The sequence below is a fragment of the Janthinobacterium sp. SUN176 genome (genome assembly GCF_030587335.1).
Classification (GTDB): domain Bacteria; phylum Pseudomonadota; class Gammaproteobacteria; order Burkholderiales; family Burkholderiaceae_D; genus Janthinobacterium; species Janthinobacterium kumbetense.
Genome location: NZ_JAPWIA010000001.1, coordinates 3,417,649 through 3,531,966, shown reverse-complemented (window position 1 = coordinate 3,531,966; position 114,318 = coordinate 3,417,649). Strand labels below are relative to the sequence as shown.

General features: G+C 63.1%; 104 protein-coding genes and 1 tRNA gene (3 of these 105 running past the window's edge). 33 read left to right on the top strand and 72 right to left on the bottom strand.

Features of this window, described 5'->3' with window-relative positions; genetic code table 11:
• Position 1 carries a 1-nt sliver of a hypothetical protein gene (locus O3299_RS15950; RefSeq protein WP_305062691.1) on the top strand. 539 nt of this gene lie to the left of the window's left edge, so a 1-nt sliver of its 540-nt coding sequence is all that appears in the window; its start codon lies off the left edge, out of view; the stop codon is cut by the window's left edge — 1 of its three bases falls inside, at position 1.
• Here the strand turns inward: O3299_RS15950 and O3299_RS15945 are convergent.
• The 11 genes from O3299_RS15945 to O3299_RS15895 all read right to left on the bottom strand — a co-directional run.
• Positions 1–603: the 5' portion of a LysE family translocator gene (locus O3299_RS15945; RefSeq protein WP_305062690.1), read on the bottom strand. 24 nt of this gene lie to the left of the window's left edge; the window shows 603 of its 627 coding nt (coding positions 1–603); it begins with the start codon at positions 601–603; the stop codon falls past the left edge of the window. The two genes, O3299_RS15950 and O3299_RS15945, sit on opposite strands and share 25 nt — an antisense overlap.
• Positions 604–682: 79 nt before the next feature.
• Positions 683–1,471 (bottom strand): AraC family transcriptional regulator, encoded by a 789-nt coding sequence (locus O3299_RS15940; RefSeq protein WP_305062689.1) that lies wholly within the window; start codon positions 1,469–1,471, stop codon positions 683–685.
• 2 nt (positions 1,472–1,473) lie between these two features.
• Complete coding sequence (gene rng / locus O3299_RS15935) at positions 1,474–2,937, bottom strand: ribonuclease G (protein ID WP_099666686.1); 1,464 nt, start codon at positions 2,935–2,937, stop codon at positions 1,474–1,476.
• A 41-nt stretch (positions 2,938–2,978) separates the two neighbouring features.
• Positions 2,979–3,599: a nucleoside triphosphate pyrophosphatase gene (locus O3299_RS15930; RefSeq protein WP_305053048.1), complete on the bottom strand. Its 621-nt coding sequence runs from the start codon at positions 3,597–3,599 to the stop codon at positions 2,979–2,981.
• Between the two features lie 7 nt (positions 3,600–3,606).
• The gene (gene rlmH, locus O3299_RS15925) at positions 3,607–4,077 is read right to left on the bottom strand and encodes a 23S rRNA (pseudouridine(1915)-N(3))-methyltransferase RlmH (RefSeq protein WP_305053047.1); all 471 of its coding nucleotides are present in this window, start codon (positions 4,075–4,077) and stop codon (positions 3,607–3,609) included.
• A gap of 6 nt (positions 4,078–4,083) precedes the next feature.
• Complete coding sequence (gene rsfS, locus O3299_RS15920) at positions 4,084–4,773, bottom strand: ribosome silencing factor (RefSeq protein ID WP_289903725.1); 690 nt, start codon at positions 4,771–4,773, stop codon at positions 4,084–4,086.
• Complete coding sequence (gene nadD / locus O3299_RS15915) at positions 4,774–5,421, bottom strand: nicotinate (nicotinamide) nucleotide adenylyltransferase (RefSeq protein WP_257218867.1); 648 nt, start codon at positions 5,419–5,421, stop codon at positions 4,774–4,776.
• 20 nt (positions 5,422–5,441) lie between these two features.
• Positions 5,442–6,356, bottom strand: coding sequence for an oxygen-dependent coproporphyrinogen oxidase (hemF, locus tag O3299_RS15910; RefSeq protein WP_251350553.1), 915 nt, complete (start codon positions 6,354–6,356; stop codon positions 5,442–5,444).
• A 103-nt stretch (positions 6,357–6,459) separates the two neighbouring features.
• Positions 6,460–7,254 carry a hypothetical protein gene (locus O3299_RS15905; protein ID WP_305053045.1) on the bottom strand — a complete coding sequence of 265 codons (795 nt, stop codon included), beginning with the start codon at positions 7,252–7,254 and terminating at the stop codon, positions 6,460–6,462.
• A gap of 125 nt (positions 7,255–7,379) precedes the next feature.
• Complete coding sequence (purD, locus tag O3299_RS15900) at positions 7,380–8,648, bottom strand: phosphoribosylamine--glycine ligase (RefSeq protein ID WP_099666692.1); 1,269 nt, start codon at positions 8,646–8,648, stop codon at positions 7,380–7,382.
• 70 nt (positions 8,649–8,718) lie between these two features.
• On the bottom strand, positions 8,719–9,444 hold the full coding sequence (locus tag O3299_RS15895) for a YebC/PmpR family DNA-binding transcriptional regulator (RefSeq protein WP_077408206.1): 726 nt from the start codon (positions 9,442–9,444) through the stop codon (positions 8,719–8,721).
• 155 nt (positions 9,445–9,599) lie between these two features.
• On the opposite strand from O3299_RS15895, the gene O3299_RS15890 reads away from it, so the two are divergent.
• From O3299_RS15890 to O3299_RS15875, 4 genes are all read left to right on the top strand, one after another.
• The gene (locus O3299_RS15890) at positions 9,600–12,071 is read left to right on the top strand and encodes an alkaline phosphatase (protein ID WP_305062688.1); all 2,472 of its coding nucleotides are present in this window, start codon (positions 9,600–9,602) and stop codon (positions 12,069–12,071) included.
• Between the two features lie 83 nt (positions 12,072–12,154).
• On the top strand, positions 12,155–13,075 hold the full coding sequence (locus O3299_RS15885; protein ID WP_099666695.1) for a DMT family transporter: 921 nt from the start codon (positions 12,155–12,157) through the stop codon (positions 13,073–13,075).
• A 29-nt stretch (positions 13,076–13,104) separates the two neighbouring features.
• A complete protein-coding gene (locus tag O3299_RS15880) occupies positions 13,105–13,494 on the top strand; it encodes a methylglyoxal synthase (RefSeq protein ID WP_034786684.1) in 390 nt (129 codons plus the stop codon).
• 92 nt (positions 13,495–13,586) lie between these two features.
• Positions 13,587–14,516, top strand: coding sequence for a quinone oxidoreductase (locus tag O3299_RS15875; protein WP_251350740.1), 930 nt, complete (start codon positions 13,587–13,589; stop codon positions 14,514–14,516).
• A 169-nt stretch (positions 14,517–14,685) separates the two neighbouring features.
• Here the strand turns inward: O3299_RS15875 and O3299_RS15870 are convergent, their stop codons facing one another.
• Positions 14,686–15,315: a DUF4136 domain-containing protein gene (locus tag O3299_RS15870; RefSeq protein ID WP_099666698.1), complete on the bottom strand. Its 630-nt coding sequence runs from the start codon at positions 15,313–15,315 to the stop codon at positions 14,686–14,688.
• A 198-nt stretch (positions 15,316–15,513) separates the two neighbouring features.
• On the opposite strand from O3299_RS15870, the gene pepN reads away from it, so the two are divergent.
• The 4 genes from pepN to O3299_RS15850 all read left to right on the top strand — a co-directional run bounded on the left by pepN (position 15,514) and on the right by O3299_RS15850 (position 20,528).
• The gene (pepN, locus tag O3299_RS15865; RefSeq protein ID WP_305062687.1) at positions 15,514–18,168 is read left to right on the top strand and encodes an aminopeptidase N; all 2,655 of its coding nucleotides are present in this window, start codon (positions 15,514–15,516) and stop codon (positions 18,166–18,168) included.
• 44 nt (positions 18,169–18,212) lie between these two features.
• Positions 18,213–19,214: a class 1 fructose-bisphosphatase gene (locus O3299_RS15860; RefSeq protein ID WP_077408194.1), complete on the top strand. Its 1,002-nt coding sequence runs from the start codon at positions 18,213–18,215 to the stop codon at positions 19,212–19,214.
• 115 nt (positions 19,215–19,329) lie between these two features.
• Positions 19,330–19,405, top strand: a tRNA-Thr gene (locus O3299_RS15855).
• A 154-nt stretch (positions 19,406–19,559) separates the two neighbouring features.
• Complete coding sequence (locus tag O3299_RS15850; RefSeq protein WP_305062979.1) at positions 19,560–20,528, top strand: site-specific integrase; 969 nt, start codon at positions 19,560–19,562, stop codon at positions 20,526–20,528.
• 31 nt (positions 20,529–20,559) lie between these two features.
• On the opposite strand, the gene O3299_RS15845 is transcribed toward O3299_RS15850, so the two are convergent.
• From O3299_RS15845 to O3299_RS15805, 9 genes are all read right to left on the bottom strand, one after another.
• On the bottom strand, positions 20,560–20,817 hold the full coding sequence (locus O3299_RS15845; RefSeq protein WP_305062686.1) for a hypothetical protein: 258 nt from the start codon (positions 20,815–20,817) through the stop codon (positions 20,560–20,562).
• A gap of 115 nt (positions 20,818–20,932) precedes the next feature.
• On the bottom strand, positions 20,933–21,112 hold the full coding sequence (locus O3299_RS15840) for a hypothetical protein (RefSeq protein ID WP_305062685.1): 180 nt from the start codon (positions 21,110–21,112) through the stop codon (positions 20,933–20,935).
• Positions 21,113–21,162: 50 nt separating this feature from the next.
• Entirely contained in the window at positions 21,163–22,902 is a 1,740-nt protein-coding gene (locus tag O3299_RS15835; protein ID WP_305062684.1) for a replication endonuclease, read from the bottom strand.
• 38 nt (positions 22,903–22,940) lie between these two features.
• Positions 22,941–23,372 (bottom strand): hypothetical protein, encoded by a 432-nt coding sequence (locus O3299_RS15830; protein ID WP_305062683.1) that lies wholly within the window; start codon positions 23,370–23,372, stop codon positions 22,941–22,943.
• Positions 23,369–23,584 carry a hypothetical protein gene (locus O3299_RS15825; protein ID WP_305062682.1) on the bottom strand — a complete coding sequence of 72 codons (216 nt, stop codon included), beginning with the start codon at positions 23,582–23,584 and terminating at the stop codon, positions 23,369–23,371. The genes O3299_RS15830 and O3299_RS15825 overlap by 4 nt, the downstream gene beginning before the upstream one ends.
• Positions 23,585–23,685: 101 nt before the next feature.
• Complete coding sequence (locus O3299_RS15820) at positions 23,686–24,087, bottom strand: hypothetical protein (RefSeq protein ID WP_305062681.1); 402 nt, start codon at positions 24,085–24,087, stop codon at positions 23,686–23,688.
• A gap of 120 nt (positions 24,088–24,207) precedes the next feature.
• Complete coding sequence (locus tag O3299_RS15815) at positions 24,208–24,471, bottom strand: ogr/Delta-like zinc finger family protein (RefSeq protein WP_100429087.1); 264 nt, start codon at positions 24,469–24,471, stop codon at positions 24,208–24,210.
• On the bottom strand, positions 24,468–24,656 hold the full coding sequence (locus O3299_RS15810) for a hypothetical protein (protein WP_086138170.1): 189 nt from the start codon (positions 24,654–24,656) through the stop codon (positions 24,468–24,470). The genes O3299_RS15815 and O3299_RS15810 overlap by 4 nt, the downstream gene beginning before the upstream one ends.
• A gap of 48 nt (positions 24,657–24,704) precedes the next feature.
• The gene (locus O3299_RS15805; protein WP_289903214.1) at positions 24,705–24,902 is read right to left on the bottom strand and encodes a hypothetical protein; all 198 of its coding nucleotides are present in this window, start codon (positions 24,900–24,902) and stop codon (positions 24,705–24,707) included.
• 312 nt (positions 24,903–25,214) lie between these two features.
• On the opposite strand from O3299_RS15805, the gene O3299_RS15800 reads away from it, so the two are divergent.
• Both O3299_RS15800 and O3299_RS15795 read left to right on the top strand, forming a co-directional pair.
• A complete protein-coding gene (locus O3299_RS15800) occupies positions 25,215–25,640 on the top strand; it encodes a helix-turn-helix domain-containing protein (RefSeq protein WP_305062680.1) in 426 nt (141 codons plus the stop codon).
• A 101-nt stretch (positions 25,641–25,741) separates the two neighbouring features.
• Positions 25,742–26,428: a hypothetical protein gene (locus O3299_RS15795; RefSeq protein WP_305062679.1), complete on the top strand. Its 687-nt coding sequence runs from the start codon at positions 25,742–25,744 to the stop codon at positions 26,426–26,428.
• A gap of 64 nt (positions 26,429–26,492) precedes the next feature.
• Here O3299_RS15795 and O3299_RS15790 read toward each other — a convergent pair whose 3' ends face one another.
• The 24 genes from O3299_RS15790 to O3299_RS15675 all read right to left on the bottom strand — a co-directional run bounded on the left by O3299_RS15790 (position 26,493) and on the right by O3299_RS15675 (position 44,586).
• Positions 26,493–27,755, bottom strand: a complete 1,263-nt coding sequence (locus O3299_RS15790; protein ID WP_305062678.1) for a phage late control D family protein — start codon at positions 27,753–27,755, stop codon at positions 26,493–26,495.
• Positions 27,752–28,360, bottom strand: a complete 609-nt coding sequence (locus tag O3299_RS15785; protein ID WP_305062677.1) for a phage tail protein — start codon at positions 28,358–28,360, stop codon at positions 27,752–27,754. The genes O3299_RS15790 and O3299_RS15785 overlap by 4 nt, the downstream gene beginning before the upstream one ends.
• A gap of 15 nt (positions 28,361–28,375) precedes the next feature.
• Entirely contained in the window at positions 28,376–31,246 is a 2,871-nt protein-coding gene (locus O3299_RS15780) for a phage tail tape measure protein (RefSeq protein WP_305062676.1), read from the bottom strand.
• Entirely contained in the window at positions 31,247–31,360 is a 114-nt protein-coding gene (locus O3299_RS15775) for a GpE family phage tail protein (protein WP_071650284.1), read from the bottom strand.
• Positions 31,361–31,368: 8 nt separating this feature from the next.
• Entirely contained in the window at positions 31,369–31,677 is a 309-nt protein-coding gene (locus tag O3299_RS15770; RefSeq protein WP_305062675.1) for a phage tail assembly protein, read from the bottom strand.
• A 36-nt stretch (positions 31,678–31,713) separates the two neighbouring features.
• Positions 31,714–32,223: a phage major tail tube protein gene (locus tag O3299_RS15765; protein ID WP_278318237.1), complete on the bottom strand. Its 510-nt coding sequence runs from the start codon at positions 32,221–32,223 to the stop codon at positions 31,714–31,716.
• A gap of 57 nt (positions 32,224–32,280) precedes the next feature.
• Positions 32,281–33,456, bottom strand: a complete 1,176-nt coding sequence (locus tag O3299_RS15760) for a phage tail sheath protein (protein WP_305062674.1) — start codon at positions 33,454–33,456, stop codon at positions 32,281–32,283.
• 31 nt (positions 33,457–33,487) lie between these two features.
• A complete protein-coding gene (locus tag O3299_RS15755) occupies positions 33,488–33,997 on the bottom strand; it encodes a hypothetical protein (protein ID WP_305062673.1) in 510 nt (169 codons plus the stop codon).
• Positions 33,998–33,999: 2 nt separating this feature from the next.
• Positions 34,000–35,634: a phage tail protein gene (locus tag O3299_RS15750; RefSeq protein WP_305062672.1), complete on the bottom strand. Its 1,635-nt coding sequence runs from the start codon at positions 35,632–35,634 to the stop codon at positions 34,000–34,002.
• Positions 35,631–36,251: a phage tail protein I gene (locus O3299_RS15745; RefSeq protein WP_305062671.1), complete on the bottom strand. Its 621-nt coding sequence runs from the start codon at positions 36,249–36,251 to the stop codon at positions 35,631–35,633. The genes O3299_RS15750 and O3299_RS15745 overlap by 4 nt, the downstream gene beginning before the upstream one ends.
• Positions 36,244–37,155: a baseplate J/gp47 family protein gene (locus tag O3299_RS15740; RefSeq protein ID WP_305062670.1), complete on the bottom strand. Its 912-nt coding sequence runs from the start codon at positions 37,153–37,155 to the stop codon at positions 36,244–36,246. The genes O3299_RS15745 and O3299_RS15740 overlap by 8 nt, the downstream gene beginning before the upstream one ends.
• Positions 37,152–37,496: a GPW/gp25 family protein gene (locus O3299_RS15735; RefSeq protein WP_305062669.1), complete on the bottom strand. Its 345-nt coding sequence runs from the start codon at positions 37,494–37,496 to the stop codon at positions 37,152–37,154. Before O3299_RS15735 ends, O3299_RS15740 begins: the two co-directional genes overlap by 4 nt.
• Positions 37,493–38,155: a phage baseplate assembly protein V gene (locus O3299_RS15730; protein WP_305062668.1), complete on the bottom strand. Its 663-nt coding sequence runs from the start codon at positions 38,153–38,155 to the stop codon at positions 37,493–37,495. Before O3299_RS15730 ends, O3299_RS15735 begins: the two co-directional genes overlap by 4 nt.
• A 70-nt stretch (positions 38,156–38,225) precedes the next feature.
• On the bottom strand, positions 38,226–38,729 hold the full coding sequence (locus O3299_RS15725) for a hypothetical protein (RefSeq protein ID WP_305062667.1): 504 nt from the start codon (positions 38,727–38,729) through the stop codon (positions 38,226–38,228).
• Positions 38,730–38,761: 32 nt separating this feature from the next.
• On the bottom strand, positions 38,762–39,229 hold the full coding sequence (locus tag O3299_RS15720; RefSeq protein WP_305062666.1) for a phage virion morphogenesis protein: 468 nt from the start codon (positions 39,227–39,229) through the stop codon (positions 38,762–38,764).
• Positions 39,226–39,714 carry a phage tail protein gene (locus O3299_RS15715; RefSeq protein WP_305062665.1) on the bottom strand — a complete coding sequence of 163 codons (489 nt, stop codon included), beginning with the start codon at positions 39,712–39,714 and terminating at the stop codon, positions 39,226–39,228. The genes O3299_RS15720 and O3299_RS15715 overlap by 4 nt, the downstream gene beginning before the upstream one ends.
• Positions 39,698–40,210, bottom strand: a complete 513-nt coding sequence (locus tag O3299_RS15710; RefSeq protein ID WP_305062664.1) for a lysis system i-spanin subunit Rz — start codon at positions 40,208–40,210, stop codon at positions 39,698–39,700. The genes O3299_RS15715 and O3299_RS15710 overlap by 17 nt, the downstream gene beginning before the upstream one ends.
• Positions 40,207–40,767 carry a glycoside hydrolase family 108 protein gene (locus tag O3299_RS15705; protein WP_305062663.1) on the bottom strand — a complete coding sequence of 187 codons (561 nt, stop codon included), beginning with the start codon at positions 40,765–40,767 and terminating at the stop codon, positions 40,207–40,209. The genes O3299_RS15710 and O3299_RS15705 overlap by 4 nt, the downstream gene beginning before the upstream one ends.
• Entirely contained in the window at positions 40,767–41,138 is a 372-nt protein-coding gene (locus tag O3299_RS15700; protein ID WP_070224671.1) for a hypothetical protein, read from the bottom strand. The genes O3299_RS15705 and O3299_RS15700 overlap by 1 nt, the downstream gene beginning before the upstream one ends.
• Before the next feature lie 65 nt (positions 41,139–41,203).
• Positions 41,204–41,419, bottom strand: coding sequence for a tail protein X (locus O3299_RS15695; RefSeq protein WP_305062662.1), 216 nt, complete (start codon positions 41,417–41,419; stop codon positions 41,204–41,206).
• Positions 41,419–41,922: a head completion/stabilization protein gene (locus O3299_RS15690; protein ID WP_370385286.1), complete on the bottom strand. Its 504-nt coding sequence runs from the start codon at positions 41,920–41,922 to the stop codon at positions 41,419–41,421. Before O3299_RS15690 ends, O3299_RS15695 begins: the two co-directional genes overlap by 1 nt.
• A gap of 95 nt (positions 41,923–42,017) precedes the next feature.
• Positions 42,018–42,734, bottom strand: a complete 717-nt coding sequence (gene gpM, locus O3299_RS15685; RefSeq protein WP_305062661.1) for a phage terminase small subunit — start codon at positions 42,732–42,734, stop codon at positions 42,018–42,020.
• Positions 42,734–43,753 carry a phage major capsid protein, P2 family gene (locus tag O3299_RS15680; protein WP_305062660.1) on the bottom strand — a complete coding sequence of 340 codons (1,020 nt, stop codon included), beginning with the start codon at positions 43,751–43,753 and terminating at the stop codon, positions 42,734–42,736. Before O3299_RS15680 ends, gpM begins: the two co-directional genes overlap by 1 nt.
• 47 nt (positions 43,754–43,800) lie before the next feature.
• A complete protein-coding gene (locus tag O3299_RS15675; RefSeq protein ID WP_305062659.1) occupies positions 43,801–44,586 on the bottom strand; it encodes a GPO family capsid scaffolding protein in 786 nt (261 codons plus the stop codon).
• A 136-nt stretch (positions 44,587–44,722) separates the two neighbouring features.
• On the opposite strand from O3299_RS15675, the gene O3299_RS15670 reads away from it, so the two are divergent.
• From O3299_RS15670 to O3299_RS15660, 3 genes are read left to right on the top strand one after another with little or no spacing between them, the layout of a single operon-like run.
• Positions 44,723–46,534: a terminase ATPase subunit family protein gene (locus tag O3299_RS15670; protein ID WP_305062658.1), complete on the top strand. Its 1,812-nt coding sequence runs from the start codon at positions 44,723–44,725 to the stop codon at positions 46,532–46,534.
• Positions 46,531–47,586: a phage portal protein gene (locus O3299_RS15665; protein ID WP_305062657.1), complete on the top strand. Its 1,056-nt coding sequence runs from the start codon at positions 46,531–46,533 to the stop codon at positions 47,584–47,586. The genes O3299_RS15670 and O3299_RS15665 overlap by 4 nt, the downstream gene beginning before the upstream one ends.
• Positions 47,583–47,798, top strand: a complete 216-nt coding sequence (locus tag O3299_RS15660; RefSeq protein ID WP_305062656.1) for a hypothetical protein — start codon at positions 47,583–47,585, stop codon at positions 47,796–47,798. The genes O3299_RS15665 and O3299_RS15660 overlap by 4 nt, the downstream gene beginning before the upstream one ends.
• Before the next feature lie 516 nt (positions 47,799–48,314).
• On the opposite strand, the gene drt4 is transcribed toward O3299_RS15660, so the two are convergent.
• Entirely contained in the window at positions 48,315–49,988 is a 1,674-nt protein-coding gene (drt4, locus tag O3299_RS15655; RefSeq protein WP_305062655.1) for an antiviral reverse transcriptase Drt4, read from the bottom strand.
• A gap of 143 nt (positions 49,989–50,131) precedes the next feature.
• Here drt4 and O3299_RS15650 point away from each other — a divergent pair, with 143 nt between their 5' ends.
• From O3299_RS15650 to O3299_RS15640, 3 genes are all read left to right on the top strand, one after another.
• Positions 50,132–50,815 carry an SOS response-associated peptidase gene (locus O3299_RS15650; protein WP_305062654.1) on the top strand — a complete coding sequence of 228 codons (684 nt, stop codon included), beginning with the start codon at positions 50,132–50,134 and terminating at the stop codon, positions 50,813–50,815.
• A 71-nt stretch (positions 50,816–50,886) separates the two neighbouring features.
• Complete coding sequence (locus tag O3299_RS15645) at positions 50,887–51,360, top strand: LexA family transcriptional regulator (protein WP_305062653.1); 474 nt, start codon at positions 50,887–50,889, stop codon at positions 51,358–51,360.
• Position 51,361: 1 nt separating this feature from the next.
• A complete protein-coding gene (locus O3299_RS15640) occupies positions 51,362–52,663 on the top strand; it encodes a Y-family DNA polymerase (RefSeq protein WP_305062652.1) in 1,302 nt (433 codons plus the stop codon).
• 225 nt (positions 52,664–52,888) lie between these two features.
• Here O3299_RS15640 and O3299_RS15635 read toward each other — a convergent pair whose 3' ends face one another.
• From O3299_RS15635 to O3299_RS15625, 3 genes are all read right to left on the bottom strand, one after another.
• The gene (locus tag O3299_RS15635; protein ID WP_305062651.1) at positions 52,889–53,965 is read right to left on the bottom strand and encodes a hypothetical protein; all 1,077 of its coding nucleotides are present in this window, start codon (positions 53,963–53,965) and stop codon (positions 52,889–52,891) included.
• Positions 53,966–54,296: 331 nt separating this feature from the next.
• Positions 54,297–54,485, bottom strand: coding sequence for a hypothetical protein (locus O3299_RS15630; RefSeq protein WP_305062650.1), 189 nt, complete (start codon positions 54,483–54,485; stop codon positions 54,297–54,299).
• Positions 54,486–54,771: 286 nt separating this feature from the next.
• A complete protein-coding gene (locus tag O3299_RS15625) occupies positions 54,772–55,146 on the bottom strand; it encodes a hypothetical protein (protein WP_305062649.1) in 375 nt (124 codons plus the stop codon).
• Between the two features lie 436 nt (positions 55,147–55,582).
• On the opposite strand from O3299_RS15625, the gene O3299_RS15620 reads away from it, so the two are divergent.
• On the top strand, positions 55,583–56,023 hold the full coding sequence (locus tag O3299_RS15620) for a hypothetical protein (protein ID WP_305053040.1): 441 nt from the start codon (positions 55,583–55,585) through the stop codon (positions 56,021–56,023).
• 136 nt (positions 56,024–56,159) lie between these two features.
• Here O3299_RS15620 and O3299_RS15615 read toward each other — a convergent pair whose 3' ends face one another.
• Positions 56,160–58,034, bottom strand: coding sequence for an amidohydrolase (locus O3299_RS15615; protein ID WP_305062648.1), 1,875 nt, complete (start codon positions 58,032–58,034; stop codon positions 56,160–56,162).
• Positions 58,035–58,277: 243 nt separating this feature from the next.
• On the opposite strand from O3299_RS15615, the gene O3299_RS15610 reads away from it, so the two are divergent.
• Positions 58,278–58,976 carry a YoaK family protein gene (locus O3299_RS15610; RefSeq protein ID WP_251350565.1) on the top strand — a complete coding sequence of 233 codons (699 nt, stop codon included), beginning with the start codon at positions 58,278–58,280 and terminating at the stop codon, positions 58,974–58,976.
• 15 nt (positions 58,977–58,991) lie between these two features.
• Here O3299_RS15610 and O3299_RS15605 read toward each other — a convergent pair whose 3' ends face one another.
• The gene (locus tag O3299_RS15605) at positions 58,992–59,624 is read right to left on the bottom strand and encodes a response regulator transcription factor (protein WP_305062647.1); all 633 of its coding nucleotides are present in this window, start codon (positions 59,622–59,624) and stop codon (positions 58,992–58,994) included.
• Between the two features lie 209 nt (positions 59,625–59,833).
• Between O3299_RS15605 and O3299_RS15600 the strand changes: the two genes are divergently transcribed.
• Both O3299_RS15600 and O3299_RS15595 read left to right on the top strand, forming a co-directional pair.
• Positions 59,834–60,520, top strand: a complete 687-nt coding sequence (locus O3299_RS15600) for a hydrolase (protein WP_305053036.1) — start codon at positions 59,834–59,836, stop codon at positions 60,518–60,520.
• Positions 60,521–60,591: 71 nt separating this feature from the next.
• Positions 60,592–60,873 (top strand): XapX domain-containing protein, encoded by a 282-nt coding sequence (locus tag O3299_RS15595; protein WP_099666703.1) that lies wholly within the window; start codon positions 60,592–60,594, stop codon positions 60,871–60,873.
• 11 nt (positions 60,874–60,884) lie between these two features.
• On the opposite strand, the gene O3299_RS15590 is transcribed toward O3299_RS15595, so the two are convergent.
• The 3 genes from O3299_RS15590 to O3299_RS15580 all read right to left on the bottom strand — a co-directional run bounded on the left by O3299_RS15590 (position 60,885) and on the right by O3299_RS15580 (position 63,435).
• Positions 60,885–61,532: a response regulator transcription factor gene (locus tag O3299_RS15590; RefSeq protein ID WP_305062646.1), complete on the bottom strand. Its 648-nt coding sequence runs from the start codon at positions 61,530–61,532 to the stop codon at positions 60,885–60,887.
• An 8-nt stretch (positions 61,533–61,540) separates the two neighbouring features.
• A complete protein-coding gene (locus O3299_RS15585) occupies positions 61,541–62,284 on the bottom strand; it encodes a sensor histidine kinase (protein ID WP_305062645.1) in 744 nt (247 codons plus the stop codon).
• 176 nt (positions 62,285–62,460) lie between these two features.
• Positions 62,461–63,435 (bottom strand): alpha/beta fold hydrolase, encoded by a 975-nt coding sequence (locus O3299_RS15580; protein WP_305062644.1) that lies wholly within the window; start codon positions 63,433–63,435, stop codon positions 62,461–62,463.
• 185 nt (positions 63,436–63,620) lie between these two features.
• Here O3299_RS15580 and O3299_RS15575 point away from each other — a divergent pair, with 185 nt between their 5' ends.
• Positions 63,621–64,034 (top strand): DoxX family protein, encoded by a 414-nt coding sequence (locus tag O3299_RS15575; protein WP_099666707.1) that lies wholly within the window; start codon positions 63,621–63,623, stop codon positions 64,032–64,034.
• Here O3299_RS15575 and O3299_RS15570 read toward each other — a convergent pair.
• The gene (locus tag O3299_RS15570) at positions 64,031–65,431 is read right to left on the bottom strand and encodes a PLP-dependent aminotransferase family protein (protein WP_305062643.1); all 1,401 of its coding nucleotides are present in this window, start codon (positions 65,429–65,431) and stop codon (positions 64,031–64,033) included. The two genes, O3299_RS15575 and O3299_RS15570, sit on opposite strands and share 4 nt — an antisense overlap.
• Positions 65,432–65,807: 376 nt before the next feature.
• Between O3299_RS15570 and O3299_RS15565 the strand changes: the two genes are divergently transcribed.
• The 8 genes from O3299_RS15565 to O3299_RS15530 all read left to right on the top strand — a co-directional run bounded on the left by O3299_RS15565 (position 65,808) and on the right by O3299_RS15530 (position 88,163).
• Entirely contained in the window at positions 65,808–66,161 is a 354-nt protein-coding gene (locus O3299_RS15565; protein ID WP_251350576.1) for a YqjD family protein, read from the top strand.
• Between the two features lie 246 nt (positions 66,162–66,407).
• Entirely contained in the window at positions 66,408–68,819 is a 2,412-nt protein-coding gene (locus O3299_RS15560; RefSeq protein WP_305062642.1) for a catalase, read from the top strand.
• 197 nt (positions 68,820–69,016) lie between these two features.
• On the top strand, positions 69,017–70,711 hold the full coding sequence (locus tag O3299_RS15555; RefSeq protein WP_289903745.1) for an MFS transporter: 1,695 nt from the start codon (positions 69,017–69,019) through the stop codon (positions 70,709–70,711).
• Complete coding sequence (locus O3299_RS15550) at positions 70,698–71,882, top strand: HlyD family secretion protein (RefSeq protein ID WP_305062641.1); 1,185 nt, start codon at positions 70,698–70,700, stop codon at positions 71,880–71,882. The genes O3299_RS15555 and O3299_RS15550 overlap by 14 nt, the downstream gene beginning before the upstream one ends.
• A complete protein-coding gene (locus O3299_RS15545; RefSeq protein ID WP_305062640.1) occupies positions 71,879–73,288 on the top strand; it encodes an efflux transporter outer membrane subunit in 1,410 nt (469 codons plus the stop codon). The genes O3299_RS15550 and O3299_RS15545 overlap by 4 nt, the downstream gene beginning before the upstream one ends.
• Before the next feature lie 898 nt (positions 73,289–74,186).
• Entirely contained in the window at positions 74,187–82,796 is an 8,610-nt protein-coding gene (locus O3299_RS15540; RefSeq protein WP_305062639.1) for an SdrD B-like domain-containing protein, read from the top strand.
• A gap of 14 nt (positions 82,797–82,810) precedes the next feature.
• Positions 82,811–87,256: an OmpA family protein gene (locus tag O3299_RS15535; protein WP_305062637.1), complete on the top strand. Its 4,446-nt coding sequence runs from the start codon at positions 82,811–82,813 to the stop codon at positions 87,254–87,256.
• Positions 87,257–87,422: 166 nt separating this feature from the next.
• Positions 87,423–88,163: a tetratricopeptide repeat protein gene (locus tag O3299_RS15530; protein WP_251350585.1), complete on the top strand. Its 741-nt coding sequence runs from the start codon at positions 87,423–87,425 to the stop codon at positions 88,161–88,163.
• A gap of 19 nt (positions 88,164–88,182) precedes the next feature.
• Here the strand turns inward: O3299_RS15530 and O3299_RS15525 are convergent, their stop codons facing one another.
• The 13 genes from O3299_RS15525 to O3299_RS15465 all read right to left on the bottom strand — a co-directional run bounded on the left by O3299_RS15525 (position 88,183) and on the right by O3299_RS15465 (position 105,638).
• On the bottom strand, positions 88,183–89,148 hold the full coding sequence (locus tag O3299_RS15525) for a hypothetical protein (protein WP_305053025.1): 966 nt from the start codon (positions 89,146–89,148) through the stop codon (positions 88,183–88,185).
• Positions 89,149–89,279: 131 nt separating this feature from the next.
• Positions 89,280–92,396 carry an efflux RND transporter permease subunit gene (locus O3299_RS15520; RefSeq protein ID WP_305053024.1) on the bottom strand — a complete coding sequence of 1,039 codons (3,117 nt, stop codon included), beginning with the start codon at positions 92,394–92,396 and terminating at the stop codon, positions 89,280–89,282.
• Positions 92,397–92,405: 9 nt separating this feature from the next.
• The gene (locus O3299_RS15515) at positions 92,406–93,581 is read right to left on the bottom strand and encodes an efflux RND transporter periplasmic adaptor subunit (protein ID WP_305053023.1); all 1,176 of its coding nucleotides are present in this window, start codon (positions 93,579–93,581) and stop codon (positions 92,406–92,408) included.
• Between the two features lie 13 nt (positions 93,582–93,594).
• Positions 93,595–95,010: an efflux transporter outer membrane subunit gene (locus O3299_RS15510; protein WP_305053022.1), complete on the bottom strand. Its 1,416-nt coding sequence runs from the start codon at positions 95,008–95,010 to the stop codon at positions 93,595–93,597.
• Positions 95,007–95,735, bottom strand: a complete 729-nt coding sequence (locus O3299_RS15505; protein WP_305053021.1) for a CerR family C-terminal domain-containing protein — start codon at positions 95,733–95,735, stop codon at positions 95,007–95,009. The genes O3299_RS15510 and O3299_RS15505 overlap by 4 nt, the downstream gene beginning before the upstream one ends.
• Positions 95,736–95,999: 264 nt before the next feature.
• Complete coding sequence (locus O3299_RS15500; protein ID WP_099666722.1) at positions 96,000–97,361, bottom strand: hybrid sensor histidine kinase/response regulator; 1,362 nt, start codon at positions 97,359–97,361, stop codon at positions 96,000–96,002.
• Positions 97,362–97,503: 142 nt separating this feature from the next.
• Complete coding sequence (locus O3299_RS15495) at positions 97,504–98,238, bottom strand: 2OG-Fe dioxygenase family protein (RefSeq protein WP_099666723.1); 735 nt, start codon at positions 98,236–98,238, stop codon at positions 97,504–97,506.
• A gap of 105 nt (positions 98,239–98,343) precedes the next feature.
• Complete coding sequence (locus O3299_RS15490; protein WP_305053020.1) at positions 98,344–100,380, bottom strand: TonB-dependent receptor; 2,037 nt, start codon at positions 100,378–100,380, stop codon at positions 98,344–98,346.
• Positions 100,381–100,413: 33 nt separating this feature from the next.
• Entirely contained in the window at positions 100,414–100,902 is a 489-nt protein-coding gene (locus O3299_RS15485) for a DUF6702 family protein (RefSeq protein ID WP_289903766.1), read from the bottom strand.
• The gene (locus O3299_RS15480) at positions 100,899–103,274 is read right to left on the bottom strand and encodes a M1 family metallopeptidase (RefSeq protein ID WP_305053019.1); all 2,376 of its coding nucleotides are present in this window, start codon (positions 103,272–103,274) and stop codon (positions 100,899–100,901) included. The genes O3299_RS15485 and O3299_RS15480 overlap by 4 nt, the downstream gene beginning before the upstream one ends.
• Positions 103,275–103,439: 165 nt before the next feature.
• Entirely contained in the window at positions 103,440–103,901 is a 462-nt protein-coding gene (locus tag O3299_RS15475) for a MarR family winged helix-turn-helix transcriptional regulator (protein WP_099666727.1), read from the bottom strand.
• Positions 103,902–103,980: 79 nt separating this feature from the next.
• Positions 103,981–104,799: a sugar phosphate isomerase/epimerase gene (locus O3299_RS15470; RefSeq protein WP_305053018.1), complete on the bottom strand. Its 819-nt coding sequence runs from the start codon at positions 104,797–104,799 to the stop codon at positions 103,981–103,983.
• A complete protein-coding gene (locus O3299_RS15465; protein WP_305053017.1) occupies positions 104,799–105,638 on the bottom strand; it encodes a phytanoyl-CoA dioxygenase family protein in 840 nt (279 codons plus the stop codon). Before O3299_RS15465 ends, O3299_RS15470 begins: the two co-directional genes overlap by 1 nt.
• 109 nt (positions 105,639–105,747) lie before the next feature.
• Here O3299_RS15465 and O3299_RS15460 point away from each other — a divergent pair, with 109 nt between their 5' ends.
• Positions 105,748–106,707: a LysR family transcriptional regulator gene (locus tag O3299_RS15460; protein ID WP_305053016.1), complete on the top strand. Its 960-nt coding sequence runs from the start codon at positions 105,748–105,750 to the stop codon at positions 106,705–106,707.
• A 25-nt stretch (positions 106,708–106,732) separates the two neighbouring features.
• Here the strand turns inward: O3299_RS15460 and O3299_RS15455 are convergent, their stop codons facing one another.
• Positions 106,733–107,803 (bottom strand): hypothetical protein, encoded by a 1,071-nt coding sequence (locus O3299_RS15455; RefSeq protein ID WP_305062636.1) that lies wholly within the window; start codon positions 107,801–107,803, stop codon positions 106,733–106,735.
• A 305-nt stretch (positions 107,804–108,108) separates the two neighbouring features.
• Between O3299_RS15455 and O3299_RS15450 the strand changes: the two genes are divergently transcribed.
• The gene (locus O3299_RS15450; RefSeq protein WP_077408133.1) at positions 108,109–108,528 is read left to right on the top strand and encodes a hypothetical protein; all 420 of its coding nucleotides are present in this window, start codon (positions 108,109–108,111) and stop codon (positions 108,526–108,528) included.
• Between the two features lie 191 nt (positions 108,529–108,719).
• Here O3299_RS15450 and O3299_RS15445 read toward each other — a convergent pair whose 3' ends face one another.
• On the bottom strand, positions 108,720–110,234 hold the full coding sequence (locus O3299_RS15445) for a hypothetical protein (protein WP_305062635.1): 1,515 nt from the start codon (positions 110,232–110,234) through the stop codon (positions 108,720–108,722).
• A complete protein-coding gene (locus O3299_RS15440; protein ID WP_305062634.1) occupies positions 110,231–111,106 on the bottom strand; it encodes a hypothetical protein in 876 nt (291 codons plus the stop codon). The genes O3299_RS15445 and O3299_RS15440 overlap by 4 nt, the downstream gene beginning before the upstream one ends.
• Before the next feature lie 168 nt (positions 111,107–111,274).
• Here O3299_RS15440 and O3299_RS15435 point away from each other — a divergent pair, with 168 nt between their 5' ends.
• Entirely contained in the window at positions 111,275–112,192 is a 918-nt protein-coding gene (locus tag O3299_RS15435; protein WP_305062633.1) for a hypothetical protein, read from the top strand.
• 65 nt (positions 112,193–112,257) lie between these two features.
• Here the strand turns inward: O3299_RS15435 and acpA are convergent, their stop codons facing one another.
• Positions 112,258–114,318, bottom strand: partial view of an acid phosphatase gene (acpA, locus tag O3299_RS15430; RefSeq protein ID WP_305062632.1) — the 3' portion only. Its footprint extends 60 nt past the window's final position; only the last 2,061 of its 2,121 coding nucleotides appear in the window; its start codon lies off the right edge, out of view; the stop codon is at positions 112,258–112,260.

Below are 114,318 nucleotides of genomic sequence, written 5' to 3'. Positions count from 1 at the left end.
ATCCGCCAGCAGCACCAGCGCCAGCACGATCAGCACCACGCCCGACAGCCGTTCCAGCGACGGCAGCGCGCGCGCAAAGCGCTGCCGCAGGGCGGCGCTGCCGATGGCCAGCGCCACCGCCATATCCCACGCCAGCACGGCAAAGACCATCCACGCGCCATATGCGACCATCGCAGCGGGACTCGTCTGCCTGGCGGCAAGTACGGTGGCCAGGCTGACATAGAACAGCGCATTCTTCGGGTTCAGGATGGCGGAGACAAACCCCATCGCGACACCGCCGCGCCAGCGCGCTTTGCCGGTGGCGGGCTTTGCCTCCAGGCTGCTCTTGCCCGCATGGCGCAGGAATAGCCAGCCCAGGTACAGCAGATAGGCGCATCCCGCCAGCCGCACCAGCATGAATGCCGTGCTGCCCGCCCTCAGTACCGATAGTCCCGCAAACGCCGCTACGATAAACACCGCATTGGCCACGGTAATGCCCACGCACGTGCCGGCGGCGCCGCGCCAGCCGTGGGCCAGCGAGGTGCGCGCGATCAGGAAAAAATCGGGACCTGGCGACAACAGGGAAAGAAAGTGGGCGGCGGCGATGAAGAGAAAATCCTGCATGGAGTTTGGCTCCGGCAATGGCGATGCGCGAGTATGCCGGGGCTGGCGACAGCCTGTATTGAAGAAAATTGCAGGCGTTCTAGCTGCCCTGGCCGCGATAGCGCCCCGGCGTGATGCCCGCATGCGCCTTGAACACGCGCTGCAGGTGGCTCTGGTCGGCAAAACCCAGCTCATGCGCCAGTTGCGCCAACGCCGTCCCGCCCTGCAAGCGGCTGCGCGCGCGGTTGACGTGCATATTCAGCTGGTAGGCATGCGGCGTCAGGCCTGTGGCGGCGCGAAAGGCGCGGATCAATTGATACGGGCTCAGGCCTGCCGCCTCCGCCAGTTGCCGCAGGCTGGCCGAGGGCAGCGCCTGCAGCGTTGCGAGCACGGGCGCCAGCTGCTGCGGCAGCGGCTTGCGTTCCGACGGCAGCCGATCCGCACAGGCGCTGGTGCAGGTGACCAGAAACGCCAGCAGCGCCGCATTTTTCTCCGCCGCGCTGGCCCTTGAAAACAGCAGCGCATTCAGGGCGCAAAACTGCGCGTACAGCAGCGGGCAGTGCAACACCGCCGCCGTATCGCCATCGAGCGCCGGCGCGTGTGCTTGCAGCCATTGCGCATCGAGATGCAGCATCTGGTAGCTCCACAGGGTGTCAGGCAGGGGATTGCAGGCGTGTACGCAGCCGGCCGGCACCAGCACCAGGCTGCCATTGCCGAGTGCGACCTTGCCGTCTTTGCTGCCCGTAAAGATGCTGCCGCCAGAGTCGACGGCGCCGATGGAAAACGTGGGATGGCTGTGGGGCTTGTAGCAAGCCCGGCTGTGGCAGGCGCGCCGGCTCTCCACGTGAGGGAGAGACGGGTCGCGCCAGAAGGCGGTGGTACCGGGCATGACTACATCAAAATCACGTCGTACTGCTCCTGGTGGTAGGCATTCTCCACCTGCAGCGAAATCTTCTTGCCGATGAAATCGCCCAGCATGGCCAGGTGCTGTGATTCTTCTTCGAGGAATAAATCCACGACTTCCTGCGAGGCGAGGATGCGGAATTCGCGCGGGTTGAACTGCTTTGCTTCGCGCAGCAGTTCGCGCAGGATTTCATAGCAGATGGTGCGCGAGGTTTTCACTTGCCCCTTGCCGGCGCAGGCGGGGCATGGCTCGCACAGGATATGGGCCAGCGATTCGCGCGTGCGCTTGCGCGTCATTTCCACCAGGCCCAGCGGCGAGAAATTGCTCACCGAGACCTTGGTGCGGTCGCGCGACAGGGTGCGTTTCAGTTCGGCCAGCACGGCGTTGCGGTGCTCGGCGTTGTCCATGTCGATGAAGTCGAGGATGATGATGCCGCCCAGGTTGCGCAGGCGCAGCTGGCGCGCGATGGCGTGCGCCGCTTCCAGGTTGGTCTTGAAGATGGTATCGGCGAAATTGCGCCCGCCGACGAAGCCGCCCGTGTTGACGTCGATGGTGGTCATCGCTTCCGTCTGGTCGACGATCAGGTAGCCGCCCGATTTCAGGTCGACCCGGCGGCCCAGGGCGCGCAAGATCTCTTCTTCCACGCCGTACAGGTCGAACAATGGACGCTCACCCGTGTAGTGCTGCAGGCGCGTCAGTTCGCTGGGCGTGTAGATTTCCGCGAATTCGCGCAATTTCACGTAGTTTTCGCGTGAGTCGACCTGGATGGTGGCCGTTTCATCGCCGACGAAATCGCGCAGCACGCGTTGCGCCAGGCTCAAGTCCTGGTGCAGCAGGCTGGTGGCGGGGCGCGTGCGCGCACCGTGCGTGATCGTGCTCCAGGTTTTTCTCAGGTAGTCGACGTCCGCCTTCAAGTCCGCGTCGGACGCGTCTTCAGCCATGGTGCGCACGATGTAGCCGCCCTTTTCATCGGTGGGCAGCAGGCTTTGCAGGCGCACGCGCAGCTGCTCGCGCTCCGCTTCCTTCTCGATTTTCTGCGAAATGCCGATATGTTTATCCTGCGGCAGGTACACCAGCATGCGCCCGGCGATGGAAATCTGCGTCGACAGGCGCGCGCCCTTGGTGCCGATCGGGTCCTTGATCACCTGTACCGTCAGCACCTGGCCGTCAAACAGGATTTTTTCGATGGGCGCCGGCGTGGCGTTCTGGCCGTCGTGGCCACGCGCTTCCCAGATGTCGGCCACGTGCAGGAAGGCGGCCCGTTCCAGGCCGATGTCGATGAAGGCCGACTGCATGCCCGGCAATACGCGCACCACTTTGCCGGAATACACATTGCCGGCCAGGCCGCGCGTGAGCGTGCGCTCGATGTGCAATTCCTGCACGGCGCCCTGCAGGATGAGGGCGACGCGCGTTTCTTGCGGCGTGATATTGATCAGGATGTCTTCGTTCATGGAGGCGCGGGAGTGGAGGCAACGAATGACATCATACCCGATCAGGGCAGGGGCAAACCTGCCAGTCGCAGCAACTGTGCAGTTTCGTACAGGGGCAGGCCCATGATGCCGGAATGGCTGCCTTCGATGTGCTCGACGAACAGCGCGGCGCTGCCCTGGATGCCGTAGCCGCCGGCCTTGTCGTACGGTTCCGGCGTGGCGCAATACGCGGCGATCGAGGCGGGCGACAGCACGCCGAAGCGCACTTGCGAGATCTGTGTGTGCTGCTCGGCGAAATCCTTGTAGTGCACGGCGATCGAGGTGAGCACCTCGTGCGTGCGGCCCGACAGCTGCTGCAGCATGGCCACGGCCTCGGCCCGGTCGGTCGGCTTGCCGAGGATGACCCCATCGATGGTGACGGTGGTGTCGGCCGCCAGCACGGGGCGCGGGGTCAGGTGGCGGCGGCGCACCAGGTCCCAGGCGAAGGCGGCTTTTTCATTCGCCACGCGGGCCACATAGTCGAGCGCCGACTCGCCGGGGAGGACTTCCTCGGTGACGTCGGCGCCGCGCGGGCCGTCGCTGCGCAGCAGCAGCAATTCGAAATCGACGCCGATCTGGCGCAGCAATTCGCGCCGGCGCGGGCTTTTGGAGGCGAGATAGATCTTGTTATCGGCCGGTTTCATGGGAAATTCAGACGCGGTGGTAGGGGTGGTTTTGCGTGATCGACCAGGCGCGGTACAGCTGCTCGGCGAGGATCACGCGCACCATGCCGTGCGGCAGGGTCATGCTGGAAATGCGCAGCATGCCTTCGGCACGTGCCTTGAGTTGCGGATCGAGGCCGTCGGCGCCACCGATCAGGAAGGCCGTGTCGCGGCCATCCTGCTGCCACGCCATCAACTGCTGCGACAGGCCGACGCTGGTCAGGTCCTTGCCGCGTTCGTCGAGGGCGATGATGCGCACGCCCTTGGGCAGGACGGCTTCGATGCGTTCGCGTTCCAGCGCCATCGCCGTGGCGGCGGTCTTGCTGCCGGAACGCTCCACCGGCTTGATTTCTTTCAGCACGATGCGCAATTCCGGCGGCATGCGCTTCGCGTATTCCGCGAAGCCCGTCTCTATCCAGGCCGGCATTTTATGGCCGACCGCAGCGATGATGAGCTGCATCGAGGCTTACGCTTCGACTTTTTTGATACGCTTGATCACGGTTTTTGCCGGTGCAGCATCGGCTGCCGGCTTGGCCGCGCGTGGGGCGCGCACTTTTTTCTCCGGCAGCGCTTTCAGCGCTTTCACTGCGGCCGCTTCGGTCTTGGTTGGCGCGACTTTCACGGTCTTGCCGACGGCTTTGGAAGCAGTGGCTTTTTTCGCCGGGGCTTTCTTGGCGGCGGTGGTTGCCGCAGCTTTCTTGGCAGGCGCCTTTTTCTCGATCACGGGCGTCGCTTCCACATTGGCTTTGCTTGCTGCCAGGTGGCCGCTGACCTTTTTCGGTTCGTCGCCGGCCGCTTTTTTCGGCGCGCGCTTGGCGGCACCCAGCTTGACCGGGGTATCGCCCCAGATTTCTTCCAGGCGGTAGTAGGCGCGGATAGGCGCTTGCATGATGTGGACGATCATGTCGCCCAGATCGACCAGCACCCATTCACCGGTGTCCTCGCCTTCCATGCCGATGATGTCGCCGCCGGCGTCCTTGACCTTGTTGCGCACCGAGGCGGCCAGCGCCTTGGTTTGACGGTTCGAGGTGCCGGAAACGATCGCGATGCGGTCGAACAGGCTGGTCAGGTGACTCGTTTCGAAGACGGCGATGTCTTGGCCTTTGACGTCTTCAAGGGCGTCAACGACGAGGGTTTGCAGTTTTTTGATGTCCATTTAGCTTTTGTATAAATTATGTTGTTCAATATAGTCTAGCACTAGCGGGGAAACAAGCGGGTTTGCCCGATTCCCCCGTTGTAATGCCGCACGTATTTCGGTGGCGGAGATATCCACCGCGAAGTCCTGTGCCAGATAAGTCAGACCGTGCGGCGTGTTGCGGATGCTTTCCAGTGACCCCAGGCGGCGCGAAAATTCTTCGGCGACCACTTGTGGCACTGCGGTGTCATTCAGCGCGAAGCCGGGGCGGGCCGCGACGCAGATATGCGCGTATTCAAATAATTGCTGCCATTCGCGCCATGTCGCGAGCCGCTGCAGCTGGTCGGCGCCCATCAGGAAAACGATGGAAGCGCGCGGACCCAGCTCGGCGCGTACCTGGCGCAAGGTATCGATGGTGTAGCTGGCCTGGCCATGTTCGCTGCGCGCGATTTCCTGGCGGTCGATCACGACCGGCAGGGGCAGGCCGGCAAACGCCAGGCCGGCCATCTCGGCACGCTGCTGGCCGGTGGCGCCCAGCTTGCTTTTTTGCCAGGGCGCGCCTGCCGGAATCACGCGCAGTTCATCGGCGTGCAGCAGGCTGGAAAAATGCGTGCCCAGCGCGACATGCCCCATATGCACCGGATCGTAGCTGCCACCGAGCAGCGCCACGCATGCCCTGCTACCTGGGTTCACGCCTGCAGCCAGTCGCGATGCACGAGGAAGTCAGTATACAACGCCGCTTCGGGACTGCCCGCTTCCGGGTGCCAGTCGTAGCGCCACTTGACCACGGGCGGCATCGACATCAGGATCGCCTCGGTGCGCCCGCCCGACTGCAGGCCGAACAGGGTGCCGCGGTCGAACACCAGGTTGAACTCGACATAGCGTCCGCGCCGGTAGCACTGGAAGTCGCGTTCGCGTTCGCCGTAGGGCGTGTCCTTGCGGCGCGCCAGGATAGGCACATAGGCGTCGATGAAGGCGTCTCCGGCGCTGCGCATCATCGCAAAGCTGTCGTCAAAGCCCAGGGCATTGAAATCGTCGAAGAAAATACCACCCGCGCCGCGCGCTTCGCGCCGGTGCTTCAGGTAGAAATAATCGTCGCACCACTGCTTGAACTTCGGATGTAGTTCCTCGCCAAACGGCGCCAGCGCATCATGGCATACCTGGTGAAAGTGCTTCACGTCGCCCGCGTCGCCATAATACGGCGTCAGATCCATGCCGCCGCCGAACCACCATACGGGTTCGCCATCGGCATTCACGGTGGTGAAGAAACGCACATTCATGTGCACCGTGGGCGCATACGGATTACGTGGATGCAGCACCAGCGACACGCCCATCGCTTCCCACGCCTTGCCACCGAGTTCAGGGCGCGCGGCCGCTGCCGATGGCGGCAATGCGGCGCCGGTGACGTGCGAAAAATTCACGCCGCCACGCTCGAACACATTGCCTTCCTCGATCAGCCGCGAAATGCCGCCGCCGCCCTCGGGGCGCTGCCAGGCATCGGTCAGGAAGGGCTTGCCGTCCTGCGCTTCGAGCGCCTGCACGATACGGCTTTGCAAATCGAGCAAATAGGCCTTGACGGCCGAAGGAGAGGGAGTTGACGACATCGCGTGGGCCGACGAGGCCGAAATAAAAAAGTAAGGACGGATTGTACCCTGTTACGCGTTTTTGTGATAGGGCGGCGCTTGCGCTGTGCGTTTGTGTTGTGGATCAGCGTGCCGGTGGCGTGGCGTCGTCCTGCACCACCGTGATGGACAGGTCCGCGCCGGCGCCGGGCAGGCGCGCGCTTTCCACGGCGTGCGCGGCGCGCCGCTGCAAGTCGGGCCGCTCGACGCCCTGCCCGGCGACGGGGGCTGCGGCGGGGGAGGGTGCCTGCCCGGAGACGATGGCGCGGCCGGCAAAGGCCAGTACCAGCACCAGCAGCGCGGCCATCACCCACGTTTCCGGGCGCGCATAGGCGGGGCGTTCCCGGCGGGCCTGGCGCGCGGCGCCATCGACGATGATGCGGCCCAGCTCCGAGCCGTGCTGGCGCGTGCGCAATAGCTCGAATTGCTGCGCCGTCAAGGTGCCTTGCCGGAGCATTTCGCGCAGTGCGTCAATCGGCGAGGCGAGCAGGCGCTTCTCCGGCAAGCTGGCGTGGGCGGCATCGCGCTGCCACTGGTTGATCAGGTCTTCGTCGTACAGGGTGTCGATGGCTTGGCCGTTGACCAGCTTTAGCGCGTCGGCGGCCAGTTGCTGGCGCTCGAGCAGGGCTTCGCCGCCATGCCGGCGCGGCAGATCCTGTACGCGTCGCAGGAAGTCGTCCTGTGGCAGCAGGTCAGTGCGCAGCAGCCATGCCAGGGCCTCGGCGGGACCGGCGCCGGCGGCCAGTCGTGGCATGTCGACGTCGTCTTCCTCGTCCAGGGCGAGGATTTCCAGTTCGGCGATGGCGTCGTCGAATTCATTGTCCGTGATCAGGAGGAGTTGGCGTACCTGAGCGAGGGCGGGATGGACGTGGCTGGTCATGGGTTGCAACTTTGTCTGAAAGGCAAAATCTTAGCGCAAGGTCCGCTTTCCTGGCGCGCCAATCAAAACAGGGCCGGGGCGGATGCATTCCGCGCCGGCCCTGCCGTTTGCCGTCTGGGGCGGGCTTAGTGCTTCAGGCCGCGCCAACCGATGTCGCGGCGGTACTGCGCGCCGTCGAAATGGATTTTTTCCACGGTTTCATACGCCTGTTTCTGCGCCATCTTGATGCTGTCGCCCAGGCCCACCACGCACAGCACGCGGCCGCCGTTGGTCACCAGGCGCTCGCCCTCGATGCGGGTGCCGGCATGGAAGGTGACGGAATCATGCGTTTCGGCCGGGATGTCGCCGATGGAGGTACCCTTGACGGGATCGTCCGGATAGCCGGCGGCGGCCATCACGACGCCAACGGCCGTGCGGCGGTCCCATTCCAGTTCCACGGCGTCGAGCGTGCCGTTGACGGCGTGTTCCATGACGGTCACCAGGTCGGTCTTCAGGCGCGCCATGATGGGCTGCGTTTCCGGGTCGCCCATGCGGCAGTTGAATTCCAAGGTCTTTGGCGTGCCCTTGTCGTCGATCATCAGGCCCGCATACAGGAAGCCCGTGAACGTGATGCCGTCCTTGGCCATGCCCTGGATGGTTGGCACGATGATTTCGCGCATGACGCGCGCATGCATGGCCGGGGTGACGATAGGTGCCGGCGAATACGCGCCCATGCCGCCCGTGTTCGGGCCCTGGTCGTGGTCTTTCAGGCGTTTGTGGTCCTGGCTGGTGGCCAGCGGCAGGATGTTCTTGCCATCGCACATGACGATGAAGCTCGCTTCTTCGCCGGCGAGGAATTCCTCGATGACGATGCGTGCGCCGGCGTCGCCGAACTGGTTATCGGACAGCATCATGTCGACCGCCTGGTGCGCTTCTTCCAGGGTCATGGCAACGACGACGCCCTTGCCGGCGGCCAGGCCGTCGGCCTTGATGACGATCGGCGCGCCCATGGCGTCGACATAGGCGTGCGCGGGGGCGACGTCGGAGAAGGTCTGGTAAGCGGCCGTCGGGATGCCGTGGCGCTGCATGAAGGCCTTGGCGAAGTCCTTCGACGATTCCAGCTGCGCCGCTTCTTTCGTGGGGCCGAAGATTTTCAGGCCGCGCGAGCGGAACAGGTTGACGATACCGGCTGCCAGCGGCACTTCCGGACCGACGACCGTCAGGCCGATGTGTTCCTGTTGAACGAAATCGGCCAGCAATTGCGGGTCGCTGATGTCGAGATTGACCAAGCGCGCATCGCGCGCGGTGCCGCCGTTGCCCGGCGCGACATACACCATCTGTATGCGTTCGGACTGGGCCAGTTTCCAGGCCAGGGCGTGTTCGCGGCCGCCAGAGCCGACTACCAGAATTTTCATAGGAACCGTTCGTTCAGTGTGGGTTGCAGGGCGGTGCTGCCGCCCTTGAGGTGTATAGCTTATTTTTTGCTTAGTTTTCGATCAGGGCGTTCGTAAATACTTCCTGCACGTCGTCCAGCAGCTCCAGGGCATCGATCAGCTTTTGCATCTTGATGGCGTCGTCGCCCGTGTAGACGGTTTCCGTCGCCGGTTTCATGATGACTTCGGCCACTTCGGCCTTGAAGCCGGCCGCTTCCAGCGCTTCCTTGACGGCGGCGAAATCATGCACGGGAGTGACCACTTCGAAGCCGCCCTCTTCATCGGCGATGACGTCGTCGGCGCCTGCTTCCAGGGCCGCTTCCATCAGCTTGTCTTCATCGGTGCCCGGCGCGAACAGCAGCTGGCCGCAATGCTGGAACATGAAGGCGACGGAGCCTTCGTTGCCCATGTTGCCGCCGTTCTTGTTGAAGGCGTTGCGCACTTCAGCCACCGTGCGTACCTTGTTGTCGGTCATGCATTCGACGATGACGGCTGCGCCGCCCACGCCGTAGCCTTCGTAGCGCACTTCTTCGTAGTTGGCGCCATCGACGCCGCCGCTGCCGCGGTTGATCGCGCGCTGGACGTTGTCTTTTGGCATGTTCGCATCGGCCGCCTTGTCGACTGCCAGGCGCAGGCGCGGATTGGTGATGGCGTCGGCGCCGCCCATGCGGGCCGCGACCGTGATTTCCTTGATCAGGCGCGTCCAGATTTTGCCGCGCTTGGCATCGGTGGCAGCCTTTTTATGCTTGATATTGGCCCATTTGCTATGTCCTGCCATGTCGAATCTTCCTTAGACGGGTGTTCAATTGTGGCCGACATTTTAGCATATCGGCCCCCTGCGAAGCGGCGCGGCCCCGTCATCAGGATGACACAATCTGTTGCTAAAGTGACGCGCTTTCACCATATCGAGGGCGCGACATCATGGCAAGTCAAATGGACAGGCGGCAATTTCTGAAATTGGGCGGCTTTATTACCGTCTCCGTGGCCACTGTCGGCCTCGCCGCCTGCGGCAGCACCGATTACAGCGATCCTGGCGTGCCGCTGGCCTCGGGCAGCGACTGGAAATTCCCGCAAAGCGTGGCTTCGGGCGACCCGCGTGCCGACAGCGCCATGCTGTGGACGCGCGTCGTGCCCGCCAGTTTCGACGCCGTCGCGCCCGCCGTGGCCGGCAAGTCCGACGTCGCCGTGCGCCTGATCGTCAGCGCCAGCGACAATACGGCCGCCCTGGGCGGCAACACGGCCCTGGCCGGCACACCCATCGTCGATGCGAAATTGCCGCTGAAAGCCGATTTCGACAATACCCTGCGCCACAAGGTGACGGGCTTGCAGCCGGGCCAGGTGTATTTTTACCAATTCATCGCCGGCGACGTGCGCTCGAACGTGGGCCGCTTCAAGACGGCGCCCGCCGCGACCAGCGACGTTGCTCAGCTGCAATTCGCCTACCTGACATGCCAGGACTGGAGCATCAATCACTGGGGGGCGCTGTCGCACATCGCCGCCAACGAATCGCTCGATTTTATCGTCCACCTGGGCGATTACATCTATGAAACGGTGGGCGAAGCCTTCCAGAGCGGCGCAGTGGAAAGTCGCCACGACCAGTTGAAATTGCCCGACGGCACGTATAAAAGCGGCACGTCCGGCGCCAAATACGCGACCACCGTGGCCGATTACCGCTACCTGTACAAGAAATACCGCACCGATGCGCGCCTGCAAGCCGTGCACGAGCGTTTTGCCTTCATCGCCATCTGGGATGACCATGAATTCACGGACGACGCCTGGCAGGATGCGTCCACCTATGAAGGCATCGTGGCGGCCGACGGCAGCGATTTGCACCAGCCGGCCCGCCGCCGCAGCGCCAACCAGGCCTGGTTCGAATACATGCCGGCCGACGTCACGTTCGACGCCGCCGCGACGACGTTCCAGAATATCCAGATTTACCGCGATTTCCAGTTCGGTAAACTGATGCAGCTGGTGATGACGGACGAGCGTCTGTACCGCGCCGACCACGCGATCGCCGAGTCGACCACCAATCCCGCCACGGGCAAGCCGCTGGGCAGCATCGGCAGCCGCTACCTGGTGCCGCAAGCGCTGTTCGACAGCGTGGAAGGGCAGAAAATGGCGGCCGCCACCAAGGCCGGCGCCGATCCGCTGGCGGCAGTGGGCATGCTGGGCAGCACGCAGCGCGATTGGTGGAAGGGCAAGATGAAGGCGGCCACGTCGACCTGGAAGCTGTGGGGCAATGAAGTGTCGTTGCTGCGCATGGGCTTGAATGGCACGGATGCGATCGCCACCCTGCTGGCGCTGAGCGCCATGGCCAACGTGGGCAAAGCCATCGCCAGCACCCTGCCATTGGTGGGCGGCAGCGTGCCGCTGGCCTGCGCCATCGTGGCGGCCTCGACGGCGGGCGCATCGTCAAGCGTGGCGCAGGCCGCCGCCATGGCGATTGCCGGCGCCGCAGCCAATGCCGGCGCGCAGGGCGCCGCTGCCGTGGGCGCCGGTTTGAGCGCGGCTCAGGCCGGCATCACGGTGGCTGCCTACAACAGCGCTTCGCCGGCCGCCGCCGCGCAAGTGATCGCCTTCGGCTGGATCAAGCCCGACGTGCAGGCCAAGGGGGCCGCATCGAGCTTTGTCGCCGCTTCCGGCCAGCAAGCCGCGCTGGCGCCATTCTTCACGCGCTTCCTGCTCAATTGTGACCAGTGGGATGGCTACAACAGCGAGCGCAAGAACCTGATGGCGCACCTGAAAACCAATGCCATCGGCAACGTGGTGGCCATCACGGGCGATATCCACTCGTTTTTTGCGGGTACGGTCAGCGACGATTTCGACGCGGCCGGCGGCGGCACGCCCGTGATGGTGGACCTGGTGTCGGCCGGCGTCAGCTCCGATTCCTTCTTCAGCTACCTGAAGTCGGCCGCCGGCAGCATGGGCGATATCGGCACCCTCGTCAGCTATCCGCTGGCCATTCCCGTCACGGGCCTGGGCACGGTCAATCTCGACATCAACCTGCTCGACTACACCATGGGCAAGGCGGCGCCTACCGTCGACAGCCTGCTGGAACAGTTGCGCGTGCAGCTGCGCGGCGCCCTGGCTGCCAAGGGTGTGCCGGAAGCCCAGCTGGACGGCACGGTCGCCGCCGTGCAGGCTGGCTTGAAAGCAAGCACTGACTTCAGCGTGACCCTGCTGGGCCTGGCGCAGCAATTGTCCGGCCTGGGCAACAACCCGTGGATCAAGCATTTGAACACGGATGCGCAGGGCTACACGGTGGTCACTTTGACGCCCGGCAAGCTGGTGGCGCAGTTCAAGCAGGTGAATAAACTGGTCGGCACGGCGGCGCCGTCGAACGTGATTGCGCGCGTGACGACGGCGACGGTGGCGGCGGGTGCGGCGGCGGTGGTGGTCTCTTAATCCGCCGCCGGTTTTATTCGGGGCCAGACGGGGACGCCGAGTCCCGCCGGGTCTGGCCCCGGCTTTTGCCTTACAATCTGGGCATGAGCTCCAGTTCCCCGCAAGCATCCCCTGCATCGATTCCCCGTTCCGTCTACCTCGGTGGCCTGGCCATCGCCGTGGGCGGGGCGGTACTGTTTTCCACCAAGGCCATCGTCGCCAAGCTGCTGTACCGCTACCAGATCGACGCCGTCACCCTGATCGCCTTTAGGATGATCTTTTCGCTGCCCGTGTTTGCCGTCATCGCTTGCTGGAAGATGCGCACGGAGCCGCCGCTGTCAAACAGCGACCGTTGGCGCCTCGTCGGGCTGGGCCTCGTCGGCTACTACCTGTCCAGCTATCTGGACTTTCTTGGCTTGCAATACATTTCCGTGGGCCTGGAGCGCCTGATCCTGTTCCTTACGCCTACTTTCGTGCTCCTGATTACCACTGTGTACTTCAAGCAGCGCATCAGCCGCCTGCAATGGCTGGCCCTGTTTACCTCGTATTGCGGCATCGTGCTGGTGTTCGTGCACGACTTGCAGGGCGGCGCCAGCAATGTGGCGCTGGGCTCGACTCTCGTGCTGGGTTCGGCCTGTGCCTATGCCGTGTATCTGCTGGGCTCGGGCGAGCTGGTGAAGCGCATCGGCTCGATGCGCCTCGTCAGCTATGCAATGTGCGTGGCCAGCTTTGCCTGCATCGCCCAATTCTTCATCCTGCGCCCCGTCGAGTTGCTGATCCAGCCCATGCCCGTGTACGGCTTGTCTTTGCTCAATGGAATCTTTTGCACGGTGATGCCCGTCTTCATGACGATGATCGCCGTCGAGCGCATCGGCGCGCCCGTCGCTTCGCAGGCCGGCATGATCGGCCCCGTGTCGACCCTGTTCCTGGGCGCCATGATCCTCGATGAACCGATCACCAACTGGCAACTGGCTGGCACCAGCCTGGTATTGGCCGGCATTTACTTGCTGTCGAAAAAGAAATAATTCCTCCACCCACTGAAAATGTCCCCACCATGAAAACACGCATCGCCCTGATTGCCCACGACAAGAAAAAAGATGACATGATTACCCTGGCGGGCGAATACTTGGACTTTTTGAAGGGTTGCGAACTGTCGGCCACGGGCACCACGGGCGGTCGCCTGATCAATGAGCTGGGCCTGGCGGTCGAGCGCAAGCATTCCGGCCCGTTCGGCGGCGATTTGCAGATCGGCTCGCTGCTGGTGGAAGGCTTGATCGATTGCGTGATCTTCCTGCGCGACCCGATGACGCCGCAGCCGCACGAGCCGGACATCAACGCCCTGGTGCGCGCCTGCGACGTGCACAACGTGGCGTGCGCGACCAATCTGTCGTCGGCGCACCTGGTGCTGTCGCAATTGCAGGCGCGGGCCAGCGCTGCCGCCTGACGTTTTCCCGATTCTTCTTCAAGGAGCATATTGTGAGCGCAACGATTACCACCAAAGCCATCCGCGTACAGCGCGTGGGCGGCCCGGACGTGATGGAATATGTGGATGTGGAACTACCGCCGCCGGGACCCGGCGAGGCGCGCGTCAAGCACGAGGCCATCGGCCTCAATTTCATCGACGTGTATTTCCGCACGGGCTTGTATCCGCAGCCGCTGCCCAATGGCCTTGGTGTCGAGGGGGCGGGCATCGTCGAGGCGGTGGGCGAGGGTGTCACGGAAGTGAAGGTGGGCGACCGGGTGGCGTATGCGGCGCGCATCAATGGCGCGTATGCGCAGCAGCGCAACCTGCCTGCGGCCCTGCTGCTGGTGTTGCCCGAGCGCATAGGTTTCGATACGGCCGCCGCCATGATGCTGCAAGGCTTGACGGTGCAATACCTGTTCCACCGCACGGTGGCCCTGAAGGCGGGCGACACCATTTTGTTCCACGCGGCCGCGGGCGGCGTGGGCCTGATCGCCTGCCAGTGGGCCAAGGTGCTGGGCGTGAATCTGATCGGCACGGCCGGTTCCGATGAAAAGGCGGCGCTGGCCAAGGCGCATGGCGCGGCCCATGTCATCAATTACAACACGGAAAACTTCGTCGAGCGCGTGCGCGAGATCACGGGCGGCAAGGGCGTCTCTGTCGTCTACGATTCCATCGGCAAGGATACGTTCACGGGTTCGCTCGACTGCCTGGCGCCGCTGGGCATGATGGTCAGCTTCGGCAACGCGTCCGGTCCCGTGCCGGCCTTCACTTTGAGCGAACTGGCATCGCGCGGCTCGCTCTTCATCACGCGTCCGGCCCTGTTCAGCTATGCCTCGAACCGCGCGAATCTGGAAGAGATGGCGACCTCACTGTTCGGCGTCGTCAGCAGCGGCGAAGTGCAGATCGAGATCAACCAGCGCTACGGCCTGGCCCATATCGCCCAGGCGCATACGGACCTGGAAGGGCGCAAGACGACCGGTTCGACCATCATCGTGCCATGAGCGGCGGCAATGATGGCACGCCAAAGTTCGGCCGCCTGCTGATCGTGCTGTTATTGGCCGTGGCCCTGATTGGCGCGCTGACCTTTGCCGCCGAGGCGTATTATTCGTAGACATAAAAAAACCGGCTTGCGCATCGCTGCACAAGCCGGTTTTTTGTATTGCCACGTAATTATTCCACCTTGACTTCCACTTTACGGGGCACGCCGCTCTGGCCGGGGAAATCGGCAAAGGCGCTGGCGACCATGGCGGGCATCACTTGCGACGTGGCGCGCTTGTTGCTGGTCGATTGCACGGTTACGTCGTACAGTTTCTTGCCGTTGCGGTCATTGATCGTCACGCGCAATTCGCGTTCGTATTTATGGCGCACGCTTTCTTCCACATCCATCGGGCCATACCAGTAGGGGTTATAGCCAAAGCGGCCATAGCCTGGCCATGCGCCGTAGCGGTAGCCGTAGCGGCCAGGCCAGTAGCCGGGGCCATACCAGAATGGGTCGCTGGCTTGCAGCACGCGCTCAGGGTAGTCGACGGTGGAGAAATTCATTGCCACGCGCAAATTGGCTGCCGCGGGGCCGGACGCTTCGCCGAAACCGTGTTTGGCCAGTTCCGCGCGCACCAGGTTCTGGTAGCTGCGGTATTCCAGCGTGTCGTCTTCGGCCGCCGGCGCTTCAAATGCATATGATTTGTCCTGCAATTGCGCAGGCCATTCATGGAAGACGGTCACATCGCTGCGTATGGTGGTGGCGCATCCGGTGAGCAACACGGTCAATGCGGCCATCATGATGGTGAGATATCGTTTCATTGCATGACCTCCTGATTAGTAGACGCAATTCTTCGCTTAGTATTATAAGAATAGTTCTATTTGTTTCTATTCATTATTACAGAATGTTACCTGGCATGTCTGCGTGTAAGGGAATCCAACATTCCTGACCTGAATCGCGACTATCGGGGGCTGGTGTTGGTAAAATAGGCTTTTGCCTCCGCTCCCACCCAAATCCCTATGCGCACAGACAGCCCTCAGACGATTTACCGCAAAGATTACACGCCGCCCAGCTTTTTGGTCGACAGCGTCGAACTTGGTTTCGATCTCGATCCCGCCCGCACAGTGGTGGCGAGCCGGATTCAAATGCGCCATAACCCGGCCAGCACCAGCCGCAGCATCGAATTGCACGGCGAACACATCGAACTGGTGCTGGTGCGCCTGAATGGCAAGGTATTGAAGCCGTCGCAGTACAAGTTGACGGCGGGCATGCTGACCATCCCCAAGGCCCCGGAGGAGGTGACGCTCGATATCGAAACCGTGCTGGCGCCGCAGGACAATACCTCGCTGTCCGGCCTGTACGTGTCGAACCATAATTTCTTCACGCAGTGCGAAGCGGAAGGCTTCCGCCGCATCACCTTCTTCCCTGACCGCCCGGATGTGATGGCCAAGTACACGGTCATGCTGCGCGCCGACAAGGACAAGTATCCGGTGCTGTTGTCGAACGGCAACCTGATCGAAGAGGGCGACCTCGGCGATGGCCGCCATTACGCCAAGTGGGAAGACCCGTTCAAGAAGCCGTCCTACCTGTTCGCTCTGGTGGCGGCGCGCCTGGTATGCCAGGAAGAGCGCTATACCCTGAAGTCGGGCCGCGAAGTGCTGCTGCAAGTGTGGGTGGAAGACGGCAACCTGGATAAAACCGACTACGCCATGCAGTCGCTGAAAAACTCGATCCGCTGGGACGAGGAGCGTTTCGGCCTGGAACTGGACCTGGACCGCTTCATGATCGTCGCCGTGGGCGATTTCAACATGGGCGCCATGGAAAACAAGGGGCTGAACATCTTCAATACCAAGTATGTGCTGGCCAATGCGCGCGTGGCGACGGACGTCGATTACGCGGGCATCGAAGCGGTGGTGGGCCACGAATACTTCCATAACTGGACAGGCAACCGCGTGACGTGCCGCGACTGGTTCCAGCTGTCGCTGAAGGAAGGCTTGACGGTGTTCCGCGACCAGGAATTCTCGGCCGACATGATCGGCACGGACACGGGCCGCGCCGTCACGCGCATCGACCAGGTGCGCACCCTGCGCCAGGCGCAGTTCCCGGAAGACGCGGGCCCGATGGCCCATCCCGTGCGTCCAGACTCTTTCGTCGAGATCAATAACTTTTACACGGTCACCATCTACGAGAAGGGCGCCGAAGTGGTGCGCATGTACCAGACCCTGGTGGGCCGCGACGGTTTCCGCAAGGGCATGGACCTGTATTTTGAACGCCACGATGGCCAGGCCGTGCAGTGCGACGACTTCCGCGCCGCCATGGCCGATGCGAATGGCCGCGACTTCAGCCAGTTCGAGCGCTGGTACAGCCAGGCGGGTACGCCTGTCGTGACGGCGTCTACGCGCTACGATGCGGCCAGCCGGACGTTCGAGCTGACCCTGGCGCAAAGCTGCCCCGCCACGCCGGGCCAGCCGAAAAAACTGCCTTTCCACATCCCCGTCACCGTCGGCTTGCTGGCCGCCGATGGTCGCGACCTGCCGCTGCACGTCGATGGCGTCGTGTCGAACGGCGCTGCCAGCGTCGTGCTGGAACTGACGCAAGCGTCGCAGACTTTCCGCTTCACGAATGTGACGGAGTTGCCTGTGCCGTCGCTGCTGCGCGACTTTTCCGCGCCCGTGGTGCTGGAATACGATTACACGGACGCGGAACTGCTGCACCTGTTCCGCCACGACAGCGACCCGGTCAACCGCTGGGAAGCGGGCCAGCGCCTGGCCATGGAGCGCCTGCTGAAACTGACCGGCGCCGTCGCCGCCGGCGAGCACCTGGCGCTGGACGACACCTTCATCGAAGCGCAACGCGCCTTGCTGGCCGACGAAACGCTCGATCCTGCCTTCCGCGAGCTGGCCCTGATCCTGCCGTCGGAAACCATCATCGCCGAGCGCATGGCGCAAGTCGACCCGCAAGCGATCCACGCGGCGCGCCAGTTCATGCGCCGCACCATCGCGGCCGCCTTGAAACCTGAACTGCTGGCGCAGTACCACGCCAACCAGACGCCGGGCGAGTACAGTCCGGATGCCCTGTCGGCCGGCAAGCGCGCGCTGAAAAACCTGGCCCTGTCCTATCTGCTGATCGCGCCGGGCGAGCAAGAGCTGGTCCTGGCGCAGCAGCAGTTCGACGGTGCCGGCAACATGACGGACCGCGCGGCAGCGCTGGGCGCCCTGATTCATTCGGGTTCGCCATCGCACGCGCAGGCGGCGCTGGCCAGTTTCTATGCCGACTTCGAGAACGAAGCGCTGGTGGTCGACAAGTGGTTCGCCATGCAGGCGGCCGCGCCATCGACCGATGTGCAAGCCGTGCGCCAGCTGATGACGCATCCGGCCTTCACCTTGAAAAATCCGAACCGCGCGCGCAGCCTGATCTTCAATTTCACGAACGGCAATCCGTCGCAATTCCATGCGGCTGACGGCAGCGGCTACGCCTTCTGGGCCGAGCAAGTCATCGCGCTCGACGCCCTGAACCCGCAAGTGGCAGCCCGCCTGGCACGCTCCATGGACCGCTGGCGCCGTTACGTGCCCGCACTGCAAAGCCACATGCGCGACGCGCTGGAAAAAGTCGCCGGCCAGGCCAGCTTGTCGAATGACGTGATGGAAGTCGTTTCCAAGGCATTGGCCAATTAACACCGTAAAAATTTATCAAAAAGCTAGTAAAACAGAGGGATTTCATGAAACGCATCAGTCTTACGCAATACCTGGTTGAAGAGCAGCGCTCGAACAACAGCATTCCGGCCGAACTGCGCCTGCTGATCGAAGTCGTTGCGCGCGCCTGTAAAACCATCAGCCACGCCGTCAGCAAGGGCGCGCTGGGTGAGGTGCTGGGCACGGCCGACACGGAAAACGTGCAGGGCGAAGTGCAGAAAAAGCTCGACATCATCTCCAACGAGATTTTGCTGGAAGCGAATGAATGGGGCGGCCACCTGGCGGCCATGGCGTCGGAAGAGATGGAATCGATCCACCCGATCCCGAACCGCTATCCGAAGGGCGAATACATGCTGCTGTTCGACCCATTGGATGGCTCGTCGAACATCGACGTCAACGTCTCGATCGGCACCATTTTCTCGGTGCTGAAGGCACCGGAAGGCATGGGCGAGCCGACGGAGCAGGACTTCATGCAAGCCGGCAGCAAGCAAGTGGCGGCCGGCTACGCCGTGTACGGTCCGCAAACCATGCTGGTGCTGACCTTCGGCAATGGCGTGAACTGCTTCACCCTGGACCGCGAGATGGGTTCGTGGGTTCTCACGCAAAGCAATATGCAGATTCCGCCGACGACGAAGGAATTCGCCATCAATATGTCGAACGCGCGCCACTGGCATCCGCCCGTGAAACGCTATGTCGACGAACTGCTGGCCGGCGACACGGGCCCGCGCGGCACCAATTTCAATATGCGCTGGATCGCCTCGATGGTGGCCGACGTGCACCGCATCCTGAACCGCGGCGGCATCTTCATGTACCCGGCCGACCTGCGCGACACGTCGATGCCCGGCAAGCTGCGCCTGATGTACGAAGCGAACCCGATGGCTTTCATCGTGGAGCAAGCCGGCGGCGCCGCCACCGATGGTCAGCAGCGCATCATGGACATCGCCCCGCACAAGCTGCACCAGCGCGTGCCCGTCTTCCTCGGCTCGAAAGACGAAGTGGCCCGCGTCACCGCCTACCACGCGGAGTAAAAGCCGCACTTTTCCACGATTTTTAGCGGCCTGCAGCCGGGCCGCTAAAAAAATGCAAAAAAGTTCGCGTTGACACTAGCAAATTTTGTGCATTGTTTGTAGAATGTGGGTCTTCGCCGTTGTAGCTCAGTTGGTAGAGCAGCACATTCGTAATGTGAAGGTCGCCAGTTCGATTCCGGCCAACGGCACCAAGTATTCGTAAGAGGTAGTACGGAAAAACCCAGATTAACCCGTTTTCATAGGGGGAGGCTGGGTTTTTTTACGTCCGCGTTTTCGGCGTAGTCAGGTATAAAACGGTTAAATCCTGCTACCATTTGCCAAAAATTGGCAAAGGGTTTGGCAAAAATGGCAGCACCGATCAAAGACGGCAAGGTATGGCGCCACAGGGTGATGGTCGCCGGGACACGGTCCAGCGGGACATTTGATACAAAGGCGGCTGCCTTGGCCTGGGAGGCTGAGCAGCGAATCCATGCCGGCGGAAAAAAAGCAGTGGCCAGTACGAAGACCTGCGCCGATGCGTTCCGCAAGTACGAGCTAGAGGTATCTAAGTTGAAGCGAGGCCACCGATGGGAGGCATTCCGCCTGGCGTTCTTTGCTGAGATGCCGCTCGGCTCCGTCAAGATGTGCGATTTGGATGCTACTCATATTGCCGCCTGGCGCGATGAACGACTGCTGAACGTCCAGGGCGGTTCGGTAACCCGAGAAATGAATCTGTTGTCGCACGTGTTCTCCGTCGCTCGCAAGGAATGGAAATGGATATCGGCCAGCCCCACGGCCGACGTTGCGCGGCCAAAGGCGAAACCGCCCCGTGATCGTCTTATCAGCTCCGAAGAGATCAAGAAGATTTGCATTGCACTTGGGTGGGATCATCAGGTGGCCGGTGTCGTCCCGAAGACCAAGCAGCAGCGCATCGCAATAGCTTTCCTGTTCGCCATTGAAACCGCGATGCGTGCTGGGGAAATATGCTCATTGCAGGCGGACGATGTGAATGGCCGCGTGGCTCGGCTGCGGATGACGAAAAACGGATTGCCCCGGGAAGTGGCCTTGTCCCCGCGTGCGGTGGAACTGTGGGCAATGGTGCCAGAGGGATTTGATTTGACGCCGGCGACACTGGATGCGATGTTCCGCAGGGCGCGAGATACGACTGGAATTAAGGGTTTGACGTTCCATGACACGCGCCATGAAGCAATCACCAGGCTTGCCAGCAAGCTTACCGTGCTGGACCTGGCTCGGATGGTGGGGCATCAGGATATTCGGCAGTTGCAAACCTACTACAATGCAACCGCCGACGATATTGCGGCAAAGTTAACCTAACGGAATAGCATGACGACGGCGGCATTAGCCGCTACGCCACATGGCTTTCAGTCCACTTGATTACTTCCCGCGCCTTATACAGTGCTTGCGCGCGCCCTGGAGTTGGGAGTCGAATCGGCCGGGGGAACGACGGTAGGCACACGATATCGTCGCGCACGGTGTCTACGGATCGCTTTAGATATGCGGCGATGTTCTTGGTGTCCCATAAGTCAACCTCGACAGGTAGCGGTGGTGGTAGTGGCTTGGACAGGCGCTCAAGCAGCTTCACCAGCATTTCTTCGGTACTCATACTTTTCCTTTCGTGTTCTCTACATGTGATGCAGTTCTGATTTGCGCAACATATTTAATAAGCATGATTCGATACTGCCCGATTGACTGGCAACTATGCATAGGGCGTTCCGCAGTCATAGCTGGTACTCCAGGGCGCCGGTTGTACTCTTGATGGCCGCCAGTGGCACGGCGCGGAACATGCCGGCCCAATGGTGGTCCAGCTCCACCCAGGCGTGCAGCTCGCCATTGCCCACGTCGCGGCGCAGGTCGCTTACGGTGCCTGCCTGGTAGCCTTCGTCGGTATCGAAGGTCACTCGGTCGCCAATTGAGACCGGCTGAGAAAATTCAGGTGTTTGCATGGGTATCACTCCTTTTTATATTTGCGTTGCAGATGCGCCAAATGCGCGCTTGGCCCGCCTGGCTGCCGTTTTTTGTGGTGCAGATAGATGGCTTCGGTATCAATCCGGGCGCATGGCGCGCCCTCCCTATCAAAACTCCGTCCAACATAGAAGGACGAAGCAAAATTTATATTTTTCCCGATCGGTTTTTCGATCGGATTTTTATTGACCCATGCCGGGCGCGAACAGTTATTTACACCAGTCCGAGGAACGGCAAGGGCCACCCCGGCCCGGTCTATCGTCCAGCGGTAGCGGGTGGACTCGTAGACCGCATGCGGCTGCGCCGCCAGATACACACCTACGGGCCTGTGCGCCTCCACCTGCTCATACCGCCCTTCGACTTCCTCTACCCGCTTGGCAAGCTGTATAGCGGCCTGGCGGCCCACGGTAGGCCCGCCCATAGCCCATATGAAACGGGCGAAGTCGGCGCGCTGGGCGATGGCGGGGTTTTCGGACTCGACTTTCTGCGCGGCCTGGTACGCCTCGCGGATAGGTTCGGGCGCATTGCGCACCGACTCCTCCGATAGTCGGCGGAACTCGCGCCACACGCCCACCGGCACGCCGCCTATCTGCTGGAACTGGCGAATGCCGTGTACCTGCGCCCAATAGGTGACGCGCTGGGATGCCGTGAATTCCTTTTTGTCGAACATATCGGGCACGATGACGTAAGTGTGGCCATCCTCGAATGCCTTGTGATCACCCACGCCTGCGCCGTCAATGCTCTTGCAGACGTACTTGATGATGTAGCCCGCCGCCGTGCCTTTCCCCGCCTCGATCCGTACCAGTTTGACGCGGTTTTTGATGGCGCCTGGCTCGTCGCCATCCTCGCGCATGGCGTAGGCATTTATCACGCATTCCATCTCGGCCTGGTGTTCAGGCGCGACGAACAGCAGCATGTGCCAGTGCGGGCACCCGTCCGTGTGCGGCTCAGCGATGCGGAAGCCGTAGGGCTGGATACCGCGACGATGCAGCGCGGAACGGATGGCGGACCATACCTTGACCAGATACGCCTGTGCCGCGCGCGGCGTCGGACTGCCGAATTCCGTGTACTTTGCGTTCGTACCGCCCACCGAGTGGTATTTGCTGGGGCATGTGATGGTCCAGAACATGCCAACGTGGCGCATCTTGTCTGCCACCTCTTCAAAGCCGCGAATGCGAAGCATCAATTCGCCGCGGCGAAGCGTTTTATTGCCCATACCCAGTTCGGCCAGTTCGGCCAGGCTGTAGACGTCGCCGTTTTCATTGGTAGCCGTCACGGCCGCCAGCGCCTTCTGGTTTGCCTCGTTCTGCGCCGCTTGGGCCAGGCACGTTTCGCGGCTCACATATGGATCCGCTCGCACGTAGGTCAGGCCCAGCTGAATAGACGTATGTTCGAAGCGGCGCATCAATTCCTTGCGCAGTGCGCGGCGCCACCATGCATGATCTGCGGCGCGCGCGATGTAGCCGCGTATCGTTGCCGCCACTGGCGACTTGACGCCGCGACGACTGCATATCGCGTCGATTCGCGCCTTGATGGCGTGCTCATCGTGCAGACTTGAGCACACCTCGTAGCACTCGCGCGCGGCCTGCGATGCGGCTACCGAGATAGCGCCCGGGCCGGTCATCATGCCGTTACTATCGGCCAGCGGCAGGCGCTGGTCGTCGGCTAGAATTGCATCGATCACTTCGCCACGGCGGCAGTTCAATCCTCCGAACAGGCGATGCACGGCGTTCGCCATACGTGACGGTATACCCATGCTCAACATTAATGCGCCTCGCTCGTGGCGCCAGGCATGCGTCCGCCATTCATACATTTCTTGACCACGCTGAGATTGCCTTGCAGCTTGTCCAGTTCGACCCAGATGCGGCCGCGCTCCAATGCATTGAATTTATTTAGGGCGTCGCGTGCACGCTCTTTTGGCATGCGCGCCGACATGACGGCTACCATGCGAGCGGCCAGCGGTACACGTGTCCAGTAAGCGGCGCGGATAGCTTCGACGTCTGCCGGTGTGGCGATCATCGCCAGCACAGCCGCAGAGCGTTCCATGCGCTGTTCGCGTGGTGTTGCATTGATCTGCGCGGACACAGCGTCCATTTCGGCCAGAAACGCCCTGGTTTCCAGCTCTTGTTTGGTTAGTGTCGGTCCGGCGACGGCAGCGACGGCTGCCAATTCATTGGCTATGCTGCGCATTTTCAACTCCCGATCCAACCAAATGCTGCCATCAACACGGGCGCGAACATGACCAATCCGGCCAGCAGGCCGCTGCAGAATGTTTTCAGATTCTCTTTCATTAACTTTATCTTTCTTGATTTGACCGAGTTCAACACACTCAAAACCTTGTCGCGTGCGGCCAGGATTTCCGCGGCAGGCTGGAAGGACAGGTGATTGTCGATAAGGGACGCCGGCATGGTTCAGTCCTTGATGACGCCGATGGCCCGCAGCACGCTGGGGGTGATGAGGATCAAGACCGACAGCAGCCAGATGCCGCAGGTTTTGGCCAGGCGCAGCATCAGCGTGCCCCTGACTTGAGAAAATGTTCTGCCCAGTAGGGGAGCGTGTGCGATGCGCCGAAGCAATGCCGGGAACCCCCTTCAGTGGCGAAAATGTAGTTCACCTCGATGGGCAGCTTGCCGACCAGGGCGCGTTGCTTGGCTGGCGCGAAAAAGCCGTCACGTTCCAGTGCCTGCGCATCGCTGACGATGAAGGTCAGATTGGTAGCGCCGTAGGCGTGATAGGTTTTGGCAATCTCATGGATATGGGCGGTCAGCGCCGTGATGCCGATGCCCGCGCCGGCTTGAAGCAGAAAACACGTTGGTGCCACGGGGACAACACAATTTTGCAAGGTCGGGCGGATCGTGCTTAATGCCATGGATTGGTCGGCATGACTGGTGGTGTGCAGCGTGTTTTCCATCGGTTTTCCTTATTTCAGGTTGAACGAATCCCGCACGCTCAAAAGGGAGCGCAGCAGGGCACAGCAAAAGTGGGGAGTTACAGCGGCCGGGTTACGGGGGCGCGAGAATCTGGATAGTCATCAGCAGCCCGCCGTTAGGTCCAGGGCCAGTTGGCTGGTGGCCGCCGTGCGTGCATGCTGGGACATCGGGATGCGGATGTCGGCCTTGGGCATGGCGGACAGCGAGAGGGTGCGCAGCACTTCCAGGCCCGCCACGAAGGAGTGCCCGCATTCGGGGTTCTGGCACATGTAGGTGATTTCCTTGAACATGGCGGACATCGTGCGGCTTTTGACGGCACGGACGGTGTATTCACAATGTGGGCAGGGCAGGCCGATGACTCTCATTTCAGCTTTCTTTCAACTTGGTACAGGGCGCGACCGCGACCTGTCATGTTTTTCGACTGCTTGCGTAAGCGCGACTTGACGAGCCATTCAGCCGCCTGCTCGATGCTTGCCAGCCCTTGCCGTTGACGCACGACTTCCAACGCTGCAAGTTCTTCGTCATTGATATGAATTTCGTGATCTGGCATGTTCGGCAGCTTTTCAGTTACTCAAAAGTTACTATTCAGGGACTCGGTTTAAGCGCTGCGACGCTGTACGCTGTCGATGTCGTCTGCGGCAATGGCGGCAAGAGCTTCACGCATGACGATCTGGCGTACCAGAACGGCTAATTCTTCACCCTGATAATTGGCGATCGAGGAAACGAGTTGGTGTTCATAGTCGTCCAGGCGCAGCATGACTTTATGTTTGCGAATACGTTTTGCATCGGGGTACATGGGCCTGCTCCTGTGCAGTTAAGCGTGATGGACAACGGATAATTGGACGAGTTCGGCCTCGTAAGAGTTCAGGCCACGCAGCAGCATCAAGCGCATGAAAGATGCCCGTGAGCGGGAGTCTTGCTGTGCGAATTTTTCCACGCGCTCAATCTCAGGAGGAAGCAAGCGAATAGGGATGGGCTGTGAAAGAGGGTTCTTTGGCTGCCGAGTCACTGGGGCGATAGTTGTCATAAGGTATGATTTGTATACGTCACATGGTAATGACGTAAATATAGTGCGAAAAACCGCACTTGTAAAGTAAAAGGTGAGAAATTGCGTGAAATAATTGGAGTGCGTCTTAAGGCTGAGCGTGAACGACTTGGCTATAACCAGGCTGATTTTGCGGCAATAGGTGGGGCATCAAAGCGCACGCAGATCGATTGGGAGCAAGGGAAGCAAGTACCAAACGCGGAGTTTCTAGCTGCTGTTTCGGCAATCGGGGTTGATGTGCTCTATGTTGTGACGGGTCAATTTACGCCTGGGAACTTGAGCGCGGACGAGAGTGAGGTTGTTGCTGGATACCGCAAGATGGATATTCGCGGAAAGGCTGGCGTGCTTGGCTTAATCGGCGGAATGAATCAGCCGCAGAATCTTGTGCAGCCAGTGCACCATGGTGATATTGGACAAAATATTTACGGCAATATCTCCGGGCCAAATACAGTAAAAATGCCCGATAAGCGTAAGAAGAAACCCATTTGAATGGGATATTTTTCCTCACCAATAGTCCGTGAGGAAAGGCTTTATTTTGCGTAAAATGTTGTTAAATTTAAATTATTAGTTGTAAAGATGTGGATATCGGAATGGATAGACCAGAATTTAGCGGCGATGTTGGGCAGAATGTCTTTGGAAATATTGTTGAAGCTCCCCGGCTGAACAATGTAGTTACGCTGCACTTGGGTACAGAAAAAATTGATGTTGAATTAATCACTGATTTCCAACGACGTCGTATCAATGCTCTGGTGAAAGACCTATCTGCATTGACAGGCGACCATCCATTGGACGTGTACAGAATCATCATTACAGACTTTGGTTTAAAGAAGATCAAAGAGCTACCACTTGCCAGGTATTCGGAAGTAAAAAATCTGTTGGAGACTTGGATAAAAGATGCCAAGTCTGTCGAGAACGCCACCGATCAAGTCGAGGTGCTATCAGAAATTACTGCATCCCCGCGACGTGCGGCAGGCGATGCCGACAATGCCTGCCAAGTATGTGATGAGCGAGCCGCTAACATCGGCAAACTTCAACGAACTGCAAAGGTCCGGTTGATTCTGCTTAGCGTATCTTTAGCTGCGTGCGGCTGGCTACTATACAAATCACCTGTAAGCGGTGAGCCAAGCACTTCTTCCGTAGATAGTAAGTGCTACATTGCCGGAAAATCTTATTCGATAGGACATATTGAAAAATCTAGGGGAAATGTTCCCGTTGAGTGCGTTGGCGCCACCGGTGATATGCCGGCAATGTGGCTTCCAGCTAATCGAGCGCATTAACGACAGCAGTTGCATTGTTTGCGGCTTGGCACTTCCTGATAGTTGAAATGCATGAACTGCGTGGTTACGCTTTGGAAGCCGTTTCCGCTGGCCTCCATGGTTCCTCGCTGTTCTCCCGAATGATCTCGCGCACTTCCTTGATGTGCTCCCACGTCAGTTTCGCCGCCCGCTTGGCGCCGTGCTTGCTCTTGTAAAGATGTTCCAGCGTCTTGAGCGTGCCGGTGGCGCCGGCCTGCTCCTGCCCCGCCTTTTTCTTCTTCGCCGCCACGTCCTTCCACTTGGCCACCACGCCCGTGATGCCTTCGTCCGGGTCTTTCTCTTCCTCGCGCTCGGCCTCGACCGCTTCCGTTTTCGTTTCAAATTCCACGCGCGTGGTAAAGCCATTGCCGCCCAGGCTGTGCGTGACCTTGACCGATAGCCATTCGGTGGCATCAATCTCAGGCTTGAAGCCTTGCACGGTGACGGGCGATTGCGGGAACACGGCCGGGTTGCCCAGGGCCAGGCTCATTTCGAAGGTGGCCAAGCCGCGCAGGATGCGCTGCCATTCGGCCACGGCCGCTGCGCGCGCGTCCGTTTCGTTGGCGAAGGTGGTGCGCAGGCGCTTGCTGTTGCCGGGCACGCCGGCTACGACGCTGCGGCGGCGCGCGTAGCGTTCGTCGTGCCAGAAGGCGCGCACGCCCGTGTAGGCGTCGCTTTCGGCGCTGTGATAGCGGTGGCCATCGCCCAGGGCGCGCGTGATGGGAATGACGGGCAGCGCCTTGCCGCTGGCGGTGCGGCTCTGGTTGATGGGGATGAAGAGCAAGGTGTCATTCTTGACGGTGGCCACCGCATCGTATTTCCTGCCCAGCCGGCGCAGGAAGGCCGCATCGCTTTCGTGGGTCTGGTCGATGTGCTCGATGGCGATGTCGCGCAGGCGCGCGGACACGCCCGACGCCAGCTCGTTGCGAAAGGCAATCGCCTCGATGATGGCGCCCAGGGTGGTCTTGTGAAAGCTGTGCTCCTGCTGCTGTTTGAACGTGTCGATCAGGTTGGCGGACCTGGCGCGCAGGGTGATGGTGTCGGGCGCGCCGCTGTGCTCCACCTCGTCGACGGTAAACTTGCCCATGTCCACCAGGCCGCTGGCCTGCCAGCCCAGCGCCAGGGCGATCTGCGCGCCGCGCGGCGGCAGGGCCAGCTTGCCGTCGCTGTCGTCCAGGGAAATGTCGAGCTGGTCGCTCTCGTCGCCACGGCACAGCGTCAAGGTCAGATTGATTAGCCGCGGCGAGACGATGGACGTCAAATCCTTGTCCTCGATGCTGACCTTGAAGGCGGGGATATGCTCGCTCATTTGAACTTGTCCGCCGCGCTGCCGATGGCGCCGCTGATGCTGCCGCCGATCTTGTCTTTCATCTCGCTGACCACGCCGCCGTATTTCGACGTGATGCCGCCGACCACATTGCCGACCACGCTGCCCACGGCATTCTTGGCTGCGCCGGCAACGCTGCTGGTCATGCCGTCGATGCTGAGCATGTTTTTCAGGTCGCCAATATCGCCCAGGCCGACCATGGCCAGCACGCCGTCGTCGTCGCGCTTGAGCGCAATCGAGAACTCGACGCGGCGCGCGCCGCCGCTGCCGTCGAGGATGCTGCGGCCCTCCGTCATGCTGGTGATGCGGTAGGAGCCGAGAATGCGGCCAGTCCCCAGGATCAAAATCCACGATTTGCCTGTGTCGGCCATCATGCGCAGCGCATCGAGGGAATAGAGGGAGCCGGTCAGTTCCGGCGCCACCCAGCCCGACAGGGTGATGGTGTCGTCGCCTGGCCCCACGTACTGGTGCGCGTCGCGCAGGCCCACACGGGCCGTGCTGGCGTGCTTCCATTCGGTTTGCCGCTGCAGCTCGTGATAGGCCAAGGTCGGCAGGCTGAATACGAACATTCCTAAAATCATCATCATGGTGTGCTTCTTTCTTTAATCGTGGTCGCGCAGGGAAGAGCGGATGCGTGCCGCCTTTTCGCGGTCGCGCTGTTCCATGGCCGCGTACACGGCGCGGGCGATGGCCTGCGGATCGGAACCGGCTTGCGCCTGGATCGTGATTTCGATCTTGTCGCCCTGGATCGTCATGCCGGCGCCGAACCCGCCCTGGGCCAGCGGGGCGCGCGTGTCGAAGGCGCTGGCGGGCAGGGCGGTGGCCGTGCCGATGGCGATGCCGGCGCCCAATTGCGTCAGGCGCTGCGCCAGGGTAGACACCTTGGCAATCGGCGCGCCCTCGCTGCGATCCAGGCCCACGGCCAAGCCTTGCATGGTGTAGTCGCCGAGCTGGGCAAACACGCGGCTTGGGCTGTGGATGCCCAGCTTTTCCTTGAACCAGGCAATGGTGCTGGAACCGGCATTGCTGATGGCATCCTTGACGGCGCCCATGGAACCCGTGATGCCGTTGACCAGGCCGCGCAGGATGTTGGCGCCGAACTCGGTGAACTGGGCCGGCAGCTTGATGCCGAACCAGCTCAAGACGCCCGCGAACGCCTGATAAAACACGCCGACCGGTGACCAATTGATAATCAGGGCCGTGATGCTGCCCATGCCGCCGGCGCAGACGGTGCGCAGGCGCGACCAGATATCGGCGAAGAAGGCGGCGATAGGCGTCCAGGATGTGGTGATGCGCTGCAGGATGCTGGCGCCGAAGTCGGTGAACTTGGCCGGCAGCGCAATGCCGAACCACCCCAGCACGCCCGCGAAGGCGCGATAGAATAGGCCCAGCGGTGACCAGTTGACGATCAGGGTGCTGACGCCGCCGATGCCGCCGGAAAACGCCGTCTTGACGTGCGACCATACGCCGGTAAAGAAACCCTTGATCGGCTCCCAATATTTGTAGATCAGGAAGGCGGCGCCGGCGATGGCCGTCACGGCCAGGCCAATCGGGTTGAGCATGAAGGCACGCCCCAGCCACAGCACGGCGCGGCCCGCCCACATGAAGGCACCGCCCAGGCCGCGCAAGATGGGCGTGAGCACGCCGCCCGTCACGCCCATCTTGGCGAACATGACGTGCAGCATGGCATACGGGCCGATCAGGGCGGCAATGCCCAGCATCAGCGGGCCGAGCACCAGCAGCAGGCCCGCCAGCACGGCAAAGCCGGCGATCATGACCTTGGCCACGGTCGGGTTGCGTTCCATAAAGGCATTCAGGCGTGTAATGGCATTGATGGCCATTTCCAGTCCCTGCGCGTACAGCGGCAGGATTTTTTCGCCCATGGTCAGTTTCAGGTTGGCCAGCCTGGCTGTCGCTTCCAGTTCGGCGCCGCCGGCCTGCTGCTTGCCCAGGTCATAAATCTGCTCGATGTCATACGCGCCTGCGTTCAGCTTGGCGTTCTTGTGCATCTGGATGCGTTGCTTGAACATATCCAGAAACTGATTGCCGGCCGTGCGCGTCGAAAACAGGCTGCCGATGGTGTCCTCAATTTTCTTGGGATCCGTGATGCCTTTCTTTTCCAGTTGTGGCAACAGCACTTGCTCCAGCCACTCAAATTGGCTGCGCCGGAAAATGTCACTGCCAAGCAGGGCGCCAGGGCCAAGCGTAGAGACTTGACCGACTTTATCGTGCTTCACTTTACTGTGGTCACCGATCAGTCCCAGGTTTTCCAGATTGGTCACGGCGCGCTTGGTGGTGCGCCCCTGATACAGGTTCGAATAGCCGGACATCAGGGCCGTGCCGGCACGGTGGCCGCCGACCTCCTGCACCAGCGGTTCCATCTGGTAATAGAACTGCTTGTCGTCCATGATCTTGGCGGCGATACCGCCCGTTTTGATGAAGTTCAGCCATTCCGTCGGCCCCACGCGCCCGCCCGTGGCCGTGATGACCTTTTGCATCATGTTGGCCTGGTCGTGGAATTTCTCCGAACTGGCCGTGCCGCCGCGTTGCTCGATGACTTTGAGCAAGTCCATGAAGATGCGCTCGTTCTCTTCGCCCGACTCGGCGCCGAAGAATGCCTTATTGGCAAACTTCATCTTGGCCAGGGTGGGCGCGACCATTTCCGCGTGGTGCAGGTCGCCAAAGATCGACATTGCGTCGCGCACCAGTTCCAGGTTCTCGTTTTGGCTGGTGCCGTAGGTCTTCATGTTCTTGGCGAACTTGATCGCCTGCTGGCTGGTTTCCGGCCCCAGGCCTAGGGCATTGACGCGGGCTTTTTCCAGCTGGTAATGCTTCGCCTCGTGTAGCCCCTTGGCGATAGGCATGGCCATGACCGCGCCGGCTGCTGTCGCGCCCGCGCCGGCCATGGCAATGTTGCCCGCCTTGTTGCGCAGCTTGTCCGCATGCTGGGTGGCGTTGGTGACGCGCTGCTGCTTGGCGGCCGCGTTGGCCAGCTTCTGCTGCTGCAGCGTCATGGTTTTGTTGGTGGCCTCGATTTCGCGGCGCAAGGTTCGCTCGTGGTTGGCCAGGTCTTTGGTGCCGATGCCGGCGCCCGCCAGGCGCTCGCGCATGACCTGCAGTTGTTGGGCCTGCTGTTGGCCGGCGATCTTCAAGGCGCCGGCCGCTTTGGTCGCGGCGTTAAATTCGCGCGTCATGGCGCGCGTGGGCGCCTCCGTCTGTTTCATCTTGGTGGCCAGGCTGGCGACCTTCTGCTGGGCCGCCTCCAGCTTGGTGCGGGTGGCGTCCAGGCCGCCGTGCAGTTCGCGGAACTTGCTGATGTTTTTCTGCTGGGCATTCAGATCGCGCAAGCGGTCGCTGGTGGCCTTCAAGGCCTTGGCCGTGTCGCTGGAGCCGCCCATGATTTTTTTCAGCGGGCCGGTAATCTTGTCCAGCGCTGCAAATACCACCTGTAATTTCAGATCCCGACCAGCCATCTATTCCGCTCCGCTTCGTTGCCGGGCGCGTTCGCGCCAGGCCATCAGTTCATCAATCGTAAAGCCGTCCATCGCTGCCGGCGTCCAGTGAAAGACGCCGGCAATGTCGGCCATGGCGTCTTCTACTTCGCCGGGGATACCGAAAGGCGATCGGCTTTGCTCGCCAAAAAACCGGCAACCTCGGCGCCCACGGCCAGCAGGTCGGCCGGGTCCATGTTGGCGATGTCGTGCGCGGTCAAGGTCGGCTCGGTGATGCGCGGCAGCACGATCTGCAGGGCCGACACATTCAGGTTGGCCAGCTCGATCAGGGAAATGCCGCGCAGGGCGCCCGCCTTGGGCTTGCGCACCGTCAGAGAGGTGATGAAGGTGTCGCCGCGCTTGATCGGGTCGTCCAGTTCGATGACGGCTTGGTGTTGGGTATCGTTGTGCATGGTGTGGTCCTTGTAGGTGGTGGTGAATAAAAAAGGTTACAGGCCGATGGCCTTGCGGATGGCGGCATTGGTGTCGCCGCCGCCGAAGTTCTCGGTGCCGCTCATGAAGTCCAGTTCGATGACGGTGGCGCCGTCGATCATCAGCTTGTAATAGCTGCAAGCCATGGTGTATTTGTGCGTGGTGTCGTCGCCCATCTTGGCCGCGCCCATATCGATTTCCTTGTAGCGGCCGCGCACGACGACCTCGACGGCGGCGACGCTGCCGTCATCGTCGTTCTGGTAAGCGCCGGCAAAGCGCAGTTGCACGGCGCCGTGCGTGTGCGCGCCATACTGTTTCAGGGCTTCGGCGATCAGGCCGCCTGCGCTCCATTCCAGCGACAGCGCCTCATTGCCGAAGTCCACGGACACGGGGCCGCTCATGCCGCCGGCGCGGTACTCTTCCATCTTGCGGCTGAGCTTGGGCAAGGTGACTTCGGGCACCATGCCCATGAACAAGACGCCGTTTTGAAATACGTTGAATTGCTTGAGTTTGTGGGGCATGCCCATAATTTTCTCCAGTGGTCAGGGGCGCCCGCGCAGGCGCGGGCAGGGTGGTGATGGGTCTTACGCCGCAATGCGCGAGGCGAAGTCGGCCAGGTAGCGGTCGGTAATGCGCTGCTGGAATTTCAGGTTTTCCAGCGGCGGCACGGGCGTGTAGTCGTAATCGATGGCCAGCTTGCCGTCTTTCAGCGCCGTCTTGTCGTTGTACTGCTCGTCATACCAGGCATGGCCGTCGATGATGTAGCCCTGCAGTTTCAATTCGCGGAACTTGGCATTGATGCTTTCCAGCAGGTCGCGCACCAGGGAGGGATGCAAGGGCACATCGACATAGGCGAAGTGCGCCTCGGCGATGGTGTCGGCCAGCACCTGGGCCGTGCGCGTGTAGCTCTCAAAGTAAAAAAAGCCGCCAGGCGCCTCGCAGGTGCGCGAACCCCAGAAGCGGTAACCACCCATGTTGATCAGGGTGGTGACTTCCTTGGCGTTGAGCATGCCGGCATCGGTGGCCGGGTCTTGCAGGTCGAAAAACACGTCCTTGCTGATGCCGGTCGGGCCATTCACTACCACGTTGGACAGCGTCTTGTGCCAGCCCGTCTCCTCGTCGATCTTGGCGCGCAGGCCCATGGCGTAAGCCACGGCGGACATGCTGGCCTCGGCATCGATGGCGGTATCCCAGTTGATAAAATCCGGCCAGATGAGCATCAGCTCGCGCTGGCCGAACTGGCCGCGGTAAGTGATGGCTTCCGTGGCGGTGGCGCAGCCGTAGGCCGACGCATACACGAAGCCGCGCAGGCGCTGCGCCACGCTGGCCAGTGCATTGGTGACGGCCTGGGTGTCCAGGCCCGGCGCGCCCAGGATGCGCGGTTTCACGCCCAGCTTGCTTTGCGCAGCCAGCAAGGCCTGGGCGCCCAGGTACTGGCCGTCCGGCGACACGCCGCCCACGGCGTTGCTGGTGGTTTCCGCTTCCGTCTCGCCCTCGGCCACGCGCACCACGACCGTCAGGGGTTTGGTCTGCGCAGCAATCGCTTTCAGCACGCGGTACAAAGTGCCGCTCTTGCCGGCCTTGCCCATGGCGGCCAGCACGTTGGTGACGAGCACGGGTTTATTCAGCGGGAAGGCGGCCGCGTCGGCATCGTCGGCCGTGGCGATCAGGCCCAGCACGGCGGTGGAGACGGTGCGGATGGGGCGCGAACCCTCGTTGATTTCAATGACGCGCACGCCATGGTGGTAGTCGGTGGCCATAGGGCTCTCCTGGTGAGTGGTGAATGGGGCGTTACAGAGTGGATGCCATGCCGGCGGTATCGTCGAAGGCGCGCCGCGCCTCGCCTGATAGGGTGGCGGCGATGCGCGCGTATTCCGCGCTGACGGCCGTTTGCAGCGCCTCGATGTCCTGCGCGGCGGCAACCGTCGGGCAGATGGTGATGTCGAGCAGCCAGGTGCGCGCCGCCGCGATGGCTTGCACGGTGCCGGCGTCGCCGTCGGCCATGGCGGCAAAGCCGATGCCGGCCAGGCGGTTGAGGATGGCGTCGCGCACCTGGCGCACGGATGCCAGATAGGGCGCGGCGAGCGTGGCAAAGGAAGGGGCGGGCGGCGCGGTGATTTTCCAGCCGCCCGATGCCAGGCGCTTGATGCCCCCGCCGGCGCTGATGGCCGCGCGCAGCTTGTCCTCGTCATTGCTGCTGACGTCGATGGCGTCGGCCGGCCAGGTGCCTGCGGCTTCATAGTCCGCACGCATATCAACGGCGTAGAACGCGCGCGTGGTGATCGAAAATACTTTATCCATGATTAACTCCCCAATGCAAACCAGTTGGCCAGCACGCCGGCAGGCGCCGGGCCGCCGGCGGCGTTCCAAAAATGAATGCGGAAACTGCCAGGCGTGATCTGTGTGACCGTGGCATAGCCCGCGCCCGAATTGATTTCCAAGGGCACGACAAAGTGCGCCGCCGTGGGAAAGGCAATCGAAAACGCGACGATGGCGGTGCCCGAGACATCGGAAAACACTTGCCCCCATTGTTCGATCTTGCCGCTGGGCAGCTTCTGATAGCCCTGGGTGACCAGCGCCGCGCCAAAGCGGGCCGAGTAGGCCAGCGACAGGCTGCCGTCGCGCAAATACCAGCCTTCGTTTTTCGAGCACACGAAGGTCGCCGTATCGCCGACGGCCAGGGCCATCGACGTCAGAAAATTGGAGTTGCCATTGACCAGCTTGTCGGTGCCCTGGCGCGCAATGGTGCAGCCCGAGGCGTTGGACGACATGAACGAGATTTCCGCGCCGCTGGGGACGGCGGACGACAGAGGCAGCACGGCCGTCACGTTATTGCCGTTGAACACGAACACGCAGCCGGTGGAATCCGGCGTGAGCGTGGTGCTGGCGGGAATGCCGATGGTCCGGGATTTGTTGCCCAATTGCTTGGCCAGTTGCTGGTCGCTGTAGGCGCGCGCGTTGGCGTCCTGCTGATCGACATACGCGACCTTGGCCAGCAGCGGGTGCGGGTCGGCGGCTGCCTGGTGCTTGGCCAGTTGCTGGTCGCCATAAGTGCGCGCACTGGTGTCCTGCTGATCGACATAGGCGACCTTGGCCAGCAGCGGGTGCGGGTCGGTAGCGGCCTGGTGCTTGGCCAGTTGCTGATCGCCATAGGCGCGTGCGCTGGCGTCCTGCTGATCGACATAGGCGACCTTGGCCAGCAGCGGGTGCGGGTCAGCAGCGGCCTGATGCTTGGCCAGTTGCTGGTCGCCATAGGTGCGCGCGCTGGTGTCCTGCTGATCGACATAGGCGACCTTGGCCAGCAGCGGGTGCGGGTCGGCGGCCGCCTGGTGCTTGGCCATTTGCTGGTCGCCATAGGTGCGTGCGCTGGTATCCTGCTGATCGACATAGGCGATCTTGGCCAGGAGCGGGTGCGGGTCAGGAGAGGCCTGGTGCTTGGCCAGCTGCGCATCGCTATAGGCGCGCACGGTGATGATCTGGTCATCGACATACTGGCGTGTTGCCAGGATGATGGACGGGTCGATTTTCAGCTCGATGGCGGCCGTGCTGGCGACGATCAGCACGATGCGCACCACTTGCGTGCGGCCGCTGCCTTCCGTCATCAATGGCTTGTAGCTGGGCGGGCAGTTGGCCACCGCGCACAGGTCTCCGGCCTCGTCAAAGATGCCGATCTCGCGTATCCACCAGCCGCCCACGTCCTCGGGCAAGACTTGCTCGACGATGATCTGGCTGGCGTTGGCCGGATCGACCGTCAGCTGGTTCAGGCCGGCGCGGCGCACCTCATGCACCAGCGCCTTTTGCGTGCGCACGGGCATGGGCAGGTTGCCGTTGCCGTCGCCCACGGCGAGGTTTTTCAGTTTCAGGGTTTGACCCAGGGCGATGGCGTTGGCCAGCTTGGCCTCGCCCACTTCGGTCAGGATGGCAAAGTATGTGCTCATGGATAGATGGTCAGGGTGTCGATGGTATGGGATGCGCCGGCCTGCAACAGCGTGCCGCGCACTTCGATGGTTTCCGCGATCCAGGGATACACGGTCATGGCGTCGCCGTAGTAGGCGCAAGCGCCCGCGTAGATGCTGCCGCGACTTTCCAGATAAATGGCCAGGCCCGCCATGTGGCGGCTGACGGGCTTGGCGTCGGCAATCAGGCGCTCCATTTCCTGAAACATGGCGTCGGTGATGCCGGTATCGAGCACGCCCACGTCGAGGCGGAAAGTACCCGGCACGCCGGCCGGCGTGGTTTGCCACCACTCGGTAATGCGGATCAAATAGCCCAGGGACTCGACCACGCGGCGCACGGCGGCAATCGTGCCCTTGTGCTTGTGGATGAAATAGGCCGCCTTGATGGCGCCGCGCTTGGTCGATTCGGGCCAGGCGTCGTCCCAGCGATCCACGGAACAGGCCCAGGCCAGGAACGGCAGCAGATTGACCGGGCAGCGGTCGGCGCTCCACAGGTCGCGCAGCGGCACGGGCACGTTGACCAGCTCGGCGCAGGCCAGGGCAATGGCGCGCTCCAGCGCCGTGGTGTTGGGCGGCAGGGTCGGCACGGTCCTATTCATCGAGCACGACCACATTCAACTTGATGGCGGTGCAGCGCGCGGCCTGGGTGGCGTTCAGCTCGATGTCCGCCGCCGGACTGGTCAAGACGACCTTGCGCACGCCTTCGACGTGGACGGCGGCGCTGCAGGCGGACCGGTAGATGCTGTGGCCCAGCGGGCGGCGCGGCTGCGACACGCGCACGGCGTTGGCGCGCGCGGCGTCCAACAGAATCGGCACTTCCGGGCCGACGCCGATAAACAAGGTGGCCTCGATCTGGTAGTCGATGACCTGGGCGGCCTGCACGCTCAAGCGGTCGCCCAGGGGGCGCACGTCCTCGGCATTGAGCGCGCGCGCCACGGTGGCCAGCAGCTCGGCGTCGGCGATGCCGGTGGCGTTGTTGGCCAGCACCGTGACGACGACGTGCGCCGGCGCGGGGCTGGTGGCGCTCGCGTCCTTGACGCGGCCGTCGCTACTGCGTGCATGGAATTCGTAGGACGCTTTCGGGCCGGCCACGGACAGGCCGTCCGGCGCTTCCTGGATGCGCAGGCGGTAGGCGTCGTTGTCTTCCATCACGGCGGCCACGGGCGGCAGGGCGTTGGGATTGGCCGGCGTGATGACCAGGCGTGCCACGTTGACGTTGGCGCCCAGCTGATCCAGGTCGCCATCGAGGGCGAAGGCCAGCATGACGGCCTTGCCGGCCTCGTTGACGCGGTTGCGCAAGATGGTTTCCTGATAGCTGTTCTCTTCCAGCAGCTTGGTCGCCGGCTCCGATTCCAGGGCCAAGAGGGCCGTGACGGCGGCGCGCTCGGCTTCCGGCAGCAGGCTGACCAGGTGGGCTTTGCGGTTGGCCAGGATGGCTTCGAAGTCGAGCACCTCGACCACGCTCGGCGCCGGCAATTGGGTCAGGTCGATAGGCGTGCTCATACGACGCCGCCTTGCTTGACGGGCACGGCCAGCGTAATGCCCTGGCCATTCGCCGTGCCATCGAGCAGCAGCGCGATGGCGCCGTCCGTGTCGCGCGTGAGCTGCACGCTGGCCAACTGCAGGCGCGGCTCCCAGCGGCGCAGGGCAAAGGCAGTGGCGGCGTAGATGCGCAACTGCGTGGCGCTGTTCAAGGGCTGGTCGATCAGCTCGGGCACTTCGGAGCCATAGCGGCGCCGCCGGATGCGCGAGCCGATGGGCGTCGTGATAATGTCGGTGGCCGACTGGCGCAGATGGCCCAGGCCCGTCAGGCTGCGCCCGGTGGCGGCGTGCATGCCCATCATGGCAACGGCCCGCCCGATTGGTCTCCACCTTGCTTGACGCCGCTGTGCGGATGCTTGAGCAAGCTGATGGCTCCGGCCAGCACGTCCTCGCTGGCTTTGATTGTTCCTTGCACGGCCATGGCCACGCCGCCAGCGGCGCCGGCCTTGGCGTTCACGCCACCGTTCAAGGCGGTGGCGCCGTTGACTGTCGCCGACTGCATGACGATCAGATTTTTCATGACGGTCAGGTCGCCCGTGCAAATGGTGCTCGGTGCGTTCGACGTGACCTTGTCGGCGGTGATGGTGGCGGTGCCGCCGGGTAGCGTCGCCGTCAGGGCATGGGCCGCATGGTCGTACTGCACCACTGCGCCGTCGGGGTAATGCGTGGTGTGGATGGTGCCGCTGGTGTCGGGGGCGTCAAATTCCTGCGAGTACAGCGCCGGCAGGATGATGCCGCGCGTCAGCTCGCCACCGGGTGAAAAGACAATGACCTGTTCGCCCACGGTAGGAGCCGACCAGGTGCGCGTGCTGCCGGCGCGGTGGGTGGCCCATTTCAACCATTCGCTGGTGAGTGTCGGCCCAAGCCGCACGCGCGCCTTGGCTCCTTCGACCTCGGCGATGGTGCCCAGGCGGATCAGGTTTTGCAGCAAGCGGGTGAGGTCGGACAGGTCGGCGTTCATGCAATGCATGTTGCCGAAGTCCGCGTGCAGATGCACGCGGGGGCGGGTTGATAAGCTGCTTACTGACTAATCAGACTTCCCCTTCAAATTCCCATTTAGGGAGCAGATTGCCAAAAATATATGCGGTGTAGTGATAGATGGCGATATTTATCTCTGTGATTTCACCAACCGCAAGCGGAAGATCCTCGCCAGCAAATAGATCCATGACTTCATCAAGCGACGCGGTGGCATCTATTCGATGGGCCATTTTATTTCTTAAGCTATTTAATTTTCTAAGTGATCCAACTGCAAAGTCTTGGAGAATTGGGTACTCACCATGTAATTTCGCTTTTGAACATATTGTCAGTTTTTTTTCATAACTAAGCCTTGACGAGGTGATAGCTTGTCCGTTGGGGTGAAACGCAAGTTCAATTAACTCATCGATCAGACTTTCAGTAATAAGATGACATCGAATAAGCAAAGAAACGGGGTCATCGCCTGCTGCAGCCATTTTCCCGACATTTTCCATAAGAAATGGCATTCTTTTATAGCGCGTAGCCGTCAGGGCCAGCAACCGTTCCTTTAAACTTTCCATTTATACGAACTCCTCTGATAGTTGACGTCATATTAATGCGTATTCATATGACGTAGCAACGATTCGCGTATCAACGTCCGATCCGGTTCATTTAACCCCAGCAGCGGCCGCTCCGGGTACTTGTATGCCTGGCCTTTTTTTGACACGCGGTCTTGCCGGCCAAACTGATGCACATGCGCCACGCGCGCCACCCAGCCAAAGAAGCCGACTTCGATCTGGTCGCCGGTCGCCTTCACTTTCAGGTGCTTGGCGGTACGAATCTTGGCGAACATGGCCGCTTTCTGCCGCTTGATACGCCCGTTCTTTCCCTTGAACTCCTTGCGCCGCTTGCGCGCCGGGTAGGCCGCGCCGTCCGGCCCCTGCTGCGCCTTGATGCGCTGCGCCTGGCTGCGGCGCAGGTCGATGGCCACCTTGTGATTGATGGCGCGGCGCTGGGCCGGCTGCAGCTTGGCCAGCAGGGCGCCGGCCCAGGCTTCCAGCGCGTGCAGGTCGTCGCTCATGCTGTGGCCTCGGGCGTGTGCCATTCGGCCAGAAGGGTGTCGCCGGCGTACAGCTTCCAGAACTCGTCCGCGTAGGCCGGCATGTGCTGTATCTCGGCCAGGTGCTTGATGTCCAGGCGGCCCGCCTCGCCGGCCTTGACGGCCACGCGCTCCGTCAAGTCCAGCTTGATGGAAATGTCGACCGTTTCATGGTTATTAAAATCGACCTCGAAGGCGATGCCGTGCTTGCGGGTTTCCTCGTTGGCCATCAGGTCGAGCTGGTGGACTTTCAGCCAGGCAATCAGGGCCACCATGATGGCGTCGGCGTCGCCCGCGTAATCGGTGACGATCAAGTTGAGCTTGAAGCGGTATTCGAAGGAGAGGGAGGCGGTGGCCGACGCCACCACGTTACCTTCGTCGGCGAAGACCAGCAGGCGGTCGGGATCGCGCTGCAGATCGGGGATGGCGGCGGCCAAGTGCTGGCGCAAGCTATTCGGTTTGTACATGGTAGGTGTCTCGCAAGGTGTTGTAGGCGTCGATGCAGGCGTTTAGCTGGCGGGTTGCGTCGTCGCCGTCGCCGGCAATGGCATCAAGAGCTGCCGCAGTCGCTGGGTCAAGTTCGGCGCGCGCTTCGTGCCGATGGCCTGCGGCAGCGGTGGAATTTGCAGTGGCGGCGCACTGGCCGCCGGCAATGGGGATTGACAGGCGCACAGCGCCGCTGCGTACATCAAGGCTGAAACGGTCACGCTCAGTTTTCGCATGGGTTTGCTCCTGGGTGAGGTGGTCGGCGCGCTGCGCAAGGGCTGCGCCGGCGGCGCGTTCCAGCGTCAGCACGCGGGCGGTGGCTTGGGCCAGCGCGGTGGCGGCATTGGTTTTGCTGGTGGCGGCCGCCCGCTGCAGTGCGGCGATGGCGACATCCTTGCGCCAGCCCTGCGTCGTCCAGCCCGCGATGGTGCCGCACAGGAGAACGGCGGCCAGCGGGCGCCAGGTGGTTGCCGTCACATGGCCACCCGTTCCTTGATCCAGCCGAACAGAAAACGGCGCTGGGTCTTGTTGGCCTCGGTGATGTCCAGGTAGCGCGCCGCCTGCAGGCCGTTCAGGGCGCGCAGCAGTACGGCGGCGCCATCCTGGCCGCGCCATTTCAGGAAGGATGCAAGCGCGCCCAGCGACTGGGCGCCCAGGCGGCCGTCGACGAACAGCGCCGGATAGCGCGCGCCCGTGTCATTAAAACCGTTCAGCCAGCGCTGCAGGAACTCGGCCGCGCGGTGCGGCCCCATGTTCACGCCCGTGTCGATGACTTCGGCGCCAATGCCGGCATGCAGGGCCAGCACCTGGTCGAACTTGGGTTCCGTGATGTAGCGGGCCGTGTAGATGGCGCGCGACACGGACTCGGGCAGATCGCGCATCGGCCCCGTGTAGCCGTTGGCACGTGCCACCGCCACGGTGATGCCGAAGTTGGTTTCGCCGCCCTTGTCTTGCGGGTCGTTCACGTAGCCGCCTTCGGCGCGCAGGATGGCGTCGATGACGCGCGCGATCAGGGGATTATCGGTGGTGGGCATCAATGCTCCTTCGCGTCTTTGACCAGCTCGGCGATGTCTTTGTCGCTGCGGCGCTGGAACCACAGGGCGACGGCGCGCGATACCCACCAGCCGGGGGCGCCGACGATCAGGTCGATGGCGGACGCGTTGACCATGGCGCCGATGGCCGGGAGCTGGGCGCACAGCAGCTGATACACCGTGCCGCCCAGCAGGCACGAGAACACGCCGGCGCAGGCCAGGCGGGCGACGAATTCGCCCTTGTTGAAGGTGCCGTCGGCATTCAAGGGCGGCAGCACGATGTACAGCATGGCCGCGCCGACCATGCCCAGCGCCGCCTTGAAGCCGTACAGTTTGACCAGGGTGGCGAAACCACCAAACGATTCTGCGGACATTGCTTGATTCTCCGGTGAGAGGGTAGATAGATTTTTCATGAGGGTAAAAATGGTGGATTGCTGCGTTAATCCCATAGCTGCACAAGATCGGCTGTCGCCACCTGGCCCGTGCTGGGCGCCGGCTCGGGCAGGGTGACGACCAGGCCGGCCGGCAGCACGGCGCCGTGGCGCGCCAGCGCGGGATTGATTTCCAGGGTTTGCTCGACGTATCCCGCGCCGTCGCCCAGGTAACGCCACACCAGGGCGTCTACCGTGTCGTGCTGCTGCGTGCGCACCTGCATCAGATCAATTCCACGGTCAGATGCGTGCGGCCGACGATATCGGCAATCGCCCATTGCGCATTGCGCCGCTGCGCGCCGGGTGCCTCGTCCAGCCATTCCATGCTTTTCTTGTCGCTGACGGACGTGGCCGTGCTGTCGTAATCGCGGTAACGCTCGATCAGATCCGCTTTCGCCGTGCTGTAGACGGCGCGCCGGTACTGCGCCAGCAGGCGCGATTCGCGGTTGATGCGCGTGGCCGGCACGTCGACCAGGGCGGCAATGCCGGCTGCGGCCTGCTTGCCCTGCCAGTCGGCCAGTTCGCGGTTGACGTGCAGGATGGCGTCGACCACGGCTTGCACCAGGCGCGCGTCGGTGACGGTGCCGTCCAGACGCATGGCGTCGCGCATATCGGTGAGCAGGATGTCGGGAAACCAGCCGTCGTTCTCGATGATGCCGGCGGCCGGTGCTGGAGGCGTGGGTGTGCTGCCAGGCGGGGTCGACGGGGGCAGGGCCATGAAGGACATACGGGGCGCTTTCAAAATGGGGCGGTGGACGGGGTTCATCAGGTCAAAGGGTTGGCCAGAATCCCCCCGTGCCGCCGTGCTGCGGGGGATGCTCTTTACGTGGAACCGGCCGCGCGCTTGAGGCGCCGTTCCAGCCGTTCCATATCTTTCTTGACGCCACACGACTCGGACAGGGCGCGCGCGCGTTTCAGCTGTGCCATGGCCGTTTCCGCCTGCGCCACCAGCGCCGGGGCGATGTCCGTCTCGTCGGCCTGATCGAGCACGGCGATCATGGCCAGGCCGATGGCCTTGTGCAGCTTGGCGCGCGCCTGGTCGGGCGCGTCGCTGGCGGCCGTCAACTGTTCCACCTGGCCCAGTACTTGCGCCGCGTGCTGCGGATCGCTGGCCAGCTTGCCGTGTAAGTAGCCTTCGGCAAACTCGTCCAGCATCAGGGTGGCGATGTCGCGGCTGTAGCCATCGGGCAGGGTGAATTTGTGCGCCAGCGCGTATTCGGCCATGACCAGGGCGCGCGCGTACTCGCCCGTGTCGATGTGCCATACCAGCAGGGTGGCGAAGACGTCATCCTGCGCACCTTTGCCGCCGGCCAGCACGCCGTCGATCCACTGCGCGTAATCCGGCAGCAAGGTGGCCTTGACCTCGATCTTGCGTTCCACGGACTGAATCGATTTCAGGCACCGCCGGTCATCGGACAGCTTGTAGAGCATCAAGTCGTAGGCCGTGCCGGTGGTGACGCCCTGCGGCGCGGCGGCGCCGGCCGTGCGCTCGGCCAGCATGCGCGCGCGGTGGCGAAGGGCAGGGGATTGGTTCGCCATTATTTGTCTTTCAGTTCGATGTTTTCCACCAGCGCGGCCAGGCCCAGGTCTTCGATCACGTAGGCGTCGTTGGACGACTCGTAGTTTTCGATGCGGTCGCGCTTGGGCACGTCCTCGACGCGACGGCGGCGCGCGCCTTCCTGGAAGTAGATCGACAGGTTGTCGAAGCGCGTAATCAGGATGGCGTTGTCCGGGAAGAAGGGCACGCGCGCGGCCGGCAAGCCGCCGATGCGCTTCTGGCTGATGATGATGTCCGCCGCCAGGGTTTCCGTGGGTGCCTGCTTGGTGTTGACCAGCGGGAAATACTTGTCGTTCAACAGCTTGCGCCCGACGATGGCCACCAGATTGGTGTCTTCCTGATACCACGGGTCCAGCAGGTTGACGGCATCGGTGACGGCCGCGTCGAGGTTGGCATAGTCGGCGCCGTCCACGTCGCCGATGATGACCTTGCCCGGCATGCCGGCGGCGACCAGGCCCAGCACGCGCTCGGGCGCCAGCTCGCGCAGGTGCTGCAGCCAGCCCTTGTTCACGTCCTGCAGCAGCGGGTTGGCGTCCAGATCGGTGTCGGCCATGGCTTTCACGCCATTGAAGCCGATGACGATGCGGTCGAGCGCTTGGCGCGTCAAGATGGCATTGGCCACGCGCGACTGGAAGTCGGGGAATTTGGCCCAGGCGTCCAGCTTGGCATAGTTCAGATGCGTGTCGAAGTTGGTTTGCTCGCAGCGGTATTTGGTGCCGTCCAGGGTGGACAGGTCGCGCGTCTTGCGTTCCTTGTCCTTGGTGTTGGTGCGGCCGGCAATCGGGCCGGACACGCCCAGGCCCAGCTTTTCGCCTTCCTGCTCGGCCACGCCGATGATGTTCACTTTCGTCAGGAACTCGCTCGATTCCTGCATCTTCGTTTCCAGCTTCTGCTGCACGCTGGGCGTGACGCTGAAGGTCTTGGCCACGTTGTCCGTGTCGTTCAGTTGGCCCAGGCGGGTTTCATACTGGCCAAAGACCTGGCGCGTTTGCTTTTTCATGAATCATTGCTCCGTTGTTGAATGGGGTGTTGGTGGATGGCGCGCGCTTAAAACTCGGTCTGCACGGCGCCGTCGTTGCCAGTGGCGGCCGGGCGGCGCGGGCCGTTGCCGGGCGCCTCGTCCATCTGCGCCTTGAAGGTGGCCAGCTCGTCCTGCGTCGCTTTCTGCGCTTTTTCCGCAGCATCGAGGCGCTTGAGTGCGTCGGCATAGTTGTCGTTGGCGGTGACGACGTGGCCGGCCAGCGCTTGCACGGCTTCGCTGATGTCGGCGAACTGCGCGGCGTCGGTGCCGGATTTATGCGAAAAGCGCGACAACAGGTTTTTCACGGCGTCGGCCAGCTTGATGCCCTGCTCTTCAAACTCCAGCGTCACCTCGACGGCAGAAGTAAACAGGTTGGTGCTTTGCAGCTTGCGGCTGGCGGAGAATTGCAGCGCTTCGGTGCCCAGACTGGCGGGGCTGTCGGTGACGCCCAGGCCGACCAGATAGGGCTGCGCCGAGTCGGCAAAGTCGGGCTGAATTTCCAGGCTGGTGTACAGCTTCTGTTTCGCCTTGTTGATGGCCACCAGCTCCGGCGTGGGTTCGATCTGCGCGAACAGGGCCAGTTTCTTGCCGCTGTCGGTGTCCACTTCCTCGGCTTTCACCGCGATCACGTCGCCGTAGGCCTTGAACTGGCTGTCGGGCAGGATGCCGCGAATGTGCTCGAGCCAGATGCGCGCGCCGTAGGTCTTCGGGTTGTAGGTGGCGGCGATCTGCTCGATGGTGGCGCGGTCGATATTGCGGCCGTCCGTGGTGGCGCCTTCGGTGGCGACGCGGAAAAATTTCGATTTGGACATGGTGGGCGTTCTCGGTTGATCGGATAACGCCATGGTCAACGTCTTGGCGCCGCGATTCAATGCGGTGCGGGTTGCTATGGGCCATAGCGACTTTTGCCTTCCCCCGCTCCGCGCGCGCGCGGCCTACGCTGGCGGCATGCTGACAATCGAGAAAACAAGCGAACAAACCACCGACCAAATCATCGGTGAACTGGCCGTGCCCGAGTCCGAGCCACGGCGCGCCGCGCGCGCCCTGTACTGGAAGGGCTGGCGCATTTCGTCCATTGCCCGCCACCTGGGCATCAAGCGCAGCACCATCAACAGCTGGAAGCTGCGCGACGAGTGGGACAAGGCCCAGGCCATCGAGCACGTCGAGGCAGCGGCCGAGCTGCGCCTCGTGAAACTGATCGAAAAAGAGGTCAAGAGCGGCAGCGACTACAAGGAAATCGACCTGCTGATGCGCGCTATCGTGCAGGCGGCGCGCGTGCGCCGCTACGAGCAGCCGGGCGGCAATGAGGTGGACTTGAACCCGAAGCTGGCGAACCGCAATGCCGGGCCGAAGAAGAAGCCGACGCGCAACGATTTCAGCGAAGAGCAGAAAATCCAGCTGCTCGACGCCTTCCAGGATTCGCTCTTCGATTATCAAAAGGTCTGGTACCGCAACGGCGACCAGCGCACGCGCGCCATTCTCAAAAGCCGCCAGATCGGTGCCACCTGGTACTTCGCCCGCGAGGCGCTGGCCGATGCGATGGAGACGGGCCGCAATCAGATTTTTCTGTCCGCGTCGAAGTCGCAGGCGCACGTCTTCAAGCAGTACATCGTGCAGTTCGCGCGCGAGGCGGCGGGCATCGAGCTGACGGGCGACCCCATCGTGCTGCCGAACGGCGCGCACCTGTACTTCCTGGGCACCAACGCGCGCACAGCGCAGGGCTACCACGGCAATTTCTACTTCGATGAATTCTTCTGGACGCAGAATTTCCAGGAGTTGAACAAGGTGGCCTCGGGCATGGCCATTCACAAGAAATGGCGCAAGACCTATTTTTCAACGCCATCCTCGACCACGCACCAGGCCTATCCGTTCTGGACGGGCGAGCTGTTCAACAAGCGCCGCGCCAAGGCCGACCAAGTGAATATCGACGTGAGCCATGGCCGCTTGTCGTCGGGTTTTACGGGCGAGGACAAGATCTGGCGCCAGATCGTCACCATCCTGGACGCCGAGCGCGGCGGCTGCAACCTGTTCGACATCGACGAGCTGCGCAACTTCGAATACAGCCCGGACCAGTTCGACAATCTGCTGATGTGCAACTTTATCGACGACTCGGCCTCGGTCTTCCCGCTGGCCGAGCTGCAGCGCTGCATGGTCGATTCCTGGGTGGAATGGGACGACTACAAGCCGTTACTGGGCTTGCGCCCGTTCGGCAACCGGCCCGTGTGGATCGGCTATGACCCGGCCTTGAACGGCGACAGCGCCGGCTGCGTGGTGCTGGCGCCGCCCATGACGGCCGGCGGTAAGTTCCGCATCCTTGAGCGCCACCAGTGGCGCGGGCAGAGTTTCGAAGATCACGCCGACGCCATCCGCCAGATGACCCAGCGCTACAACGTCGAATACATCGGCATCGATACCACGGGCATGGGCATCGGCGTGCTGCCTATCGTGCGCGGCTTCTTCCCGGCCGTCACGGCCCTGAACTACTCGCCCGAAGTCAAAACCCGCATGGTGCTGAAAGCCAAAAACATCATCAGCAAGGGGCGGCTGGAGTTTGACGCCGGCTGGACCGACATCGCGCAATCGTTCATGGCCATCCACAAGACCCTCACCCCCAGCGGGCGGCATGTGACCTATGTCGCCGGCCGCAGCGATGAAACCGGCCACGCCGATCTGGCGTGGGCCTGCATGCACGCCCTCGATCACGAGCCCTTCGAAGGCACCACCGACAACCACCACTCTTTCATGGAGATTTATTCTTGAGAAAAGCACGACACTTGCGCGGCCGGCAGGCCGAGAGCGCACCACCAGCGGCCACGGCACCGGCCGCCGCCGGCATCGAGGCGTTTTCCTTCGGCGACCCGACGCCCGTGCTCGAGCACGCCGACATTCTCGACTGCTTCGAATGCTGGAAGAACGGCCATTGGTATGAGCCGCCCGTCAACCTGGCCGGCCTGGCCAAGTCGTTTAACGCGGGCGTGCACCACAGCAGCGCCATCCACTTCAAGGCCAACGTGCTGACGTCCACCTTGATGCCGACGAAATACCTGTCGCGCGATGGCTTCAAGCGCATGGCCCTGGACTATCTGACCTTCGGCAATGCCTACCTGGAAGACCGGCCCAGCCGCAGCGGCAAGGCGCTGGCGTACCAGCATGCGCTGGCCAAATACATGCGGCGCGGCGTCGATCTGGACACGTATTTTTTTGTGAACGGCTATCAGGCCGTGCACCAGTTCGACAAGGGCCGGGTGTTCCACCTGATGGAGCCGGACGTGAACCAGGAGCTGTACGGCGTGCCGCAGTACCTGAGCGCCCTGCAATCGGCCTGGCTCAACGAGGCGGCGACCCTGTTCCGCCGCAAGTACTACAAGAACGGCTCGCACGCCGGCTTCGTTTTCTACATGACGGACGCGGCCGCCAACACCCAGGACGTGGACAACCTGCGCCAGGCCATGCGCGACAGCAAGGGGCCGGGCAACTTCCGTAACCTGTTCATGTACGCGCCGAATGGCAAGAAGGACGGCATCCAGATCCTGCCCGTGTCGGACGTGGCCGCCAAAGACGAGTTTTTTAACATCAAGAGCGTGACGCGCGACGACCAGCTGGCCGCGCACCGCGTGCCGCCCCAGCTGATGGGCATCCTGCCGAACAATGCCGGCGGCTTCGGCGCCGTCGAGCCTGCCGCGCGCGTCTTCGCCCGTAACGAGCTGGTGCCGCTGCAGGCGCAGTTCGAAGCGATCAACGAGTGGGCGGGCGTGGAAGTGGTGAAGTTCGCCCCGTATGACCTGGGCCTGGGCAAGGAGACAGCGCAATGAGCGACCATATCGACAACACCGACAAGATCATCTTTGCCGAGGTGGCGCGCGGCCTGGCCGCCGTGCGGCGCCGGCCCGCCCTGGTGGCGCACGGCTGCTGTCACTACTGCGACGAGGCGCTGGTGCCCGCGCTGCTGTTCTGCGATGTGGACTGCCGCGATGACTACGAGAAGGAACAGGCGGCCAAGGCGCGCGCCGGCCGCGCAGGATGACCGCCACGCCGCGATGACCGGTAGGGCAGGGCCGCGACAGCCCAGCCGCACCGAAGCGCCCCAGCCACCGCACAAGCCGCCCACGAGGCGGCTTTTTCATGTCCCGACGAATGATGTTGCACCAGAAGCAAGAAAAAAGCCCATTTTGGCCCGGCGCGCGCAGTTGTCCCCCCTCCACACCTGCCCGCTATATAGGGCTCTTTTGACTCAAATGTGCGCCATGGCCGAAGGCCCATGAGGACTGGCGCGGCGGGGCGAATAGGGGGCATGCGATTTGACGCATTTTGACGCACTTTGAGCGCTTTTTCGTGCGGGTGGCGCGGTGGGGCCTGGAAAGGCTTTTTCGTGCTCTGGCGGGGCTGTATCACAGCCGCACGGTCCATCGCTATTCGGTGCTGCCCAGCAGTGCGGCAACCTGAGTCTCATCCGCACCACGGGTCAATTCTGCGCTCAGGGTAGGCCATTCGTAAGCTTCGGCGCGGATGTGCCAGTGGGGCACTAGCTGTAGCAATAGAATTATTTATTCTCCTCTGTTATTAACCACTCTTCGTATGTAGGCTGGGGTATCTCTTCATTGTCGGAGTTTAAATTTCCGAATAAATTATTTGCTACGTCATTTGAATATTTCTCTGCCTTGGTATAGTCAGATTTATCAGGCATGAAATTTACGTTATGTTCCTTTAGTTTGTTAAAACACTCGTCTCCTTGGTAAGGATTTTCAATCAATTTCTTCGTGAATAGTTGATAAAGAAGGAGCCAGTATTGATCTTTGTCATAGGCCGATTTTTCAATAATAGTATTCGCAAAAATAACTATATCGTGGTCATGGGTTCCAAAAGGGAGAAGTGTGCATATGGCTATACAGTCATTTGATTGTATAATTTTTTTTGCTGTATCTTCATAAAGCTCAAGGTCATTCTTTTTTAGAATATGTAGAGACCAAGCCATTCCATCTGAACGTTTTTTCTCTGAATTTTCCACGGCTATCAAATTTATCTTTTTTTCAAGGCCGGTGATGTCTAAATCATGATTGTCAATTAGCGTGTCTAAGAAATTAAGTAGCATTGGGAAGTGCCAAGCTAAGTTGATAATGTAGTTGAATAGTACTTGCGCAGAGGATTTTTCTACACTGTATATAAGTAAGCCTATTGCAAATTTCATTACGGCACCGTCAGCTGTATGTTTATTTATGTCGATTGCAAAGTCTAAAAAATGAGTCACTTCTTCTGATGTTAATTTTCGCTTGGAGTTGTTTTCAGCGGTGAATTTGGTAGGTAGAGCGGAGATTAGTGATGATACCCATCCATCATTTAGAGGGCGAGGTAGTTCCACTATAGAGGTTTTGTGTAAATTCAATTGCATCTTGAACTTCATTAGCGTGGAGTTAAGTTCCGAAATAAATTTCTCGGCATCTTCATATGTTTTGCAAAAGCATGTGTAGTCATCAATATATCTTCGAAAGACGTATCCTTTGTTTTTTAGTTCCTCATCAATTTTGCCTAGTATTATTTCAACTATTATTGTCGATGTCGCTGGTCCAATCGGAATGCCTTGCGTTTCGCCACGTTTTGTTTTTCGCTGAAACATATCAATATCATCTGACCAATGATTGGGCCCGCGATTCTCTAACTTTTTCTTTGACTCGTCAAAGCCAATTACTGCCCAAGGTATGGAGTGAGTGTAAATGCTGTTGAAGCATCCTGATATATCGGTGTGAGCTCGATATTTGCAGCCGAAGCCATCTTCCAATGAGCGAAGTATTTTTTTCTCTGGATCTTCATAATTCATTATTACCATTCGTCCATCTTCGTGGCGGTCTGGTTTAATCATACTGTTTTCGTTGAGTTTAATGTATTTTATTTCATCCCAATTTTCGTGAATTTTTTCGACAAGCAAAGAGTATGCTTTTGGATGAATCAAGGAAAGCGTGCGTGGTATGTTGTTATGGCGAGTGGATGAATATTCCACTAAATCGTATCCAATTTTTTTTCTAATTACTGGTTCGGGAATTTTAGATAATAATGAGCAGATTTCAGGAGTGAAATTTATGCTGCTGAAACAAGGTGGAATTTCGCTTACCGATTTTTGATTGGGGAAGTAGTTATGTCGGGTCAGTGCTTCATAAATGTGGCGTTGCTCAGTGATGGGCGGAACGATACGTCCCGAAAGCATTGATAGCATTGATAGCATGGCGAAGCCTTTTGTATAAATGGATGGTGTCCCGAAGATGTCGGAATGTAGGTTATTAATGGATAATTATGGAAATTGCATATCGAATCTAGCATATTTGAAAGCTGCTATGTGCAATTTTAGAATTGAGATATAGTAAATGCATGTGCGCTGACTATACTCCCAGTCGTAAGGATCAGATCGAGGGTCACTTCGGCGTTCGCTCGTCGCAACACGACCTGCCGCCCGAGGCGTGGCCCGGCTACATGGCGCCCATCCTGCGCGGCTCTCACGAAGCGCCCGGCGAGCTGGAAATCGCCCCCGCCATGTTCGGCATGGTGCCCCACTGTGCCGACCACAAGCTGGCCCGGCAGACCTACAACGCGCGCACCGAGACCGTGGCCAGCAAGCCATCCTTCCGCAGCGCCTGGAAACGCAAGCAGTTTTGCATCATTCCGGCCACCAATTTCTTCGAGCCCAACTATGAAACCGGCAAGCCGGTGCGCTGGCGTATCGAGCGCGCCGACGGCGCCCCGGTGGCCATCGCTGGCATATGGGAATACCGGCCTGCCGATCAGCTGCTGTCGTTCTCGATGCTGACGATCAACGCCCACGAGCACCCGCTGATGCAGCGCTTCCACAAGCCAGACGATGAAAAGCGCATGGTGATGATCCTGGACCCGGACCAGTATCAAGGCTGGCTGGACGGCTCGCTGGTGTTGGAAGAGGATGTTTATCGGCAGTATCCAGCTGACCTTTTGATCGCGCAGCCTGATCCTTTGCCCCCTCGGACAGGAGCGAAACCGGCCGCGAAGGCTGACTCGGCGCCGCCCAACTCACTTTTCTAGAAACAATTTTATACTTCCTGTTTCTTGGTTCGGCCGATATACTGTATAAAAACACAGTATATCGGCCAGCCATGAATGCAACATTACTAATTCTTCAATCTAGCCAACCCGGTGTGTCGCAGGTGCCTTTTCCACTTGCGCAGTACCCGATCCCCAGTGCGCGGCCGGAAATTTCGCACCGCATATCCGCTGGGTTCCCGTCGCCGGCCGCCGACTACACGGAAGACGGCCTGGACCTGAATGCGCTGCTGGTGCAGCACAAGGCCGCATCGTTTTTCTTCACGGTCGAGGGCGACTCGATGCGCGATGCCGGCATACTGGATGGCGACAAGGTGGTGGTCGACCGATCGGTTGCCCCTTTGCATGGTCACATTGTCATTGCCGTCATCGATGCCGAATACACCCTCAAGCGCCTGTATTGCCAGCGGGGCAGGGTAGAGCTGCGCCCCGACAACCCTGCATACAAGTCGATCTGCCTGGCTGAAGGTAGCGAGTTGCAGATATGGGGTGTGGTGACGGGCGTCGTGCGAAAGCTCCGGGTGTGACATGGGCGACCCGACCAAGCAGATTTTTGCGCTTGTCGACGTCAACAACATGTACGTCAGCTGCGAGCGCGCTTTCAACCCCCGCTTGCGCGACTGTCCGGTTGTGGTGCTGTCCAATAACGATGGCTGCGCCGTGGCCAGGTCGAACGAGGTCAAGGCCTTGGGCGTGCCGATGGGCGCGCCCTGGTTCCAGATGCGCGACTTGGCGAGGCAACACGGAATTGTTGGCTTATCGTCAAACTATACCCTGTACGCAGACATGAGCAACCGCATCATGACGATCCTGCGGACCTACAGCCCCAATGTCGAGGTGTATTCGATCGATGAATCGTTTCTCAGCCTGAATGGCCTGGGCGGACTATGGGATTCTCCGACAGCCATGGGGCAGGATATCCGCGCCAAGGTGGCGCAGTGGACCAGCTTGCCCGTATGCGTGGGGGTGGGCCAGTCAAAGACCTTGGCCAAGTTGGCCAACCATGTGGCAAAGAAATTCCCACTGTTCAACAGCGTTGCCGACTTCACGACCATGTCGGATGCCCGCACCGTCTGGCTACTGCAGCGCATCGACGTCGGCGAGGTGTGGGGCGTCGGCCGGCGCATCAGCGCCAAGTTGCGCGCCATGGGCATCAACACCGTGCAGGACTTGAAAGACGCGCCACCGAGCACCATGCGGGCACATTTCGGCGTCGTTCTCGAGCGCACGTGCAACGAGCTACGCGGAATTTCCTGCCTGCAGTTGGAAGAGGTGGCGCCGCCGCGCAAGGAGATTGTGTCGTCGCGCTCCTTCGGCACCATGGTCATCACAGCGGCCGAGCTGGGCGAATCGATATCCACCTATGCCGCGCGCGCCGGCGAGAAGCTGCGCGGGCAGCATTCCCTGTGCGGTGCTGTCCATGTTTTCGTGCAAACAAACCGGTTCCGCGAGCAGGACGAGCAATATTCCAACGGCATCACCATCCCCCTGGTCGAGCCAAGCGCCGATAACCGCGTCCTGGCAGGCGCCGCGCTGCACGGCCTGGCCATGATCTTTCGCAATGGGTTCAAGTACAAGAAAGCCGGAATCATGCTGATGGACCTGCAGCCGGATACTCAACGCCAGGGCGTCTTATTTGATGGGGACCCGGACCGTGCGCGCTCAGTGCGCGCCATGACAGCCCTCGATGCATTAAATGAGCGGTTCGGGCGCGATACGGTACACCTGGGCTCGGCTGGCCTGGACAGGCGCTGGGCAATGTTGTCGGAAAATCGCACGCCGCGGTACACCACGAATTGGATGGAGTTGCCGAAAGTGAGGGCGCAGTAGCGCGCGGCTGTACATTGGGTGTTGTTAGATGGAAATTTTCAAACAAAGGTAATGGATATGGGCCAGCACCGAAAACCCTTGAGTAGCGCTGAATTGACAGAAATTCGGATACGAAGTGATTCACCGGATCTACGTGCACTGTTATGGGAAATTCGCCGAATGCGACAGATTGCATCGAGGGCGGACCAGCTAGACCCTTAGGGCCGCGCGTGGGAGAATTTGGCCTCATGGATCGCGGCGGGGCCGGGTCTCTGCTTGCTTCCCATGGCGGGATTCATTTAACGCCGCAAGCCGGGCCGCTCTAACGGAACTGTGATCAACAAATATCGAATAGCGGTCTCTAGTGAGTTCACGATTCCCCCACTCGATCTCAACTATTACAAAAACTCGACCGGAAAAAATCTCCGTGGTCTCGAAGGTAACTTCGGTCACACGGTTTATGAAGCCGAGTGGCGAACTTTCGCGGCCCTCATCGGGTAAGCTAGCAAGTCGGGCAAGTTCAAGCATCAGTAGCGAGCTCAGCAGCTCTTTATCTTCCCTATGATCCCAAAAATATTTCGGGAACAAAGATCCAACTTCCGGCTGAAACATCAAATCGCCATGGCAAATTCCAAGGCTTGTGGTTACGTGCTGCTTGGCCGATTCAATTCCTTTCACAATAGCGATATCCCCATCTTTGATGAAAATATCCCCCGACTCGGATAATGCCAAGTCGCTCCCGGTCTGGTGCGGATCTTGCCTCACATATTTGTCGGCAACTGCCACCGTCAATTGCAGCTTGTTGTTGGAAGATTTCCAGCTTGGGGGCTGCGTTATCTTTCGCCCGTCACCTTGATCATGGATTACGATAAATCTCGCTCTCTCATGCTGCGCGAGAAATTGCGAACAAAAATCCTTCAAGGAATAGTCATTCCCATATACATAGCTGTCCACTTCAAGAGTCCACTCTGACGGACCCGCAGCTATCCATTTCCCCTCAAATACGATGTCCATGCCTAACTGCATCAACGATGCAGAATCTTTGCGAGGTTGCCTGTTGGGAAGGCGAAGGGCTACATAAGCTTTGTTCTCAGCCTGTATTTTCCATGTTCTCAACGTCGCTGCCGAGTATTGGGTGAAGTCGGCGTCGATTATTCTTGCATGGCGCTGGCACATCCAGATCCCGTTATCAATAGCCTTTCGCTCATCCAAAGGCAAGTTGATGTCGAATCTAGGGCCAAGCTCAGATGCAGCATGAATATGAGCGGCATCGCCCAATTTTATTACATGTTTCGATGAATTATTTCCGGGGCCGACTGTCACATCATCGCAGCCAGGGAAAGAGCAAATCCAAGCCACTCGATCCCCAAGTCTTCGTTTAGTATCAAGTGAGAAATCGCCATCCCTTTTAGCCAATTCAGACCCCTATTTAAAATGAGAAAATATTTTTGAACTTGCGAAGCGCTGCAATTTTAAAAGCTGCAATTTTAAAAAGCTCATCGATGAATCGCAGGCACGTGAGCCATTCTAGCTCATTATTTGTTCCCCAAAATCAAGGCGCACCGCTTTGACATGCGTATCCCCACAGCGCTGGATGGTCCTTGGCAAATTAAGGGCCGCTTGCGCGGCCCTTGGTGCATCTGCCTCCCCACGATCACTCGATGGCCGTCAAGTCCCACCATGCGCCCGGCTCCATCCTGTGCACCGGCTCGCGGGATTTTGCAAGGTAGTCGAGCGCGGCCCAGCGCATGCTTGCTTCGCGCAAGGTGTTCCGGGCGATGACGGTTTGAAGCTGAGCCGCGCGCCACTCGGCCACGTTGCTGGGCCGTGTCGAAGACTCCAAGAGCGCCATAGTCGCGTACTGGTACCACTTGATGGAGATGAAACAACTTTAGTGATCACCACTCAAGCGGATCTGGAAAAAGCGGCCGATGCCCGAACTGGCCCTGCGCAGTGAAAGCGCTGAAATTTGATCTCGTTGGAAAATACGAAAACCCGTTGGAAAACGCAAAAAAGGGGTCACAAGCCGAAGCATGTAACCCTATGATTTTCCTACTCATTTTATGGGGGGCTGATGGGGCTCGAACTCACGACAACAGGAATCACAAGCCTGCACTCGTCCAGCGAATTTAAGCGAATGGAAGGCCTTCCCAAATACGCTTGCTTGCTTCGGATACCATGATTGCCCAATTTCTATTTGTTTGGCTAGTAGCAACTCTTGCCGAAGTCATCACTTGTTCAATTGTTGCGATACCTTGGAAATTATATTCCCCAGGTGACATCTTATAGCGCCTCCCGCTATCGTCGACGACAATATCAGTGAGTCCTTGTTGGGCCATCTTTTCGTGCAACAGTATATAGTCGGCACCATTTGCGCCGTGTAACTCAACGCGAATTGTAAAATTAGACATCCAAATTTCCCCTTTAAAAGTGTCCGTCAATTCTTGCATTCTTATCAATTGATGTCTATAGATAGCCTCATCATTCAGGGGGAGAGAAGGCATCGTGCCTGCTGGCTGTTGTATTTTTTTTGCATAAAATAGTTGAATAAGGTGGTACCGAAATACGGATTCGTGCAAACAACCCTTCCGGTAAAGAACTGTTTTCTACGGTATAAAGATCTATATGTGTAAGTAATTTGTGGAAAAAATTTACCAAATTTGTTTTTAAGTATATGATTTTTATTGATATTTGATTCCGGCCAACGGCACCAAGTTTCATCAGAAAACCCGCTTACTTGCAAAAGTCAGCGGGTTTTTTGTTGTCCTCGATTTCAGCGGCATGGCATGCAACCTGCTGTGATCAGGGGGCACAGCATCTGGAAGGCGTATGTCGCCATCACCTTGCCGCGCGTTCGAACCCCGGCGCGGTGCTTTGCCTGGATACGCGGTCTGCAGATTACAATATGGCATTGTATTTCATATCAACGGAACCTTGCCCATGCCCGACAAAATCTACCAGTACCTGACCTCGCCCGGTGTGGACGATGGCGATACGCCACCCGTGGTCGATCTCGATCTCTACTTTGCGGGCAATGCCGACGAAGAGTCGATCGCGCCGAACCAGTGGGGCTATGGCCGCCCGCCGATTGCGCGGCTGTATGACATGTTCCGCGAGATCGCCGCCAGGCCGGACGTGGAAAAGGTGCTGGTCGGCTTGCACCAGGACTGGTGCGATTATGGCCAGGCGGACGTGGACGCGAAATGCTTCCCGCCGGCGGAAAACGTGCACATCTTCACGTCCGCACGCCAGGACGAGGTGGAGGGCTGGATCGCCGGCATGGAAGCCGACGGCGTCATTCCTGGCTGGCCATACGGCAAGCCCGCCAACGCTCCTGAGCCGTCGGAGGGCTATGCCGTGCTGTCAGTCTGCTGGGACTGAACGCCGCTCAGAAACTGTGTCTGATCCCCGTCGCCAGGGTAGCGTACAGGGTACCGCCATCGTGGAGCTGGACGGCCGATGTCAGTGAGGGATGCGCACCGTTGGTCGGTCGTTCTTCCTCCATGCCACGCGTACCTCAAAACGCAAAGCAGCTGCATCCCAGCGCGCCCCAGAAGCCGGAATGGCTGGAAACAGGGACGGAACTCTTGCGCGCCACGTCGTGGGCGTGGGCGTGCACGCCGCAGGCGCCCTGGCACTGATGCTGTTGCATCACGCTGGCCGTTTGCGGCGGCGCGGCGCGGTAGTGGCCAGCCACGTTTTTCACGGGCGACCAGTCCGGCAACACAGGGATGGGAGGCGGCGCCAGTGGCGTAAATTCCGCCTGGCCGTAGACGATCTTGCCGCCGACGATGGTGAGCACGGATTCGATCGACTTGATCGCCTCTTCATCGATGCTGAAAAAGTCCGCGCTCAGCACGGCCAGGTCGGCCAGCATGCCTTCCTGGATGCGTCCCTTCTTGCCTTGCTCGCTGGAGAACCAGGCGCTGCCCGCCGTCCACAGTTCCAGCGCCGTGTCGCGCGACAGGCGCGAACCTGCGTCGTACAGGCGCAAGCCGCCCACGGTGCGCCCGGACACGAGCCAGTACAGCGCCGTCCAAGGGTTGTAGCTGGCGACCCGCGTGGCGTCTGTGCCGCCGCCCACGGGCACGCCCGAGGCAAGCATGCGTGCGATCGGCGGCGTCGCCTTGGCCGCCTCGGCGCCGTAGCGGTCGACAAAATATTCGCCCTGGAAGGCCATGCGGTGCTGGATGGCGATGCCGCCGCCCAGCGCCTTGACCCGGTCGATGTTTTTCGGCGTGATGGTTTCGCAGTGGTCGAACATCCAGTGCAGGCCGTCGAACGGGATATCGCGGTTGACCTTTTCAAACACCGTCAGCATGCGGTCGATCGATTCGTCATAGGTGGCGTGCAGGCGGAAGGGCCAGCGCTTGGAGACCAGGTGGCGCACCACCTTTTCCAGTTCGTCGTCCATGCCGGGTGCCAGCTCCGGGCGCGGCTCGAGGAAATCCTCGAAGTCTGCGGCGGAAAACACCAGCATTTCGCCGGCGCCGTTATGGCGGTAATAATCGTCGCCCTGGCCCGGCGTGACCATCTGCGTCCATTTTTCAAAATCTTCCAGTTCGCGGCCCTTGTTTTGCGTGAACAGGTTGTAGGCGATGCGGATGGTCAGCTGCTCTTTTTGCGCCAGCTCGTCGACGACGGCGTAGTCTTCCGGATAATTCTGGAAGCCGCCGCCCGCGTCGATGGCGCTGGTCAGGCCGAGGCGATTGAGTTCGCGCATGAACTGGCGCGTGGAATTGACCTGCAATTCGCGCGGCAGGGTCGGGCCTTTCGCCAGGGTCGCATATAAAATCATGGCGTTCGGCCGGGCGATCAGCATGCCCGTGGGGTTGCCGGCAGCGTCGCGCACGATTTCGCCGCCGGGCGGGTTCGGCGTATTTTTATCGTAGCCGACGGCGCGCAGGGCGGCGCGGTTCAGCAGGGCGCGGTCGTACAGGTGCAGGATGAAGACGGGCGTGTCGGGCGCGGCCGCATTGATTTCGTCGAGGGTCGGCATGCGCTTTTCCGCGAACTGGAATTCCGTCCAGCCGCCCACCACGCGCACCCATTGCGGGTTCGGCGTGCGCAGCGCCTGTTCCTTGAGCATGCGCAAGGCGTCGGCCAGCGAGGGCACGCCTTCCCAGCGCAATTCCAGGTTATAGTTCAAGCCGCCGCGGATCAGGTGCAAATGCGAGTCGTTCAGGCCGGGAATCACCGTGCGGCCACCCAGGTCGATCACGCGGCTGTCGGGAGCGCGGTGGCGCATGACGTCTTCAACGTCGCCGACGGCGAGGAATTTGCCGTCGGCGATGGCCACCGCGCTCGCTTGCGGGCAGCTTTTATCGACGGTGTGGAAGCAGCCATTGAGCAGGATCAAGGGTGCGGTGGCGGGGAGGGTGTGTTCTGGCATGGTGCAGCTCCATGGTTGCGGTGCGGGGAGGGCCGGCGTGCGCGGCGCGAAAGTCACGTCGTCCAGTGTAGCGGGCGGGCGGCGCTTGAACACGGGCCAAAAGATCAGGTGGAGCGGGCGCACTGGCCGAAGGACGGGGGCGGCGACCGGCCACATGGCTTACCATGCAGGCAGCGGCACCGGGGCGTTTTCCTGGCGCGTTTTTCGTTTTTTAGTGCATTGCACGGTATCAGGAGTCATTCGATGGATCAGCCACCACACAGCCGCTTGTTCGGCACCAGCCTGGGATTTTTAGCGGGGTATGTCGATACCCTGGGTTTCATTGCCCTGTTTGGCCTGTTTACGGCCCATGTCACGGGTAACTTCGTGCTGATCGGCGCCGCCCTGGCGGATGCATCGCGCGCGTCCATCCTGTTGAAGTTTCTCGCTTTTCCTGCCTTTATCGCCGGCGTCGCCGTCACGCGCCTGATGGTGCTGGCCGTGGAACGCCGCGCCGGCCCGTCACTGACCCTGGCGATGCTGTTGCAGTGGGCCTTGCTGGCCGGCTTCATGGTGTTTGGCTGCCTGGCCGAGCCGATCGGCAAGGATGTCAGTTCCATGGCCATGGTAGCCGGCTTGCTGGGCACGGCCGCCATGGGCGTGCACAGCGCCACCAGCCGGCTGCTGCTGGCGCACCTGGCGCCCACTTCCATGATGACGGGTAACGTGACGCAGATCGTCATCGACACCGTCGACGTGCTGCGCGGCGCGGCTGATGGCGCCACCCATGCGCGCTGCGGGAAGTTCTTCTGGCCGTTGCTGGCTTTTGCCCTGGGCGCCATCGCCGCCGCCTTTGCCTACCTGGCCGTCGGCTTCGTGGCGCTGGCCGTACCCCTGATTTTGCTGGGCGCCCTGATCGTAGTGCAGCAACGCAGCGTGCGACCGGCCGTGCCGGCGGCTTGAGCGTGCTGGCGCCGCTCAGGCGTCGAGGATGCCGCGCCGCAGCGCGATGGTGACGGCGTGGGTGCGGTCCCGGGCGCCCAGCTTGGCCAGGATGGTGCTCATGTGCGCCTTGACGGTTTCTTCCTTGATCTGCAGCAAGGCGCCCGTTTCGCGGTTGGAATTGCCTTGCGCAACCTGCTTGAGCACGTCCAGTTCGCGGTTCGACAGCACGTCGCTGCAGGCATACAGCGCCAGTTCCGCCTCGATCTCGGGCGTGATGTGGCGCCGCCCCGCGTGCACGTTCTGTATCGCCGCCAGCAATTCGTGGCGCAGCGCGCTTTTCAGCACATAACCGCATGCGCCCGCGCGGATGGCGCGCAGCACCTGCGTGTCGCCCTTGTAGGTGGTCAGCACGATGATGCGCGCCTGCGGATGGCGCGCGCGGATGGCGCCGATGGCGTCGAGGCCGTTCATGCGCGGCATCTGCAAATCCATCAGCGTGACGTCGGGCTGCAGCGCGTCAAATTGCTGCACCGCCTGCTGGCCATCGGTGGCCTGGCCCACCAGCGCCACGCCGGGAAAGGCACTGAGCAGGGCCGCGATGCCGTCGAGCAGTAACTGGTGGTCGTCGGCGATGAGGACGCGTATCGGCGCCGTATCGCTGCGCATGATGTTGCCTGGCAAAGAGGAGTTATCGATCAAGAGTCGTCGGAACAGGGTGAGCAAAAGGTATTTTACCGCAGCGCTTGCCGGGCTGCAGGGGGGACTCCCCAGAGGCAAGCTTCATGTCAGCCTATATTTAGATAGTGGTGCGGGCACGCGGCCAGGCATACGATGCACGGCAGTACCCACTCAACCCTCTCTGCATGGATGACATCATGACCAATCCGAAACTGGAAGTCCTCACCCCCGACAATTGCCAGATCATCTTCATCGACCAGCAGCCGCAAATGGCGTTCGGCGTGCAATCGATGGACCGGCAAGCGCTGAAAAACAATACCGTGGGCCTGGCCAAGGCCGCCAAGGTGTTCAACATCCCCACCATCATCACCACGGTGGAAACGGAAAGCTTCTCCGGCCACACCTATCCCGAACTGCTCGACGTCTTCCCCGGCCAGGATATCCTCGAGCGCAGCTCCATGAATTCGTGGGATGACCAGAAGGTGCGCGATGCGCTGGCCGCCAACGGCAAGAAGAAAGTCGTCGTGTCGGGCCTGTGGACGGAAGTGTGCAACAACAGCTTCGCCCTGTGCGCGATGCTCGAAGGCGACTACGAAATCTACATGGTGGCCGACGCCTCGGGCGGTACCTCGAAGGAAGCGCACGACTACGCCATGCAGCGCATGATCCAGGCTGGCGTGGTGCCCGTGACGTGGCAGCAGGTGCTGCTGGAATGGCAGCGCGACTGGGCGCACAAGGCAACCTATGACGCCGTCATGGCCATCGTGCGCGAACATTCGGGCGCCTACGGCATGGGCGTCGACTACGCCTACACGATGGTGCACAAGGCGCCGCAGCGCATCCATGGCGAACACGCCACCCTGGCGCCGGTGCCGGCCAAGTAAACGCCGGGTACAGTGCCATGCGCCGCGCGCCTGACCGTGCGCGGCGTTTTTTTCATCGAAAGGAATGCGCCATGAAGTTATATGTGATTTCGCTGGCGGTGGGCTTGCTGGTTGGCATTATCTACGCCGTCTTGCAGGTACGCTCGCCGGCGCCGCCCGCGATAGCGCTGATCGGCCTGCTGGGTATGCTGATCGGCGAACAGATCGTCCCCGGCGTCAAGCGCCTGATGGCGGGCGAAGCCATCACGGTGTCGTGGCTGCGCAGCGAATGCGTGCCGAAGATCAGCGGCGTGGAGGCGAAGCCAGCGCTGGCCAGGGCAGAACCGCAGCAGAAGGATGACAGCGCCGCTTGATATCCGTGGCGTCAGAACGCGCCCAGCAAGCCGCGCCGGGCGGCCACCGTGGCCGCCTCGGTGCGGCTCGATACATTGAGCTTGGTCAAAATGTTGTTCACGTGAAATTTGACCGTGCCTACCTCGATGCCGGCGCTGCGCGCGATCATCTTGTTGCTCTTGCCCGCGGACAGGTGCAGCAGGATGTCGTGCTCGCGTTTCGACAGGCGGTTCGCCTCGATGCGGCCGGCCTGCTGCGCCGCCAGTTCCGGCGGCAGGTAGTGCCTGCCGGCGGCCACCTGGCGGATGCACTGCGTCAGTTGCAGGAAGCCGGAATCCTTCAGCAGGTAGCCGCGCGCGCCGGCGCGCAGGGCCCGGTGCACATTGTCCTCGCCCTGGTAGGTGGTGAGGATGACGATCTTCGCTTGCGCGTCGTCTGCGCAGATGCGCTCGATCGCCTCGACGCCATGCATTTCCGGCATGTTCAAATCCATCAGCACCACGTCGGGCCGCAGTTCGCGGTACAACTCCACGGCGGCGCGGCCCGTGCCCGCCTGCCCCAGCAGGCGCAAGCCGGGCAAGGACGCGATCAGCGAAGCCAGGCCGGCCAGGATCAGCGGGTGGTCGTCGGCGATCAGCAGAGTAGTCGGCGGAGCGGCCGGGGGGATGGTCGTGTGCATGGTTGTGTTCATGGTGCGGGCAGGGTGAAGTGGAAGACGCTGCCGTGGGGTGCGCCGGGGGCATGCCACAGGCGGCCGCCATGCGCGTCGAGGATGCGGCGGCAGATGGCCAGGCCAATGCCCATGCCATCGGGCTTGCTGGAATACAGGGCGTGGTACAGGCGGCCGGCCGCCTGCGGCGCGATGCCGGCGCCATTGTCGGCGATGCTGAAATGCTGCACGCCCCCATCCAGGCGCGAGGACAGCAGCACCGTGCGCGGCCGGCCGCTGGTGCCCTGCAGGGCTTCGATGGCGTTCATCAGCAGGTTCAGGATGACTTGCCGGAATTGCACCGGGTCGGCGTGCAGCAGTGGGCGGCCCGGCGCCAGCTGCGTTTCCAGGTGGATGGCGTGGCGTTGCAATGGCGCGCGCAGCAGCGGCAGCAGATCCTGCACGGCGTCGTCAGCCGCAAAATGATCGTGGCTGCCCGGCGCGTTGCAGGCCAGGCCATGCACGCTGCGCAGCACGGCGCTGGCATGGCTGCCGGCGCTGGCGACCAGGGCCAGCGCCGCGCGCGCCTCGTCGAGGCGGGGCGGATCGTGGTCGAGCCAGCGCAAGGCGGCATCGGCATTGAGCGCGATGGCCGCCAGCGGCTGGCGCACCTCGTGCGCGACCGATGCGGCAAATTCGCCCATGCCGTCCATCCTGCCCATGCGCTGCGCCTGCGCCAGGCCGGGGTCTTGCTGCTGAGGGAAAGAATGCGTGCTGGCCATCGCGGGACTCCTGTCGTTCGCCGCGGCTCATGCCGCGCGGCAACAAGTATGCATGGCCCGGCAGGCAAGGCAGTTATACGAATGGGGGAGGCGGGCGTTTTTTTTGCGCGGCGGAGGCGCCGGCGGGGGAGATAGACACCGCCGGGCGGGCCGGCGGTGCGGGCAGCGCAGAGCGGTCAGGACTTGATAAAGGTCAACAAGTCTTCGTTCAGGCGATCCTTGTGGGTGGCTGGCAAGCCGTGCGGCGCGCCTTCATAGATGACCAGCCTGGCGTTCTTGATGAGCTTTGCCGCCGCCTTGCCGGAGGCGTCGATAGGCACGATCTGGTCGTCGCCGCCGTGCACCACCAGGGTCGGCACGGAGATATTCTTCAGGTCGGCCGTGAAGTCCGTCTCGGAAAACTGCTTGATGCAATCGTAGGCGTTCTTGATGCCGCACTGCATGCCCTGCAGCCAGAAGGTGTCGCGCATGCCTTGCGACACCTTGTTGCCGGGACGGTTGGCGCCGAAGAACGGCACCGTCAGGTCCTTGAAGAATTGCGAGCGGTCGGCCAGCACGCCGGCGCGGATGCCGTCGAAGACGGACATCGGCAAGCCGCCCGGATTGGTAGCCGACTTGACCATCTGCGGCGGCACGGCGCCCACCAGCACGGCCTTGGCCACGCGTTTTTCGCCATGGCGGCCGATATAGCGCGCCACTTCGCCGCCGCCCGTCGAATGGCCGACCAGGGTCGCGCCCTTGATGTCGAGCGCGTCGAGCAGGGTGGCCAGGTCGTCGGCGTAGGTATCCATGTCATTGCCCTGCCACGGCTGGCTGGACAGGCCGTGGCCGCGGCGGTCGTGCGCGATCACGCGGTAGCCGTGGCTGGCCAGGAACATCATCTGGTCTTCCCAGGCGTCGCCCTGCAAGGGCCAGCCGTGGCTGAAGACGACGGGCGTGCCCGTGCCCCAGTCCTTGAAGCGGATGACGGTGCCGTCCTTGACGGTGACGCTATTGACGGTGAGCTTGCCCGGCGCCGCGGCAGCGGCAGGCTTGGCGGCGGCGCTGGCGCCACCGGCGGCCAGCAGTCCCGCGCCGGCGGCCACGCCGGCGACGCTGACGAGCAGCTTGCGGCGGGAGTTGACTTCTTCGGCTTCGATTTTCTTCGACATGATGCATTTCCTTCGGGGATGGGGGAGGGGCCAGCCATGGCGTGGACCAGTGACGGCATCGGCCAGTCTAGGCCTTCGCGCGCGCCGGCGCCTCTGCCAAAAGACCAGTCGCGCCCAGGCGTCCGCCTGCCTATGATGGCTGGCAGCGGCGCGCCGCGCCGCCTGGCTTTCCCACTGGAGCGATCATGAAGAAAAACTGGAGGGTGGCGCTGACGGGCCCCTTTTTACCCGATGCGGGCTTGCTGTTTGCGCGCGTGGCGGGCGCGCTGCTGGTGCTGCACGTGCACGGCTTGCCCAAGCTGCTGCATTTTTCCGCGGAACTGGCGCGCATCGACGATCCGCTGCACCTGGGCCGCGCCGTCACCCTGTACTGCGCCCTGTTCGCGGAAATCCTCTGTCCGCTGTTGGTCGCCGCCGGCTTGCTGACGCGCCTGGCCTGCCTGCCCCTGCTCTTCCTGCTGGGCGTGTCGATGCTGCTCGTGCACCCGGACTGGAGCATCGCAGACGGCCAGTTCGGCTGGTTGCTGATCATCGTCTTCGGCACGATTGCCATCAGCGGCGCGGGCAAGTATTCGCTCGATGCGCGGTTGCGCCGTTAAATGACGAATTCCCGCCGCACGGCCGGTTTGTGCGCCAGCAGCAGCGATAATTTCTTCAATGCGCTGGCCAGACGCGCGCGGTCGCGGATGCTGCCCAGCGAGATGCGGATGGCGTTCGGCGGGCGGTTGTCGTAGAAGGCGTCGGACGCCGTGACGGCCACGCCCTGGGCGCGGGCGGTGGCGGCCAGTTCGCGCGAGGTCCAGTAGCCGGGCAGCGAAAACCACACGTGGATGCCATCGCTGCGCGGGTGAGTGGCGCCCGTCAGGATGGTGCGGATGACGTCCTGGCGCGCATCGGCTTCGCTGCGTATGCCGGCCAGCAGCGCGTGCGCGGAGCCGTCGTGTATCCATTGCGTCGTCAGCGCCGTCGTCACGGGCGTGGCCATCAGGCTGAAAGAGCGCAGGGCGTCCAGGAAGCGTTCGCGCAGCTGCGTGTCGGCGATCAAGGTATAGGCCATGCGCAGGCCCGGCGCCAGGCATTTCGACAGGGTGGCGATGTAGGATACGTGGGCGGGCGCGTAATGCGCCAGGGGCGGCGGCGCATCGGACGCCAGCAGCCAGTACGGATCATCCTCGATGATGTGCATGCCGCAGCGCTGGGCCACTTGCGTGATGGCCAGGCGGCGCGCGGCCGGCATGGTGTGCGCCGTGGGGTTTTGCAGGGTGGGATTCAGATACACGAGGCGCGCGCGGTGCTTGCGGCCGGCTTTTTCCAGCGCTTCGGGCAGCATGCCATCCGCATCCGTTTCCACGGCCACGGCCTTGCGGTTCAGCTGCCCGGCCGCCGAGCGCAAGCCCGGATACACGGCCGGCTCCGTCAAGATGGCGTCGCCGGGCCGGCTCAGGGTCAGAATCAGCGCCGCCAGCGCCGCCTGCGCGCCGGGGCAGGCGACGACGTGTTCTCCATCGACGTTGCCGAACATGGGCGCGAGCCAGGCGGCGCCCGCCGCGCGGTCGGCCTTGCTGCCGCCGCCCAGGTGATAACTCATCAACAGATCGCTGTCCGTGCGCATCAGCACCTGCGCCACGCCCTGTTTCAGCAGGTCGTCGAAATCCACGCCCACGGGCGGCGGCGGGATGTTCATGCTCAGGTCCAGCATCTGCGTCAATTCCACCTTCGGCGCCGCCACGTAGGTGCCGCGCGCGCCGTGTCCTTCCAGCAGGTTGCGGCGTTTGGCTTCGTCGTAGGCGCGCGTCACGGTCGTCAGGTCGACCTGGAACAGGGCGGCCAGGCTGCGCTGCGGCGGCAAGCGGTCGCCCGGGCGCAGGCTGCCGCCGGACAGCGCGCGCTCGAGCATGTCGGCGATCTGCAGGTAGCGCGGACCGCCGTGCTGCACGAACGGCGTGACCCACGCGCTTGCATGGTCATCTTTTTGTATGGATTTAGACGGAGGCATTTTGTCTTGATGTATGTATTTTGTTGCCTACATTATGCGTAAAATCTGCATAAAAATCCATGCATTTGTATGGGGCCGGCTTTCTCTTCTGGGCCGACCATGCATCACGCAGCGTTACTCCCCGCCCGCCGCACCAGGCCGGCACGGGTTGTTATTTCTGGCAGGCATTTAAGTCTGGCCTTCAAGGTGTGGCAGCGCACGGTGGCGTGTGGCAGGCGCGGTTAAGGTAGTGCCAACAGCTTGCTGCTGATCCACTGTTTGATATGGCTCAGCCCGGCAGCGTTTAGCCGCTTCTTTTTCCCAGAAGCGAGGAGAATCATGATTCGGTCACGGCATCGAGCATGGTTGAAATTATTCACTGTTAAAGGAAACCATCATGAACGCGATTGAAAAAACCAGCTCCGATATCAACGGCACTGCCCAGGATACCCGCCAGGACTTGCACCGCACGATCGACAAGGTGGCAAGCCAGGCCCAGCCCCTGGCCGACAAGGTGGCCACGCGCGCCCACGACGGCGTGGACCAGGTGGGCGACCGCATCGACCAGGTCAGCGACAGCGTCAGCAAGGCTTCCGAACGCCTGATGGCGCGCGGCAAGCAATTGGGCGCCGCCTGCCAGCGCGCCGGCGAGACGGGCCGCGATTACGTGCGCGAACGGCCGGCCGTGTCCCTGCTGATTGCGGCAGCGGCCGGGTATGGCCTGTCGAAATTGCTGGGTTCGCGTAAATAAGTTTTACGCCTTCCTGGCCGGTATTTGTCGTGGGCGCTGTTCCCTTCGCCGTGATGGCGGAGGAAGCAGCGCCCACGCGCATAAGGTAGTAGTTAGTAGCAGGCCGTAAAGGAGAGTGAAGATGCGCTCCATTTTGTTGTGGTTGATCGGTGTACCTATTCCCATCATTGTTTTGATTGCCCTGTTCGTGCGCTGAATGAGGGAGTTGTAGCGTTCTCCCGGGGCAGACTACTCACAGGAGATGTAATGGCTACCAACAAGAAAACGCCGTCCACGGACGGTGCTGGTTCCGTATTGAGCAGCATGTCCGGCCCATCCGACAGCAATGCGCCGGACAGACTGGGGGCGGACAATGACCTGACCCGCGCGCTGCTGCAAAAGACGGCCGCCGGCCAGCAACTGTCCGCCGCCATGGCCGTCAATCCCAAGGAGGAGGGCCAGTATGGCGAGGCGGCGCGCATGCCGGCCGAAGGCGTGCATGTGGCAGCCGGCGAAGCGCTGGCCACGGCGAGCACCACGGGCGAAACGGTACCTTCCCCGAAGACGGGCGATGGCCAGCCCGCGCTGGGCGAGAATGCGTTGAATAATTCGCTGGATCACGCCCGCAGCGACGACAGCGGCTGCGTGCTGACGACCAACCAGGGCGTGCCCGTGGGCGACAACCAGAATTCGCTGAAGGCGGGCTTGCGCGGCCCCACCCTGATGGAAGATTTCATCCTGCGCGAAAAGCTCACGCACTTCGACCATGAGCGCATCCCCGAGCGCGTCGTGCATGCGCGCGGCTCGGCCGCCCACGGCTATTTCGAATGCTACAAGGAGCAAAGCAGGCATACGCGCGCCGCGCCGTTCGCCAAGGCGGGCAAGCGCACGCCCGTTTTCGTGCGTTTTTCCACGGTGGCCGGCGAACGCGGTTCCACCGATACGGCGCGCGACGTGCGCGGCTTCGCCGTGAAGTTTTATACGGACGAGGGCAACTGGGACCTGGTCGGCAATAACATCCCCGTCTTCTTCATCCAGGATGCGATGAAGTTCCCAGACCTGATCCACGCCGTCAAGCCCGAGCCGCACAACGGCATGCCGCAGGCGGCCAGCGCGCACGACACCTTCTGGGACTTCGCCTCGCTGTCGCCGGAAATCACGCACATGCTGATGTGGGCCATGTCGGATCGCGCCATCCCGCGCAGTTTCCGCATGATGCAGGGCTTCGGCGTGCATACCTTCCGCCTCGTGAATGCGAAGGGCCAGTCCGTCTTCTGCAAATTCCACTGGTCGCCCATGGCCGGCACGTATTCGCTGGTGTGGGACGAAGCCGTCAAGCTCAGTGGCGCCGATTCCGACTTCCACCGACGCGACCTGTGGGAAGCCATCGAGTGCGGCGCGTATCCCGAATACGAGCTGTCCTTCCAGATCTTCACGGAAGCGCAGGCCGAAGCGTTCCCCTTCGACGTGCTCGATCCGACCAAGCTGATTCCCGAAGAACTCGTGCCGCTGGTCCCCGTCGGGAAGATGATCTTGAACCGCAATCCCGACAATTTTTTCGCCGAGACGGAGCAGGTGGCGTTCTGCACGGCGCACATCGTGCCCGGCATCGATTTCAGCAACGACCCGCTGCTGCAGGGGCGTATCCACTCTTACGTCGACACGCAGATCACGCGCCTGGGCGGCGCCAATTTCCATGAAATCCCCATCAATTCGCCGCTGGCGCCGTTGCACAACAACCAGCGCGACGGCATCCACCGCCAGGCCATCAACCGGGGGCGGGTCGCGTATGAACCCAATTCCCTGGCGGGGGGCTGTCCGTTCCAGGCGGGCGCGAAAGGCTTCAACAGCTTTCCCGCCGCGACCGAAGGCGACAAGGTGCGCGGCAAGCCCGAGAAGTTTGCCGAGCACTTCGGCCAGGCGCGCCTGTTCTGGATCAGCCAGACGCCGGTGGAACAGGACCATATCGTGCATGCGTTCCGCTTTGAACTGAGCAAGGTGCAGACGGTGGCCATCCGCAAGCGCATCGTCGCCATGCTGCGCAACGTCGACGAGGCCCTGGCGCAGCGCCTGGCCGATGGCCTGGGCCTGGCCCTGCCGCCCGTCATGCCGCGCGCATCCATGCTGCCGATCCCCTCGTATCCGCCATCGCCGGCCCTGTCGCTCTTTTTCCGTCCCGGCAAGACGGGCATCCATACGCTGCGCGTGGCCATCCTGGTGGGGCCGGGCAGCGATGGCGCGCAGGTGCGCAATATCTATGCCTCGCTGCTGGCCGATGGTGCCGTGCCGCGCCTGGTGGGCAGCCATCTGGGGAAAGTCGACACCAGCGGCGGCGCGCCGCTCGACGTGGAAATCTCACTCGAGACGGGACCGTCCGTGCTGTTCGACGCCGTCGTGCTGCCGGATGGCCAGGGCGCCGTGCAGCAGCTGGGCGGCGACGCCAACGCGCTCGACTTCCTGCGCCTGCAATACCGCCACTGCAAGCCCATGCTGGCTGTCGGCGCGGGCAAGGACTTGCTGGACAAGGCGGACGTGCCGGTGACATTGCCCGATGGCAAGCCCGATCCCGCCATCATCGTCGCGCCGTCCGGCGACGTGGCGAAAGCCGTGGCGGCCTTCAAGAAGGCGCTGGCCGCGCACCGGGCGTTTGCGCGCGAGACGGACCCGCCGCGGGTGTGAGTGGCGGTATCGGCAACGGGGCCGGATCCGCCGGCCCCGTTGCATACGCTGTTTGAGCGACATGCGCAACGCCATGCAACAATGTAAACAATAAAAACGTCCTGCGGTGATATGCTGCTGACTAGAACTGTTCATTTGCAACTATTTATATAACGGCAGCAAGGAACGGCTTCAGCAAACCGGATCGCGATTACCGCATGGACAAGTACACACCTCGAACCTGGGGGCCGGGCGAACGCCCGACCTTGCCCGGGTCGCCATCGATGCCCGAACATTCGACGCCCAAGCGTGTCGCGTACTTCATCGTCGGCCTGATCGTCGCGCTGACGGGGGGACTGGGCAACGGCCTGGTGACGGCCAATCTGCTGAACCTGCAAGGTTCGCTGGCCGCCTATGCCTACCAGATGCAGTGGCTGCCGGCCGCCTACGTGATGACCATCGTGTCCATGAATCTGCTGCTGGTGAAGTTCCGCCAGCAGTTCGGCCTGCGCCTGTTCACGGAAGCGTTCCTGGTGCTGTATGCGCTCGTGACGTTCGCCCACTTGTATGCGAATACCTTGCCGTCGGCGATCGCCGTGCGCGCCGCGCATGGCATGGTGGGCGGCGCGCTGGGCGTGCTGGGCCTGTACTACACCTTGCAGGCGTTTCCCGCGCGGCACCGCCTGAAAGGCGTGGTGCTGGGCCTGGGTTTTGCCCAACTGGCGCTGCCGCTGGCGCGCATCTTCACTTCCGAACTGCTGCAGATCGGCGAATGGCACGGCCTGTACCTGTTCGAACTGGGACTGGCCCTGCTGGCGCTGGGCTGCGTGCTGGCCCTGAAACTGCCGCCCGGCGACAGGGTGCAGACGTTCGAGCCGCTCGATTTCCTCACCTTCATCCTGTTCGCGCCCGGCGTGGCCCTGCTGTGCGCCGTGCTGGCGCAGGGGCGCACGGCGTGGTGGATGGAATCGGAATGGGTGGGCGTGTGCCTGGCATGCTCCATCGTGCTGATCGCCGCTTCACTGGCCATCGAGCATAACCGCGCGCGCCCGCTGCTTAACACGCGCTGGCTCACCACGGGCAAGATCGCCAAGCTGTTCTTGTCCGTGCTGCTGTTTCGCATCGTGCTGTCCGAATCGACGGGGGCCGTGGGCTTCCTGCAGGCGCTGGGCTTGAACACGGACCAGATGCAGAACCTGTTCATCGTGGTGCTGCTGGGCAGCGTGGCGGGCCTGGTGGTCAGCGCGCTGACGATCAATCCGGCCACCCTGAACCGCTCGCTGATGTTCGCGCTGCTGCTGATCGCCGCCGGCGCACTGATCGACGCGCACGCCACCAGCCAGACGCGCCCCGTCAACATGTATGTCAGCCAGTTCCTGCTGGCCTTTGGCGGCACGTATTTCCTCGGCCCTACCATGGTGGCGGGCATGGGTGCCGTGATCGCCGAACCGCGCAACCTGGTGAGCTTTTCCGTGATGTTTACCATGACGCAGAACCTGGGCGGCTTGCTCGGCTCGGCCATCGTCGGCACCATCCAGACGGCGCGCGAAAAATACCATTCCAGCTACCTGGTCGAGCATCTCACCCTGCTCGACCCGCAGGTGGCCGCGCGCGTGCAGTCCGGCGCCGCGAGCTATGGCGGCGTGCTGACGGATCCTGCCTTGCGCAGCGCCCAGGGCGTGGCGCGCCTGGGCGCCATCGCCACGCGCGAAGCCAATGTGCTGGCCTATAACGATGTCTTTTTGATGATCGCCGGCGTCGCCATCGCCACCCTGATCTGGATGCTGGTCAGCCAATCCTGGACCCGCATCACCACCGGCGCGCGTCGCCTGGTCGGCCCCGTGCGCGATGCGCAGACGGCCATGGCCATCGTCCCCATTACCAATTCGGAACCGAGCAATGACAGAAAATAACAATCCACCGCCACCTCCCGCACCTGCATCGGCGGCGCCTGCAGCCGCACCCGCCGCCCCTTCCACGGCGCAGCCGGACCGGCGTCACCAGTGGCTGTCCGCGCTGGCCTTTGCCGCCGTGGCCCTGGTGGGCGTGCTGATCGTGCTGTACGCGTGGCGCCTGCCGCCGTTCACCAGCCCCGTCGTGACGACGGAAAACGCCACCGTGCGGGGGCAGGTGACGATCATCGGCACGCAGCTGTCCGGCTACGTGGTGGAAGTGACGGTGCAGGATTTCATGGACGTGAAGGAAGGCCAGCTGCTGGTGCGCATCGACGACCGCATCTACCAGCAGCGCTACGAGCAGGCGCAGGCCCAGCTGGCGGCGCAGCAGGCGGCGCTGTCGAACTGGGCGCAGCAAAAGGCCAGCGCGCAGGCGGGCATTTCCGTCAGCGAGGCGGCGCTGGCCAATGCGGAAGCGCAGGCGCGCAAGGCCAGCGCCGACCTCAATCGCGTGGAACAATTGGTGGCCGACGGTTCTCTGTCGCAGCGCGAACACGACCAGTCGCGCGCCACGCAGGCGCAGATGGCGGCCGCGCTGGCGCAGGCGCGGGCCAATCTCGACATCGCCCAGCAAAGCGTGCATTCCGTGGTGGTCAACAAGCAGGCCCTGGAAGCGGCCGTGGCGAACGCGCAGGCAGCCGTCAAGGCGGCGAAGATCGACCTCGATAACACGCGCATCGTTGCCCCTTCCGACGGCCAGCTGGGCCAGGTGACGGTGCGCCAGGGCGCATACGTGAATTCGGGTGCGCAGCTGATGGCGCTGGTGCCGCGCCAGATGTGGGTGATCGCCAATTTCAAGGAAACGCAGATGAACGGCGTGCAGGAAGGGCAGAGCGCCACCTTCCACGTCGACGCGCTCGACGGCGCCGTGCTGACGGGCCAGGTGGAGCGCATCTCGCCAGCCACCGGTTCCGAATTTTCCGTGCTGCCGGCCGATAACGCGACGGGCAATTACCTCAAGATCGCCCAGCGCATTCCCGTGCGCATCCGCATCGACGCGGGGCAGGCGAATGCGCGCCGGCTCGTGCCCGGCATGTCGGTGGTGGTCAGCGTCGACACGTCCGCCGTGCTGAACGACTCGGCGGACAATCCGGCGCCGCCGCCACCGCCGAAGAAGGCCAAGCCATGAAGCGCCATGTCCTGCTGATGGCCGGCGCGCTGGCGCTGGCCGGCTGCGCCGCCACCGCGCCGCCGCAGCCAGTATCGGCATTGCAGCTGCCGTCCGGCTGGCGCGCGCAGGCGGACGGTGCGCCGGTGCTCATTGCCGCCTCCGATGGCGCGCAGGTGGAGCAGTTGTGGTGGCAAGCGTTCGGCGATCCGGTCTTGAGCGACCTGGTGGGCGAGGCGCTGGCGCGCAACGGCGACTTGCGCGTGGCGCGTGCCCGCGTGCAGGAATACCGCGCGCGCCTGGCGCAGGCCGACGCGAACCGCGCGCCCAACCTGGCCTTCGACGGCTCGCCCACGCGCACGCGCACCCTGGCGTCCAGCGGCAAACCGTATGTGACGAATGTCTTCCAGGCCGAACTGCAGGCCAGCTATGAAATCGACGTGTGGGGCCGGCTGGCCAATCTGAGCGATGCTGCGGGCGAGAGTTACCGCGCCGAGCAGGCCAGCCTCGATGCGGCGGCCCTGTCGATCGCGGCCAGCGTGGCGACGAGTTACCTGAATCTGCGGGGGCTCGACGCGCAGCTGGCGCTCACGCAATCGACGCTGCAGCTGCGCGAGCAGTCGCGCGAGCTGGCGCGCAAGCAGTTCGAGGTGGGATACAGCTCGCGGCTGGAATGGCTGCAGGCGCAATCGGAATACCATGCGGCGGCCGAGCAGGTGCCGCAGCTGCAGCGGCAGATCTTTGAACAGGAAAACGCGCTGGCCGTCCTCGTCGGCGGCAATCCCGGCCCCATCGCGCGCGGCTTGCCGCTCGCCGAACTGGCGGCGCCGGGCGTGCCGGCCGGCCTGCCGTCCGAATTGCTGCGCCGGCGGCCCGACATCGCGCGCGCGGAACATAACCTGGCGGCCGCCAACGCCAGCCTGGCCGCCACGCGCGACCAGTTGCTGCCCTCGTTCAAGCTGACGGCTGTCGGCGGCGGGCAAGCGACGACGCTCACCGATTTCCTGCATGCGCCCACGGCCCTGTGGCGGCTGACGGCGCTGGCGGCCGGTCCCCTGTTCGACGGCGGGCGCGTGCAGGCGCAGACGGATGCGGCAGGCGCGCAGCGCGACCAGCTCGCGTACACCTATGAAAACGTGGTGCGCAACGCCTTCGCCGAAACGGAGAACAGCCTGGGCGCCATCTACCGCCTGCAGCAGCAGGCCGTGGAAAACGACGCGCGCCGCGCCACGGCGGCGGACACCCTGCGCATTGCGCATAACCGCTACCGCAATGGCTATGCCTCGTACCTGGAAGAGCTGGACGCCCAGCGCACCCTGTACAGCGCCGACGTGGGGCTGCTGCAACTGAAGACGCGCATCCTCGTCGCCTCGGTCGACCTGTACCGGGCCATGGGCGGCGGCTGGGCGGCAACGGCTCGCCCTTAAAGCCTGTCCCGGCCTGTCCCGGCAGGGGATGGATTCCTCTGCCGGGACAAGCGCCTGCTCCCTCCTGTCGCAACATCCGTTTTTTTTGCCTGGATGCAGGCGCTTCGGTAACGTCTTGCCGCCCTTTCCCAAAACTCCCCCGCTTTTCCCCTGTCCGCGGCGGCGCGCCGCCGATCTTTTTTTGTTGTATTTTTACAACTTCATTTTCACGTTGCTGTACATAAAAAATTTCCACATGGAATTCTTTTGCGATTTCTGTCGTGCTGCGCCTGTGATACCAATAAACATTGCCATTTGAATTATTTTTAGTATCACATGGGAAACACTTTTCTTTCTGATATGCACGCTAGAGCACATAGTGGCATATTGAGCGAAATTGGCATCTTTAGCCTCGGTTTCTATCATTTCAAGGGCGTGAAGCAAAAAAACCTGCCGTAGTACCAATTTCAAAAAATAACAAAATAGACACATTTGTTGGCATGAATGCAAGTGCCTTTGAGTAATTTTTTCATTTCCTTGCTTAATCTCAATTGATTAATTTTTTAATATTTTTATTGCTTGTAAAGCATTAAAAAATGCACCAGAATGTCGCAAATTATCAATGTTGTCATAAATTACACATTGAATATTTGTTGACTTTCGTGCCGCCTTGCCATGCTCGCAGGGTGAAAAAGCAGGCCGTTCGCTGTTTTTTCTGGGCCGGAAGTGCCGTTGCAGCACACCGCACAACCCCCTGACGACTGCCATGCCTATGTCCTCCTTTTTGCGCACTATCTTTTCCTGTCTGATCTCCTGCAAGCGGGGAGGGCCGCGCGGTCTCCTGCAGCGCCTGTTATGGCTGATCGCCTGTTTCTGCACCCTTGGCGCGGCGGGAGCGGCGTCGGCGGCGGCAATCGACTTGTCCGTTTCCGCCTACCTGCAGGCGCCGGACCCCGTGCCGCGCGGCGGCAAGGCCAGCTTTTCGGTGGTGGTGACGAACAATGAGGACCTGGTCGATGCGACGGGCACCGTGCGCCTGGCGGTGGAATTGCCCGCCAATGTGAATTTTGCGTCGAGCACGGCGCCGGCCGGTTGCGCCTTCAATCTGGCAGCCAGTCCGCAATTGCTCACTTGCACGCGCAGCGGACTGGGCAAGACCACGAACTGGACGGTCAATTTCAGCGGCACGGGCTCGGCGGCGTCTGCCGTGGTGACCAAGGCCAGCGTGTCTTTTGTCAACGTGGACACGGACGGCAACAGCTTCAACAACGATTCGATCAAGACGGTCACCGTCATCAAGGGCGCGGACCTGAGCGTCGCCGCCAGCGGCACGACGGGCTTGAGCGGTTGTCCCGCCGCATGTACGGCAGCGGCCGGCGCAACGGTGGGCTACCGGGTGGACGTGGCGAATGCCGGTCCGGACAGCGCATCGCAATTCAAGGTCACGTACAACTTGCCGGCCAGCGCAGATTTTACCTATGCGTCAGCGTCCGGCACGGGCTGGGCATGCGCCCGTTCGGGCACCGTGCTGACCTGTACCTACAGCGGCGCAGCCATCGGCGTGGGGCAGCAAGCTCCCCCCATCACGATCGGCGGGCGCATCGTCAAGAGCATCGCCGGCACCATCACCAACGGTGCGTCGGTGGCTTCCAGTGACTTGCAGACCGGCGATCCGGAAGACGGCAACAACGGACCGAGCCAGGTCATCGTCACGGTCAAGCCGGGCACCGACCTCGATGCCCGGCAAACCCTGGTGTCGAACGCCAGCGGCCTGAGCTCGTTGACGCAGGGCGAGGCGGTCAGCCTGAATCTGTGGGCCGTCAATAGCGGCACGCAGGATGCCAGCGGCGTCACCGTGAAGACGACGGTGTCCGGCGATTTCACGATCGGCACCTTGCCGGCCGGCTGCGCCAAGGCTGGCCAGACGATCACCTGCAATGTCGGCGCGCTGGCGCTGGGCGCCACCTCTTCCAAGTTCCTGATTCCGCTGACCGTCGCCACCGGCGCGACGGGCGGCGCGAATGTGGTGGACGTGGCACGCAGCGCCCCGCTCGACGGCTTGAACAATCCCGCCTCGGCCACGTACACCATCGTCGCGCCATTCGCCCACCTGACCCTGAGCAAGAGCAAGTCGCCAGGACTGGTCGCGGCGAATGGCCTGATCACCAATACCATCACGGTCACCAATGCGAGCACCTCCACCAGTGCCGCCAGCGGCACCGTGACCGTGACCGATACCTTGTCGCCGCAAGAAAGCTATGTGAGCGCCAGCGGCGCGGGCTGGACGTGCAGCGCGGCGGGACAGCTGGTGACCTGCACCTACACGATTTCCGGCAGCCTGGCGCGCGGCGCGAAACTGCCTGCCCTGGTTCTGACCACGCGCGCGCAAGCGGGGTTTTCCGGCACCTTGAGCAATACCGCCTGTACCGGCATGGCCGCCGGGTCGGCGCACCAGCCGCCGGACAATGCGAGCACGGGCAATTGCGACACCGCCAGCGTCACGTCGACGCCGTTGAACGTCGACCTGGCCATCGTCAAGACGGCGTCCCTGGTCAGCTTGCCGGCCGCCTCGAATACCTTCAGCTATACCCTGGTGGTCAGCAATGCTGGCCCGGACAGCGCACCGACCGTCAAGGTGGTCGACGCCTTGCCGCACTGGTACAACGGCAGCGGCGGCACCACGGGCGGCAGCGTCGTGCTGGCCGGCAGCGGCGCAGGCGAAAGCTGCAGCTTTGCGTCGACCATCACGTGCACGCTGCTGAACCTGGGCAATGGCGCGTCGCGCACCATCACCATCACGCTCAATCGCCCGTTGAAGGACGGCGCCTTGCTCAATACCGCCACGGTATCGAGCCCGGATGCCATCGACACCGATGCGGCCAATAACAGCTCCGGCGCCACCGTCACCGTGGTGCCGCAGGCCGACGTCGGCGTCACGGCGATGGCTGGTGCGCCGAATCCAGTGCGCGTCGGCGTGCCGCTGGTGTTCACCACCTCGATCCGCAACAACGGGCCCAGCAGCGCGGCCAATGTGGTGCTGCGCCAGGTCATCGATCCGGCCCGCATGGCGTATGTGGCCGGTTCGGCCAGCATCGCGGGCAGCGCCGCGCAATGCACGCTGGTGCCCGCCTTCAGCGGCGCGCCCTATGCGGGACAGTCCGGCATCGAGTGCCGGACCTTTGGGCTCGGCGATGGCGAGACGCGCCAGCTGATCTTCTCTGTCATCCCCGTGTTCCCGTACCCGGATGCGCTCGACGCGACCTATGCCAGCAGCGCCACCATCAGCACGACGACCGACGACAGCAACGCGGCCAACAACAGCAACAGCACCACCGTCACCGTGATCAGCAAGGAGCTGGACCTGAGCGTGTCGGCCGTCGATACGGGCTATGAACAGAGCCCGTTCGGCGATGCGCTCGTGTACAAGGTCACCGTGCAAAACAATGGACCGTCGCTGGCCACCGGCCTGAAACTGGTCGTCACGCCCGTGCCGCCGCCGCAAAACGGCGCGGCCGTGCCGTATACCATGCTGTGGAATGCCGCCGGCAGCACCTTGCCGGCCGGCGCCTCGTGCAGCCAGCCGGGCGGCGCGGGCACGAACCTGGTGTGCTACCTGGCCAGCGTGCCCGGCGATAGCACCTTGGCCAGCGGCGCCAGCCGCGTGTTCGCCCTGAAATTCGATACGGGTCCCGTCAGCAATGCGCCGCCGGGATCGATCACCTACAAGATCAACGCCAGTGTCGAATCGTTGGAAACGGGTGCTGCGCCGTTTGCCGGCGACAAGCTGGCGACGAACAACGTGGTGGAAGAAACCACCACCGTGCTGCCGAAGACCGACCTGATGCTGGTGTCGAAAACCGTTTCGCCCGCATCGCCGTTCAGCATCAACCAGCCCTTTACCTACACCCTGGTGGTGGGGAATCTGGGTCCCGCCCTGGCGGCCAGCACGGTCGTCACCGACGTGCTGCCGGCCGGCTTCGTGCTGACGGGCGCACCGACGGCACGCCTTGGCTCGGGCGCTTCGCTGACCTTGAACAACTGCGTCAGCGGCGGTTCGCCGGTCACCGTGACCTGCACGCTGGGCGTGCTGCCGATTGCCTCGGGCGCAGCCGACACGGCCAACCTGGTCAGCATCTCCATCCCCGTGAAGGCGCCTTACCCGGCCTATGCGGGACCGTTCGCCAGCAATATCACGAATACCGCCAGCATCGTGCCGACGCCGGGCACCTCGCGCGATCCGAACGCCGGCAACAACAGTGCCAGCGTCGACGTGCAGATCGTCAAATCGAGCATCGCCGGCTCCGTGTATAACGATGCGAACCGCAGCAACGGCATGGATGCCGGTGAGAAGATCACCAGCAGCGTGACGTTCTCGCTGTACGGCCAGGATTTCTGGGGCAACGATATCGGCACGGCGGGCGCGCCGCTGACCCTCAGTACCAGCAGCGGCGACTTCCTGTTCGACCGTCTGCCGCGCTCCGCGGCCGGCGGCTACACCCTCGTCGAGACACAGCCGGCCAGCTACGCCGACCTGTTTGAAGTCGCGGGCACGGCTGGTGGCACGCCGCCGCCGGCCAGCTGCGACAACGGCGCCAACTGTTCCGCCAGCGCGGCGCACAACACCATCGGCCAGATCGTGCTGGCGCCGAATACGGCGGCGACGGGCTACCTGTTCCAGGAATACGCGCATGCGGCCATCAGCGGCTACGTGTACGCCGACAAGAACAACAACGGCTTGCGCGAGGCGGGCGAAAATGGCATCGCCGGCGTGCAGGTGAAGCTCTCCGGCCAGACCTTCTGGGGCGCCGACGTGTGCATCGCGATGGGCAGCGCGTGTACGGCCACCACCGACGCCAATGGCAAATACAGCTTCACGAATGTCCCGCCTAGCCGTCTGGGAGAATCCTACACGGTGACCGAACTGACCCAGCCTGCCGGCCATGCGGATGGCAAGGAGCAGAACGGCGCCGGCAATGTCGTGGCGAACAGCGCGGGACGCGCCGCGCCGGAAGGCATCGTCATCGGCAGCATCGAACCGGGCCTGAGCTACACCGAGCGCAATTTCGGCGAACTGGCGCTGGCGTCGATTGCCGGCAGCGTCTACATGGACAGCAACCGCGATGCGGTGCGCCAGGGCGGCGAAAGCACGGGCGTGGCCGGTGTCACGCTGACCCTGAGCGGCAACGACCATCTCGGTCATCCCGTCTGTCCGGGCATTGCCGTGCCGAGCTGCACCTTCCAGACGGGTGCGGACGGCAGTTACCTGATTGCCGGCCTGGCGCCGAGCGACGCTGCGGGCTATGCCGTGGCGGTCACGCCGCCGGCCAGCCTGTATCACACGGGTGCGCAGGCTGGCAGCCTCGGTGGCCTGATCGACGGCGCCGTGCGCGTGCCTGGCACGGGCGTGCCGGGTGCGGCGATCCGGACTTCCGGCGCCATCGTACTGCTGCCCGGCGCCACGGCGACGGGCTACCATTTCGGCCAGGCGCCGGGCGCGGCTGGCGGCGTGGCGCAGTCGCTGTCCGGTTACGTGTATATCGATGCGAACCGCAACGGCCGCAAGGATGGGGGCGAGACGGGCATCGCCGGCGTGACGGTCACGCTGTCGGGCACCACGGCGGACGGCTTCGACGTCTGCAGCGTGATCGTGCCTGCCTTGTGCACGCTGCAAACGGCGGCCGACGGTGGCTACAGCTTCACGGGCCTGCCGCAAAGCGACGGCAACGGCTATGCCGTGGCTGAAACCCAGCCTGCCGCCTACCTCGATGGCGCGGAAAGCGTGGGCACGGTCAATGGCGTCGCGACAGGCCGCATCGGCGGCAGTGCGCCCCGTTTCGACCAGTTCAACGGCATCGTGCTGCCGAACGGCGGCAGCGCGCGCGATTACAATTTTGGCGAACTGACGGGCAGCATCGCCGGCAAGGTCTACCTCGACGTCGACGGCAATGGCGCGGCCGGCAGCGGCGACACGCCGCTGGCGGGCGTGACCTTGACGCTGACCGGTGGCGCAGGCGGTCCCGTGACGGTACTGACCGATGCCAACGGCGCCTACCATTTCGACGGCCTGCTCGCCGGTACCTATGCCGTGACGCAAACGCAGCCGGTCAATTACGCCGATGCGGGCCAGGCGGCCGGCAATGGCGGCGGCAATGCCAGCGTGGCCAACGTGGTCAGCGCCATCGCGCTGGCGCCAGGCGCGCAATTGACGGGCTACGATTTCGGCGAGAAGACAGGCGCCATCAGCGGCGCCGTCTACGTCGACGCGAACGACAATGGCGTGCGCGATGCGGGTGAAACCGCGGGCATCGCCGGCGTTACCATCACCCTGACCGGCATCGCCCGCGATGGCGTGACGCCGGTCAACCGCACGGCCATCACGGCCGCCGACGGCAGCTACAGCTTGCGTGACCTGCCGCACGCGAATGCGGCCGGCTATACGCTGGTGGAAACGCAGCCGGCCGCCTATCTGGACGGACGCCAGCGCAAGGGCCTGATCGACGGCGCCGCCGCCTGCGCCAATCCGGCCTGCGACATCGGCACGGCCAATACCATCGCGCGCATTCCATTCGATGCGGCGAAGAGCCATACGCGCTTTGACTTCGGCGAACTGCAGGCGGCGAGTATTTCCGGCCGCGTGTACGGCGATGCGAACGACAGCAGCAGCTACGAGAAGGGCGAAGGCTTGCCGGGCGTGAGCCTGACGCTGAGCGGCATCGACAGCCACGGCAAGCCGGTCAATGTCACCGTCGTCACGGACGCCGATGGCAGCTACACCTTCCCTGGCCTGTATCCGTCCGGTCCTGCCGGCTACACGGTCACTGAAACGCAGCCGGCCGGCCTGGGGAATTATCCGGGTGCCACGGGTACCTTTGTCGGCAGCATCAACGGCAAGCCGGTCGGTACCGGCGTGGTGGATGTCGTCAGCGGCATCGTCCTGCCGCCCCAGGGCAATGGCAGCGGCTATGATTTCCGCGAACAGGTGTCGTCGTTGCGGGGTTTCGTGTATCGCGACCTGAACGACAACGGCGCCATGGACGCGGGGGAAGCGGGCATCGCCGACATTGAAATCACTGTGCGCGGCGCGAACGGCTTGACCCGTACGGTGGTGACGGGAAGCGATGGCAGCTACCGCTTCGACGGCCTGCCTGCCGGTACCTACAGTCTGCTGGAAAGCCAGCCTGCCGTGTATCTCGACGGCCGCGAAACGGCTGGCAGCGCCGGCGGCAAGGTCAACAACGCCAGCTTCGGCGCGGCGCCGGAACACAACACGATCGGCGACATCGTGCTGCCGGTGGCGACGCAGGCGAGCGGCTACCTGTTTGGCGAACGCCATATGCTGGGCAAGATCGGCGGCGTGGTGTATGCCGACCTGAATAACGACGGCATCCGCAACGATGGCGAGTCAGGCATTGCCGGCGTGACGGTGGTCCTGAGCGGCACGTCCGTCGATGGCAAGTCGGTCAAACTGAGCGTGCTGACGGGCGCCGACGGCAGCTATCTGTTCGACACGGTGCCGGTCAGCGACGCCGCCGGCTACACCCTGACGGAAACGCAGCCGGCCGCTTATGTGGACGGCAAGACGGCGGTGCTGCCAGGATCGGTGGGCACGGCCAACGCCAGCAAGCCTGTCGGCGTGGGCAACAAGGATACGATCACCGGCATCAAGCTGGCGGCGGGCGACGACATGCGCGGCTATCTGTTCGGCGAGAAGGGCATCCCGCAATTGAAGCCGCCCATCATCAACGGCTACGTATGGCTGAACCACGACGGCAGCCGTGTGCGTCCGCTCGACGGCAGCCAGGCTGGCGTGGCTGGCTGGACGGCCGAGCTGCACCAGGAAGGCAAGTTGATCTGCCGCGCCATCACGGACGAGAAAGGCTTCTACCAGTTCGACAACCTGCATTGCCCCGGCTACGAGGCGAGCGGCTTGCCGACGGGTTCCGGCTATGCGATCACCTTCCTCAAGGATGGCAACAACATGCCGAATGTGCCCGTGTCGACGGGAGGCGAAGGCGTGGTGGTGCCAGGTGGCAGCCGCATCACCAACCTGACCTTGCGCGACGGCGACCGTGTCGTCGAGCAGAATCTGCCGCTCGATCCGGCCGGCGTGGTGTACGACTCCGTGACGCGCAAGCCGGTGGCTGGCGCCGTGGTGTCTATCAGCGGCCCTGCCGGTTTTGACAGCGCCACGCACCTGGTCGGTGGTGTTGCCGAGCAGACGCAAACCGTGGGCAGCGACGGCATGTACCAGTTCCTGCTGCAGAACGGCTTCCCCAGCGGCGTGTATACGCTGAGCGTGGTGGCGCCGGCGAATTACCTGCTGGCGCCGTCCGGCAGCCTGCCGGCCTGCAAGGGACCACTGACGGTGGGCCTGGTGCCGGATCCGGCCTTTATCCAGGCCAGCGAGCTGGCGCCGGCATTGTCGACGAAGATGGAACTCGATCCGAACAACTGCACGGGACTGATCGCCGGAGGCGCCAGGACCACGCAGTACTACCTGAGCTTTGTCATCACGAATGGCGGTTCGGCTCCGATCCTGAACAACCATATCCCGCTCGACCCGCTGGGCAGCGACAGCATCATGGTGACGAAGACGACGCCGATGCTGAACGTCACGCGCGGCGACCTGGTGCCGTACACGATCACGGCCAGCAATCCGCAGGCGGCGACCCTGGGCGCGATGGAGGTGCGCGACCTGATACCGGCCGGCTTCAAGTACCGCGTCGGCAGCGCGACCCGCAATGGCGTGCCGGCGGAACCTGTCGTCGATGGCCGCAGCTTGCGCTGGAAGGAAAGCGGTTTCGCGCCGAAGGAGAAGAAGACCTACAAGCTGATGCTGATGGTGGGCAGCGGCGTTGGCGATGGCGAATACGTCAACCAGGCCTGGGCAGCGACGGGCGAGACGCGTATTTCCAACCTGGCTACCGCCACGGTGCGCGTGGTGCCGGATGCCACTTTTGATTGTCCCGACATCATCGGCAAGGTCTTCGACGACCGGAACGCGAATGGCTACCAGGATGACGGCGAAGCGGGCATTGCCGGCGTGCGCATGGCGACGGCGCGCGGCTTGCTGGTGACGACGGATGCGGAAGGACGCTTCCACGTGGCTTGTCCGGCGATTCCGAATGCGGACCGCGGCTCGAACTTCGTCATGAAGCTCGATGACCGCACCCTGCCGAGCGGCTACCGCGTCACGACGGAAAATCCGCGCGATGTGCGCCTGACCCGAGGCAAGGTGGTCAAGCTGAACTTCGGCGCCACCATCCACCGTGTCGTGCGTCTTGAGCTGAGCGACGCCGCATTCGTCGCGGGCGAAACGGCCTTGCAGCCGGAATGGGCCGGACGCATCGAAGGACTGGTGGCCAGCCTGCGCGCCAAGCCGTCGGTACTGCGCATCGCGTATGCCGCTGGCGGCGATGCCGCGCTGGCGCAGCGCCGCAGCAAGGCGATCGAAAGCGAGATGCAGGCGCGCTGGCAGGCACTGCAAAACGAATATCCCCTCGTCATCGAGATCGAGGGCGCACAATGAAACCGAAAATGACCATGAACGTTAGCAATCAAGGCACCTTCAAAGCGGCGGCCAGGCCGGTCCCCAAGCGGCTCGTGTATTTGCTCGGCAGCATAGGCTTTGTCTGTCTGGGCGCGCATGCGCAAACGGCAAACGAGCACGCGCTGCGCGGGAAAATGCTGGACCGGGGCCACAGCATGGGGGCGCAGCAGCCCTCGAGCGGTGAGCAGGAGTCGCCCGCTTTCAGCGGCCTGGCGCCGTCTGGCCTGAGTCGCGCCGAGCGCCGCGTGATCCTGGAAGCGGTGCCGCCGGCCACGCCGGCGCAGCAGAGCGTGACCTTTGACGATCTGCTGTCGGGCACCAATTTCGAGTCCGGCCGCGATGTGCTGCTGCCGGCCGCCACGGCCCGGCTTGACGCGCTGGCCGCACGTTTGCGCGGCAAGCAGAAGGTGCGCGTGCAGGTGATCGGGCATACGGACAACCAGCGCATCGCCGCCTGGCTGAAGCCGACTTTCCCGACCAACCAGCATCTGTCGGAGGCGCGCGCGCTGGCCGTCACGGCCTATTTGATGCGCGCGCTGGACTTGCCGGCATCGGCCTTTTTCGCCAGCGGCAAGGGAGAGAGCGAAGCGATCGCGTCGAACGCCACGCCGCAAGGCATGGCGCAGAACCGCCGCACGGAAATCCGTGCCTGGTACGAGGAAGCCGTCGAACTGCCGGCTGTCGCCGCCGCATCGCCGAAGCGCATCGAGACGGTGGTACAGGTCGACGATTGCGCCGTCGCCAGCCAGGTGGCCAACCGCGATGCGGCCTTCTCCATCAGCATAGACGGCGTGGTGCAGGACACCGATACGCCGCAGCAGGAGGCGGACCGCCAGCGCTGCGTCGACGTGGCGCTGGAGCGTTCCGACATCCAGGTCAAGTACGACCCCCTGAACGTCGCGCCGGCCTTGAATGTCTGGCTGGCGGCGCCTTATGCGCAGCGCCGGGCGCCCGTGCGTTTTGGCACGTACACCAATTACGCATTTTTCCAGCAGCGCGCCGAGATCCGCATCTTCGCCAAGGGACAGAGCACGCAGGAGCAGCCATTTGCCATCGTGCCCGCGACGATGGGCGAAGCGACGGCCTGGCAGGCGCCGGTCGATGCGCCGGAGCAGATCGGTTACCTGCTGCGCGTCTACGACGCAGGCGGCAAGTTCGACGAGACGCGTTTGCAGCCACTGCGCCTGCTCGATGCGGCGCCGCCCGAAGCGCCGGGCAAGAAGGCCGGCGGCGAAGCGTTGGCCGGCTGGGGCGAGTCGAGCCTGATCTTGCGCAATATCGATGCATCGGGCGGCAGCGTCACCATCAGCGGCGAGAAGATCAAGCCTGGCCAGCAGGTGACGGCGCTGGGCATGGTCGTGCCGGTCGACGCCAGCGGCAAGTTCGCCATGCGCCAGATCATGCGCCCTGGGCCGCATACGGTGGAAGTGGCCGTGAAGGATGGCAGCGGAGCTGGCATGACCTTCCGCCGCAACCTGAACATCGCCGACAGCGACTGGTTCTATGTGGCGCTGGCCGACCTGACCATTGGCCGCGACCGCACGAAAGGGCCGGCGGAACTGGTCACGGGCGACACGCAGCACTACAGGAACGAGACCTGGGCCGACGGCCGCGGCGCGTTTTACTTGAAGGGCAAGATCAAGGGCGACTACCTGCTGACGGCCAGCGCCGACACGCGGGAACAGCCGCTGCGCGATTTGTTTCACAATTTCCAGAGCAAGGATCCGAACTACCTGCTGCGCCGCATCGATCCGGACAAATACTATCCCGTGTACGGCGACGACAGCACCACCGTCGACGATGCGCCTACCCAGGGGCGTTTTTACGTGCGCCTGGAAAAAGGCGATTCGTCCGTCATGTGGGGGAATTTCCAGACCACCTGGAGCGGCTCGGAACTGGCCCAGTACAGCCGCGGCCTGTATGGCGCCAACCTGCTGTGGAATGGTGCCGCCAGCACCAGCCATGGCGAAAAGGCCAGCACGGTCAACGCCTTTGCCGCTTCGCCGGGCACCTTGCAGTCGCGCGAGGAGTTTCGCGGCACGGGCGGTTCGCAATACTATCTGCGCCATCTGGACCTGACGCAGGGTTCGGAACGCCTGTGGGTGGAAGTGCGCGACAAGGATTCGGGCCTGGTGATCGAGCGCATCCAGCTGACGCCTTCGCAGGATTATGAAATCAACTACCTGCAGGGACGCCTGACCTTGCGCTCGCCGCTGTCCTCTGTGGCCGATGGCGGCGCGCTGGTGCAAAGCGCGAGCCTGAGCGGCAACCCCGTGTACCTGGTGGCGACGTACGAGTATGTGCCGGGTCTGAGCGCCATTTCCGGCACCTCGGTGGGCATGCGCGCCAGCCACTGGTTCAACGACCATGTGCGCATCGGGGCCAGCAATTATCACCAGGGAGAACAGGGTTCGGACCAGACCCTCAAGGAACTGGACCTGACTTTGCGCTACAAGCCGGGTACCTGGATCAAGGCCGAGGCGGCCCGTTCCAGCGGTGACGCCAGCAGCGTGCTCAGTTCATCGAGCGGCGGCTTCGATTTCAACCAGACGACGGCGGGCGGCCGCCCCGCCAACGCGAAGCGCTTCGACGGCGCGCTGGACCTGGCCGACCTGGGCGGCGCGGCGCGCGGCCGCATCGCCGCCTACTGGCAGGACCGCGAAGCCGGTTACGCGGGACCGGGCATGCAGACCCTGAACGGCGAAGCCGTGCGGCAAACGGGCCTGGCGGCGACCGTGCCGCTGGGCGAGCGCACGGAAGTGTCGCTGAAGGCGGATGACCGCACGGCCACCAGCCAGGATGCGCGCGCAGTGGAAGCGGCGCTGCGCCACAAGCTCGATGCGGAGTGGGGCGTGTCGGCAGGTCTGCGGCACGACCGCCGCGACAATGCGGCTGGCAGGGACAATGCCAGCGCCATCCTGAGTCAGGATGGCGGGCGCAGCGACGCCGTGCTGCGCGTCGACTATCGGCCATTGCAGCAGGGCCAGCAAGCCCGGGATGGCGCGCTGGAAAGGACACCGGCGTCGAACGCCGTGCCGCAGCAGGGACTGGAAGGCGGCATCACGGGCCAGCTGGTGACGCAGGGACGCGAGGCAGGCATGGCTGGCGGTCCGCAGTACGGCCCCGACACCACGCTCGCTTCCGGCGTGGCCTCGGCGCGCGTGGCAGGATTGCTGTACGCGCCGTGGGATATGTACGGCTTCGTGCAGCATACCTTGTCGCGCAGCGGCAACCGCGCCCTGAATGACCGCGCGGGACTGGGTGGCACCTACCAGGTGAGCGAACGCCTGCGCCTGGGGGCGGAAGCGTCGGGCGGTAGCGGAGGCGTGGGCGGCCAGCTGTTCGGCAACATGCAGATGGATGAGCGCAGCAGCGTTTACCTGAACTACCGCATGGAGACGGAAACGCCGGATGTGAACTACAGTGGCCGCCAGTCCACGCTGACGGCGGGCAGCCGCTACCGCCTGAACGACAAGGCGGGCCTGTTTGCGGAAAGCCGCTGGGGCAATGGCGCGGGGCCGCAAAGCCTGACGCACGCGTTCGGCGTGGACCTGGCGCCTACCGAGCGCTGGACCACGGGCATCAAGTTCGAGACGGGCACGCTGTCGAATCCCCTGTCGGGCGACTTGAAGCGCGACGCCATCGGCCTGACGGCGGCATATGCCTACGAGCGGCTGAAGTTTTCCAGTGCGCTGGAGTTCCGCACGGACCGCACGAAGTCGCTGGGGACCGTGGATGGCAGTTGCGCCACCATGCCGGCTGACGGCGGCTGCGTCACGGACGCGAACAGCGAACACCGCAAGGTGTGGCTGACGCGTAATGCGCTGAGCTACCAGCTGGACCGCGATTGGCGATTGCTGGGGAAATTCAACCTGTCGCGCAGCAGCTCCACGCGGGGGGCCTTCTACGATGGCGACTACACGGAAGTGGTGACGGGGGCGGCCTATCGCCCGGTCGACAACGACCGCTGGAATACCCTGTTCAAGTACACGTACTTTTATAACCTGCCATCGCCAGGCCAGGTTGACGGCGTCACGGGTGGGGTGCTCGACTATACGCAGAAAAGCCATATCCTGAATGTCGATACGACGTATGACGTGCGGCCATGGCTGTCGTTGGGCGGGAAATTCGGCGTGCGCACGGGCCAGTTGCGCGCGTCGAAGACGCAAGGCGAGTGGTTTTCCAGCCGCGCGGAATTGCTGGTGCTGCGCGCCGACTTCCATATCGTCAAGGAGTGGGATGCCTTGATCGAGGGACGCAGGCTGAAGGCGCGCGAGGCGGGCGATGCGCGTGCCGGCGCCCTGGTCGGCGTCTACCGGCATGTGGCGAAGCACGCCAAGATCGGCATCGGCTACAACTTCACGACCTTCTCGGACGATTTGACGGATCTGTCGTACCGCAGTCGGGGCTGGTTCCTGAACGCCATCAGCACGTTCTGACGCCCATAGGCGCGCCAGGAAAGCAGGACGGTCTCGCGGCTGTCCTGCTTTTTTTTCGCCGTTCGCGTGTCTCCCCGGCAGGCTTGCCGTGGTGGCCGGTGTAATATTGAGCCAGGGAAAGCGGCGGCATGGTGCCAGCGGCTCCCGTCACGAACGAGGTTGTAACATGACGATTTTTGGCATAGGCATCCACATCCTGATCGCGGTATTTTTTGCGATTCACGTGGTGCGCAACGGGCAGCAGCTGTACTGGCTGCTCATTTTATTCATGTTTCCGCTGCTGGGCAGCGTGGTGTATTTCTTCGCCATCTACCTGCCCAATTCGCGCCTGCCGCAAGGCGCGCGCAAGGTGGCTTCAGTGGCCGTGCAAGTGCTCGATCCGAACCGCGAACTGCGTGAGGCAAAAGCCGCTTTCGAGTACACGCCGACGGCGCAGAACCAGATGCGCCTGGCCAGCGCGCAGCTGGAAGCGGGCGATGCGCAGGAAGCTGCATCGACGTATGAAGCCTGCCTGCAGGGTGCGTTTTCCTCGGACCTGGAAATTCGGTTGGGCGCGGCACGCGCCTACCTGGAATGCGGGCGCGGCGCCGAGGCCTTGACGCACCTGGAGTTCATCCGTCGCACGGATATCCATTTCCGTCCCGAGATGGTGTCCCTGCTGACGGCGCGCGCGCTGGCGCAAAGCGGGCGCCAGCCGGAGGCGAAGGCGGAATTCGACGATGCGCTGGCGCGCTACAACAGCTTCGAGTGCCGCGCCGAATGCGCGATCTGGGCGTTGCAGCAGGGCGACAAGGTGCTGTCGGAACGCCTGCTGCTCGATATCGACAACGCCATGGCTCGCTGGAGCAGCCATACGCGTGCCATGTATGCGCCATTGCTGGCGCGCTTGGAGGCGGCGCGCCGCTGATTTGTTGCCAGTGCCTGACTCAGACGCCAGGCACCGTGTTCTTGCCCTCGACCAGCTTGTACCCCTTGCCATCGAAACCATAGCGCGCGTGGCTGTTCAAGGGCGTGGCGATGCGCGGCGGGTCTTCGTCCGGCTTGACCGTGACGCCCGGCTTGATCTTCTCTGAGGCGCCCTTGAAATCGATCAGCAGATCGTCGTAGGCGCCGCCATTGCGCGCGGGAGCGAAGCGCCACTTGCCGTCGACCATCCAGCACTCGTCCGTGTCAGGCCCGCAGGCGCCCATATTGTCCGAATACAGGTCGATGCCGCCATCGATCGCCGTCACCTTGCCATCGCCGATTTCAAACAGGGCCAGCTGCGTGATGGTGTAACCCTGGCCCGTGTAGCCATGGCGTATCGCCAGTCCCGGCTTGTTCGCACCCAGCATGACCCAGTGCACTTCGCCCAGCTGCCCTGAGGAGCCGAGGGTGGCGATGTTTTCCAGGCGTTTCACGACTTGCCATTGGCCGTCTTCCGGCTGGCCCTTCGGCGCCAGGAAAAACACGTTCAGCAGTCCCGGCGAGGCATGCGCCGATTCGGCAGTGCCTTCCGTGTTCGCCGTTTCCGCATTCGCCACCAGGATGGCACGGCCATCGGGCAGCAGCTTGTGGCTGATGGCGCTGACCACGTAACTGAGTTTGTCGACGTGGTTGTCCGGATCGGACAGGTCGGCCAGCGCATCGTCGCTGTCGTTGCGGTAGTCCTTGCCGAAGACGGCGCGCATCATGCCCACTTCGAGCTCGCGCGCCTGCGGCGTGTTCATCGCTTCCGTCCTGGGCGCGGTGGCGGCCGGTGGCGGCACGTGTTCGGCCGATGCCGTGTCGGCTGCGGGGACATCGCTTGCCACGTCAGCTGCCACGTCGGCGCTGGCGGGGGCGGTCTTGTCCGAGCAGGCGCCGAGCAGTGCGGATACCAGTAGCAGGACGAGCGGGGTGCGGTAATTCATAGGCAGGGCAGATTGCGTTCATGGAGAATGGGCGCAGTATGCCAGATAGATGGAAGCGAGGGAGCGCGGCCTGGTGGCCGGTCCTTCGCTTCCTTGCCCGCAAGGGGCGATTTTGCAAACGGTGGCGGCGCTTATTTTTCCAGCGCCACCTTGTCATCGCGCCGCAGCGGCGCCTTCTGGCGGCGCAGTCTGGCCATGCCGCGCTTGAGCAGGTGCTCCAGGTCGTCGATGTAGGTGAACACGGCCGGCACCACCAGCAGGCTCAATAAAGTCGACGTGATCAGGCCGCCGATGACGGTAATGGCCATGGGCGAACGGAAGCTGGGGTCGGCGCCCCAGCCCAGCGCCAGCGGCATCATGCCGGCACCCATGGCGATCGTCGTCATCAGGATGGGGCGGCTGCGCTTGTGGCAGGCGTCGACCAGCGCATCGAAGCGGTTCATGCCGGCCTGGCGCGCCAGGATCGCATAGTCGACCAGCAGGATCGAGTTCTTGGTGACGATCCCCATCAGCATGATCAGGCCGATCATCGATGGCATCGACAGGGCGCTGCCCGTGATCAGCAGGGCCACGAAGGCGCCGCCGATCGACAGCGGCAGCGCCGCCAGGATGGTCACCGGCTGCATGAAGTCCTTGAACAGCAGCACCAGCACGCAGTAGATGCACAACACGCCGATCAGCATGGCCAGGCCGAAGCTGGCGAACAGCGATGCCATTTCCTGTGCGTCGCCCAGTTCGGCGATCTTCACGGACGGCGGCAGATTCTTCATCGACGGCAGCGCGCGCGCTTCTTCGTTCAGTTCGCCCAGGGTGCGCGAACCGAGTTCCACGTCGAGGGTGACGTTGCGGCTGCGGTTCAAGCGGTCGATCTGCGCCGGGCCGCTTTCCATCGTCACGGTGGCCACGTTCGCCAGGCGCACGGGACCATTTTTGCCGGGCACCGTCAGGCGTTCGATGGCGGCCAGGTCGGCGCGCACGCTGTTGGGCAGCTTGACGCGGATCGGCACCTGCCGCTCGGGCAGGTTCATTTTCGTCAGGTCCGTATCGTAGTCGCCGGCCGTGGCCACGCGCACCGTCTCGCCGATGGCTGCCGCCGTCACGCCCAGGTCGGCCGCCTTGGCAAAATCAGGGCGTACGATGATTTCCGGGCGCACCAGCGAAGCGCTGGAATTGACGTTGCCGATGCCTTTCAGTCCGCGCAGCTCGCGCTCGACCTTTTGCGCCGCCGCCATCAGCGCCACGGGGTCTTCCGAGCGCAGCACCAGCTGCATCTTGACGCCCGTGTCGGGCGGCCCTACTGTGAAGCGCGCACCGGGTATCGCATCGAGCTTGTGGCGCAGCTGCGTTTCCAGGCCCGCCATCGATTCCTTGCGCTCCGTGCGGTGCACGGTGGTCAGGGTCAGCACGGCCCGGCGTGCCTCGGCAGCCGCGCCGGGAGCGAAGGCGTCGCCGCTGGAACCGCCGCCAATCGAACTGAAGACGCCCTGGATGCCTGGCGTGCGCATGGCCGCATCGCGCGCCAGGGCCGCCACGGCCTGCGTTTCGCCCAGGGTGGAGCCGGGAGGCAGTTCCAGGTTGATCTGCGTCTGCGCGCGGTCGGCGGCCGGCACGAAGCCCGTCGGCAGCAGGGGCACGAGGGCGATGGCGCCGACAAAGAACAGGGCTGCGGCGATGGCCGTGGTGCCGCGGTGGTTCAGGCACCAGCGCATGACGCGCAGGTAGCGCGTCATCAGCCAGCCATCCTGTTCTTCCTTGTGCGGCAGCGGTTTCAATATGTAGGCGGCCATCATCGGCGTAAGCAGGCGCGCCACCACCAGCGAGGCCAGTACGGCCAGCACGGCCGTCCAGCCGAACTGCTTGAAGAACAGGCCGGGAATGCCGCTCATGAAGGCCGTCGGCAGGAATACGGCCACCAGCGCGAAGGTGGTGGCGATCACCGCCATGCCGATTTCGTCGGCCGCTTCCATGGCCGCTTCCATGGGCGACTTGCCCATGCGCAGATGGCGCTCGATGTTTTCGATTTCGACGATGGCGTCGTCGACCAGCACGCCGACGACCAGCGCCAGCGACAGCAGGGTGACGGTGTTGAGCGTGTAGCCGAACCAGTAGATGCCGAGGAAGGCTGGCATCACGGACAGGGGCAGGGCGGCGGCGGCCACCAGGGTGGCGCGCCAGTCGCGCAGGAACCACCACACCACCAGCACGGCCAGCAGCGCGCCTTCGTACAGCAGCTCCATCGAGCCCTCGAAGTTTTCCTCGACGGGGAAGGCATTGTCGATCGACTGCTGCAGCACTACATTCGGGTTTTCCTTCTGCAGGTCGGCGATGGCGTCGCGCGCGCCCTTGGCGACGGCCACTTCGCTGGCACCCTTGGTGCGGAACACTTCAAAGGCGACGACCGTTTTGCCATCCTGCTCGGCCAGTGCGCGCGGTTCGGCGACCGTGTCGCGCACGGTGGCCACCTGGTCCAGGCGCACGTGGCGCCCGTCCGGCAGCGGCACTTCCACGCGCGACAGTTCATCGGCCGTTTTCACGGTGGCGATGGTGCGCACCGATTGCTCGGCGCCGCTGATGTCGCCCCGCCCGCCGGGCGCTTCGCGCTGGACCAGGCGCAGCTGGCGCGAGACGTCGAGGGCCGACACTTTCAGGGCGGCCATGCGCGCCTCGTCGAGTTCCACCTGGATCTCGCGGTAGACGCCGCCCACGCGGGTGACGGCACCCACGCCGGGCACGGTCAGGAGGCGCTTTGCCACCGTATTGTCGACGAACCACGACAGGTCGGGTGCGTCGAGCGGATTGTCGACGCCCGGTTTTGCCGTGGCGATAAAGGTCAGCACCACGCGCCCGGCCGTGGACGCCTTGGTGACGGTGGGGTCGCGCAGCTCGGCCGGCATGTCCGCCTTGACGCGGGCGACGGCGTCGCGCACATCGTTGACGGCTTCGGCGATCTGCTTTTCCAGGATGAATTCGACGGTCACCGTGACGACGCCGTCGAGCACCTTGGTGTAGATGTTTTTCACGCCTTGCAGGGTGGCGACGGAGTCTTCGATCTTGCGCGCCACTTCGGTTTCCAGCTGGGCTGGAGCGGCGCCGGGCAGCACCGCGCTGACGGTGACGATGGGCAGTTCGATATCGGGGAAATCCTGCACCGGATTGGCCTTGTAGGCCAGCAGCCCGGCCAGGGTCAGCAGCACGAACAGCATGATGGCCGGGATCGGATTCTTGATCGAGAGGGAGGAAAAATTCATGGTTTTTCCTTACTTTTTCGCTGCGGCCGGCTTGGCAGCTGCTGCGACCGGGGTTGCCACCGGGTTTTGAACATTCCGCACCAGGTCGCCGTCATTGAGGAAGCCTGCGCCGCTGACGACGATGGTGGTGTCGGCCGTGATGCCGCCTAAAATCTCGATGCGGTCGCTCAGGCGCCGTCCGGCCTGCACCTTGATCTGGCTGACCCGCTGGTCGGCATTCAGGCGGAAGACATAACTGAAGCCATCGCGCACGGCGATCGCCTGTTGCGGCACCGTCAGCGCGCCCGAGTTACCCAGTTCGAATTCGCCGCTGGCGTACATGCCGGCCTTGAACGGTGCATTGTTGCCGGCGCTGGCCGGCAGGTCCACGTACACGAGGGCGGAACGCGTCTGCGGGTCGACGGTAGGGGCGATCATGCGCACCTTGCCCGTCAGGACGCTGCCATTGGCAGCCTTGACTTGCGCCAGGGTGCCCGCTTTCAGGTTCAGCAGCTCGGTGGCCGTCACTTCGGCGCGCCATTCGAGGCGGCCCTGGCGGATCATGCGGAACAGTTCCGTGCCGGCGCCTACGACCGAGCCGACGGTGGCCGAGCGCGAGGAAATGATGCCGCTGTCGGGCGCCACCACCTGCGTGTATTTCAGGCGCAGCTGCTGCGCCGCCAACTGCGCCTTGGCGGACGCGATGCGCGCGTTGGCCGTCTGTTCGGCCGTCAGGTACTGGCTGATTTGCTGTGCGCTGATGGCGCCCGTGCTTTGCAGCGAACGGGCGCGCTGCGCGTTGGCGGCGGCTTCCGCAGCATTCGCTTCCGCTTCCAGCACGGCGGCCTTCGCCTGCGCCACGTCGGCATTGACCGTGTCGTTCGAGAACACGGCCAGCACCTGGCCGGCGCGCACCACATCGCCGACATTCACGCGCACATCCGTCAGGCGCAAGCCGTTCGATTCGCTGCCGATGACGGCTTCCTGCCAGGCGGCCACGTTGCCGTTGGCCTTCAGCTTGATGGGCAGGCTGGCCGTTTGCGGCTTGGCCGTGGTGACGGTGAGCGCCGGTTTTTGCGCCGTGTTCTTATCCTTGGCGTCGTCGGCCGCCGTGGAGGAAGGGGAGTACAGGGCAACACCGGCGCCCAGCACCATAAAGAGGGCGGCCAGCGCGAGCGTCATCGGTTTCAAGGTCATTTTTTTCATGTTGTCGTATCCGTCAGGGGGCGTTGTTGGCGATGGCGCTGCTGCTGTTCCAGCCGCCGCCGGCGGCGCGGTACAGCGCTACCCAGGCGGCGCTGCGTTCGCGCTCCAGGTTGACCACGGTGTTTTCGGCGGCCAGGCGCGTGCGGCGCGCGTCTTCCAGTTCGATCAGGCTGGCCAGGCCATTCTTGTAGCGGTCCTCGGTGGCGACAAACGACACGCGGTAGCCTTCCAGCGCCGTTTTCGCGTGGCCGCTGCGCGCGTCCGTGCTGGCCAGGTTGACCAGTGCTTCTTCCACTTCGCGCACGGCCTGGCGCACGCCGGCACGGTACTTCACCACGGCTTCGTCGTAGCGCGCCGTGGCCGCATCGACCTGGGCGCGGCGGGTGCCGCTGTCGAAAATGGGCAGGCTGACGGCCAGCGGGCCGATGCTCCAGGTGCTGGCCGTGATGCTGGTGCCGCCGGCGCGGATATTGCCCTTGCCGATGGAGCCGGAAAGGCTCAGGCGCGGGTAGCGCTGCGCTTGCGCGCCGCGCACTTCAAAGCTGGCGGCCGCCACTTCGCGTTCGGCGCTGTAGATGTCGGGACGTTGGCCCAGGGTTTGCGCCGGCAGCTCCGCAATCGCCACGGGCGAGGGCAGGATGGCCGGGCTGGCCGCCAGCTTCTCGCGCAGCGACGCTTCCGGTATGGCCGACAGGGCCACCAGCGCCTTGACATTCACGTCACAGGCGGCGCGCTGTTCGATGGCGCGGCTGGCGCCTTCGGCGGCGCTGGCGCGGGCCAGGGCGGCGTTGGCGGGCGGCTGGAAGCCGGCGCCGGCGCTCAGCTCCGTCAGGCGTGCCGAGTCGCGGCGCGAGACGGCATCCTGTTCGGACACTGCCTGCAATTGCTGGCAGGTGCGCAGGGCGTAGTACTGGTTTGCCACTTCGGCGGCCACCGAGACGCGGGCCTCATGCCAGCCCGCGCGCGCGCTGTCGTAGCGCTCCTGCGCCGCATCGCGCGTGGCGCGGTTGGCGCCGAAGACGTCGATTTCCCACGACGCCTGCAGCGCGGCCTGCGAGGTGGTGCCGCCGGGCTGCGCCGATTGCTGGCTGGTGCGCACCACGCTGCCCGTCGCATCGAGCGTGGGCGCCAGCGCGGCGCCGCTGGCGACTCTGTCCGCGCGCGCCTGCACGATGCGCGTGCGGGCGGCGGCGATGGTGGGGCTGACCTGCTGCGCGTCGGTGATCAATTCCACCAGCAGGCTGTCACCCTGGCCCTGCCACCAGCTGGCCAGGTCCGTCAGCTTGCCGTTATGCGGCAGTGGCGCCTGCCACTGCACGGGTGCGCTGGCGGCCACCGCTGCGGGCGGCCCCTGCAGGGCGCAACCGCCCAGCGCCAGTACGATGCTGGCGGCCAGGACACGTTGAACGGTGCATCGAATAGTCGTCATGCTGGTCCTTCTGCTTGTCGTTGAGCGGTAGGGGGAGAGGGAGGAATGGTCAGGCGCTGGCGCTCCACGTCGGCCATGGCCAGCGCGTAATCGGTCATGCGTGCCAGCCAGGTGTCGATGGCCTGCGGCGATTCCAGTAGTTGCGGGCGCAAGGTTTGCAGCACCTCGGCGCCCACCATGTGCTGCAGGGCCAGCGAAGCGATGGAAAAGGCCAGGCGGTGCATGTCGTCGCTGTCGTCGGGTGCGCCCAGGTGGCGCGCCAGCACGCGCGTGAGCGCCTCGTGTTCGGGGCGGATATTCTGGTCGATTTCGCGCGCCCACAGGCCCGTCGGTTCGAGCATCTCGCGGCACCACAGGCGCATGCAGTCGCGCGCGATCTCGCCTTGCTGCATGGGGGCGAGCAGCTGCGCATAAAAGCCTTCCAGGCTTTGGCGCAAGGTGAAATGCGGTTGTTCGTACAGGGCGATATTGTCTTGCGGGTTGGCCGACTGCTGGGCGAAGGCGGCGCGGTACAGGCCCGCCTTGTCGCCAAAATAGTAGCTGATGGCTGCGGCGTTCGTGCCGGCCGCCTGCGCCAGTTCGCGCGTGGACGTCTTGGCGTAGCCCTGCTCGGCAAACAGGCGGATGGCGCTATGCAGCAGGCGCTCGCGCGACTGTTCGCCGTCGGAACGGGGCTTGCGCCCTTCGTCGGTGTGGGAAGTGGGGATGGCGTTTTTTTCAATCATGCCGGAGATTTAATCACATATCTCAAACGATTGATATAACTAAATCGTTTGATTTAGTTAAGGAAAGGTGAAGATGAGGGAAAACGCAGGCAAAAAAAAGCCCGCGGTTGTATTCGCGGGCGTAATCCAATGTTCGGAGAACGAATTGGAGGAGACAGTTCTACTATAGCGCTGAAAATGGTGCGGTGCAATACCGTAGAACTACTGTATCGGTCTGTCCTGGATAGCAAGAAATCAAAATTTCATGCTGCGGCGCACAGGAACTCAGGCCTTGCTGCGCAGGGCCAGTGTAAACGTGCTGCCGGAGCCGTAGTCGCTGTTGAAAAACAGGGCGCCGCCGATGGCGTTGGCCAGGTTCTGGCACAGGTACAGGCCCAGTCCCGCGCCTTCCACGTGGCGCGTGGAGGTGGAATCGAGCTGCGAGAAGGCCTGGAACAGCTTGGCCTGGTCTTCTTCCTTGATGCCGGCGCCGCTGTCGGCGATGCTCATTTCCGTCACCAGCACGCCGTCCTCGTCGCGCTGGGCAAGGCTGATGCGCACCGTGCCCTGTTCCGTGAACTTGATGGCGTTGTTGAGCAAGTTGATGAGGATTTGTGTCAATGCGCGGCGGTCCGTGTCGATGATGGCGGGCGGCTGGCCTTCTTCTCCCAGCGCCATTTCCAGCGCCAGGCCCTTTTGCTGGGCCAGGGGGCGCAGGGTGTCGGCCACGTCGGCCATCAGTTCCTGGCAGTGCACGGGTTCGATCGACAGGGTCAGCTTGCCCGCTTCGATCTTGGCCACGTCGAGGATGTCGTTGATCAGCGAGAGCAGATGACGCGCGCTGGCGCGGATGGTGTTCAGCTGCTTGTCCTGGTCGGATGTCAGGGGGCCGGGCAGTTTCATCAGCAGCGCGCCCGTAAACCCGATGATGGCGTTGAGCGGCGTGCGCAATTCGTGCGACATGTTCGCGATGAAGGCGGACTTCATGCGGCTCGCCTCGGCCAGCTCCAGGTTTTTCAGGGCGATTTCGCGGTTGATGGTTTCCAGTTCGGCCGCATGGTGCGCCAGGCGCATGTTCAGCTCGATCACCTGGCGTTCGCGCGCCTGCAGTTCGCCGTTGACCTGCACCGCCTGTTCATACGTGGAAATGAGCAGGTCGAGGATTTGCTGGCGCTCCGCATTGATGAAATGCTTCTGGTCGCCCAGGTACAGGGCGATGCCGATTTCCACATTCTGGTTCTTGCGCAGCTTCTGGTTCATCAGCATGTGGCTGATGCGGTTGAGCAGGTAGTCTTCCGCGTAGGGCTTGCGGATGAAATTGTCCGCGCCGCACTCGATGCCGCGGATGATGTCCTTCGGATCGTTGAGCGAGGTGACGAGGATCACGGGAATGTCGCGCAAGGTCGGATCGGACTTGATGGCGCGGCACAGGTCGTAGCCATTCATTTCAGGCATGACGATGTCGGACAGCACCAGGTGCGGCTTGCGCTCGCGGATGGCGGCCAGGGCCAGCTGGCCATTGGCCGCCACGCGCGCGTTATAGTGCAGGGATTGGATCAGGCGGCGCAAGCGCTCCGCCTGGGTCGGGCTATCCTCGACGATCAGGATCTCGATTTCGTCAGGCTTGATTTGGTTGTTGGAGTCCACAGACCTCTCCTAGAATTTCAGTGTGGTGATGCTGGGCGCGGTGAGCGCGCAATATCGACATCGTATGACTATATCGGATTTAGGTCTGCAAAAGTAACTTCCAAGTAACTATTTTGGCCACAGGGAATGCTGTGGCCGCTTGTCAGTTTTCGCCCTGGAACTGCCCTGCGCGATAGGTCAGCACGAGCGTATCGCGGTGGCCATGTTCGCCGACCGGCTGGATCGGCGTCGATTCGTGGATGACAGACGCATCGTCGAGCAGCAGCAGCGACCACGGCTCGGTCAGGGTAAAGCGCTTGCCGTTGGGGCCATTGGCCTCGAAGATGCGCGTCTCGCCGCCCTTGACCTGTTCGCGCCCGATCAGCAGCACGGCGACGAAATCGACGCCGTCGCGGTGCGCACCTTCCGGCGTGGGGCGGCCGATGCCATCGGTCGTATCGATGCGGAACTGGTGCGCCTCGATGAACCACGGCTGGCTGCCCTTGACCTGTGAGCAGGCGTTGCCCAGCGCGCGGATCAGCTGCTGCCAGGCCGCTTGCGCAACGATAGCCGCTTCGACCGGTTCGAACAGGCGGTGCATGCCGCCGTGCAGGGCGTTGTATTCCACCGGTTGCCAGTGCGGACGGTGCGCCGTCTGCGTCAGGCGCTCGCCATCCTGCACGAAGCACGAGTGGCGCCGGCGGCGATAGCGGCCGCCATCCTTCAGGTAATTGTCCAGCGGGAGGGTATTCCAGCTCCCTTCCAGCGCGCGCAGCGCGGCCAGCGGGCAGCCGGCCAGCGCGGCCACGTCCTGCGGGCGCAGGACGGCATAGCCGTCATCGCGCAAGGCTTCCTTGACGTGGGAAGGGTCGGTAAAGATCGGTGCGGAAGTGCTCATGGCGGTGCCGGCCGCAATGCGGCCTGTCTCAGTTTATCCAGCCTGGCATTCTACGACTTCGCGGCAACTCTTGTGTTAGGTCCGATAGGAATTATTCTTGTTGAGTTAAAAATTCTTTACCAGGGTCAGGCGCAGCGAGCGCGATTCCACCGGATGGAAGTGGATATCGTCGACGGGTTGCGCTTCGCCGGGCAGGCGCGAGGCATAGTAATAGTCGATGGCCGAGTCGCGCCGGTTGGCCAGGTTGTAGCCTTCGACTTCCACGCGCAAGGTCTTGTCGATCTGATAGGCGATGCGCCCGTTCAAGCCCACGCTGGCCGCGGAGCGCACGCTGTTGTCTTCAATCAGCGGGCGCGGGCCGAAGTAGCGCAGGCGCAAGGAACCCGACCACGGCCCCGGCGGCGTCACCGTCATGGCCAACTGGGCCACGCCTTCGATGGCGCCGGGGATGAAGTCGCCCGCCGGGTCGCTGCCGCGCGAGCGCGCCCGTGCATATGCCAGGTCCAGGTCCAGCGACAGCCAGCTGGCCGCCTTGTAGTAGCTGGAAAACTCGATGCCGTAGCGGCGGCTGGGGCGGCCCGCCTCGGTGGCGCCCGCGTCGCCGATGAACAGCAGCTCGGAATCGAAGTCCAGGCGGTACAGCGACAGCGAGGTTTGCAGGCCGGCGATGGCGGCGCTGCGCAAGCCCAGTTCCAGCCCGCGCGAGCGCACCAGGGGCGTGACCTTGTCGGCCGCCTCGCCCGTCTTCGGGTCGACGGTGATCGTCGTGCCGCGCGCGTCGTTGCTGTGAAAGCCATTGCCGATGTTGAGATACGCTTCCGTATCGCGCCACGGTCCCGCGATCACGCTCAGGCTGGGACTGAACAAATGGTCGCTGGCCGTGCCTGAATTGGCGGCGCGGTCGCTGCGTACGTCGAAGCGGTAGGCGTCCGCGCGCAGGCCGGCCACGGTGCGCAGCCAGCGCGACCAGCGCGTGCTGTTTTCGCCATACACGCCGATGCTCGACTCGACGATGTGGTCTTGCCGCGTGGTTGACAGGATCTGCCGCTGCCGCGTGTTGTACAAGCCATTGTGGATATTGTCGTTCTGCAGCTGCACGCCGATGGTGGTGTCGCTGCTGCCCCTGTCCGTGTGGCGGTGCCAGGTATGGCTGGCGTCGAGGCCGGACGTCACGCGCCGGTCGGGCTGGGCGAACTGGTCGCCGTTGTCGGGATCGTCCATCGCATACGTAAAATTCGAGAACAGGGCCAGGCGGTTGGCGATCACATACGCGCTGACCCTGGACGACACGTCGTCCGTCGTCTGGCGCCAGGCGCCCGACAGGCTGTAGCGCTGCGCCTTGCCGCCGTCGCTGGCATCGATGGCGTCGAAGCGGCCCTGGGTGCCTTCCTTTACGGCGCGCAGCGGAATCTGGTCGGTGGCGTTCCAGCTGGCGTCATACGCCATGGCCGTGACGTTGAAGCCGTTGTTGGCATAGCCTTCGCTGTAGCGCAGCACGCCATTGAGCTTGCGGTAGCGGTCCGGCTGCGTGAACGGGCCATCGTTACGCTGTGCTTCGAGTGCGTACAGCAGGCTGCCGTCGCCCGCATCGGGCGAATCGGCCAGCAGGGCGCGGCGAAAGCCGTTTTGCCCGAGTCCCAGGCTGGCGACGCCCTGCGTCAGGCGGTTCGCATACACGACGGACGCCGCCCCCGCCGAGGAGAAGTCGCCTTGCGCCGCCGAATACGGCCCCTTTTTGTAATCGAGGCGCATGGCCAGTTCGGGTATCAGGAAGTTCAGGTCCGTCCAGCCCTGTCCGTGGCCATGGCTGCGCTGGTTGACGGGCATCTCGTCGACGGTGGTGCGCAAGTCCGTGCCGTGATCGAGGTTGAAGCCGCGCAGGTAGAACTGGTTGGCCTTGCCCTCGCCGCTATGCTGGCTGACGATCAGCCCCGGCACGGCTTCGAGCAGTTCGCCGGGCCGGTAGCTGGTGCGCGCATCGAGCTGCTTTTGCGTGACGCTGCCCGCGTTGGCCGAATCGGCCACGCCCAGCTGGTTCAGGCGCGAACCGTCGACCAGCACGCGCTGGAAGATGTCGTCGGCGTGGACGGCGGCAGGTAAAAACAGGGCGGCGAGGAGGAGGGGCAGAGAGCGTGGCGTCATGGGTGTATGGGTGTGGCGGCAGTTTGCCGGTGTTTAGCGGATCGGCAGTTCCGTGTTCTGGCGGTCGAAAATCAGCGTCTGGATGGCGCCGCTGTCCTGCACGTTGAGGGTGTTGCGCTGGCTGGGCAGGAAATCGATCAGCAACTGGTTGTGGATGCGCGTGGCGGGGGCCAGGCGCGTGCGTTCGAGCTCCTGGAAGATCACCACGTTGTCGGCATTGACCTTCATGCCGACCCAGTTCAGGCGCAGGCGCTTGCCGTCCGGCGCCACGAGGTAAAACTGTTTTTCGACATAGCGGCGCAGCGCCGCTTCGCTGTCTTCCTGGCCCAGGTCGAACTGGCGCTGGTACAGGTTGGTCAGCAGCGCCTCGACGTCGTGGCCCGTGTAGGTATGCACCACTTCGGTGCTGCCGCTGGCCGCGTTATAGCTGATATCGGCGATGCCCATATGAAAATTATGGGCGCCCGCCGCCATGCTGGCGCAGGCCAGCGTGGCGCAAGCGAGCAGGCGCCAGCGCTTCACGCCTCGTCGCCCTTGGCCGAGCCGCCGTTCTTGCCTTTCAGCGGCGTATGAAAATCGCGCATCAGGTTATCCTTGGGCGATTTCTCGCTCTTGAACAGTTCCAGGCGCGACGGCGTGATTTTTCGCGGCCAAGCGTTGTTGCTCGTGTCGATATCGGCCGTTTCCCAGTACGGGTCCTGCACCAGGCCCACCATCGGTTCATCCGTGATGACGACTTTGGTGATTTTCTTCGGCGAGTAGCGCCACACTTCGGCCGGCACGCGCTCGACGTACTTCTTGCCGCTTTTCAGTTCGATTTCGAGGATCAGCGGCATGACCATGCCGCCCACGTTCGACAGGTCGACCAAGTACAGGTGCTTGCCCTGTTTCAGCAAGTCCTTTTCCCACGGTTCCAGGGCGGCCAGCGCTTCGGCGTAGGCGTTGCGGTCCTTGTTGGTCACCGTGAAATCGTCGTGCTGGTTGTAGAAATCCTTCAGCTCCGGATGCGCCTCGACCCGGCGCGCCATGCCCTTGTTGGCGCGGCTCGTGACGGATTCCGGCTGGGCGTCCTTTTGCGCCTTCTTCCAGGCTTTTTCCGTTGCCGGATCCTTCGAGCTCACGCCATATTCGCTGATGCCGTCGATGCTGATGTCGACCGGGTCGGTCGTATAGAACCAGCCGCGCCAGAACCAGTCCAGGTCCGTGCCGGAGGCGTCTTCCATGGTGCGGAAAAAGTCGGCGGGCGTGGGGCGCTTGAACTTCCAGCGCTGCGCATATTCCTTGAAGGCGTAGTCGAACAGTTCGCGCCCGAGGATGGTTTCGCGCAGGATGTTCAGGCCAGCCGCCGGCTTGGCGTAGGCGTTGTTACCGAACTGCAGCAGGGACTCGGAATTGGTCATGATGGGCACCTGGTCGCGGCTACGCATGTAGTCGACGATCTCGCGCGGTTCGCCGCGCGAAGCCGGGTAGTTTTCTTCCCACGCCTGCTGCGCCAGGTATTGCACGAAGGTGTTGAGGCCTTCGTCCATCCACGTCCACTGGCGCTCGTCCGAGTTGATGATCATCGGGTAGTAGTTGTGGCCCACTTCGTGGATGATCACGCCGATCAGGCCATACTTGGTGCGCTTGGAGTAGGTCAGCTCGCCCGTCTTCTTGTCTTTCACCGGACGGGGGCCGTTAAACGAGATCATCGGATACTCCATGCCGCCCACGGGGCCGTTTACGGAGATGGCCGTCGGATACGGATAGTCGATGCTGTACTTGTTGTACTGTTCAATCGTGTGCACGATGGCTTGCGTACTGTACTTTTCCCACAGGGGGTTGCCCTCTTTCGGATAGTAGGACATGGCCATCACATCGCTGCCGCCCTTCTTGTATCCCTGCGCATCCCAGATGAACTTGCGGCTCGAGGCCCAGGCGAAGTCGCGCACGTTGGCCGCCTTGAAGTGCCACGTCTTTTGCGCGCGGCTCACTGTTTTTTCGGCCGCTTCGGCTTCCTTCTGCGTGACGATGACGACGGGCTTGTCGCTGCCGCGGGCCTTTTTCAGGCGCTCGCGCTGCGCGGAAGACAGCACTTCCTGCGGGTTTTGCAGCTCTCCCGTGGAGGCGACGATATGGTCGGCAGGAACGGTCAGCTGCACGTCGTAGTCGCCGAATTCCAGCGTGAATTCGCCGGAGCCGAGGAACTGCTTGTGCTGCCAGCCGGCCGCATCGTAATAGGCCGCCATGCGGGGGAACCACTGCGCCACTTCGAACAGGGCGTTCTTGTCGTCGAAGACTTCATAGCCGGCGCGCCCGCCCAGCACCTTCTGTTCGTTGATGCGGTAATCCCAGTCGATCTGGAAGACGAAATCCTGGCCCGGCTTCAGGGGCTGCGGCAAGTCGATGCGCATCATGGTGCGGTTGATAACGTACTTCAGGGGCTGGCCATCCGCGCCTGTCAAGCGGCGGATATTGAAGCCGCCCTGGAAGTCGCCGCGCGCGAGGATGCCGCGCAAGCCTTCGAACTTCATGGTCTCTTCGCCCGTCGTCTTGGCCCACGCCTGGCGCGAGGGCGCCGTGGTCATGCGGCGCGCGTCGGAATCGGGCTTGTAGATATTCTGATCCAGCTGCACCCACAGGTAGCCGAGGGTGTCGGGCGACTGGTTATGATAGGTGATGGTGCCGCTGCCGGCGATCTCGCGCCTGGCTTCGTCCAGCGTCGCGCGGATAGTGTAGTCGGCGCGCTGCTGCCAGTAGGCGTGGCCCGGCGCGCCGGAGGCCGTGCGGTAGGTATTCGGGGTGGGCAGCACCTCTTCGAGCTGGCGGAACTTGTCGTCGAATGGTTCGGCCGCGAAGGCCGACACGGTAAAACACAGAGCCAACGAGGCTACGGAGCCGAAAGAGATGCGCATATTCACCCTGATGTTGTTGTAAGGAAATAGTGGCAACTATTCTATACGCAGGGCGGGGCCATCCATGTATCGATTTGTAATAAAGAAAGGCGGATTTCACGCCAGCTTTTGCCTGGCGCTGTCAGGGGGATGCTTTACCTGATTTTGCTCGGAAAAGCGGCGCCTTTACTCACTTTTCATCAGGCTGTCGCGCAATTGGTTCAGCTGTTGTTTCATGTCCACAACCTGTTCCACGCTGCACTGGCTGGCCGTCAGGATGGCTTCCGGCAGCAAGGCTGCTTCATGGCGCAGCTGGTCGCCCTGTTCCGTGAGGGAAATGATGACTTGCCGCTCGTCGCTGGCGGCGCGCGTGCGCGTCAACAGGCCCGATTGCTCCATGCGCTTGAGCAGGGGCGTCAGGGTGGCCGAGTCGAGGAACAGGCGCTCGCCCACTTCCGACACCGTCAGGCCGTCGCGTTCCCACAACACCATCATCACCAGGTATTGCGAATAGGTGAGACCGAGCTTGCGCAGGAGCTTGCGGTACAGCTTGTTCATGGCAAGCGAGGTCGAGTACAGCGCAAAGCACAGCTGGCTGTCCAGGCGCGGCACCTGGTGCAAGGGATTGGGGGCGGTGGTGGTATCCATGGGCACAGTATATATAGCGCACTACCTAATTGCAATGCGCGGCGCCGGACCTGGCGATCCGGCACCGGGGCGCATAAGCTTAGCCGGCGTAGCGCGTGCGCAGCAGATCGAGCATGGCGACGTTCTGTTCCCACGCGTCGCTCACGGGCTGCTGCGTCCAGGGCAGCGTTTGCGTGTACGGCGCGGGGCCGAATTCCGGCGTGAACGTCATGCGCTCGGCTCCGGCCGCGCGGCGCAGGGCGACGATGGCATCCCACCAGGCCAGGTGGGCGTCGAGTGCCGGTTTCGCTTCCGGTGCGCGGAAGTCGGCGACCTGCGGCCCTTGCGCATGGCCCACGCGCGCATGCACGTGGCGCACCAGCGGCAGCACCTGCGCCAGGGTCTGCGGCTGGTCTTCCAGCAGCGATTCGCAGGCGCAGCACCAGTGCGACAGGTCGGCCGTCAAGGGCAGCTCGGGATACTGCTGCAGATACGGCAGCAGCAGCATCGGATGGCCGGAAAAGCGGCTGCGGTGGATTTCGTGCACGATGGGCACGCCGTGCTTTTCCGAGATGGCGGCGGCCAGGTCGAGCAGCTGTGCATTCTGCGCCGGCGTATAGAAATCCTTGCCCGTGTGGGTGTTGACCAGCACGGGGCGCGCCAGACAGGCGTTCTCCAGCAGTTCGGCCAAGGCGGCGCGGTGCAGATCGAAGTCGCTGTGGAACACGGTTTCCCACTGCGCGGCGATCAGCTGCAGTCCCGCCTTGGCGATGCGCTCCGTCCACTCTTCGCGCAGGGCGACGTCCAGCGGCAGCGACATTTCGATGCCGTCGAAGCCGGCCGCCAGTACCTTGTCGATGAAGACGTCGGGCGGCAGGTCATTATTGCCCCAGTGGGCGGCAAAGACGTCGATGCGCATCAGACGAAGCCCCGCACGGGGAAGGCGTCGTCGCGCTGGATCCAGTTGTGGGCCGCGTATTCCGTCTGGCCGTCGGTGGCGTGCAGGGTGTAGGCGTGGCGCGAGACGGGCGAGCGGTTCGGCGCGCTGTAATGGGGCAGCAAGCCATGGAAGCAGACGAGGGCGCCGGCCTTGACTTCCAACGGCACGGCCGTGCTGTCGTCGGGCCATGGCGTGGCGTCGAGTTTTTCCACGCGCACGGCGTCGCCGTTACGGATGAAGCGTTCGCGCAGCGGGCCGCGGTGGCCGCCCGGTTCCGCCCACAGGCAGCCGTTGTCCAGGGTGGCGTCTTCCAGCGCAAACCAGAACGTGGTCACGCTGATCGGCGTGGTCTCGAAATACGTGGCGTCCTGGTGCCAGCGCACTTCGCCGCCGATGCCGGGCTGCTTGAAGATGTACATCGATTGCCACACCTGCGCATCCGCCAGGCCCAGGTCGCGCGCCACTGCGGCCAGTTTCGGGTCGGCCGAAAAGCTGCGGAAGACGGGGTCCAGGTCATGCATGGCGTGGCCGATCTTGTTGATCGACAGGGACTTGGCCTGCTTCAGCTGGCCGTCCGCGCCGAACGCCTCTTCCTCGAAGAAGCAGCGGATGGTGTTGTCGGAAGCGAGAAAATAATCGTTGGTGTTCTTCGCCTGGTCGCGCGTGGTGAAGATGGACTGGCTGACGCTGGGATCGAATTCGTTGACAATCTGCTCGGCGCGCGCGCGCAAGGCGGCGATTTCATCGGCGCCCTTGAAATCGGACAGGATGATGTAGCCGTCGCGTTGGTATTGTTCTTGTTGTTCGATCGTTAGCATGGCGGCGGCTCCGGAGGTCAATGGAAAGCGCCATTGTAGGATGGGCGAGGGCGGCAAACAATCGCCCTGCGGTTGACAGATTGTCGCCAAAGCGAAGACAATCTTTGACATGGATCAACTAAAAGCGATGGAAATCTTTGTCGAAGTGGCGCGCCAGCGCAGCTTTACGGTGGCCGGGCAGCGCCTGGGACTGACGCGCGCCATGGTCAGCAAGACCATCATGCAGCTGGAAGAACGCCTGCATGCGCGCCTGCTGCACCGCTCCACGCGCGAAGTGAGCCTGACGGACGCGGGCCGCGCCTACCTGGCACCGTGCATGGCCACCGTCAGCCAGGCGCAGGAAGCGGCGCGCATGGTGGCGCACGTGGCGCAGGCGGGAGCCGGGGCGGAGCTGGCCGGGCCGCTGCGCATCCAGGCGCCATCGAGTTTCGGCAGCGCGTGGCTGGCCGACGCCGTCGCCCGTTTCAGTTTGCTGCACCCCCAGGTGCAGGCCGAATTGTTTGTCGACGATGCCCTGCTCGACCCGATACGCCACGGTTTTGACTTGACGATACGCGTGGGCGGCATCCCGGACAGCAGCGCTCTGGCCATGCGTCCGCTGGCGCCGTGCCGCGCCGTGCTGTGCGCCAGTCCCGCCTACCTGGCGCAATGGGGCGTGCCGCAGACGCCGCAAGAGCTATTGAAGCACCAGTGCCTGCATTTCAGCCACCTGACGGATGGCACGAACTGGCATTTCCAGCGCGGCGAGGGAGACCGGCAAGAAGCGGTGAGTGTGCGCGTGCAGGCGGGTTTTACGGCGAACAATGGCCTGGTGCTGCACCAGGCGGCGCAGCGGGGACTCGGCATCGTCTACAGCACCACGTTCCTCGCCTGGCGCAACCTGCTCGATGGCAGCCTGGTACCCGTGCTGCCCGGCTGGGAGCTGCCCCTGAATCACTTGAGCGCCCTGTATCCTGCCAGCCGCCAGCCCTCGCCCAAGGTACGCGCGCTGATCGATTTCCTGGTGGCCGAATACCAGCCCGTGCCGCCGTGGGACCGCGAGCTGGCAGCTGCCGGATTTCTCAGCTGAGGTTCAGCCAAGGTTCAATTGAGGCTCAATTGAGTGCGACGGGTTCCACCGTCCACGCGCCATCCGCGTACACGCGCTCGTCGTCCAGATAAACGGCTTCGGTGACGGCGAAGATATCGACGTGGTAGCGCGCATCCTTGCGCTTGAACTGCGGTTTCGTATACACGCCATGCTTGGCGCCCAGCGACAGGTGGATGCCGCACATGCGTTCATACGTGCCGATGTCGTTGACCAGCTGCTCGCGCGAAAAGGCGCGGTTCATGCCGAAGCCCAGTTCGCGCACCCATACTTCGCCTTCGTGCGCGCGGATGATCTCCAGCATGGCGGTAAATTCCGGCGTGGCGTTTTCCGTGCCCGTCACGCGCCCCTTTTCGATGATCAGAGTGATCGGGGTGTCGGGGCGGTTGACCATAAAGTGCGTGTCGCCGAAAACAAAGATGCGCACGCGGCCATTGACGGCTTCCAGGTCCTGCGCTTCCGTAAACACTTCGCCCAGGGGGAACTGGCCGCCGATATTGTTCATGCCGCTGTAGTCGCCGATATTGAGCTTGGCCGATTCGAACGGGGAAGCGAAGACCAGCTGCTCGCCGCCGCTCTCGACCATGCCGTGGCGGGCGCCGTCAATGCGCGCCTTGAGCGCATGGCCCACGCCGCGGTAATAGGCAGGGTCGTAGGCCAGCGAGGCGATGTAATGCAGGCCCTGCACACCGGGCATGCGCGACAGGTGCACGTGCTCGATGACTTTCAGGCCCCGTTTGAACAGCTCGATGCGGATGCGGAACGCTTCCAGGCGGAAGCTGGTCGACTGGATCAGCACGACGAGGCTGCCGGCCGGCAGTTCGGCAAACGCGGCCAGCACGGCATCGGGCGTGACTTCGTCGAAATCGATGAAGGCGGCGTCGGGCAAGGCCTGGCGATACGCTTCCGTCAGCACGACATTGAGCCAGCTGCGCTTGTCGCAGACGATCAGCGCCGGTTCGTCGGGGCGGTGGCAGATGGCCATGGCCAGCAGGTCGGCCACGTTTTGCGCGGCCACTTCGGTGGCGGCGGCGCTGATGGCGTCGAGCCGGCTGGTGTCATTCTCGGGAAGCGTCATGGTGCGGAGGTGGGGGACGTGAAGTAATCGCAGCATTATAAGGTGATTGCCACTGGCCACACCATTCCCCATCCGGCGGAGGGCAGGCGGCTGCCGCGCCCCTGATTACTTGTGTAGTGCTTTCCAGCAATGTATTATTTGATAAATGGTATTGCAGGGCATGGCAGCGAGCCTGGGAGTGGCCCGGCGCAGCGGCAAACGCACGCATGCGCACGGCGGCTCGCTTCCAGTGATGCAGGGACAACAAGCCAACAGGCGATGATGAAGAGTGTGAAGTGATGAGCATAATCGGACAAGATATTCCCATGGAACGGCCGGATACGGATGGGCGCGCCGCCGTCTTCGTTCCCGTCACGGGCGTCAAGGAAGATGTCCTGTTGACCATACGCAAGGGTGCGGCCATCGTCGGCTTTGCCAACCACGACCGTACCATCACCGTGTATTTTGAAAGCAACCGCTTTGACGATCCCGTGCTGGCCAAGTGGGAACACAAGGCGCGCAAGGCCTACGACCGCCTGGTCGACAATGCGCCCACCGTGTCGAAACTGACCACCAGCCCCGCCAATTTCGAGCAGATCGGTTATATCAATGGCAAGGGCATCACCATCCGCCGCATGGAAAGCCTGCAGCGCTGGCTCGCGTATTCGGATGCGATGGAGACTTGCCCGGCAACGGATATCATTCCGCGCACGGTGATAGCGAAACCTGAAAGCGTTAAAGTTTAAGAGCGGCTGATACAACGCCCTCGGCGTTGTTGCCTGCCCTGCATTTACCTCGCTGTACTGAAGTACTGTCTTCGGGGCGGCACCTGGCCCTGCGCATTTTCTCAGCGGCTCCTGGTCTGCGCGCATGAGTATCCAATGGCGCCGCTGGCGCTAATCCGACCTGCGCGACCTACGCCTGACCTCGCTTATCACTACACCACGACGATATTCGCCTGCGCCTTGAGCGGGCAGGGCAGGGTGTCGTCGAAGGTGATTTCGATGGCGCTGGCGACGAACATGCCGCCGATGTGCTGGGCGGCGATTTCGGGCGGCGTGCCGGGCTTGGTCAGGTTGACGTCCTGGGCGAAAACGAAGACGCGCCAGGTGCCGTAGACCTTTTGATCATATTGCAACAAGGTGCGGTAAGCGCGCTTCAAGTCCAGGCTGCCTGCGTAGACGCCATCGTTGGCGCCCGGATCGAAGCCCAGGCCGTCATCGGTCAGCGATTCGACGAAATACAGTCCCTGCGGCGCCTGGAACAGCACGAAGGCATACAGCTCTGTACCGCGGAAGACATTGCCATTGTCGCGCTTGAAGCTGGCGCGCAGCCACAGCGGTTCGTAGGCTTGCACGACGGCGGGCGTATCTGTTTCCACGGGCCCCGCCAAGTGGATGTTGACCTGCGTTTCGTTCACGGCATGCTGGTAGGTGGCGCCCGTGGTGAAGCGCTCGTACTGCCAGCTGATGTCGGCCGTGTAGGGCAGGCCCGCATTCGGCGCTTCCGGCAGCACCCATTTCGCCACCACGCGCTCGGCCAGTGTCAGTTCGCCGGCGGCTGGCGGTGTTGCTTCCTGGCCACGCCAGAACGGGTCCGCGATATCGGAGCAGGCGACGGCGATGGCGCCCGAGGCGATGGCCGAGGCCACGCCCGCCACCGTGAATTCGGGCTGGCCCGCGCCGGCGCCTTCCAGCGAGCAGCAGTCGACGCTGGGATCGGTTTCCTCGAACGGACCGCCCACGCTGAAGCTGGCCTTGCCGGAACCGAGCGCGGCCGAAATGATGGCCACCAGCGCGGCGATGATGGCGATGATGATGGCGAGTATCTTCCACCACGGGTCGGAAAACGGCAGCTCGCCATGCGTGCCCGCATAGGCGGGGTTCGGCGTCCAGACGAGGGTCATGCCGGTCGGCACGATGGGCCCCAGGCCAGGCGGGCAGCGGCACGCATTTGCCCCACCTTTGCCATCTGTACCCGTGCTGCCCCAGCGCTTGCCGGGCAGGTGGCCTTGCGGCTTGGACAGTTCCAAGGTGCCTTCCTCGACCGTGCACGTGTAGGTGTTGGTGGCGCTGTCGAAGCGCGTCTGGGAAACGAAGATTTGCTGGATCGAGCGGTGCGGCAGGTAGCCGTCCGCCTTGGCGACGAAGCTGACGAGTCTCTTGCCGGGCGCCGCATGCTGGAAGTCGGCATCCCACATGACGAGCATGGCCGCGCCGGCGGGAATGCTGGCAAAGAAGAAGGTGCGCGCCACGGGCACGATGCCGGGGTCGCCCACGCTTTCCAGGTACACGGTGACATTGTTCAGGGCGCTGCTGGACATATTGGTGAGGTGGGCGGCGATGCGCAAGCCATAGATGGCATTGTCGAAGATGCCATCGGGCAGCATGATGTTGGTGACGGGTTCGATCGCGAACGGCCGCGTCAGCACCTGCAGGGGGGTATCGCTCATGATGCCTGCTCCTCGGGGCTTTGCTGGTCTTGCGCTTGCTCTTTCTCGAGATCGGTGACGATATACGTGATGCCGCCCATGACCTTGCCTTCCTGGCTCTCCAGCACGCGCAGCAGCGCATACTGGCGTGGCGGCACGGCTTCGGCGCGCACGCTCAGGTACACGGCCTGCGCCTGGCCGCGCGGCACTTCCAGCGTCAGCTTTTGCTCGCCGGGCGCATCGCCATTGCAGTGGGGCGTGCGCGCCAGGCCCGCTATCAGGCGGGCGTCCCTGGCCGGCTGCCAGCGCTCGAGGCCCAGGGTGGCCAGCAGGTGTTCCGGCAGCTCGCCGCCCTGCTCAATCTGCAATTCCACTTTTTTCGTTGCGCGGGGCAGGGCCGCCACCGCGATGGACAGCGATTGCGCGCGCCTTGCCGCCAGCACCACGGTGACATTGCGCTGGGCGATCTGCTCGTGCAAGGTGGGCTGGAAGGGAAAACCGTTGGGCAGGGGATCGGGCAGCGGGTTGATGTCGCCCGCGCCGTGGGCCACGGCCAGCAGGCATTCGTGGCCGCCATTGACGATGACGGGGACCCAGGGCACCAGGCACAGCACTTCCTGCGTGGCGCCCGGCGGCAAGTCGGCAAACGCGGAGCCGATCTGCGTGGCGGCGCCGACGGCGATCTGGCCGGAAGGATCGGCCCAGTAAAAGTCCACGCGCACGCCGTTCGAGGCGCTGTTGCCCGTGTTGTGCACGCGGCCCCACAGGTAGTTGGCGGTGCCGGCGATGGGTGCGCCGGGCGGGCCATTCGGATCATTGCCCGGCACGACCCAGATATCGGCGCTGTCCCACCACCAGGGCTGGCCGTCTTCGATGATCAGGTGGGCTGGCATGGCGTTCTCCTTGTCCTTGGCCGCTGCTGGTAGCTTAGACCGCTGCGGCGGATGCTTTTTGATCGGTATCAAGGCCATGAAACACGGCGCCGTTGCGCCGTTGCCGTGCTTGCGTAAGGTAATATTGCGGCAGAACGCAGTGGAATGACTCCAGGAAAAGGTTGGAATGTGCTTGAATCAGTGAATGACGTTTGCATCAACGCCGCTTGCGGCCGGACCTTGCCGCTGCGCGTGGCGCATTGCCCGTTTTGTGGCGTGCACCAGATAGCGCAAGCGCCTGTTCTGGAGAAAGCCGTGGCGTCGCCGCCCGTGCCGCGCATGCCGCCGCCCGTGCCCGTCGCGCCTCCCACGCCTGCGCCTGCTCCCATGCCGCAGCCCGCGCCGCAGTCCGCACCCGCGCCCAAGCCCGTCCCGCCAGCGCCTGCCGCGCCGGCCAAGGCACCGCCCGCGAAACCGGCCGTCAAGGGTTCGGTGCCGCCACCGCGCCCGCCCGTGCGCCTGCGCACGTGGATCGCGGCGGCGGCGGTGCTGACGGGTATCTGGTTCTTCAACAAGCCCGCCGACAAGCCGGCCAGCGTGGCGGAACAGGTCGAGGCCGCCACGGCGCTGGCGGCACAGTGCGACCTGGATGGGGCGCGCAGCGCGCTGGCCGTGCTGAAAAGCGCCAAGGCGCCTGCCGCGCAGCTTAAACGCTTGCAGGCAAGCATCACCAAGTCCGCCGCCACCTGCGACAGGCAACAGCAGCGGGCACAGGCGTGGCTGGCGCTGCAAGGCAGCGTCAACCAGGCCCTCGATGCGGGCAAGCCGGACGTGGCCGCCACGCGCCTGGCCGCGCACGTCAAGCGCTGGGGCGACGATCCCGACACCCTGGAACTCGATGCCAAGGTGAAAGTGGCGCTGGCCAGCGCCCAGCTCGACCTGGCCGACGCCTGCCTGGCGCGTTCGGACCGGGTCTGCCTGGAAAACAGCCTGATCGCCGCCGAACGCTACAAGCGGCCGGAACTGGCGGCGCGCACGCAGACGCTGCGCACGGCGTTGTCGCAATTGCTCGAGCGTTCGCTGCTCGATGCGGTGCCGGGCCAGTAGCGCCAGGCTGTCAAACGCCCGCCGCGGCCAGGCCGTGCGGGCGTCGCGCCTGTCGGCGGGCGCGATTACTCTTGTGGCACCAGCGCCAGCGCCGCGCTGAAGTCGCCCATCGGCTTGCCGCCGTTGGCCACCAGCGCCTTGTCGCGCGTGCTCAAGCCATCGAGCACGGGCAATGCAAAACGGTGCGTGATGGCGCGCAGGATGGAAGCCGAATCATATTGCGTATGATCAACTAATCCCTTTTTCACGTACGGCGAGACGAGGATGGCGGGCACGCGCGTGCCGGGACCCCAGCGGTCGCCCTTCGGCGGCGCCGCGTGATCGTAAAAGCCGCCGTTTTCATCGTAGGTGACGATGACCAGCATGTTCTTCCACTGCGGACTTTTCTTCAACTGGGCGATGACGCTGGCGATATGCGCGTCGCCGTCGGCCACGCTGGCATAGCCCGCGTGCTGGTTCAGGTTGCCCTGCGGCTTGTAGAAGGTCACGGGCGGCAGCTTGCCGGCGCTGGCATCGCTGAGGAACTGGCTGTCGAAGTCGCGCAGGTGGGCGGCGCGGTAGGCGGGCGCCTTCACCGGGTCCATATTCGCAAAGTAATTGAAGGGCTGGTGGTGGAACTGGAAGTTCGGCGGATTCGGGAAGCTGCCGGCGCGCGCGCTGGCCGTGGCCAGGGCCGTCGTGTCTTTCCAGGCGCCCGCATACCAGGCCCAGTCGATGTTCTTGCCTGAAAGCAAATCACCGATATTCGTCTGCGTCTGCTGCGGCAGGGTGGTGGCCTTGCCCGTGTCCGCATACAGCTTGCTGCTGTCGCCGGACGCCGGGGCGTTGCTGCTGGGCTGGAACGGCGGCTGCATGGTGTTGACGGCATAGAACATGCCCGTGCTGTCGGCCGGCGTCAGCGCGCCGTCATTGGCATACGCGGGCGCGCCGTTCAGGACGGTGCCCGGCGCCGTGGCGGACGGCGTCAGGCGCAGGAAGTTGCCCTTGGCATCGACGTCGATCTTGGCGATCGAACCCTTGGCCACCGAGGTGTCGGCGTTCGGGTAGGTGGGCGCGCAGGCGCAGATTAGGTACTGGTGCGTGAGGAAGGAGCCGCCGAAGGCACCGATGAACAGGTTGTCGGCCAGCGCATATTGTTTGGCGATGTCCCACAGCTGCATCTTGCTGCCGTCGTAATAGCCCATGCTCAAACCGCCCGCATCGGAATACGCCGTAAACTTGTCGTTGGCGCCGCCGTTGATCTGCATCTGGTTGTTGTAGAAGCGGTGCACCAGGTCGCGCGTGATCACCGATTGCGGCAGGTACAGGGGGCTGGCGGCGTCGTCGATCTGGAACGGCTTGTTCGGCAGGTTGGCCGATTGCGCCTGGGTGATGACGGTACTCTGGCCGGCTGCCGTCATGCCGCCCCAGGTGGGCGGCAGCACGGGCAGGGTGCTGCCGTCGTAGTCTTTCTGCGCCACGTAGGCGGAGGTCGACGTGGGATTGACGCCCGGTACGCCGTTCGCGCCCGGGAACAGGCCGTACAGATTGTCGAAGCCGCGGTTTTCCGCGTAGATGACGACGATGGTCTGGATATTGTTCAGCGCCAGGGCGCCGTTCAGGGCGGCCAGCGCGTCGGCGGGCGCCGCTTGCGCGCTGGCGCTGGCGATCAATGCCGTCACGCTGGCGTTTTCCGCCTTCAGCTTGGCCAGTTCGTCGCCGGCGGCCTTGTTGAAGTCGGACGCCAGGCCCGCTTCCGACACGCCCAGGCGCGCGGCCAGCTTGCTGCTGGCGGCCGCAAAGTCGCCGCCGTTGCCATCCATGACTTGCGCCAATTCCGTCGACAGGGCGCTCACAAACGCGCTGTGGCCGGCGGGAGCGCGCAGCAGCAGTTTTTGCGTCACCTTGCTGCCGGCGTCGCCGATGGCTTCATGGCGGATGGCGTCCGTGCCGATGGTCGCCAGCACGGCGCCCTGGCCATCGAGGGTGTAGCTGCCGTCGGCGGCCGTGCGCACGGTGGCGGAGGCGTTGTCGCACGTCAGCTTGGCGGTGGCGCTTTCCAGGCACACCTGGGCGTTTTCATAGTAGCTGCCGATCACCTGGCCTTGGGTGCCGGGTGTGATCGCATAGTCGCTGCCGCAGGCGGC

Excerpts from the sequence above, each read along its gene's own strand:
- O3299_RS15940 (WP_305062689.1), bottom strand. The coding sequence starts at position 1,471 with ATGCCCGGTACCACCGCCTTCTGGCGCGACCCGTCTCTCCCTCACGTG.
- rng (WP_099666686.1), bottom strand. The coding sequence starts at position 2,937 with ATGAACGAAGACATCCTGATCAATATCACGCCGCAAGAAACGCGCGTC.
- O3299_RS15930 (WP_305053048.1), bottom strand. The coding sequence starts at position 3,599 with ATGAAACCGGCCGATAACAAGATCTATCTCGCCTCCAAAAGCCCGCGC.
- rlmH (WP_305053047.1), bottom strand. The coding sequence starts at position 4,077 with ATGCAGCTCATCATCGCTGCGGTCGGCCATAAAATGCCGGCCTGGATA.
- rsfS (WP_289903725.1), bottom strand. The coding sequence starts at position 4,773 with ATGGACATCAAAAAACTGCAAACCCTCGTCGTTGACGCCCTTGAAGAC.
- hemF (WP_251350553.1), bottom strand. The coding sequence starts at position 6,356 with ATGTCGTCAACTCCCTCTCCTTCGGCCGTCAAGGCCTATTTGCTCGAT.
- O3299_RS15905 (WP_305053045.1), bottom strand. The coding sequence starts at position 7,254 with ATGACCAGCCACGTCCATCCCGCCCTCGCTCAGGTACGCCAACTCCTC.
- purD (WP_099666692.1), bottom strand. The coding sequence starts at position 8,648 with ATGAAAATTCTGGTAGTCGGCTCTGGCGGCCGCGAACACGCCCTGGCC.
- O3299_RS15895 (WP_077408206.1), bottom strand. The coding sequence starts at position 9,444 with ATGGCAGGACATAGCAAATGGGCCAATATCAAGCATAAAAAGGCTGCC.
- O3299_RS15890 (WP_305062688.1), top strand. The coding sequence starts at position 9,600 with ATGGACAGGCGGCAATTTCTGAAATTGGGCGGCTTTATTACCGTCTCC.
- O3299_RS15885 (WP_099666695.1), top strand. The coding sequence starts at position 12,155 with ATGAGCTCCAGTTCCCCGCAAGCATCCCCTGCATCGATTCCCCGTTCC.
- O3299_RS15880 (WP_034786684.1), top strand. The coding sequence starts at position 13,105 with ATGAAAACACGCATCGCCCTGATTGCCCACGACAAGAAAAAAGATGAC.
- O3299_RS15875 (WP_251350740.1), top strand. The coding sequence starts at position 13,587 with ATGGAATATGTGGATGTGGAACTACCGCCGCCGGGACCCGGCGAGGCG.
- O3299_RS15870 (WP_099666698.1), bottom strand. The coding sequence starts at position 15,315 with ATGAAACGATATCTCACCATCATGATGGCCGCATTGACCGTGTTGCTC.
- pepN (WP_305062687.1), top strand. The coding sequence starts at position 15,514 with ATGCGCACAGACAGCCCTCAGACGATTTACCGCAAAGATTACACGCCG.
- O3299_RS15860 (WP_077408194.1), top strand. The coding sequence starts at position 18,213 with ATGAAACGCATCAGTCTTACGCAATACCTGGTTGAAGAGCAGCGCTCG.
- O3299_RS15850 (WP_305062979.1), top strand. The coding sequence starts at position 19,560 with ATGGCAGCACCGATCAAAGACGGCAAGGTATGGCGCCACAGGGTGATG.
- O3299_RS15845 (WP_305062686.1), bottom strand. The coding sequence starts at position 20,817 with ATGAGTACCGAAGAAATGCTGGTGAAGCTGCTTGAGCGCCTGTCCAAG.
- O3299_RS15825 (WP_305062682.1), bottom strand. The coding sequence starts at position 23,584 with ATGCCGGCGTCCCTTATCGACAATCACCTGTCCTTCCAGCCTGCCGCG.
- O3299_RS15820 (WP_305062681.1), bottom strand. The coding sequence starts at position 24,087 with ATGGAAAACACGCTGCACACCACCAGTCATGCCGACCAATCCATGGCA.
- O3299_RS15815 (WP_100429087.1), bottom strand. The coding sequence starts at position 24,471 with ATGAGAGTCATCGGCCTGCCCTGCCCACATTGTGAATACACCGTCCGT.
- O3299_RS15810 (WP_086138170.1), bottom strand. The coding sequence starts at position 24,656 with ATGCCAGATCACGAAATTCATATCAATGACGAAGAACTTGCAGCGTTG.
- O3299_RS15805 (WP_289903214.1), bottom strand. The coding sequence starts at position 24,902 with ATGTACCCCGATGCAAAACGTATTCGCAAACATAAAGTCATGCTGCGC.
- O3299_RS15795 (WP_305062679.1), top strand. The coding sequence starts at position 25,742 with ATGGATAGACCAGAATTTAGCGGCGATGTTGGGCAGAATGTCTTTGGA.
- O3299_RS15790 (WP_305062678.1), bottom strand. The coding sequence starts at position 27,755 with ATGAGCGAGCATATCCCCGCCTTCAAGGTCAGCATCGAGGACAAGGAT.
- O3299_RS15785 (WP_305062677.1), bottom strand. The coding sequence starts at position 28,360 with ATGATGATGATTTTAGGAATGTTCGTATTCAGCCTGCCGACCTTGGCC.
- O3299_RS15780 (WP_305062676.1), bottom strand. The coding sequence starts at position 31,246 with ATGGCTGGTCGGGATCTGAAATTACAGGTGGTATTTGCAGCGCTGGAC.
- O3299_RS15775 (WP_071650284.1), bottom strand. The coding sequence starts at position 31,360 with ATGGCCGACATTGCCGGCGTCTTTCACTGGACGCCGGCAGCGATGGAC.
- O3299_RS15770 (WP_305062675.1), bottom strand. The coding sequence starts at position 31,677 with ATGCACAACGATACCCAACACCAAGCCGTCATCGAACTGGACGACCCG.
- O3299_RS15765 (WP_278318237.1), bottom strand. The coding sequence starts at position 32,223 with ATGGGCATGCCCCACAAACTCAAGCAATTCAACGTATTTCAAAACGGC.
- O3299_RS15760 (WP_305062674.1), bottom strand. The coding sequence starts at position 33,456 with ATGGCCACCGACTACCACCATGGCGTGCGCGTCATTGAAATCAACGAG.
- O3299_RS15755 (WP_305062673.1), bottom strand. The coding sequence starts at position 33,997 with ATGGATAAAGTATTTTCGATCACCACGCGCGCGTTCTACGCCGTTGAT.
- O3299_RS15750 (WP_305062672.1), bottom strand. The coding sequence starts at position 35,634 with ATGAGCACATACTTTGCCATCCTGACCGAAGTGGGCGAGGCCAAGCTG.
- O3299_RS15745 (WP_305062671.1), bottom strand. The coding sequence starts at position 36,251 with ATGAATAGGACCGTGCCGACCCTGCCGCCCAACACCACGGCGCTGGAG.
- O3299_RS15740 (WP_305062670.1), bottom strand. The coding sequence starts at position 37,155 with ATGAGCACGCCTATCGACCTGACCCAATTGCCGGCGCCGAGCGTGGTC.
- O3299_RS15735 (WP_305062669.1), bottom strand. The coding sequence starts at position 37,496 with ATGATGGGCATGCACGCCGCCACCGGGCGCAGCCTGACGGGCCTGGGC.
- O3299_RS15730 (WP_305062668.1), bottom strand. The coding sequence starts at position 38,155 with ATGAACGCCGACCTGTCCGACCTCACCCGCTTGCTGCAAAACCTGATC.
- O3299_RS15725 (WP_305062667.1), bottom strand. The coding sequence starts at position 38,729 with ATGGAAAGTTTAAAGGAACGGTTGCTGGCCCTGACGGCTACGCGCTAT.
- O3299_RS15720 (WP_305062666.1), bottom strand. The coding sequence starts at position 39,229 with ATGAGCGACGACCTGCACGCGCTGGAAGCCTGGGCCGGCGCCCTGCTG.
- O3299_RS15715 (WP_305062665.1), bottom strand. The coding sequence starts at position 39,714 with ATGTACAAACCGAATAGCTTGCGCCAGCACTTGGCCGCCGCCATCCCC.
- O3299_RS15705 (WP_305062663.1), bottom strand. The coding sequence starts at position 40,767 with ATGCCCACCACCGATAATCCCCTGATCGCGCGCGTCATCGACGCCATC.
- O3299_RS15700 (WP_070224671.1), bottom strand. The coding sequence starts at position 41,138 with ATGTCCGCAGAATCGTTTGGTGGTTTCGCCACCCTGGTCAAACTGTAC.
- O3299_RS15695 (WP_305062662.1), bottom strand. The coding sequence starts at position 41,419 with ATGCAGGTGCGCACGCAGCAGCACGACACGGTAGACGCCCTGGTGTGG.
- O3299_RS15690 (WP_370385286.1), bottom strand. The coding sequence starts at position 41,922 with ATGTCCTTCATGGCCCTGCCCCCGTCGACCCCGCCTGGCAGCACACCC.
- gpM (WP_305062661.1), bottom strand. The coding sequence starts at position 42,734 with ATGGCGAACCAATCCCCTGCCCTTCGCCACCGCGCGCGCATGCTGGCC.
- O3299_RS15680 (WP_305062660.1), bottom strand. The coding sequence starts at position 43,753 with ATGAAAAAGCAAACGCGCCAGGTCTTTGGCCAGTATGAAACCCGCCTG.
- O3299_RS15675 (WP_305062659.1), bottom strand. The coding sequence starts at position 44,586 with ATGTCCAAATCGAAATTTTTCCGCGTCGCCACCGAAGGCGCCACCACG.
- O3299_RS15670 (WP_305062658.1), top strand. The coding sequence starts at position 44,723 with ATGCTGACAATCGAGAAAACAAGCGAACAAACCACCGACCAAATCATC.
- O3299_RS15660 (WP_305062656.1), top strand. The coding sequence starts at position 47,583 with ATGAGCGACCATATCGACAACACCGACAAGATCATCTTTGCCGAGGTG.
- drt4 (WP_305062655.1), bottom strand. The coding sequence starts at position 49,988 with ATGCTATCAATGCTATCAATGCTTTCGGGACGTATCGTTCCGCCCATC.
- O3299_RS15650 (WP_305062654.1), top strand. The coding sequence starts at position 50,132 with ATGTGCGCTGACTATACTCCCAGTCGTAAGGATCAGATCGAGGGTCAC.
- O3299_RS15645 (WP_305062653.1), top strand. The coding sequence starts at position 50,887 with ATGAATGCAACATTACTAATTCTTCAATCTAGCCAACCCGGTGTGTCG.
- O3299_RS15640 (WP_305062652.1), top strand. The coding sequence starts at position 51,362 with ATGGGCGACCCGACCAAGCAGATTTTTGCGCTTGTCGACGTCAACAAC.
- O3299_RS15625 (WP_305062649.1), bottom strand. The coding sequence starts at position 55,146 with ATGCCTTCTCTCCCCCTGAATGATGAGGCTATCTATAGACATCAATTG.
- O3299_RS15620 (WP_305053040.1), top strand. The coding sequence starts at position 55,583 with ATGCCCGACAAAATCTACCAGTACCTGACCTCGCCCGGTGTGGACGAT.
- O3299_RS15615 (WP_305062648.1), bottom strand. The coding sequence starts at position 58,034 with ATGCCAGAACACACCCTCCCCGCCACCGCACCCTTGATCCTGCTCAAT.
- O3299_RS15610 (WP_251350565.1), top strand. The coding sequence starts at position 58,278 with ATGGATCAGCCACCACACAGCCGCTTGTTCGGCACCAGCCTGGGATTT.
- O3299_RS15605 (WP_305062647.1), bottom strand. The coding sequence starts at position 59,624 with ATGCGCAGCGATACGGCGCCGATACGCGTCCTCATCGCCGACGACCAC.
- O3299_RS15600 (WP_305053036.1), top strand. The coding sequence starts at position 59,834 with ATGACCAATCCGAAACTGGAAGTCCTCACCCCCGACAATTGCCAGATC.
- O3299_RS15595 (WP_099666703.1), top strand. The coding sequence starts at position 60,592 with ATGAAGTTATATGTGATTTCGCTGGCGGTGGGCTTGCTGGTTGGCATT.
- O3299_RS15590 (WP_305062646.1), bottom strand. The coding sequence starts at position 61,532 with ATGCACACGACCATCCCCCCGGCCGCTCCGCCGACTACTCTGCTGATC.
- O3299_RS15585 (WP_305062645.1), bottom strand. The coding sequence starts at position 62,284 with ATGGCCAGCACGCATTCTTTCCCTCAGCAGCAAGACCCCGGCCTGGCG.
- O3299_RS15580 (WP_305062644.1), bottom strand. The coding sequence starts at position 63,435 with ATGTCGAAGAAAATCGAAGCCGAAGAAGTCAACTCCCGCCGCAAGCTG.
- O3299_RS15575 (WP_099666707.1), top strand. The coding sequence starts at position 63,621 with ATGAAGAAAAACTGGAGGGTGGCGCTGACGGGCCCCTTTTTACCCGAT.
- O3299_RS15570 (WP_305062643.1), bottom strand. The coding sequence starts at position 65,431 with ATGCCTCCGTCTAAATCCATACAAAAAGATGACCATGCAAGCGCGTGG.
- O3299_RS15565 (WP_251350576.1), top strand. The coding sequence starts at position 65,808 with ATGAACGCGATTGAAAAAACCAGCTCCGATATCAACGGCACTGCCCAG.
- O3299_RS15560 (WP_305062642.1), top strand. The coding sequence starts at position 66,408 with ATGGCTACCAACAAGAAAACGCCGTCCACGGACGGTGCTGGTTCCGTA.
- O3299_RS15555 (WP_289903745.1), top strand. The coding sequence starts at position 69,017 with ATGGACAAGTACACACCTCGAACCTGGGGGCCGGGCGAACGCCCGACC.
- O3299_RS15550 (WP_305062641.1), top strand. The coding sequence starts at position 70,698 with ATGACAGAAAATAACAATCCACCGCCACCTCCCGCACCTGCATCGGCG.
- O3299_RS15545 (WP_305062640.1), top strand. The coding sequence starts at position 71,879 with ATGAAGCGCCATGTCCTGCTGATGGCCGGCGCGCTGGCGCTGGCCGGC.
- O3299_RS15535 (WP_305062637.1), top strand. The coding sequence starts at position 82,811 with ATGAACGTTAGCAATCAAGGCACCTTCAAAGCGGCGGCCAGGCCGGTC.
- O3299_RS15530 (WP_251350585.1), top strand. The coding sequence starts at position 87,423 with ATGACGATTTTTGGCATAGGCATCCACATCCTGATCGCGGTATTTTTT.
- O3299_RS15525 (WP_305053025.1), bottom strand. The coding sequence starts at position 89,148 with ATGAATTACCGCACCCCGCTCGTCCTGCTACTGGTATCCGCACTGCTC.
- O3299_RS15520 (WP_305053024.1), bottom strand. The coding sequence starts at position 92,396 with ATGAATTTTTCCTCCCTCTCGATCAAGAATCCGATCCCGGCCATCATG.
- O3299_RS15515 (WP_305053023.1), bottom strand. The coding sequence starts at position 93,581 with ATGAAAAAAATGACCTTGAAACCGATGACGCTCGCGCTGGCCGCCCTC.
- O3299_RS15510 (WP_305053022.1), bottom strand. The coding sequence starts at position 95,010 with ATGACGACTATTCGATGCACCGTTCAACGTGTCCTGGCCGCCAGCATC.
- O3299_RS15505 (WP_305053021.1), bottom strand. The coding sequence starts at position 95,735 with ATGATTGAAAAAAACGCCATCCCCACTTCCCACACCGACGAAGGGCGC.
- O3299_RS15495 (WP_099666723.1), bottom strand. The coding sequence starts at position 98,238 with ATGAGCACTTCCGCACCGATCTTTACCGACCCTTCCCACGTCAAGGAA.
- O3299_RS15490 (WP_305053020.1), bottom strand. The coding sequence starts at position 100,380 with ATGACGCCACGCTCTCTGCCCCTCCTCCTCGCCGCCCTGTTTTTACCT.
- O3299_RS15480 (WP_305053019.1), bottom strand. The coding sequence starts at position 103,274 with ATGCGCATCTCTTTCGGCTCCGTAGCCTCGTTGGCTCTGTGTTTTACC.
- O3299_RS15475 (WP_099666727.1), bottom strand. The coding sequence starts at position 103,901 with ATGGATACCACCACCGCCCCCAATCCCTTGCACCAGGTGCCGCGCCTG.
- O3299_RS15470 (WP_305053018.1), bottom strand. The coding sequence starts at position 104,799 with ATGCGCATCGACGTCTTTGCCGCCCACTGGGGCAATAATGACCTGCCG.
- O3299_RS15465 (WP_305053017.1), bottom strand. The coding sequence starts at position 105,638 with ATGCTAACGATCGAACAACAAGAACAATACCAACGCGACGGCTACATC.
- O3299_RS15460 (WP_305053016.1), top strand. The coding sequence starts at position 105,748 with ATGGATCAACTAAAAGCGATGGAAATCTTTGTCGAAGTGGCGCGCCAG.
- O3299_RS15455 (WP_305062636.1), bottom strand. The coding sequence starts at position 107,803 with ATGACGCTTCCCGAGAATGACACCAGCCGGCTCGACGCCATCAGCGCC.
- O3299_RS15450 (WP_077408133.1), top strand. The coding sequence starts at position 108,109 with ATGGAACGGCCGGATACGGATGGGCGCGCCGCCGTCTTCGTTCCCGTC.
- O3299_RS15445 (WP_305062635.1), bottom strand. The coding sequence starts at position 110,234 with ATGAGCGATACCCCCCTGCAGGTGCTGACGCGGCCGTTCGCGATCGAA.
- O3299_RS15440 (WP_305062634.1), bottom strand. The coding sequence starts at position 111,106 with ATGCCAGCCCACCTGATCATCGAAGACGGCCAGCCCTGGTGGTGGGAC.